Below are 115343 nucleotides of genomic sequence, written 5' to 3' on the forward strand. Positions count from 1 at the left end.
GCGAGAGCATGCGGGTGTCTGAAAATGAAACGGACGAACAGCTTAACGCATGTCCGTCCGTCGTGACAGAGCCGGGACAGGCTCCTGCTGGCTTACGACTTCTTGCAGCTCAGCTCCTTGGCATTGGCGCCCCACTTGATGGTGACCTTGCCCTGGTGTTCCTTGAATTCCTCGCTGCGGTTGCCGTAGGCGATGCCGCTGGCGGTCTTTTCGCCGCGCAGCAGCACGTGTTCCTTGTCGCGCACCGCGACCATCGAGGCCGGCGTGGTGTCGAGGAAGGTGGCGCTGATCTTGCTGCCGTCGCCGCAGGTGAAGGCGACCGGACCGGTGGTCTTGACCAGCTTGTAGGTCGATTGCAGCTGCAGCAGGCGGCTGCCGTAGGCGTTGTTGAGGCAGCCGTTCATGTCCTTGGACTCGGCGCACTGCTTCACGCCGTCCCACCACTTGGTGTGCTGTTCCTGTAGTTCCTTGCCGGCGCCGGCGTCGAGTTTTTCGAGCGCGGCGCGGTACAGGGCGTAGACCATGCCTTCGGATTCGGCCGAACCCGGAGCCTGGCAGATCTTGGCTTCGGCGGCGCCGATGCCGCGCGCGCAGAAGCCAGGCATCGATACGGCCTGGGCGCCCAGCGGCAGGGCCAGGACGGCGGCGGCGATGAGTAGTCGTTTCATGGTGTGTGCTCCTTGTTATGCGAGGGTGGGGCGGCGATGCGGCGTCATGCGCAAGCGCCGGTCAGGTAGTTCAGGTCTTTTTACTCCGCGATCTTCGCCAGATCGAGTTCGACCCAGGTCGGCGCGTGGTCGCTGGGTTTTTCGCGGCCGCGCACGAACTTGTCGACCCCGGCATCCTTCAGCGCCGGCTGCAGCCTGGGGCTGAGCAGCAGGTGATCGATGCGGATGCCGGCGTCGCGCCCGAAGGCGTTGCGGAAGTAATCCCAGAAGGTGTAGATCGTCTCGTCCGGGTGGACGGCGCGCAGCGAGTCGAGCCAGCCCTGGTCGATCAGGCGCTCGAAGGCGGCGCGGGTCTCGGGACGGAACAGGGCGTCGTCGACCCAGCGCTCGGGCTTGTAGACGTCGCGCTCGGTCGGGATGACGTTGAAGTCGCCGGCCAGCACCGCCGGTATGCCTTGCGCCAGCAGTTCGAGGCCGCGCAGGCGCAGGCGCTCCATCCAGGCCAGCTTGTAGTCGAACTTGGGTCCCGGCGCCGGGTTCCCGTTCGGCAGGTAGAGGCCGGCGATCAGGATGCCCTTGTAGACCGCCTCGATGTAGCGGCTTTGCTCGTCGGTTTCGTCGCCCGGCAGGCCGCGCTGCACCTCTTGCGCCGGCTCGCGCGTGAGGATCGCCACGCCGTTCCAGCTTTTCTGGCCGTGCCAGAGCGCGTGGTAGCCGGCGTCCTGGATCGCCTGCAGCGGGAATTTGTCTTGCGGCGCCTTGAGTTCCTGCAGGCAGACGACGTCGGGCTGGCGCTCGCCGAGGTACTGGACGAGGGCGTCCAGCCGGCTGTTGATGCTGTTGACATTGTAGGTTACGACGAGCATGGCTTCTCCGATCGGGTTGAGGTAATTATGACAACAATTTCTTGCGGTCGGCGCACGGCTAGCATCGCCGGCGCCGCTCTATATGAGTTTTTCGACATTTTCTTATGGCAAATTAGTCGTTTTTCGATATAAGCGTTTGTTCTATACTCGCAAGATCGACATCCTAGCCGGAGCATCAATGTTCACTCGCCGTCACCTTATCCTGAGCACCTTCGCCCTGGGCGTCTCGCTGTCTGCCGGCCTGGCGCACGCCGACCAGCTGGCCGACATCAAGAAGAAGGGGCAGATCGTGTTCGGCGTGCTCGGCACCGATGAACCGAACAGCTTCATCGACCCGACATCGCGCCAGCTGGTCGGCTACGAGATCGACATCGCGAATGCGGTGGCGAAGAAGCTGGGCGTGAAACCGGTGTTCAAGCAGATCTCGGTCGCCGCCCGCATTCCCGAGCTGCAGCAGGGCCACGTCGACATCCTGGCCGCTTCGCTCACCCACAACAAGGAGCGCGAATCGCAGGTCGATTTCGCGCTGACCCACTTCGTGACCGGTTCCAAGGTCATGGTGCGCGCGGCCAGCGGCATCACCGGCTTGCCGCAACTGGCCGGCAAGAAGGTGCTGACCGTGCGCGGCGGCACCCAGGAAACGAATATCCGCAAGGCGGTGCCGAACGTCGAGGTGGTGACGTTCGAGAACACCCAGCAAGCCTTCCAGGCGCTGCGCCAGGGGAAAGGCGTCGCCTACGTCAACGACGAATCCTCGCTGCTGTCCGACTACGGCAAGCTGGGCCCGGCCGCCAAGGGCTTCACGATCCTGGCGCCGTCGATCGGCAACGAGCCGCTCGCGCTCGGCCTGCGCAAGGGCGAGAAGGGCCTGAAGGCGGTGGTCGACCAGACCCTGCGCGAGCTGGAAAGCAGCGGCGCCGCCCAGCAGCTGTTCAATAAATGGTATGGCCCCGGCACCCGCACCAACCTCGCCAAGCGCAGCTTCAAGATCCACACCGACCAGATCTGAGCCTGGTGTTGTTCTTCGATCCGACCATCCTGCAGTCCGGCGAGTACCACGACTGGCTGGTGCAGGGCTTCATCCTGTCGATCCAGCTGACCGTCATCAGCTTCGCCTTCGCGCTGCCCTTCGGCGCGCTGGTGGCGCTGATGCGCACCTCGACCTTCGCGCCGCTGCGCGCGCTCGGCGCGACGCTGGTCGAGGCGATCCGCAACGTGCCGCTGCTGGCGCACCTGCTGTTCTGGTACTTCGCGTTTCCCGAACTGCTGCCGGAGTCCGCGCGCGAAGTCCTGTACGCGAACAACCCCGAAGTGGTCTGCGCCGTCATCGCATTGACGCTGTACGCCGGCGTGCACATGGCCGAGGACATCCGCAGCGGCATCCGCGCCGTGCCCGCGACCCAGCTCGAGGCCGCGCGTTCGCTGGGCCTGGGGCGGGTGGCCGCGGTGCGCCTGGTGCTGCTGCCGCAGGCGCTGCGCGCCTCGGTGCCGCCGCTGCTGTCGCAGACCGTCAACCTGTGGAAGGACACGAGCGTGGCCACCGTCATCGGCGCCGCGGAGTTGATGTACCAGGCCGCGCGCGTGGAAACGGCCAGTTTTCGCAGCCTGGAGGCGTTCACCTTCGCCACGCTGGCCTACCTGACGGTCTCGCTCGTGATCTCGCTGCTCGCTTACCTGTTCCAGCGCCGCTATCCGGTGAGGACGGCCTGAAAGACGACGGATGCTCGAACTGATCGATACCTACTGGCTGTACTTCCTGGTCGGCCAATATCCTGAAGGGCCGCTCGGCGGCCTGGTGCTGACCATCCTGCTGTCGGGCGCCGCGCTGGTGCTGGCGATGCCGCTCGGCCTGCTGCTCGGCATTGCCCGCGTCAGCCCGTATCGCGCGATCAGCCTGCCGGTGGCCGGCCTGGTGCAGGTGGTGCGCGCCGTGCCGCTGCTGCTGGTGCTGTTCTGGGTGTATTTCTTCCTGCCCGCCGTCACCGGCGTCAAGACCTCGCAGGCGACCACGATGCTGATGGTGCTGGTGGTGTTCGACAGCGTCTACCTGGCCGAGATCGTGGCCGCCGGCCTGCGCGCGCTGCCCAAGGGGCAGCTGGAAAGCGCGCGTTCGCTGGGCCTGGGCTATGGCGCCGCGCTGCGCCACGTGGTGCTGCCGCAGACCCTGCGCCATGGCCTGCCGTCGATCGTCAACCAGCTGGTCTCGACCATCAAGGCGACTTCGCTCGGCTACATCATCGGTCTGTCGGAAGTGTCGTTCATCGCCACCCAGATCAACACCCTGGTGTTCACCCAGGCGGTGGAGGTGTACCTGATCCTGGCGCTGACCTATTTCATCCTGTGTTTCGGCCTGTCCCGCCTGGCCTTCCTGCTCGAGCGGCGCCTGCAGCGCCGCAGTGCGCAAGCTTCATGAAAGTCCACCAACGATGATCGTCCTCGATAAAGTCAACAAATACTACGGCGACTACCACGCGCTGGTGGACATCACCGAGCACGTCGGGAACAACGAGGTGCTGGTGGTGTGCGGGCCGTCCGGCTCCGGCAAGTCGACCCTGATCCGCACCCTCAACCGGCTGGAAGAGATCGATTCCGGCCGCATCGAGATCGATGGCCGCGACATCCACGCCAGGGGCCTGGATGTCAACGCGCTGCGCGCCGGCATCGGTTTCGTGTTCCAGAGCTTCAATTTGTTCCCGCACCTGACGGCGCTCGAGAATTGCACGCTGGCGCCGGTCAGGTTGAAACGGGCGACCAAGGCCGAGGCGCGCGAACACGCCATGGGGCTGCTCGAGCGGGTCGGCCTGGCGCACAAGGCCGACGCCTATCCGAACGCGCTGTCGGGCGGCCAGCAGCAGCGGGTGGCGATCGCCCGCGCGCTGGCGATGCGTCCGCCGATCATGCTGTTCGACGAGCCGACCAGCGCGCTCGACCCCGAGATGGTGGGCGAGGTGCTGCAGGTGATGCGTTCCCTGGCGGGCGAGGGCATGACGATGGTGTGCGTGACCCACGAGATGGGCTTTGCGCGCGACGTGGCCGACCGGGTCTGGTTCATGGCCGAAGGGAAGATCCTGGAGAAGGCCACGCCGCAGGAATTCTTCGCCCATCCGCAACACCCGCGCGCACAGCAGTTCCTGGCCGACCGCCGCCGCGATTAGCCGAGATTCGCCGCTGGTATGATGGAGCCCCACGGCTTTCATCACAGGACAGCAGCATGGCGCACCAGGACATCCTCGAATTTTCGACCAGCGGGCGCGGCACCCGCGACATCACGCGCGACGTCGCCGCCGTGGTCGCGGCATCAAAACTGCAATGCGGCCTGGTCCACGTCTTCGTGCAGCACACCAGCTGCTCGCTGCTGCTTACCGAGAACGCCGACGGCGACGTGCGGCGCGACCTGGAAACCATCGTCGCGCGCCTGGCGCCGGACGGCGATCCGGCCTATCGCCACGACGCCGAAGGGCCGGACGATATGTCGGCCCACGGCCGCACCATGCTCACCGACACCGCGCTCACGGTTCCGGTCGGGGCAGGGCGCATGCTGCTCGGCACCTGGCAGGGCATCTACCTGTGGGAACACCGCACGGCCCCTCACCGGCGCCGGCTGGTCGTCACGGTGCTGGGCGATTGAAACATATGCATATTATGACGGCGGCATGGAATCCGCTCCCGGCGTGGATCGGGGCCGCGACTTCTGGTAGTGTGAAGCGCTCGAGCTCTTCCACGTCCAGGACCCCATGAACGCCGCCTCCGCGAGCCGTCGCCGCACCCTCCTGACTCTGCTGGCGCTGTGCGCCGAACTGGCCCTGCTCGCGCGCGAGCATCTGCATGGCGGCGTGCTGTCGCATCACCTGCTGGCCAATCCCGAGTTGCCCGCGGTGTCCAACTGGTGGGGCCTGTTGCTGGTGCCGCTGCTGACCTGGTGGACCGTCGGCAGGGTCGAGCGCCGCGCACGGCTTGCCGCCACTGGCGGGCTTTCGCTCAGGCCGGCTCCCCTCGTCGCCTTCCTGTGCGCGCTGGCCTACGGCGCCACGCTGGCGGCGCTGTTCGCGGCCGGCAGTCCCCTGGTCGACTACGTCTTCTTCGGCCTGCTGGCGCTGGCCCTCGTGGTGCGCCTGTGGCATGCCGAATACCTGCTGGGCTTCGTGCTGGCCATGAATTTCGTGGCTGGGCCGATCCTGCCGGCCATGTTCGGGGCCGTCATCGCGCTGTTTTCATGGCTGGTGCATGCGGCGGGGCGCGCGTTGTGGCGCCGGCTGCGTCCGGGCGTGGCCTGAGATAATCACTGGCTGCTACCATCTCGCACAAGACTGACCGCGTCGGCGTGATGGCCACGGCGCGGCGTTCGCGAGACGCGCGGCAAGCTTTCCAGGACGTTCCGTGTGGCCGCAAGCGCCGCTTTGTTCCTATAATTGGTGGCCAGCCGGCATGTTCTCGGCCCGTTTCCGCCACCTCCAACTATCCATGACGTCCAGCACCGCCACCCTCGACGAAGAAGCGCGCCTCGCCGTCCTCGATTCCTACGGCATCCTCGACACCCCGCCCGAGCGTTCGTTCGACGACGTCGTGCGCCTCGTCAGCCAGTTGCTGGCCGCGCCGATCGTGGCGGTCAACCTGATCGCGCGTGGCCGCCAGTGGTTCAAGTCCGAGATCGGCCTGGGCATGCGCGAGATGCCGCTGGACGATTCGATCTGCCGCTTCGCGCTGCTCGAGGAACAGCAGCTGATCGTGCCCGACACGCGCGAGGACCCGCGCTTCCGGTGCAATCCGCTGGTGACGAAGGACGCCGGGCTGCGCTTTTACGCCGGGGCCCTGCTCAAGACGCGCGACGGCGTCCCGCTCGGCACCTTGTGCGTGCTGGACGACAGGCCGCGGCCGCAGGGCTTGAGCGAGCAGGAGCAGTTCGTGCTGGCCACCCTGGCGCACCAGGTCATGAGCCAGATCGAGCTGCGCAAGGCGATGACCGAGCAGGAGGCCCTGATCGCGGCGCTGCGCCAGGCCGACCAGCGCAAGGACGAATTCCTCGCCATGCTGGCCCACGAGCTGCGCAATCCGCTGGCGCCGATCGTCTCGGCCGCCACCATGCTGTCCAATTTCAACCTCGACCCCGCCATGGTGCAGCGCGCCAGCGAGATCGTGGCGCGCCAGGCCGGCCACATGACGTCGCTGATCGACGACCTGCTGGACGTCTCGCGCGTCACCCGCGGCAAGGTGGAGCTCGAATTGCGCGAACTGGAATTCAAGGACGTCATCGCCGACGCCGTCGAACAGGTGCGCCCGCTGATCGAGAAGCACCGGCACCGCCTGACCGTCGACTTGCCGCCGGCGCGCGCGATCGTGGTCGGCGACCGCAAGCGCCTGGTGCAGGTCATGACCAACCTGCTCAGCAACGCCGCCAAGTACACGCTCGAAGGCGGTCATATCGAGGTGCGCCTGACGACGGACGGCGGCGCGCTCGCGGTCGACATCCGCGACGACGGCATCGGCATGTCGCCCGACCTGATCGCCAGCGCCTTCGACCTGTTCGCGCAAGGGGCGCGGGGCCTGGACCGCAGCCAGGGCGGCCTGGGCATCGGGCTGGCGCTGGTGCGCAGCCTGCTCAAGCTGCACGGCGGCGCGGTCAGCGCCAGCAGCGAAGGTCCTGGGCAGGGCAGCACCTTCCACGTCAGCCTGCCGCTGTCGACGCGCGCCCAGGTCGAGCGGCGCGCGCGCGACCGCAGCCCGCTGCGCGCCAGCGTGCCGGCGCTGCGCATCGGCGTGGTCGACGACAACGAGGACGCGGCGGTCACGCTGTCGCTGCTGCTCGAAACCCTGGGGCACACGGTGCTGGTCGCCCACTCCGCGCGCGAGGCCCTGGCCGCGCTGCCGGCCTTCGGGCCGGATGTGTGCCTGCTCGACATCGGCCTGCCCGAGATGAACGGCTACGAGCTGGCCGCCGCGCTGCGCAAGCAGCCAGGCGCGGCGCAGGCGATCCTGATCGCGGTGAGCGGCTATGCGCAACAGAAGGACCGGGCGCAGGCGCTGGCGGCGGGCTTCCACGACCTGTTCGCCAAGCCGGTCGACCTCGACGTCCTGGGCGCCGCCCTGATGCAGATCGAGAGCCGGCGCGCGGCGTGAAGGCGATGTTGCGCCGCAGCGCTGGCGTGCGCCGGCAAGGTCGCGCGACAGGCAGAATCTGTCCGATCAGTCGAGAAAGGACAGAACGATGACTCAGCGTTACCAACCCATCACGCGCCTGGGCCTGGGCGGCACCGGCCTGGGCGATATGTACCACAAGACCAGCGAAGAGGCTGCGCAAGCCACCGTCGACGCCGCCTGGGACGCCGGCATCCGCTATTTCGACACCGCGCCGCACTACGGCGCCGGCCTGTCCGAGCACCGTTTCGGCCAGGCGCTGCGGCGCCGTCCGCGCAACGAATACACGCTGTCGTCCAAGGTCGGCCGCATCCTGGTGCCGAGCGAGACGCCCGAGATCGCCGATCCCTTCGTGGGCGGCTTGCCGTTCCGGCGCGTCACCGATTACACGGCCGACGGCGCGCGCCGCTCGATCGAGGACAGCCTGCAGCGCATGGCGCTGTCGCACATCGACATCGTGTATGTGCACGACCTGTCGCCGGACCGCTTCAGCCAGGCCGAGTACGAGCACTACTATGCCATCGCGGCCGGCCGCGGCGGCGCCTTCGAAGGCCTGGTCAGGCTGCGCGAGGAGGGCGTGATCAAGGGCTGGGGCCTGGGCGTGAACACGGTCGACCCCTGCCTGCGCGCGCTGCGCGACTCCGATCCCGACATCTTCCTGCTGGCCGGCCGCTATACGCTGATGGAAACCACGCCATTGGAAGAACTGTTCCCGCTGTGCGAGGAACGCGGCGCGAAGGTGGTGCTGGGCGGACCGTTCAATTCCGGCTTCCTGGCCGGCGGCCCGAACTACGACTACGGCCCGGCGGACGAAGACAAGATCGCCCGCCGCGAACGGCTGCGCCAGGTGGCGGCGCGCCACGGCGTCGACCTGCCGGCGGCGGCGCTGCAGTTCGGGCTGGCGCATCCGGTGGCGGCGGCGACCATTCCCGGCGCCAGCAGCGTGGCGCACCTGCAGCGTAACGCGGCGCTGATGGACATCGTCATCCCGCCGGCGTTCTGGGAAGAATTGAAGGCCGAGGGTTTGCTGGCGGCAGAGGCGCCGCTACCGAACGGCAAGCCGGCGCTGCTAGGCGCGGCTTAAAACTGCTCGTCCGGGGCCAGGTAGCGCCACTGGCCTTCGGGCAGGTTGCCCAGCTTGACCTTGCCGATGCGCACGCGCTTGAGGCCCACCACCTTCAGCCCGACCATATCGCACATGCGCCGGATCTGGCGCTTCTTGCCTTCGCGCAGGGTAAAGCTCAGCTGGTCCTCGTTCTGCCAGCGCACCTTGGCCGGCAGCAGCGGCTTGCCGTCCATCCACAGGCCGTGATTGAGCTTTTTCAGGTCGCTGTCGGGCAGCTTGCCCGGCTTCGTGTACTGCACCCGCACCAGGTATTCCTTGTCGACGCTGGTGGTCTCGCCGATCAGGTGCTTGGCGATGCGGCCGTCCTGCGACAGCACGAGCAGACCCACCGAATCGATGTCCAGCCGGCCGCACGGCACCAGGCTGCGCAGCTGGGTCGGGTGGAACTGCTCCTTCGACGGGTCTTCCGCCCAGCGGTTCTCGGGCTTGATCAGGGCGACGGCCGGCGTGTAGCCATCCTCGGCCTGGCCGCTGACGTAGCCGACCGGCTTGTTGATCAGGATGGTGACGCGTTTCGATTGCTCGGCCGCGGCCTGGCGCTCGACCGTGATGCGCTGGGTCGGCAGCACCTTGCTGCCCAGTTCCGAGACGACCTTGCCGTCCACCCGCACCCAGCCGCGGGCGATCCATTCATCGGCTTCGCGGCGCGAGCACAGGCCGAGTTCGGACATACGTTTGGAGAGGCGGAGCGGTTCGGTCATCGAGAAAGCTTTACTGTAAAAAGGAGTGAATCAAATCTTGAGGGCGTCGAGAAGATCGGTCTCGAGCTGCACCTGGGTGCGTGGATTGTTCAGGGCCGGGCCGTCGATCAGGAACACGTCCTCGACGCGCTCGCCCAGGGTCATGATCTTGGCCGTGTGCAGGTTCAGCCGGTAGCGCGCCAGCACGCTGGCGATCGCGTACAGCAGGCCCATGCGGTCGTTGGCGGCGATCGACAGCACGTGGAACTGGCCGCGCTCGTCGGGCCGCAGCTCGACCGTCGGCGTGATCGGGAAGGTGCGCGCCACCCGCGACAGGCGTCCGCGCACCAGCGGCGGCAGCGCCTCCTGCGACAGCAGTTGGGAGCAGAGCTCGTGCTCGATCAGGCTGATGATGTCGCGGTAGCTGCCGGCGAAGTTCTCGTCCGCCACCAGGAAGCTGTCCAGCGCATAGCCGTGGCGCGTGGTGTGGATCTTGGCGTCCAGGATGCTGAAGTTCTTGCGGTCGAAGTAGCTGCAGATGCGCGCGAACAGGTCGGGCTGGTCCTTGACGTAGACCGCCACCTGCAGGCCTTCGCCGATCGGCGCCAGCCGCGCCTTGACAACCGGCTTGTCGCTGTCGACCTTGTCGACCAGCGCGCGCGTCTGCCAGGCGATGTCGGAGGCGTCGTGGCGCAGGAAGTAGGCCACGTCGAGCTGCTTCCACAGCGCTTCGTGGGCGTTGGCGTCCAGGCCGAACAGGCGCAGGGTGGCCAGCGCTTCCTTCTGGCGCGTGCGCAGCTCGCGGTCGGCCGAATGCGGCTCGCCGCCCAGCACGCGCAGCGTGACCTTGTACAGGTCTTCCAGCAGCTTGGCCTTCCAGGCGTTCCACACCTTGGGGCTGGTGCCGCGGATGTCGGCCACGGTCAGCAGGTACAGCGCGGTCAGATGGCGCTCGTCCCCGACCACGGCGGCGAAGGCCTGGATCACGTCGGGGTCGGACAGGTCCTGCTTCTGCGCCACCGTCGACATGGTCAGGTGCTGCTCGACCAGGAACACCACCAGCTCGGTATCTTCTTCATTGATGCCGTGGTCGCGGCAGAACGCGCGCGCGTCATCCATGCCGAGCTTGGAGTGGTCGCCGCCGCGGCCCTTGGCGATGTCGTGGAACAGGGCCGCCACGTACAGCAGCCAGCGGTCGTGGAAGTCGGCGATCAGCTGGCTGCAGAACGGATATTCGTGCGCGTGTTCCGGCATCGTGAAGCGGCGCAGGTTGCGGATCACCATCATGATGTGCTGGTCCACGGTGTACACGTGGAACAGGTCGTGCTGCATCTGGCCGACGATCTTGCGGAAGGCCGGCAGGTAGCGGCCCAGGATGCCGAATTCGTTCATGCGGCGCAGCGCGTGCACCAGGCCGCGCGGCGCCTGCAGCACACGCAGGAACAGCGCCTTGTTCGCCGGGTCGGCGCGGAATGCCTCGTCGATCAAGGTGCGCGCATGCCACAGGGCGCGCGTGGCGCGCGCGCTCAATCCCTTGAGTTCGCGGCGCTCGGTCATCGCCACGAACAGCTCGAGGATGGCGGACGGATGCTTTTCGAAGGTGTCGTCGGCCACCACGTCGATCAGGCTGCCCACCTGGGTGAAGTGGGCGCTGATCGGGAAGGCCACCGCCGGCTGCGGGAACAGCTGGGCTTCGATGTTCTGCAGCAAAATCGTATTCAACTGGGTCACGGTCTTGGCGGCCCAGTAGTAGCGCTGCATCAGGAATTCGCTGGCGCGGCGCGCGTCCGGCCCTTCGCCGCTGGCGGTGAGGCCCAGCGTGCCGGCGATCGCGGTCTGGACGTCGAACACCAGCCGGTCTTCGCGCCTTTTCGTATGCAGGTGCAGCCGGATGCGGATGTCCTTGAAGGCGCTTTCCTTTTCCAGCAGCTGGCGCGCCTCCATGCGCGTGATCAGGCCGCGCGTGGCGAGCTGGCCGAAGGTGTCGGCCAGGCCCGCGGCCTTGGCCACCCACAGGATCACCTGCAGGTCGCGCAGCGCGCCCGGGCTTTCCTTGACGTTCGGTTCGAGCGCGAAGGCGGTGTATTCGTACTTGGCGTGGCGCAGCCGCATCTCGGCGGTCTTGGCCTGGAAGAAGGCCTGCGGATCGAGGGCGTCGCGGTAGCGCCGCTGCAGTTCCTCGAACAGCGGCGCGCTGCCGGTGACCAGGCGCGCTTCCAGCAGGCTCGTTTGCACGGTGATGTCGGCGGCGGACTCGCTCAGGCACTCGTCCACGGTGCGGATGCTGTGGCCGATTTCCAGGCCCAGGTCCCACAGCAGCTGGACCAGGCCTTCCAGGCGCGCCTGGGTGATGGCGTCGGCCGGCTGTCCCAGCAGGATCAGGAGGTCGACGTCGGAATAGGGGAACAGTTCGCCGCGCCCGTAGCCGCCCACGCCCACCAGCGCGGTGTCGTCGGGCAGGCCGGCGGCCTGCCAGGCGTCGAGCAGGACGCCGTCGACCACCTGGCGCAGGCCGCGCAGGAGCTTCTCGGGCTTGCCGTCTTCCTGGAAGGCCTGGAACGCCAGCTGGCGTTCGGCCTTCAGGCGCTGGCGCAGGGTGGTGCGGGCGGTGTCGAGCAGGGCGGCCTGTCCCATGGGCGGCTCCTTCAGGCCGCGGCCAGGGTCGGGACCGCGCCCGGGTTCAGGAGCGGCAGCACGATGGCCGGCGGCGGCGGGCTGCCGGCCGACATGGTCAGCACCTCGACCCCGGTCTCGGTGACCAGCACCGTGTGTTCCCACTGGGCCGACAGGCTGCGATCCTTGGTCTTGATGGTCCAGCCGTCCGGCATTTCCTTGATGTCGCGGCGGCCGGCGTTGATCATCGGCTCGATGGTGAAGATCATGCCGGGTTTGAGCTCTTCCAGGGTGCCGGGACGGCCGTAGTGCAGCACCTGCGGCTCTTCGTGGAACACGCGGCCCACGCCATGGCCGCAGAACTCGCGCACCACGCTGTAGCCGGCCTTTTCGGCGTGCTGCTGGATCGCATGGCCGATGTCGCCCAGGCGCTTGCCCGGCTTGACCGCGGCGATGCCCAGCCACATGCATTCGAAGGTGATCTCGGACAGGCGGCGCGCCATGATCGACGGCTCGCCGACCAGGAACATGCGGCTGTTGTCGCCGTGGTAGCCGTCCTTGGTGATCGGCGTGATGTCGATGTTGAGCGCATCGCCCGATTTCAGCACGCGCTCGCCCGGGATGCCGTGGCAGATCACGTCGTTGAGCGAGGTGCAGATCGAGCCGGGGAAGGGCGGGTAGCCGGGCGGGGCGTAGTTCAGGGTCGCCGGGGTCGTGCCCTGGACGTTGACCATGTATTCATACGCCAGGCGGTCGAGTTCGCCGGTGGTGACGCCGGGCTTGACGAACGGGGTGATATAGTCGAGCACTTCCGAGCCGAGGCGGCAGGCGACGCGCATGCCTTCGATTTCTTCGGGAGTTTTGGGAGTGGATGCCATAGGGATTCTTATCCTGCAGTAGTCGATGCCATATGTCTGGGCAATAAGGGTTCATTATAGAGGAAACATTCCTTCCTCAGGGCGGCCCCCATCGCCACTCCTACGTCACGCTTGAACAAAACGGCAAATCCCGCTAGAATCTCGGGTTGCTCGGATTCGCATCGAGCAATGTTGTAAAAAGCATCTTTTATTTTATTGAAATCGCGAATGTGGCCCTAAAAGGGTGCCTGACTGGTGACTGGCCACATTCAAGACCCAACCCTGGAGAATTACATGTCCGTTACTATGCGTGAAATGCTGGAAGCCGGTATCCACTTCGGCCACCAGACCCGTTTCTGGAACCCAAAGATGGCGCCGTTCATCTTCGGTCATCGCAACAAGATCCACATCATCAACCTGGAAAAGACCATGGCGATGTACCAGGATGCGATGAAGACCATCAAGCAGATCTCGGCCAACCGCGGCACCATCCTGATGGTCGGCACCAAGCGCCAGGCGCGCGACATCATCGCCGCTGAAGCACAGCGCGCTGGCGTGCCTTACGTCGACCAGCGCTGGCTGGGCGGCATGCTGACCAACTTCAAGACCATCAAGACCTCGATCAAGCGCCTGAAAGACATGGAAGCGCAAGTCGAAGACGGTTCGGTCGAGAAGATGTCGAAGAAAGAAGCGCTGCTGTTCTCGCGCGAAATGGAAAAGCTGCAAAAGTCGATCGGCGGCATCAAGGACCTGGGCGGCGTGCCTGACGCGATCTTCGTCGTCGACGTCGGCTACCACAAGGGCACCATCACCGAAGCCGGCAAGCTGGGCATCCCGGTCATCGGCATCGTCGATACCAACCACTCGCCAGAAGGCGTGACCCACGTCATCCCAGGCAACGACGACTCGTCGAAAGCGATCACCCTGTACGCACGCGGCGTCGCCGATGCGATCCTGGAAGGCCGCGCCAACGCCACCAACGAAGTCGTTGAAATGGTCAAGGCTGGCGGCGACGACTTCGTCGAAGTTTCCGAGCAAGCATAAGTGACGGCGAGCTTCGCTCGCTGACGCATCGAAGGGGGCGCCGCACACACGAGCCCCCCTTTTTTTAAGCTGAATACCCGTGGGGCGTTGTCATAACGACCTGCAACCGGATAAAACATTTAGGAGAAATCAACATGGCAGCGATTACTGCAGCGATGGTAGGCGAACTGCGCGCGAAGACCGACGCGCCGATGATGGAATGCAAAAAAGCACTGACCGAAGCCGACGGCGACATGGGTCGTGCTGAAGAGATCCTGCGCGTCAAGCTGGGCGGCAAGGCATCGAAGGCATCGGCGCGCATCACCGCCGAAGGCGTCGTGGCAACCTACATCTCCGGCAACGTCGGCGCGATCGTCGAAGTCAACAGCGAAACCGACTTCGTCGCCAAGAACGAAGAATTCCTGGCCATGGTCAACCTGGCCGCCAAGCTGGTCGCCGAGAACAATCCGGCCGACGTCGCCGCCCTGGCAGCACTGCCGCACGACGGCAAGACCTTCGACGACGTGCGCACCGGCCTGATCGGCAAGATCGGCGAGAACATGACCGTGCGTCGCTTCCAGCGTTTCGAAACCACCGGCAAGCTGGCTTCGTACCTGCACGGCACCCGCATCGGCGTCATCGTCGACTTCGAAGGCGCGGACGAGCAAGTCGGCAAGGACCTGGCCATGCACATCGCCGCCATGAAGCCAGTCGCTCTGTCGTCGGAGCAAGTGCCAGCCGAAATGATCGAAAAAGAGCGCTCGGTCGCCGAGCTGAAGGCCAAGGAAGACGCTGAGAAAGCCGTCGCCGAAGGCAAGCAGCCACAATCGGACGAGATCGTCGCCAAGCGTATCGACGGTTCGGTGCAGAAGTACCTGAAAGAAGTGTCGCTGCTGAACCAGGCATTCGTGAAGAACGACAAGCAGTCGATCGAGCAATACCTGAAGGCATCGAACACCACCGTCAAGGCATTCACCATGTACGTGGTGGGCGAGGGCATCGAGAAGAAGGTCGACGACTTCGCAGCCGAAGTTGCAGCCCAGATGGCTGCAAACAAGCAGTAATCAAAAAGAACGGGCCGCAAGGTCCGTTTTTTTAAGGTGGGATCGTTTGTGTGCGGCGGCCATCGTGTATTTCCTGGTTGCACGACGAACTGGGGTGCCCGCCTGCGCGGGAACGACGTTCACGGGGTGCGGGCCGAAGAAGGCTCCGCAGTCCGCACCCTTCGCACGTCGTTCCCGCGCAGGCGGGAAGCCAAGTCCAGCGCACACCGTAGCGCCCCGCGCGCAGCGCCCGCCTTACAATGCCATCGCCTCCAAGGCAGATGAGATCGCACCCTAGGGGTGTCGATCGGACCCGAATTCGCAACATCGAAACATCACATTAGGAGCCGCTTCATCATGTCAAAACCAGCCTACCAACGAGTCCTCCTGAAACTGTCTGGCGAAGCGCTGATGGGCGACGACCCGTTCGGCATCAACCGCGCCACCATCGAGCGCATGGTGGCCGACGTGGCGGAAGTGGCGAAGCTGGGCGTGCAGGTGGCGGTAGTGATCGGCGGCGGCAACATCTTCCGCGGCGTCGCCCCGGGCGCCCAGGGCATGGATCGCGCCACCGCCGACTACATGGGCATGCTGGCCACCGTCATGAACGCGCTGGCCCTGGCCGACGCCATGCGCCACGTCGGCATCACCGCCCGCGTCATGTCGGCGATCGGCATCGAGCAGGTGGTCGAGCCTTATGTGCGCCCGAAAGCCCTGCAATACCTGGAAGAAGGCAAGGTCGTCGTGTTCGCCGCCGGCACCGGCAACCCGTTCTTCACCACCGACACCGCGGCCGCCCTGCGCGGCGCCGAGATCTCGGCCGAGATCGTCCTGAAGGCCACCAAGGTCGACGGCGTCTACAGCGCCGACCCCAAGAAGGACCCGCACGCGACCCGCTACGAGAACATCTCGTTCGACGAAGCCATCGCCAAGCACCTGCAGGTGATGGACGCCACCGCCTTCGCGCTGTGCCGCGACCAGAAACTGCCGATCAAGGTGTTCTCCATCGTCAAACCCGGCGCGCTCACCCGCGTGATCATGGGTGAAGACGAGGGTACACTGGTACACGTTTAAAATATTACTGAACAACAAGGAGAGCAGCATGTCCCTGGCTGACGTCAAAAAGAACGCGCAAGAGCGCATGGCCAAGTCCATCGAGACCCTGAAGGCCGACCTGGCGAAGGTCCGCACCGGCCGCGCCCACACCGGCATCCTCGACCACGTGATGGTCGAGTACTACGGCACCCCGACCGCGCTGCCGATGGTCGCCAACCTGACCCTGGTCGACGCCCGCACCATCGGCGTCCAGCCGTTCGAAAAGAAAATGGCCGCGACCATCGAAAAAGCCATCCGCGACGCCGACCTGGGCCTGAACCCGTCGGCCCAGGGCGACATGATCCGCGTGCCGACCCCGCCGCTGACCGAAGAGCGCCGCAAGGAAATGGTCAAGCTGACCAAGTCGGAAGGCGAAGACGCGAAAATTGCCGTGCGCAATATCCGTCGCGACGCTAACGAAGCGCTGAAGAAAATGGTCAAGGACAAGACCGCGTCGGAAGACGACGAGCGCCGCGCCTCGGACGAGATCCAGAAGCTGACCGACAAGGCCGTGGCCGACATCGACAAGCTGCTGGCCGAGAAAGAGAAGGAAATCCTGACGGTATAAGGTCCAGCTCAACGGCTTTCTTGCGGACCGGCCCCGGCAGCTTGCCGCGGCCGGTCCGCCTACCTTATGATTGTCCAATTCTAAATTGGCCATTTGCGCACCGCGGTGACACCCCGGGCGCAGCCCTGCTGGATACAAGATGTTCAAAAGTTCGACCACCGCCGTTCCCGACACGCTCGCCGTGCCGCGCCACATCGCCATCATCATGGATGGCAATGGCCGCTGGGCCACTAAACGCCTGCTGCCGCGCGTCGCCGGCCACGTCAAGGGCGTGGAAGCCGTGCGCGGCATCGTCGAAGCCTGCGTGCTGCGCGGGGTCGAGTACCTGACCCTGTTCGCCTTCTCGTCCGAGAACTGGCGCCGACCGGCCGACGAGGTCTCGCTGCTGATGCGCCTGTTCGTGACGGCGCTCGAGCGCGAAGTCTCGAAGATGCACGCCAATAATATTCGCCTGAAAGTCGTGGGCGATCTGAGCCGCTTCGATTCGAAGCTGCAAGAGATGATCGCCAATGCCGAGCGCCGCACCGCCGGCAATACCCGCCTCACCGTCACCGTGTGCGCCAACTATGGCGGCCGCTGGGATATCATGCAGGCAACGGGGAAGATGGTGCAGGCCAACCCCGGCGTGACCGATTTTACGGAGGAAATGCTGGCTCCCCACCTGGCGATGGCATATGCGCCCGAACCCGACCTGTTCATCCGGACCGGCGGCGAGGAACGCATCTCGAATTTCCTGCTGTGGCAGCTGGCGTATTCCGAACTGCATTTCACAAGCACCTTCTGGCCCGATTTCACGCCCGAGGCGCTGGATGAGGCGATCGCCTCGTTCCAGAAGCGCGAACGGCGCTTCGGTCAGACCAGCGCCCAAGTAGCGAAGAAGACCAACTGATGCTCAAGACCCGGATCATCACCGCGCTCGTCCTGCTGGCAGTCCTGCTGCCGGTTCTGTATTCCAACAACCCCACGGCGTTCGCGGTGGTCGCCTCGATCTTCTTCGGGGCGGCGATCTGGGAGTGTTTCCGCCTGTTCAATCCGGGCGCGAAGAGCGCCGTGGCGATCGCGGCGGCCTGGACCCTGGCCTTCGCGTATGCCTTCTTCATGCGCGAGCAGGGCGATCCGACCTTCTGGTTCGCCATCGGCGCGCTGCTGTGGGCACTGCGTTTCGCGCCCACGCTCAAGCTCGGCCTGCCGCCGCTGGCCAGCACGCCGAATACCCTGCTCAGCCTGCTGTATGCGATTTCTCTGGTGGCGTGCTTCGCCGCCATCGTCATGCTGTTCCAGTATTCGGCCCTGTTCCTGCTGTCGGTGCTGGTCATCGTCTGGTCGGCCGACATCTTCGCCTATGTGTGCGGCAAGACCTTCGGCAAGAACAAGCTCGCGCCGTCGATCTCGCCCGGCAAGTCGTGGGAAGGCGCCATCGGCGGCGGCGTCGTGACCCTGCTGCTGGCCTCGCTTACCGTCCTGTTCGGCGGCGAAGCGCTGTCCAACACCTTCGCGGTGCGCGTGCAGGCCAGCTTCGGCTGGGCCGGCATGCTGGCCGTCATCGCCCTCATCGTCGTCGCCAGCGTGGTCGGCGACCTGTTCGAATCCCAGCTCAAGCGCCGTGCCGGCATGAAGGACAGCAGCAATCTGCTGCCTGGCCACGGCGGCGTGCTGGACCGGATCGACGCACTCGTGCCGGTCCTGCCGCTGGCGGCCCTGATCGCCACCCGGCTCTAGAAGGAAGTTTCCATGCAAGGCATTACCATCCTGGGCGCCACCGGTTCGATCGGCGCCTCGACCCTCGACGTGGTGGCGCGCCATCCCGACCGCTACCGTGTCTACGCCCTCAGCGCGCATGCGCGCGTGGAAGAACTGGCCGCCGCCTGCCGCCAATTCCGCCCGCAGCGCGCCGTGGTCGGCAGTCCCGAGGCTGCCGCCAGCCTGGCGGCCCTGATCGCCGACCTGCCCACCAGCGTCGAATATGGAGAAGATGCGCTGTGCGACATCGCCTCCAGCGCGGACACCGATATCGTGATGGCCGCCATCGTCGGCGCCGCCGGCCTCGCGCCGACGCTCGCCGCGGCGCGCGCCGGCAAGAAGATCCTGCTGGCCAACAAGGAAGCGCTGGTGATGTCGGGCCAGCTGTTCATGGACGCCGTGCGCGAGCACAAGGCGACCCTGCTGCCGGTCGACAGCGAACACAATGCGATCTTCCAGGCGCTGCCTTCGTCGTACGCGCGCGTGCCCGGCGCCTGCGGGGTGGCCAAGATCCTCTTGACCGCGTCCGGTGGCCCGTTCCTGAACCGCGCCGTCGAGACCCTCGGCAGCGTGACGCCCGACGAAGCCTGCAAGCACCCGAACTGGGTCATGGGCCGCAAGATCTCGGTCGATTCCGCCACCATGATGAACAAGGGCCTCGAAGTGATCGAGGCCCACTGGCTGTTCGGCGCGCCGGCCGACCAGATCGAAGTCGTGATCCATCCGCAAAGCGTGATCCACTCGATGGTGTCCTACGTCGATGGCTCGGTGCTGGCCCAGTTGGGCAACCCCGACATGCGCACCCCGATCGCCAATGCGCTGGCCTATCCCGACCGGATCGATTCGGGCGTGGCCCAGCTCGACCTGACGCAAATGGCGGGGCTGCAGTTCTTCAAGCCCGACTTCGAGCGCTTCCCCTGCCTGGCACTGGCTTTTGACGCATTACGCGCGGGCGGCACCGCGCCGGCTCTGCTCAACGCGGCCAACGAGGTGGCGGTGCAGGCCTTCCTCGAGCGCCGCATCGGTTTCCGCGACATCGACCGCGTGATTCGCCACGCGCTCGACGTCGTGCCGCATGGCCCGGCCCCGTCGATCGAGGCGGTGCTGGACCAGGACGCGCGCGCGCGCGCGGCCGCCAACGACGCCGTATCGACCATCGCTTCAGGCTTGCAGCGCTGACCCCCTGGACCCCGCCATGACCATGCTTTACACCGTGCTGGCCTTCGTGCTGGCGCTCGGTCCCCTGATCGTGATCCACGAACTGGGCCACTACCTGGTCGCGCGCGCCTGCGGCGTCAAGGTGCTGCGCTTCTCGGTCGGGATGGGCCGCGTGGTCTGGTCGCGCCGCTTCGGCAAGGACCAGACCGAATGGGCGCTGTCGGCCCTGCCGCTGGGCGGCTACGTCAAGATGCTCGATGCGCGCGACCCCGAGACCGCGCCGACGGACGATGCTGACCTGGCGCGCGAGTTCACGCGCCAGAACGTCTGGAAGCGCATCGCGATCGTGGCCGCCGGCCCGCTGGCCAACTTCCTGCTGGCGATCGGCCTGATGGCCGCGCTGTACATGCATGGCGTGGACGAGCCGGCGGCGCGCCTGCGCGAGGCGCCGGCGGCGTCCGAGGCCGCCAGGGCCGGCGTGCGCGGCGGCGACACGGTGGTCGCGGTGAACGGCAATGCCGTGGCCTCCTGGGCCGAGCTGCGCTGGCAGATCGTGCATGCGGCGGTGGATAAATCGGATGCGCGCCTGGAACTGCGCGGCGTCCACGGCGGCACCTACGGCGCGACGCTGCCGGCGGCGGTGGTCGGCCGCCTCGACGTCGAAACCGACGTGATGGCCGAACTGGGCCTGGATTTGTGGCGCCCGCAACCGCGCATCGACAAGGTGCTGCCGGACGGGGCAGGGCAGCGCGCCGGCCTGCAGGCCGGCGACCTGGTGCTGCGCGTGGACGGCCGGAAGGTCGACGACGGCATCGCCTTCATCGAGGCGGTGCGGGCGTCTCCGGCTAAGCCGTTGGCGCTCGAGGTCGAACGCGGCGGCCGCCCGCTGGCCCTGTCGCTGGTGCCGGAGGCGGACCCGAACGGCCGCGGCGTGATCAAGGCCATGGTGGCCCAGGCGCCGGAAATGGTGACCGTCGCGTCCGGCCCGTTCGAGGCGATCGCGCGCGGGGCCGAGCGCACCTGGGAAACCAGCGTGATGACCCTCAAGATGATCTGGAAGATGATTACCGGGGAAGCGTCGTGGAAGAATGTGACCGGTCCCATTACCATCGCCGACTATGCCGGACAGACTGCAAGAATAGGTCTCGTAAGCTATTTACAGTTCATCGCCTTTATTAGTATCAGCTTAGGAGTAATGAATTTGTTACCAATTCCAGTTCTGGATGGTGGCCATTTACTGTATTATTCGCTGGAAGTTTTGACCGGGCGTCCCCTTCCTGCGCGCGTCGGCGAGTTCGCGCAGCGCGCCGGGGTCGGCCTGCTGTTCATGCTGATGGCGCTCGCCGTCTTCAATGACCTGGTGCGGCTGCTCTAGCAGCCCGCATCCGCTCCCGGAACCTGGCGCGGAAATGCCCGGCACAGAATAATATGCAATCGTTGTCCAAATGACTGACCCTTTGATCCAGCCAATGAAATCACAACCAGATCGTTTTGCCCTGCCGTTCATTCGTCGCAGCTTGATCGGCGCGGCCGTGCTGGCCATGTGCGCCGGACCTGCGCTGGCCGTCAACCCGTTCGTCGTCAAGGATATCCGGGTCGAAGGCATCCAGCGGACGGAAGCAGGCACCGTGTTCAGCTATCTGCCGGTGCGCGTGGGCGAGACCTTCGACGACGCCAAGGCCTCGAGCGCGATCAAGGCGCTATACGCCACCGGCTTCTTCAAGGACATCCGCCTCGAGGAAGAAAACGGCGTGCTGGTGGTGCTGGTCGAGGAACGCCCGGCGATTTCGTCGGTCGATTTCACCGGCACCAAGGAATTCGAAAAAGACATGCTGGTCAAGGCGCTGTCCGAGATCGGCGTGGCCCAGACCCGCATCTTCGACAAGGCCTCGGTCGACCGCGCGGAGCAGGAGCTCAAGCGTCAATATCTGTCGCACGGCCTGTACGGCGTGAAGATCACCACCACCGTGACGCCGATCGAACGCAACCGCGTGACGATCATGTTCAACGTCGACGAGGGCGAGGTCGCCAAGATCAAGGGCATCAACATCATCGGCAACAAGGCCTTCAGCGACAAACAGCTGCGCCAGCTGCTCGAACTGCGCCCTTCGGGCTGGTTCACCTGGTACTCGAAGGCCGACCAGTATTCCAAGCAAAAGCTGACCGGCGACCTGGAAACCATCAAGTCCTGGTACCTGAACCACGGCTACCTGGAAGCCAACGTCGAATCGACCCAGGTCTCGATCACCCCCGACAAGCGCGACATCTACCTGACCCTCAACATCACCGAGGGCGAGCAGTACACCGTCTCGAGCGTCAAGCTCGAGGGCGAGATGTTCGGTCGCGAAGAGGAGCTCAAGGAGCTGATCGTGCTCCAGCCGGGCAAGACCTATGTCGGCGACCTGCAGGAAGCGACCAACAAGCTGATCGCCGACCGCCTCGGCACCTTCGGCTACGCCTTCGCCAACGTGACGGCGAACCCGGAACTCGACCGCGAGAAGCGCGAAGTCGCGTTCACCTTCTTCGTCGATCCGGGCAAGCGCGCCTACGTGCGCCACATGAACATCTCGGGCAACACGGTCACCCGCGACGAAGTGATCCGCCGCGAATTCCGCCAGTTCGAAAGCTCGTGGTACGACGCCAATCGCGTGAAGCTGTCGCGCGACCGCGTCGACCGCCTCGGCTACTTCAAGGACGTGAAGGTCGAGACCCCTGAGTCGCCGGGCACCTCGGACCAGGTGGACGTGAACATCGCGGTCGAAGAAAAACCGACCGGTAACTTCATGATCGGCGGCGCGTTCTCGCAGTCCGAGAAGTTCACCTTCACCGCGTCGATCTCGCAGGCCAACTTCGCCGGCAGCGGCAACACGGTCGGCATCGAACTGAACACCAGCAAGTACAACCGCACGATCGCGTTCTCGCAGACCAATCCGTACTTCACGGACGACGGCATCTCGCGCGCGTTCTCGCTGTACCTGCGCACCTCGCGTCCGCCGGCGCTGAACATCGGTTCGTATACCGTGCGCCAGATGGGCGGCAACCTGACCTTCGGCGTGCCGTTCTCCGAATCCGACACCGTCTACTTCGGCGCCGGCCTGGAACGCACCGAGCTGGAAACCGACCTGACCTCGCCGACGATCTACCAGACCTTCGTGCGCCAGAACGGCGGCCCGGAGAGCGGCATCGGCAAGGCCACCACCAACGCGATCCCGCTGACCGCGGCCTGGGGCCGCGACACCCGCGACAGCGCGGTGACCCCGACCCGCGGCCGCTTCCAGCGCGCCAACTTCGAGATCGACGCCATCGGCGACGCCAAGTACTACCGGATGGTCTACGAGCACCAGTGGTGGAAGCCGCTGACCCGCTGGATGACGCTGGCCCTGCGCGGCGAGTTCGATTACGGCAAGGGCATCGGCGGCAGCGCCTACCCGGTGTTCAAGAACTTCTATGCGGGCGGCATCGGTTCGGTGCGCGGCTACGAGAGCTCGTCGCTGGGCGTGGTCGATCCGCGCTACTACGACGCGATCGGCGGCTCCAAGCGCATCATCGGCAACGCCGAGCTGCAGTTCCCGTTCCCGGGCAGCGGCACCGACCGCAGCCTGCGCTGGTTCACCTTCGTCGACGGCGGCCAGGTGTTCCAGGAAGACGCGAAGATCCGCTACGACGAGTTCCGCTACTCGGCCGGCATCGGCCTGTCCTGGATTTCGCCGGTCGGTCCGCTCAAGTTGAGTTATGCTAAGCCGCTGAATTCGCTGCCGGGCGACCGCCTGGAGCGCTTCCAGTTCCAGATGGGCACCGGCTTCTAAGCGGCCCACGGCGACCCGAAGAACGATTGCGAGAGACTTATGTTGAAAAATCTGATTGACTCGCTGCCTGGTGGACGCAGGTCCACGGTTCGACCCGCGCTTGGCGCCTCGCTGGTGCTGGCCGCGCTGTGCGCCGCGCCGCTGGCGCAGGCGCAGGCGAACAGCCGCATCGGCTTCGTCTACACCGAGCGCCTGATGACCGACTCCAAGATGGCCAAGGCGGCCGACGCCAAGCTGGCCGCCGAGTTCTCGAAGCGCCAGAAGGCGGTCGAGGAGATGGTCGGCAAGTACAAGCAGACGTCCGAGAAGTTCGACGCCGAAGCGGCGGGCCTGAATGAGCTGGACCGCACGCGCCGCGCGCGCGAGCTGTACAACATGCAGAAGGACGTCGAGCGCATGCAGCGCGAGTTCCAGGAAGACCTGCAACAACGCAAGAACGAAGAGCGCGCCGCGATCGCGCAAAAGGCCTACAAGCTGGTCGAGCAGGTCGCGGAACAGGAAAAGCTCGACGCCGTGCTGGTCGAGGCGGCGTGGGTCAGCCCGCGCGTGGACATCACCGACAAGATTCTCAAGCTGCTCGACAAGTAAAGCAGCAACGATTTTGACTCACACTGGAAAGACCGAGATGGGCATTCGACTGGGCGATTTGGTCGAGCGCTTCGGCGGACAGTTGGTGGGCGACGCGGACCTCGAGGTCCAGGCGATCGCCCCCCTGGACAGCGCCGGCGCTTCGCACATCAGCTTCCTCAGCAACAGCAAGCTGCGCGCGCTGGCCGCGCAAAGCCAGGCGGCGGCCTTGATCCTGTCGCCGCTGGACGATCCGACGGTGGCCGCGACCTATGAAGGCGCGCGCATCGTCACCACCAACCCTTACGCCTACTTCGCCCGCGCGGCGCAGTATTTCGTGTCGCTCACCGAGCAGGCGCCGGCGCCCGGCATCCATCCGAGCGCCGTGGTCGACCCCGGCGCCACCGTCGATCCGACCGCCCACGTCGGGCCGCACGTGACGATCGAGGCGGGCGCCATCATCGGCGCCCACGCCGTGATCGACGCCGGCTGCTTCATCGGGCGCGAGGCCACGATCGGCGAGCATACGCACCTGTTCGCCAACGTGACCTTCCATGCGCGCTGCCGCATCGGCAAGCGCGGCATCCTGCATTCGGGCGCGGTGATCGGCACCGACGGCTTCGGCTTCGCCGTCGAAGCCGGCGCCTACATCAAGATCCCGCAGACCGGCCGCGTGCTGATCGGCGACGACGTCGACATCGGCGCCAACACCACGATCGACCGCGGCGCGCTGGACGACACCGTGATCGAAGACGGCGTCAAGCTCGACAACCAGATCCAGATCGGCCACAACTGCCGCATCGGCGCGCACACCGCGATGGCCGGCTGCGTCGGCGTGGCCGGCAGCGCCAAGATCGGCAGCCGCTGCACCTTCGGCGGCGCCGCCATGGTGCTGGGCCACCTGGAAATCGCCGACAACGTCCATATTTCCTCGGGCAGCATGGTGTCGCGCTCGGTCCTCGAACCGGGCCAGTACACCGGCTTCTACCCCTTGGCCAAGAACGCCGAATGGGAACGCAGCGCGGCGATCGTGCGCAATCTCGATTCGATGCGGGCCAAGATCCGCACGCTCGAGAAAACCATCAGAAACCTGACAGAAGAAAAATGACCACTCCAGAACTCAAGACCCTCGACATCACCCAGATCAAGGAATACCTGCCGCACCGCTATCCGCTGCTGCTGGTCGACCGCGTGCTGGACGTCGAACTGGGCAAGCGCATCGTCGCGATCAAGAACGTCACCGTCAACGAAGAGTTCTTCAACGGCCACTTCCCGCACAAGCCGGTGATGCCGGGCGTCCTGATGATCGAAGCGATGGCGCAGACCGCGGCCATCCTGTCGTTCATGACCATGAACGTCAAGCCGGACGAAAACTCGGTGGTGTACTTCGTCGGCATCGACAACGCCCGCTTCAAGCGTCCGGTCGAGCCGGGCGACCAGCTGCGCATGGAAATCGAGATCCTGCGCGTCGCGCGCGGCATCTGGAAGTACAAGGCGGTGGCGACGGTCGACGGCAAGGTGGCGGTCGAGGGCGAGCTGATGTGCACCATCCGCGGCGCCGCCGAAGCCACCATGAAGGGCCCGGAAGGCGCGGCGCAGTAAAACAGGAGCACCAGATGAGCAAAATCCATTCGACCGCGATCGTCGATCCGAAGGCGGAGCTGGACAGCTCGGTCGAGGTCGGCCCGTATTCGATCATCGGGCCGAATGTGCGCATCGACGCCGGCACCGTGGTCGGCCCGCACGTGGTCATCGAGGGCCATACCACGATCGGCAAGGACAATAAGTTCTTCCAGTTCTGCTCGATCGGCGGCGCGCCGCAGGACAAGAAGTGGAACGGCGAGCCGACCCGCCTCGAAGTGGGCGACCGCAACACGGTGCGTGAATTCGTCACCTTCAACCTGGGCACGGTCCAGGACGAGGGCGTCACGCGCGTCGGCAGCGACAACTGGATCTCGGCCTACGTCCACGTGGCGCACGACTGCCAAGTGGGCAGCAACACGATCTTCTCGAACAATGCGCAGCTCGCGGGCCACGTGCAGGTGGGCGACTGGGCCATCCTGTCGGGCTACGCCGGCGTGCACCAGTTCTGCAAGATCGGCGCGCATGCCTTCATCGGCATGTATACGAGCCTGACCCAGGACGTGCCGCCCTACGTGCTCGTCTCCGGCAATCCGGCCGGCGCGCGCGGCGTGAACCTCGAGGGCCTGAAGCGCCGCGGGTTTACGCGCGAGCAGCTCGACGGCATCCGCAGCGCCTACAAGCTGCTGTACCGCTCGAACCTGACCCTGGAAGAGGCCAAAGCCGCGCTCCAGGCCGAGGAAGAGCGCCTGCCGGCGGCCGGCGCAGACATTCGTCTGCTGCGCGAATTCCTCGGCACCGCCACCCGTGGCATCGTCCGCTAAAAGCATGAAGAACGACGTTTCGCTGGCGTTGGTGGCCGGCGAGGCGTCCGGCGACATGCTCGCCGCGCGCCTGCTGGCCGGGCTGCGCCCGCTGTTGCCCGATGCGCGCTTCCACGGCATCGGCGGGCCACGCATGATCGAGCAGGGCTTCGTGAGCGACGTCCAGATGGACACGCTCACGGTGCGCGGCCTGTTCGAAGTCATTCCACGCTACCCCGAACTGAAACGCATCCAGAACGGCTTGCGCGACCGTCTCCTGCGTGAAAGACCGGCCGCCTTCATCGGCGCCGACTATCCCGGCTTTAACCTCGGACTCGAAGAGCAGCTGCGCGCGGCCGGCATCCCCACCGTCCACTTCATCGGGCCGCAGATCTGGGCCTGGCGCGGCGGGCGGATCAAGAAGATCCAGCGCGCGGTCTCGCACATGCTGGTGATCTTCCCGTTCGAGGAAGCGATCTACCGCGAGGCCGGCGTGCCGGTGACGTATATCGGGCATCCGCTGGCCGAGACCATCCCGCTCGTTCCCGACGTCGCCGCGGCGCGGCGCGCGCTCGGCCTGAATCCGGATGCGCGCGTGGTGACGGTGATGCCGGGCAGCCGCATGGGCGAGCTGAAATACCTGGCCGAACCCTTCATTCGCGCCGTCAAGCTCCTGGGCGCGCGCGACCCCGGCTTGACCTTCGTGGTGCCGATGGTCGGCGAACGCCAGCGCGCCTACTTCGACGAACTCGTGGTCAAGGCGGGCTTGCAGGACGTCGAGCTGCAGGTGACCGCCGCCGGCTCGCACACGGCGATCGCCGCGGCCGACGCGGTGCTGGTCGCTTCCGGCACCGCGACCCTGGAGGTGGCGCTGTTCAAGAAACCGATGGTGATCGCGTATAAAGTGATGGTGGCGTCGTACGCGATCATGCGCCACATGGGCTACCAGCCCTGGATCGGCCTGCCGAACATCCTGGCGCGCGAGTTCCTGGTGCCGGAACTGATCCAGCATGCGGCCACGCCCGAGGCGATGGCCGACGCCGTGTGGGCCCAGTTGCAGGATGCGGCCGGGCGCGAACGGCTGGCCGGCCGCTTCCTGGAGATGCATCACAGCCTGCTGCGCGACAGCGCGCGCGCGAGCGCCGAAGCGGTGCTCGGCGTCATTGGACGGGGCCACAAGGCCGCCTGAATCGAAATGAGAAAGAAGAAAGTCAACCTGTATCCCGGGCTGCCGCCCAGGCTCCGGCCGTTCACCGAGCTCGATATCGTGTGCGGCGTCGACGAGGCCGGGCGCGGTCCGCTGGCCGGGCCGGTGTTCGCCGCCGCCGTGATCCTTGATCCGCTGCGGCCGATCGAGGGCTTGCGCGATTCGAAAAAGCTGAGCGAGGCGCGGCGCGACGAGCTCGCGCCCCTGATCCGCGAGCATGCGCTGGCCTGGGCCATCGCCGAATGCTCGTGCGAAGAGATCGACAGCATCAACATCCTGCAGGCGACCATGCTGGCGATGCGGCGCGCGGTGGAAGCGCTGCAGACGGCGCCGACCCTGGCCCTGATCGACGGCAACCGCTGCCCGCAGATGGACGTGCGAGCGCATGCGATCGTGGAGGGCGACGACAAGGTCAACGCCATCTCGGCCGCCTCGATCCTGGCCAAGACGGCGCGCGACGCGGCGCTGGTGCGCCTGCACGACCTTTACCCGCAATACGGCTTCGACCAGCACAAGGGTTACGGCACGCCGCTGCACCTGGAGCGCCTGCGCCTGCACGGTCCGTCGCCGGCGCACCGCCGTTCGTTCGCGCCGGTGCGCAACCTGCTGCAGGTCGACCTGTTTGCTGACCTCAGTGGCCAGATGATTGAAACGGCATGAAGACCATCACCTCGCGCGACAACGCGTTCTACAAAGACCTGAAAAGCCTCGCCACCAGCTCGCAGGCGCGGCGCAAGGCCGGGCAAAGCCTGCTCGACGGCGTGCACCTGTGCCAGAGCTGGCTCGACCTGCGCGGCGCCCCGCGCCACTGCGTGGTGTCGGAGGGCGCGCTCGGCAACCACGAAGTGCAGGCCATCGTCGCGCGCTGCGAGGCGCTGCATGCGCCGGTGACGGCGCTGCCCGACGCGCTGTTCAACGCGGTCAGCCAGGTCGAACACGGCGTGTACCTGCTGTTCGTGATCGATTCGCCGCAGCCGTCCGCGGCGCCGGCCCTGGTGGGACCGAGCGTGCTGCTGGACGGCGTGCAGGATCCGGGCAACGTCGGCTCGATCCTGCGCAGCGCGGCGGCGGCCGGCATCAAGCAGGTCTACTGCAGTCCCGGCACCGCTTTCTGCTGGTCGCCGAAGGTGCTGCGCGCGGCGATGGGCGCGCACTTCGTGCTGGAGATTTTCGAACAGATCGAGTTGGCGCCGCTGGTGCAAGGCGCGAAGGTGCCGGTGCTGGCCACCAGCGGTTATGCGGCCGAGCGCCTGTACGCGATGGACCTGACCCAGCCGGTGGCCTGGGTGCTGGGTCACGAAGGGCAGGGCGTGTCGGACGAATTGCTGAAGCTCGCCACGCACCGGGTCGCGGTGCCGCATGCGGGCCAGGTCGAGTCGCTCAACGTCGCCGCCTGCGCCGCCGTGTGTTTCTTCGAAGGGCTGCGCCAGCAGCAGATGTAGGAGCCTGTTCCGGTAGGTGGGAGTCGCTCCTGACGCGCCTGGCGGGCGTGTGCCGCGTTGCTCGTCGCGCGGTGGCAAACCCGTGGCGCCGCCATGCGGCCTCCTCGCGCCTTGCCCACGCCAGCCATGCATCGCCTACGCGCATGTCGCCATGAGCTTCCCCCCACCTACCAGAATAGGCTCGAGGGTATGGACGGTTTCCCTCGCATCGCGTAGGCTGGCGGCTGGGAAACTGGAGCAACGATGGACATCGCGCATTTGCATTTTTTGGTGGCACAAGCCGACCCGGCCCAGCGCAGGGCGCTGGTGGACTTGCTGGGCCAGCTCGGCGCCAGCCGCGTCACCGACGTGCCGGACGGGCATCTCGCGCTGCAGACCCTGGAGGCCGGCCTGGCGCCGGCGGTGAACGTCGCCATCGTCGATCTCGCGCTGCCGGGCATGGATGGGCTGGAGCTGATCCGCAGGCTGGGCCAGGTCCAGGTCCCCGCGCGTCTGGTGGTGACGGGGGCGCAGCCCGCCGACCTGCTGTTCTCGGTCGAGACGCTGGCCGAGGCCTATGGCGTCGAGCTGCTGGGCGTGATCGCCAGGCCGGTCAGCGCCGCCAAACTCAAGCCGCTGCTCGACAACTACTCCCCGCTGGCGCGGCCACCGCGCAAGCCGGGCGGGCCGCGCTTCACGTTCCAGCAGATCGGCATCGGCCTGCAGAAGCGCCAGTTCGAGCCTTTCTTCCAGCCGAAGATCGAGCTCGCGACCGGCCAGGTGAAAGGGCTGGAAGCCTTCGCGCGCTGGCGCCATCCCGAGCATGGCGTGCTGGGGCCGGCATCGTTCATGGAAGCGCTGGAAGAGAGCGGCCGCATCGACTTCCTGGACTGGAGCATGATCGAGCTGTCGGTGGAGCGCTGCCGCTGGTTCCAGGAGCAGGGCATCCCGGTCCCGATCTCGCTGAACATCGCCCCCGAAACGCTGGCCCATCCGGCCTTCGTGCGCCAGATCGGCGCCGCGCTGGAGCGCCACAAGGTCCTGCCCGACTACATCACCTTCGAGCTGCCCGAATCGTCGGTATTGAACACGAACCCCGATTTCATCGAACGCCTGGTGCGCCTGCGCATGATGGGCTTCGGCCTCGCCATCGACGACTACGGCACGGGCCGCTCGAACCTGCAACTCCTGGCCCGCATCCCGTTCACCGAACTGAAAATCGACCGCAGCTTCGTCGACGGCGCCTCGAAACGCCGCCCGCTGGGCACGGTCCTGCGCAGTTGCCTGAACCTGGCCCACAGCCTGGATCGCATGTCGGTCGCGGTCGGTGTCGAAACCCGCCAAGACTGGGATTTCCTCCAAAGCCTCGGCTGCACCTACGCCCAGGGCTACCACATCGCCAACCCCATGGAAGCGACCGCCTTCCCCGCCTGGCTCGCCGACTGGCGCCAATTCTTCTAACCATCAATAGCCCAACAATCAGGGTCAGAGTAGAATTTTTGAGCAATTTCCCAAATTCGGTCGGCAAATAAATAGGGTCAGAGTCGAATTATTGGCCAATTACTCAGCGGATAATTAGGGTCGGAGTCGAATTAACGGCTCAGCCGTCAATGTTGTCAAACAATTCGACTCCGACCCTATTTATTATTGGATAGGTATAGCGCTAACATATAGGGCGATCATCCTTCGCGGCATCTTATTTCCTGAGTGCTCGACCGACGGCGCTCAAACCGCAAAAAATAATCAGGGTCAGAGTAGAATTGCCGAGCAATTCTTTAAAGTTGTCAAACAATTCGACTCTGACCCTGATTAATGTGCACGAGCTTTCAGGCAAGTCGCGGATGGCTTGTGCAGGATTAATGGGTGCTTAAAAATCTTTCCCGATAATTCGACTCTGACCCTCAATGGGTCAGTACTCGCGGCGGTCGGGTTTGATTTCCTGGAGGATGGTGGTCGCGATTTCTTCGATGGATTTCGTCGTCGACGAGAGCCAGCGGATGCCTTCGCGGCGCATCAGGTGTTCGGCTTCGTTGACTTCGTAGCGGCAGTTTTCCAGCGAGGCGTATTTGCTGCCGGCGCGGCGCTCGTTGCGGATTTGCGAGAGGCGCTCGGGGGTGATCGTCAGGCCGAACAGCTTTGCCTTGAATGGCGGCAGCGAACTCGGCAGCTTGCCGCGTTCGAAGTCGTCGGGAATCAGCGGATAGTTCGCGGCCTTCAGGCCGTATTGCATCGCCAGGTACAGGCTCGTCGGCGTTTTGCCGGAACGCGAGACGCCGACCAGGATCACGTCGGCCTCGGCCAGGTTCTTGTGCGATTGGCCGTCGTCATGCGCCAACGAGAAATTGATCGCTTCGATACGGTTCTTGTATTCCTCGGTGTCCACCGCATTGTGGATGCGCCCGATCGTGTGCGTGGACTTGACGTCCAGTTCCTGCTCGAGCGGCGCGACGAAGGTCTGGAACAAGTCCATGTGCATGCCGTTCGCCGAGCGGATCACGCTCGACAGGTCGTGCTTCACCAGGGTCGAGAACACGATCGGCCGCTGGCCGTGCAGCGCGAAGCTCTCGTTGATGCGGCGCGCGGCGTCGTGCGCCTTTTCGATCGAATCCACGAACGGCAGGCGGATCTGGCGGAAACGCAGGTCGAACTGGCTCAACACGGCGTGACCGAAGGTCTCCGCCGTGATGCCGGTGCCGTCGGAAACAAAGAAGACGGTGCGCGAGGCGGTGACTGGGGAAGGCAGGGAATCGTCGGTCATGATGGCTGGATCGGTATGCTTTGCTGACAAAGTAACATCAAAAGTGCGCTGCACTTCACCCTGTCGCGGGGTAAAATGCTCGGCAACGGGTTTTGCATTGTGCTGCACGCGGGCCAGAATAACAAGAATACGTCCAGACGCCCCCGCTTCCGGCACCAATGCGCCAACAGCTTTCCATCATCAAGTAAGGGTGTTTTATCATGACCAACCTAGCTACTCCTGCATTGAAGCCCGACGCAGTGAATCCCGACGATTCGAATCGCGTCTACGTGGCCTCGTTCGAGGACCTGCGCATGACCGACGTCGAGTCGGTCGGCGGCAAGAACGCTTCGCTCGGCGAGATGATCAGCCAGCTGGCCGGCGCCGGCGTGCGCGTGCCGACCGGCTTCGCCACCACCGCCGACGCCTTCCGCGACTTCCTCGACCACAGTGCCGACGGTGGCCCGTCGCTGGGCCAGCGCATCGCGACCCGCCTCGAGAACCTGGACGTCGACGACGTGCGCGCGCTGGCCGCCGCCGGCGCCGAGATCCGCGGCTGGATCGTCGAGACCCCGTTCCAGCCACGCCTGGAACAGGAAATCCGTTCGTTCTACGAACGCCTGGTGGCCGGCTCGGAAACCGAAGTCTCGTTCGCCGTGCGCTCCTCGGCCACCGCCGAAGACCTGCCGGACGCCTCGTTCGCCGGCCAGCAGGAATCGTTCCTGAACGTGGTCGGCATCGACAACGTGTTGGAGGCGATGAAGCACGTGTTCGCCTCGCTCTACAACGACCGCGCGATCTCGTACCGCGTGCACAAGGGCTTCACCCACGCCGAGGTCGCGCTGTCGGCCGGCGTGCAGCGCATGGTGCGTTCCGACACCGGCGCCTCGGGCGTGATGTTCACCATCGACACCGAATCGGGCTTCAAGGACGTGGTGTTCATCACCTCGAGCTACGGCCTGGGCGAGACCGTGGTGCAGGGCGCGGTCAATCCCGACGAGTTCTACGTCCACAAGCCGATGCTGGCCCAGGGCAAGTCGGCGGTCATCCGCCGCAATATCGGCTCCAAGCTGATCAAGATGGAGTTCACCAACGAAGCCAAGGCCGGCCGCTCGGTCAAGACCGTCGACGTGCCGATCGAGCTGCGCAACCGCTATTCGCTGGTCGAGGAAGAAGTCATCGAGCTGGCCAAGTACGCGATGATCATCGAGAACCACTACGGCCGTCCGATGGACATCGAGTGGGGCAAGGATGGCCGCGACGGCAAGCTGTACATCCTGCAGGCGCGTCCGGAAACCGTGAAGTCGCAGCAGAAGGCCACCGACGCCCAGCAGCGCTTCCAGCTCAAGGGCACCGGCACCGTGCTGACCCACGGCCGCGCGATCGGCCAGAAGATCGGCGCCGGCCCGGTGCGCGTCATCACCGATCCGTCGGAGATGGAACGCGTGCAGCCGGGCGACGTGCTGGTGGCCGACATGACCGACCCGAACTGGGAGCCGGTCATGAAGCGCGCCTCGGCGATCGTCACCAACCGCGGCGGGCGCACCTGCCACGCGGCGATCATCGCGCGTGAGCTGGGCGTGCCGGCGGTGGTCGGCTGCGGCGACGCGACCGACGTGCTCAAGGACGGCACCCTGGTCACCGTGTCCTGCGCCGAAGGCGACGAAGGCATGATCTACGACGGCTTGCTGGAAACCGAGGTCACCGAAGTCTCGCGCGGCGAACTGCCGCCGATCAAGACCAAGATCATGCTCAACGTCGGCAACCCGCAGCTGGCCTTCGACTTCCAGTCGGTGCCCAACAACGGCGTCGGCCTGGCCAGGCTCGAGTTCATCATCAACAACAATATCGGCGTGCACCCGAAGGCCATCCTCGAGTACCCGAACATCGACGCCGACCTGAAAAAGGCCGTGGAGTCGGTGGCCCGCGGCCACGCCTCGCCGCGCGCCTTCTACGTCGACAAGCTGGTCGAAGGCGTGGCCACCATCGCCGCCGCGTTCTGGCCGAAGCCGGTGATCGTGCGCCTGTCCGACTTCAAGTCGAACGAGTACAAGAAGCTGATCGGCGGTTCGCGCTACGAGCCGGACGAAGAGAACCCGATGCTGGGCTTCCGCGGCGCCGCGCGCTACCTGGCCGAGGACTTCGCCGAATCGTTCGCGATGGAATGCGCGGCCATGAAACGCGTGCGCAACGAGATGGGCCTGACCAACGTCGAGCTGATGGTGCCGTTCGTGCGCACCCTGGGCCAGGCCGAGAAGGTCGTCGAGCTGCTGGCCAAGAACGGTCTGAAGCGCGGTGAAAACGGCCTGCGCCTGATCATGATGTGCGAGGTGCCGTCCAACGCCATCCTGGCCGAGCAGTTCCTGCAGTACTTCGACGGCTTCTCGATCGGCTCCAACGACCTGACCCAGCTCACCCTGGGCCTGGACCGCGACTCCGGCATGGAGCTCTTGGCCAAGGACTTCGACGAGCGCGACCCGGCGGTCAAGGCGATGCTGTCGCTGGCGATCAAGGCCTGCCTCAAGCAGGGCAAGTACGTCGGCATCTGCGGCCAGGGTCCGTCGGACAACCCGGACTTCGCCGAATGGCTGGTGGGCGAGGGCATCGAGTCGATGTCGCTCAACCCGGACTCGGTGATCGAGACCTGGCAGAAGCTGGCCGGGGCCTGATCTCCGACATTCCCCGTCGAGGGCCGCCGGTGCTACACTGGCGGGAATGATCGCTTTCCAAGCCCTCACGACCAACCGCCGCAGCCCACCGCGCGGTCATGCGAACCCTCGCTACCCACTTCGGGTAGTGAGGGTTTTTTCATTCCATGACAAGAAGGAGACCCCGACATGTCCGACTGGACGTACTGGCTCATCGGCGCCGGCATCCTGATCGTCGCCGAGCTGTTCATCGGCACCTTCTACCTGTTGATGATCGCCGTCGGCCTCCTGTGCGGCGCCGGCGCCGCCTGGCTGGGCGCCAGCGGCCCGCAGCAGACGCTGGCGGCGGCCCTCGTCGGCATCGGCGCCACCATGATCCTGCGCCGCACCCGCTACGCGCGGCACGGACGCGGCCAGGCCGCGAACGACCCCAGCATCAACCTCGACATCGGCCAGCGCGTCACCGTGCCGCAGTGGCAGGAACGGCGCGCGCGCGTCATGTACCGCGGCGCGCTGTGGGACGTCGAGCTGCGCGCCGGCCTGGAGCCGGAGCCGGGCGACTTCGAGATCGTCGAGGTCCAGGGCAACCGCCTGATCGTCGCGCGCCGCCAGGCCTAGAACAATCACAACAGGAGGGATGCACATGGAACTGTCTTTCAGCGTGGTCGCGATCGTGATCTTCGCCATCGCCCTGGTCTTCGTGTTCAAGACCATCAACGTGGTGCCGCAACAGAACGCCTGGGTGGTCGAGCGGCTCGGCAAATACCACGCCACCCTGGCCCCCGGCCTGAACATCGTGGTGCCCTTCGTCGACCGCATCGCCTACAAGCACAGCCTGAAGGAGATTCCGCTCGACGTGCCGCCCCAGGTCTGCATCACGCGCGACAATACCCAGCTGCACGTGGACGGCATCCTGTACTTCCAGGTGACCGACGCCATGCGCGCCTCGTACGGCTCGTCGAACTACATCCAGGCCATCACGCAACTGGCCCAGACCACCCTGCGCTCGGTGATCGGCCGCATGGAGCTCGACAAGACCTTCGAGGAGCGCGACCTGATCAACACCCACATCGTGAACGCGATCGACGAGTCGGCCGCCAACTGGGGCGTCAAGGTGCTGCGCTACGAGATCAAGGACCTGACGCCGCCGGCCGAGATCCTGCTGGCGATGCAGGCCCAGATCACGGCCGAGCGCGAGAAACGCGCCCTGATCGCGGCCTCGGAAGGCCGGCGCCAGGAGCAGATCAACATCGCCAGCGGCGAGCGCGAGGCGGCCATCGCGCGCTCCGAGGGCGAGAAGCAGGCCGAGATCAACCGCGCCATGGGCGAGGCGGCCGCCATCGTGGCGCTGGCCGACGCCAGCGCATCGGCGCTGCGCCAGGTGGGCGAGGCGATCGCTTCGCCAGGCGGCATGGATGCGGTCAGCCTGCGCGTGGCCGAGCACTACGTGGACGCGTTCGCGAACCTGGCCAAGACCAACAACACCCTGATCGTGCCGGCCAACCTGGGCGATATGAGCACCGTGATCGCGAGCGCGCTGCAGATCGTGAAGGCGCAGAAATGAGCCGGGTCGTCGTCATCACCGGCGGCTCGGATGGCATCGGCGCCGAAATGGCGCGCCAGCTCGCGGCCCGCCACGGCGCCGGGGTCAGGCTCGTGCTGGCCGCGCGCAACCAGGGGCCGCTCGACCTGGTCGCCGGCCAGTGCCAGGCGCTCGGCGCCGACACGCTCACGGTGGCCTTCGACGCCGGCCGCCAGGACGATTGCCTGCGCCTGATCGCGCGGGCGCTCGAACGCTTCGGCCGCATCGACGTGCTGGTCAACAATGCCGGCCGTTCGGCGCACGCGCTGTTCGAAGAAGTCGAGAGCCTGGCCTGGTACGAAGAGCTGATGCGCGTGAACCTGTGGGGCAGCGTCTGGTGCACCCAGGCCGCGCTGCCGCACCTGAAGGCGAGCCGTGGCGCCATCGTGGCGGTGTCGTCGCTGGCCGGCCTGGTCGGGGTGCCGGGACGCACCGCGTATTGCGCCACCAAGTTCGCGATGAGCGGCTTCTTCGAAGCGCTGCGGGTCGAACTGAAGGAGGCGGGCGTCAGCGTGACCACCGCCTATCCGGGCGTGGTGGCCACGCGCATCCGCTACCGCGGTTTCAACGCCAGGGGAGAAGAGGCCGGCGCCAGCGCGCTCAGGGAAGAGAAGGCGATGCCGGTGGAGGAGTGCGCGCGCCTGATCGTCAGGGCGATGGAGGCGCGCCAGCGCGAGGTGGTGATGACGGCGCAGGGCAGGATCGGGCGCTGGCTCAAGCTGATCGCGCCCGGCCTGGTCGACAGGATGGCGCTGGCCGCCGTGAAGGACGACCTGCGCCTGCCATGAATCCGGTTCAGAACCCGACTGTCGCCGACACCACCACGCTGCGCGGCGCCGCCAGCACCAGGTAGCCCGCGCCCGGATAACCGCCGGCCGAGGCCCAGTAATTCTTGTCCGTGACGTTGTCCACGCGCGCACGCAGGGTCAGGTCGCGGTCCATGAAGCGGGTATTCCAGGTCGCGCCCAGGTCCAGGCGGGTCCACGACGGCAGCTTCTGCAGATTGGCGCCGTCGGCATACTGCTTCGAGGTGTACACGGTGCGCGCGTTCAGCGACAGGCCGTCCACGCCCGGCACCATCCAGTCGGCGCCGATGTTGAGCTGCGTTTCCGGCACGCCGATCGCGTCCTTGCCCTGGTTCACGCCGCCGGCCGTCACGCGCTGTTCGGCGTCGATCAGGGTCAGGCCGCCCAGCAGCTTCAGGCCGCGCACCGGATTGCCGAACACCGACAGCTCGAGGCCGCGATTGCGCTGCTCGCCGAACACGCCGAACACGCGGTTCTCGACGTAGGCGCTCGGCTGGCTGGTCGAGAACACGGCTGCGGTCAGGCCGTAGCGGCCGCTGTCGTACTTGACGCCCGCTTCACGCTGGCGCGCGACGTAGGGCGCGAAGATCTCGCCCTGGTTGACGATGTCGGTGCCCGAGGCGACCGGGCCGCGCTGCAGGCCTTCGCTGTAGTTGGCATACAGCGACAGGTCCTTGCGCGGCTTGTAGACGATGGCGGCGAACGGCGTGTTCTTGCTCGATTCGTAGCCCGAATTCTCCAGCCCGGTGTTGTAGTCGTAGCCGAAGTCCTTGATGCGCTGGTGGCGCAGGCCGACATTGACCAGCACCGTGTCGTCCATGAACGACATGGTGTCGGCGATCGCCAGGCCCGACAGAATGGTCTTGGAGGTCACCAGCGGATGGTTCATGTCGCCGCCGGTGAAGAAGGTCGACGACGGCGCCGCCACGTCGCGCGGACGGTACAGGTTCGACGCGAAGCCGGCGAAATCGGACATGCCATAGGCGTTGCGCGATCTCGAATGGAAGCCCGAGGCCGAAGCGCTCAGCACGTGCTTGACGAAGCCGGTGCGCAGAGCACCGCGCACGCCCACTTCGCCGGTGCGCACCTGGTCCTTGCGGATATTGTCGAAGCGGCTCATGGTCGCGTCGCCATCGACGGCGTTGACGTCGATGCCGGCCAGGATGTTGAATTCCTGGCCGTTGCGCAGGCCGGCGGCGGCCCAGGCCACCGCGTCGGCGCCCAGGTCGACCTCGGCGCGCACGGTGCCGAAGGTATGGCGTTCGTTCGAGACGGTCCACGGCTGGGCGAAGTTGTGGCTCGCATCAGGCGCCGCGATCATCGGCAGGCCGGCGGCCAGGTCGACGCTCGGACGGGCATTGGTCAGTTGGTGGTCCTGCGCGCCGACGTCGGCCGACAGGCGGTAGCCGCGGCCGCGGTAGTCGACGCCGATCGAGTACACGGAGAGCTCGCGTTCTTCGCGGTCGACCGCCGTGTCGCCGTTGCGGTGCGCCACGTTGACGCGCACGCCGGCGCGGCCTTCCTCGCCGAAGCGGCGGCCCAGGTCGATCGCGCCATAGCCCTGGCCGCCGGTCTCGACGCCCACGGTGACTTCGCTCAGTTCCTGGTTCGGGGCGCGCTTGGGCAGGATGTTGATCGAGCCGCCGATGCTGCCGCCGGCCGGCGCGGCGCCGTTGATGAAGCTGTGCGCGCCGCGCAGCACCTCCACGCGTTCCATCAGCTCGGTCGCCACGAACTGGCGCGGCAGCAGGCCGTACAGGCCGTTATACGCCGTGTCGTCCGAGCCGACCGCGAAGCCGCGGATCATGTACAGCTCCTGGTAATTGCCGAAGCCGCGCGCCACCCGCACCGACGGATCGTTCTGCACCACGTCGGCCACGCTGCGCGCCTGCTGGTCCTGGATCAGCGCATGGGTGTAGTTGGTGCTGTTGAACGGAGTGTCCATGATGTCGACGTTGCCGAGCAGGCCCAGGCGACCGCCGCGCGCCACCTGGCCGCCGGCATACGCGGCCGGCAGGCCCTGGGCCGAGGCGTCGGCCGATGCGGTCACGACCACGGTCGAGATCTTCTCGTCGGCTGGCGGTTCGGCCTGCTGGGCGAACGCGGTGCTGGAGACGAAGAGGGCGGCGGCCAGCGCGGCCGGGGTCATGCGCGGGGTGTTCATGTGTCTTGCTCTTCTTATGCGTTAAAAGTAACGCGCATTCTATGCCTGATGCTTGCATCTGTAAATGAGAACGATTATTATTCATGGTCTGTATCTCTAGCTATAATGCGTAGCCAATAACATGTCACCCGTTTCCCTGCGTCGCTGGGGCTGGATCCACAAGTGGTCCAGCCTGGTCTGCACCATCTTCATGCTGCTGCTGTGCCTGACCGGCCTGCCGCTGATCTACCACCATGAGATCGGCCACCTGCTGGGCAACGAGGTCGAGCCGCCGGTGCTTGCGCAACCGACGCCGATGGGCAACGTCGACGCCGTGATCGCCTCGGCCAAGGAGCTGTACCCGACCAAGAAGCCGATGTTCATCTCCCAGGAAGCCGACGTGCCCGAGATCTGGAACGTGACCCTGGCCGACCACATGCACGACCACGACTACAAGCCGATCGCCGTCGATGCGCGCACCACGGAGGTGATCGAAGAGCCGGCGTTCGAGGGCGGCGTGTTCATGTCGACCATGCTGGCGCTGCACGTCGACCTGTTCATGGGCCTGGCCGGCCAGCTGTTCCTGGGGTTGATGGCCCTGTTGCTTTTGGTGGCGATTATCAGCGGCGCGGTCCTGTACTCGCCGTTCATGCGCAAGCTCGACTTCGGCACCGTGCGCAAGGAGAGAAGCAGCCGCCTCAAATGGCTCGACATGCACAACCTGCTGGGCATCGTCACGCTCACCTGGCTGTTCGTGGTCGGCGGCACCGGCATGATCAATACCTGGGCCGACCTGATGCTCAAGTATTACCAGCACAATGAGCTGAGCGAGATCCTGGCCCAGTACAAGGACAAGGCGCCGCAGCCGCACACCGCCTCGGTGCACGACGCGATCGAAAAGGCCAAGGAGCGCCTGCCGGGCATGCGGGTCGCCTTCGTGGCCTTCCCGGGCACCGACTTCAGCAGCGCCCACCACTACGGCATCTTCATGAACGGCAACGAGCCGTTCAGCTCGCGCATGTACCAGCCGGTGCTGGTGGACGCCCATACCGGCGAACTCACCGACGCGCCCGAACTGCCGTGGTACCTGAAGGCGCTGCTGGTGTCGCAGCCGCTGCACTTCGGCGACTACGGCGGCCAGTGGATGAAGTTCCTGTGGGCGGTGCTCGACATCGCGACCATCGTGATCCTGGTGACGGGCCTGTACCTGTGGGTCAAGCGCGGCAAGACCGCCAATGCGTCGGCCAAGGCCGCGGCCCTCGATAAGCACGCGCCGGCCCGCGGCATCGATGCGCCGGCGCTGGCGCGCGAGGGGAGCGCATCGTGAGCCGCACTCCGATGCAAATCTGGGGCGCGCCGATCGTGCTGGCCATCCTCACCACCATCGGCCTGATCTCGGCCCTGCTGGGCGACGGCATCTGGGACGCCCTGTCCGCCGTTACGCTCGGCATTCCCTGCCTGGTCGGCGCCTGGCACTGCCTGCGCCGCCGTCCGGCCGTCCGCCAGCGCGGCTGAACGGCCGCATCGCACAACCCCCGGCGCACTTTTCGCGCGCCGGGGTTGGTGGCGACCCGCGCCACGCTGTATACTTGGCCCTGCCGATCCCGCGCAGCATGAGCTGGCCGCGGGATTCGTCCATTTTCGAAAGGGCCTCATGTTTGCAGCAGTCGACCTCGGGTCCAACAGCTTCCGCCTGCACATCGGCGAGCCGCTCGGCGCCCGCATGCACATCGTGCGCACCGCGCGCGATCCGATCCGCCTGGCGGCGGGACTCGACAGTCACGACATGCTCACCGAGGCCGCGATGCGCGCCGCCATCGCCTGCCTGCACGACTTCCGCAAGATCCTGGACGAATACCACCTCGACGCCGTGCGCGTGGTCGCCACCAACACCATGCGCGTGGCGAAGAACGCCGACCAGCTGCTGCCGCAGCTCGAGGCGGCGATCGGGTATCCGATCGAGATCATCTCGGGCGAGGAAGAGGGTCGCCTGATCTACATGGGCGTGACGCGCGCCATCGAGCGCCAGGACGAGCGGCGGCTGGTGATCGACATCGGCGGCGGCTCGACCGAGGTCATCGCCGGCACCGGCGCCGAGATCCACCTGGTCGAGTCGTTCGGCATCGGCACCCAGCCGCAGGTGCGCGCCTATTTCCCCGACGGCCGCATCAGCGCGCGCAATTTCGACGCCGCCGTCACCGCGGCGCGCGCCCGCTTCGAAGACGCCGCCTCGCTGTACCACGCCCAGGGCTGGGACGCCGCCTACGGCTCATCCGGCACCATGCGCGCCATTTCGGAAGTCATCGGCCGCAACGCGATCGGCGACGGCACGGTGTCGCAGGCCAGCCTGCATGCCTTGCGCGACATCCTGATCGAACTGGGCCACGTGGACGCCTTTCTGCTGGCGGGCGTCAAGCGCGACCGCGTGCCGGTGATGGTGGGCGGCCTGACGGTGCTCATCGGCGCGATGCAGGAGCTGAAGGTCGAGCGCCTGCAGGCGGTCAATGCCGGGCTGCGCCTGGGCGTGCTGTCCGACCTCGAGCTGCGCGCCAACCGGCGCGACCGGCGCGACGCCGCGATCCGCTCCTGCATGCAGCGCTTCCGGGTCGACACCCAGCGCGCGCTGCGCACCTGCGGCATCGCGACTTTGCTGTACGAACGCCTGCAGCCGCAGGCCGACAGCCAGCCGCACTACCTGGCCTGGAGCGCCATGCTGCACGAGATCGGCCTGGCCATTTCGATGAGCGGGGCCCACAAGCACGGCGCCTACATCGTCGAGCACGCCGACCTGGGCGGCTTCACCACGCGCGAGCAGCGCCTGCTGGCGACCCTGGTGCTGGGACAGAAGGGCAATCTGCGCAAGATCCGCGAGGCGCTGGTCGAGCCCGACCTGGCCAAGGCGGTGCTGGCGCTGCGCCTGGCGGTGGTGTTCATGCATGCGCGCGCCGACAACGACATCGGCGGCCTGCGCCTGCGCATGAAGGGCAAGATCGAGATCGAGCTGCCGCCGGAACTGCTGGCGCGGCATCCGACGCTGGCGCCGTGGTTCGAGAAGGAAGAGTGCAGCTGGAACGAAGTCGGCATCGGCTTCCAGGTGCGCTAGCGATTCTTCTAACGCAGCTTGCCGATCACGTCCGGCCCCGCCACCAGCCGGATATACGGCACGCCATCCGGCTCCTTGTGCTCGATCCAGAACACGCCCGCCTTGCGGATGCGCCAATCCTGCTTGTTCCCGCACAGCGCCATCGACGCCACCTGGCCCAGCAGCGGCTGGTGGCCGACGATCAGCGCCGGCTGGCGGTGCTCGGGCCAGCCGCAGGCGGCGATGATCGCTTCCGCGCTCGACGCGGTGTTCAGCGCCTCGACCACTTCGTAGCGCCGGCCCAGCGCTTCCACCGTCTGGATGCAGCGCGTGGCCGGGCTCACCAGGATGCGGCAGGCCGGGGGCAGCTTGCGGTCGAGCCAGGCGCCCATGCGCGCGGCGTGGCGTTGGCCCTTGGGCGTGAGCGCGCGTGCGGCGTCCGGCTCTCCCGGCTCGGCCTCAGCGTGGCGCCACAGGATCAGTTCCATTGTCGATCTCCTTGTCGTTGGTGTCGTTGGCGAGGCTGGCCGCGCCGAGCATGTCCATCAGCACCTGCTGCGCGCTGTACTGCCCCTGCTTGCCGCGCGCCTTGCGGCGGCGGTAGCGGCCATCGGGCGCCAGCTCCCAGGCGTTGACGTTGTCCTTCAGGTAGGGGTGCAGGCCCTCGCGCATCACGCGCCGCTTGAGCGCGGTCGAGCGGATCGGGAATGCCACTTCGACCCGGCGGAACAGGTTGCGGTTCATCCAGTCGGCGCTGCTGAGCACCACGTCGTGCTTCAGGTCGTTGCGGAAATAGAAGATGCGGGTGTGCTCCAGGAAGCGGCCGACGATCGAACGCACCTTGATGTTGTCCGACAGGCCGTCCACGCCCGGCCGCAGCGAACAGGCGCCGCGCACGATGAGGTCGATCCTGACGCCGGCCTGCGAGGCCTCGTACAGGGCCTTGATCACCGACTCGTCGGTGAGCGAATTCATCTTGGCGATGATGCGTCCCGGGCGGCCCTGGCGCGCGATCTCGGCTTCCTGGCGGATCGCGCGCACGATCTCCTTCTGCAGCGAGAACGGCGCCAGCCAGATGCTCGACAGCTGCTTGGGCCGGGTCAGGCTGGTGAGGTGGATGAAGACTTCGTTGACGTCGGCGGTGAGTTCCGGGTCGGCCGTCAGCAGCCCCATGTCGGTATAGAACCTGGCGGTGGTCGGGTTGTAGTTGCCGGTGCCGAGGTGGGCGTAGCGGCGCAGTCCATTCGGCTCGCGCCGCAGCACGAGGGCCATCTTGGCATGGGTCTTGAGGCCCACCACGCCGTACACCACCTGGGCCCCGGCCTGCTCGAGCTTCTCGGCCCAGTTGATGTTGGCTTCCTCGTCGAAGCGCGCCATCAGCTCGACGATGACGGTGACTTCCTTGCCGCTGCGCGCGGCCGCGATCAGGGCGTCGACCAGTTCCGAATTGCTGCCGGCGCGGTAGATGGTCTGCTTGATCGCCACCACGTTCGGATCGGCCGCCGCGCACTGGATGAAATTGATCACCGGCTGGAACGATTCGAATGGATGGTGCAGCAACGCGTCGTGCTTGCGCAGGGAGGCGAACAGGTCGGGTCCGGCAAGCTTGTTCGGGTAGCCCGCGACATAGGGCGCGAAGGTGAGGTCGGGCCGGTCGTTGCTGTTGACGATTTCCAGCAGGCGGCTCAGGTTGACCGGTCCATCGACCTTGAACAGGCGGCTGCGGTCGATCTGGAACTGGTTGAGCAGGAAGTCCGACAGGTGCTCGGGGCAGGAGCGGCCCACCTCGAGGCGCACCGCGAAGCCGTACTGGCGGCTGTGCAACTCGCTCTGCAGCGCCTGGCGCAGGTTCTTGACTTCTTCTTCGTCGACCCACAGGTCGCTGTTGCGGGTGACGCGGAACTGCGAGTACGAGACCACATCGCGGCCGGTGAACAGGTCGGCCATGTGGGCCTGGATCACCGACGACAGCATGCAGTAGGAGGCGCCTTTCTTGTCCGAGAGCTCGTCCGGCAGCCGGATCACGCGCGGCAGCACGCGCGGCGCCTTCATGATCGCGATGCCCGAGCCGCGCCCGAACGCGTCCTTGCCGGCGAGTTCCACGATGAAGTTCAGGCTCTTGTTGACGACGCGCGGGAAGGGGTGGGCAGGGTCGAGGCCGATCGGCGTGAGCAGCGGGCGCACTTCGCGGTCGAAATACTGCTTGACCCAGGCGCGCTGGGCGGCGTTGCGCTCGCTGCGGTGCAGCAGGTGGATGCCGTGCTCGGACAGCTGCGGCTGGATCTCGCTATTGAACAGGCTGTACTGGCGCGCGATCAGGTGGCGGCATTCGGCGCTCGCGCGTTCCAGGTTGGCGGCCAGGCCGTCGGGCAGGGCGCCGCTGGCGCGGTCGAGCTGGTGCTGGGCCAGCAGGCTGGCCACCCGCACTTCGAAGAACTCGTCCAGGTTGCTCGCCACGATGCACAGGAAGCGCAGGCGTTCGAGCAGCGGAATCGACGGGTCTTCGGCCTGGGCCAGCACGCGGCGGTTGAATTCGAGCAGCGACAGTTCGCGGTTCAGATAGGCGCCGCCGTCGGAAAATTGTTTGAGCTCAGCCTCGATGGCCTTTTTCTTCATGTCCATATTCTGCGGTCGTAGTCGTCCCGCAGGCAGTGTAGATGTCAAATATGACAGCCCGGTGACACTTGCGCCGCCGACGCCGCCATTTCCTTAATGAACTGCTAAGCCTTCATTCGGAGGCGGCGGCTATGCTTGGCGCTCCAGTCACCGAGGAGTCGTCCATGAAAAACTTCGTCCGCGCCAACAAGGGCTTCCTGATGTTCCTGCTGTTGTTCGGCGTGTTCCGCAGCGCGGTGGCCGACTGGAGCCCGATCCCGAGCGGTTCGATGCGGCCCAATCTGCTGGAGGGCGACGTGGTCCTGATCAACCGCCTGGCCTTCGACCTCAAGATACCATTGACCGAGGTGAGCGTGGCGCACCTGGGCGAGCCGGCGCGCGGCGACATGGTCGTGTTTTACTCGCCGCATGACGGCACGCGCCTGATCAAGCGCGTGCTGGCGCTGCCGGGCGACCTGGTCGAGATGCGGGGCGACCGGCTGTTCATCAACGGCGAAGGCGCCAGTTATGCGCTGCTGGGCGAGGCGCGCGAGCGCAGCCGCGGCCTCGAGGTCGGCGCCATCCGGCTGGAAGAGCAGGTGGCGGGCACGCGCCAGCGCATCCAGGTCTTGCCGGGCGTGCCGGCGCCGCGCAGCTTCGATCCGCTGCGGATCCCGCCCGGCCAGTACCTGATGTTGGGCGACAACCGCAACGACAGCGCCGATTCGCGCGTGATCGGCCTGGTGCCGCGCGAGAAGCTGGTCGGCCGCGCCGAGCGGATATTGGTGTCGGCCGCCTACCAGGAAAACTGGATGCCGCGCCTGGACCGCTTCGGCATGTCGCTGCGTGAGGATCGGTGAGGATCGGCGGGATCGAAATAGCGTACAATCGCGTCCCCCCGACGCCCGCATCGTGCGGTGTCGGCAACGATCCCGAAAGTGTAGTACATGCAAAAGCTCCTCACCGTCATCCTCGCCTGCCTCGGCATGATCGGCGCCCTGGCCATCGACACCTACCTGCCGTCGATGCCGGCGATCGGCGCCGAATTCGCGGTTGGCCCGGTGGCCGTGCAGCAGACCCTGAGCGTGTTCCTGTTCACGTTCGCCTTCATGATGCTGTTCTACGGGACCCTGTCGGACTCCTTCGGCCGCCGCCCCGTGATCCTGGCCGCGTTGGCGGTCTATACGCTGGCCTCGGTCGGCGCGGCCCTGGCGCCGAGCTTCGGCTGGCTGCTGGTGTTCCGCGCGCTGCAGGGCCTGTCGGCCGGCGCCGGCTCGGTGATCGGCCAGGCGATCGTGCAGGACCGTTTTTCGGGCCCGCAAGCCCAGCGCATGATGTCGCACATCATGATGGTGTTCGGCCTGGCGCCGGCCATCGCCCCGATCCTGGGCGGCTGGCTGCACGTGACCTTCGGCTGGCGCTCGTCCTTCGTGTTCCTTGCCGTGTTCGGGGCGGCGATGATCCTGCTGGTCATGAAGATGCTGCCGGAAAGCCTGCCGGCCGAGAAGCGCCAGGCCTTCCACCCGGGCACCATCGGCCGCAACTACCTGATGGTGCTGCGCAATCCGCAATTCGTGTTCCTGGCGCTGTCGGTGGGCCTGGCCTTCAGCGGCCTGTCGCTCTACATCGGATCGGCCTCGAACTTCGTGATGGAGATCCTCGGCCTGCCCGAGACCGCGTTCGCGTGGATGTTCATCCCGCTGGTGGGCGGCATGGTGGTGGGCTCGGCCTGGGGCGGCAAGCGCGCCCACAGCTCGACCCCGGGCCGCATGATGTGGACCGGCTACGCCGTGATGGCGCTGGGCGTGGCGCTCAACGTCGGTTATCACGGGCTGTTCCCGGCCAGCGTGCCATGGTCGGTGCTGCCGCTGTTCGTCTACACCTTCGGCCTGGCGGTGGCGATGCCGGCGGTGCAGCTGACCGCGATGGGCCTGTTCCCGCGCAACCGCGGCCTGGCCTCGTCGATGGTCGGCTTCATCCAGATGATGTCGTTCGCGCTGGTGTCGGGCCTGGTGGCGCCGCTGCTGTTCGACAGCGCGCTGAAACTGGGGCTGGGCGTGGCGGGCGGCCTGCTGCTGAGCTTTGGCGCCTGGCGCCTGTCGGTGCGCAGCGCAGTCGCGCCCGCCTTGCCGGGCGCTTGAACGGTGCTGGCGAGTTGGCGCCGCCGGCTGCTGCCGCAACCCTTTCTCGCCCTGTTCGCGCTGCGCCGGCGCTACCTGCGCCAGGAGTCTCAGGCACTCTATCAACGCTACGGCCACGCGCTGGGGATCTTCGGCGCCTTCTTTGCGCTGGTGCTGGTCGAACGGCCATCGCTGCTGGCCGCACCGATCCTGCAGTTCTGGCGCGACCCGCTGGCCTGGCGCGACAACCTGGTCTATCTGGTCGGCTGGCTGACGGTCGTGGGCCTGTGGGCGCGCGTGCACCGGAGCTTCGTGCGCGGCGCCGGGTTTGCCGTATTCGCCCGCAGCGCCAGCCATGGCCACTATCTGGCGCCACGACTGGACATGGCGCTGCTGCTGGTGGCCCTGCAGTGGTTCATCGTCCCGTTCGCGATCGCGGCGTGGGTGGTGCTGGCCGCCGGCGCCGGGACCGTCCTGTTCTGGGGCGCTTTCCTGGTGATCCTGCTCCTGACGATCGCCGCGGCGCGCGCCGTGGTATTCGGGGCAGGGCGCGCATCACGCCTGCGCCTCTCGGCCGTGCCGGCACTGTTGGCGGCGGCGCCGCTCGCCGATGGCTGGCCGCTCGTGGCCTGCCTGGCGCTGCTGGCGCGCGAGCTGGCGCGGCCGGCGCCGGCGCGCGCGTCGACGCGGCGCGACGCCGGCGCCAGCGGACGGCTGCGCGGCCCGGGCGTCTGGTTCCTGTTTCAGCTGCATGGCCGCGCCCTGTGGCGCTCCCACCTGCACGTGGCCCTGCCACGTATCGGCGCGGCGCTGTTCCTGCATGCGCTGTGCTGGGCAATGATCCACCTGTTCGGCAAGGAGCAGGATGCTGCGGGCTTCGTCACGCTGGCCTGTTGCGCCAGCGCCTATCTGCTGGCGGGGCTGTACTACGCCTTCTGGCAGGCGCGCCAGCCGCTGCAGCCCTTCCTGCGCAGCCTGCCATTCGGTACTGCCAAGACCATGGTCGCGGAACACCTGGTGGTGCTGGGCGCCGGCGCCGCCGTGTTCGGCCTGGCGTGGCTGGCCCATGCCCAGGTGGCGGACAGCCTCGACGTGGCGACCGTCCTGCTGCGCCGTGCCGGCTGGTCCTTGATGCTTCTCGCGCTGCTCGGCGCGCCGATCCTGCAACGCCACCAGTACGGTGTGGCGATGAAGGTGGCGCTGTGCGCCGCGTCGCTCATATTGATGTAAGGACGATCGATGACCATCCTGCTGGCCGCCGAGGGCCTCGGCATGCGCCATGGCGCACATATACTGTTTGCAAACCTGGAGCTGTCGTTCGGCCCGGGCGCGGTGGCGCTGCTCGGCCGCAACGGCGCCGGCAAGTCGACCTTGTTGACCCTGCTGGCGGGGATCGAGGCGCCGCAAGAGGGGAAGGTCAGGATCTGCGGCCACGACCTCGCCACCGATGGACAGGCGGGCCGCGCGTGCCTCGCCTATGTGCCCGACGAATCGGTGGCTTATGACTTCATGACCGGCGACGAATTCCTGCGCATGGTGCAGGCCCTGCGCGGCGGCCCCGGTCCCGGGACGGCGCTGCTGACCGGGTTCGGGATCGACATCTATCTCGGCCTGCCGTTCGGCGACATGTCGCTCGGCACGCGCAAGAAGTTCATGCTGGTCAGTGGCCTGATGGGCGAGGCCCCGGTGGTGCTGATGGACGAGCCGACGAACGGCATCGATGCCGATGCCAAGGCCTTTCTCGTGGAGCAGATCCGGGCGCAGAGTGGCAGGCGCCTGGTCCTGTTCTCGACCCACGACCAGGAATTGATCGCGGCCGCCGGTGCGCGCGTGCTGGAGCTGCCGGTCCGTGCCCCGCGCGATTGATCAGCGGCGGTTGGTCTTCATCGCCTGGTTGACTTCACGCTTGGCGTCGCGGTCCTTCTCGGTCGCGCGCTTGTCGTGCTGCTTCTTGCCCTTGGCCAGGCCGATCTCGCACTTCACGCGGCCTTTCTTCATGTGCAGGTTGAGCGGCACCAGCGTGAACCCGGCGCGCTCGACCTTGCCGATCAGCTTGTCGATTTCGGCCCGGTGCAGCAGCAGCTTGCGCGAGCGCAGCGCCTCCGGGTGGCTGAAGGTGGAAGTCGTCGTCAACGCACTGACGTGCGCGCCGAACAGGTATAGCTCGCCATTGCGGACGAGCACATAGGCTTCCTTGATCTGCACCCGCCCTTCGCGGATGGCTTTTACTTCCCAACCCTCCAGCACCAGACCCGCTTCGTAGCGGTCTTCGATGAAGTAGTCAAAAAATGCTTTTTTATTGTCAGCGATGCTCATGAAAAGGCGAAAATTCGCGTGTCGGTTAAACTACTGCCATTGCGCCAACAACTGGCGCATGCAAATGACCAACATCATAACAAACGGTTGACCAATGGCAGTAGTGCACAAATCAGTTTTCCTTGGCTATAGCGCAGAACAGATGTTCGACCTGGTCGCCAAGGTTGAGGATTATCCCAAGTTCCTGCCCTGGTGTGCAGGCGTCAAGGTGGTCGAGCGGACCGACGACAAGCTGGTCGCCAGCTTGCAGATCAATTTTCATGGCGTGAAGCAAAGCTTCACGACGTCGAACCACAACCAGCGTCCGACCCAGATGAAGATGCACCTGGTCGACGGTCCTTTCAAGATGCTGGAGGCGACGTGGAGTTTCAAGGCCCTGCGTGAAGACGCCTGCAAGATCGACTTCGACATGCAGTACGAGTTCTCGAGCGTCATCCTGGCCCAGATCGTGGGGCCGGTGTTCGGCATGATCGCCAACAGCATGGTCGACTCGTTCTGCAAGCGCGCCGAGGCGCTGTATGGCTGAAATGCTGGGCATTTCGGTGTGCTATGCCAGCGCCGAGGTCGAGTGGCTGCACCCCATGCGGGTCGAGGCGGGCACGACCATTGGCGAGGCGATCGAGCGCAGCGGCGTCCTGGAAGCCTTTCCGGACATCAACCTGACGACCCAGCCGGTCGGCATCTACGCCAAGAAGAAGACGCTCGACACCGTGCTGCGCGAGCGCGACCGCATCGAGATCTACCGGCCGCTGGTGGCCGATCCCAAGGAGTCGCGCCGCAAACGCGCGGCCAAGCGCGAGGGCGCGGCCAGCGCGAGCGACGGCGCCGCCTGAGCGTGGCGTCGGAGGCGCAGGCTGTTATTTCTTGCGCAACTGCAACAATTGGATAGATTTCCCGGAGTTTCTTGGTATCATGGCGCCTCCCATGATGCCGGGATGCGCTCGCCGTGACTGGCCGGTGCGCATCGTGTCCGGCATCGACGTGCCGCCACGCCGCCTGTGCGCCGCCGCATTTTTATGGCGGCGCTCCGCCTGTCGCACTTCCATTTGCCGTATTGCTGCTCCGATGTTGAATGCCCTGAGTTTGTTATTGGTGACCACCGGCCTGTCCGGGGTCATGTTGCTGGTCCTGTCGTCGCTCGCCAAGAGCGAGGTGGCAGGCATCCGCGAATGGCGCCAGGCGAACCTGCTGGCGGTGGTGGCCTTGCTGCTGTTCGCCGCGCGCGGCGTGGTTCCCGATGTCCTGAGCGTCGAACTGGCCAATGCGCTGTACCTCGGCACGATCACCCTGATCTTCGCCGGCTTCCGGCGTTTTCTCGGACTGTCGGTGCCATGGCGCCTGTTGGCGGCCGGCGCGCTGGCCGCGATCTCGGGCATCGTCTTCTTTCACCATGCGGTCGAATCGGCGGCGCTGCGCATCGTCTCGGTATCGCTCTACCACGGCGCCGTCTGCTTCGCGATCGGGATCACCCTGCGCGCGCCGGGCGAGCCGCGGCTGCGCTATTCGTTCACCTTCACCCGTTGCGCCGCCCTGGTGCTGGGCGTGGGCCATGCCTGGCGCGCGAGCTTCTATCTCATCGATTTCTACCAGCCTTATTCGCTGCTCGAAGGAAGCGCCTACAACCTGGCGTTCTTCGCGATCGGCACCCTGGCGCTGCCGGCATTGACGCTGGGCGCGGTGATGATGGCCAATGCGCGCCTGATCGCCGCCAGCATCCATGCCGCCGACCACGATCACCTGACCGGGGCCGCGTCGCGCCGCGCCTTCTTCGCCTTCGCCGAGCGCGAGCTGGCGCGCGCCGAGCGCCACGGTAGCGCTCTGGGCCTGCTGCTGGTGGACGCCGACCACTTCAAGCACATCAACGACACCCACGGCCACGGCGTGGGCGACCTGGTGCTGCGCGACCTCGTCGAGCGCACCCAGCAGACGATCCGGAAGATCGATTACTGCGCCCGCCTGGGTGGCGAAGAGTTCGCCGTGCTGTTGCCCGACGCCGACGGCCGCACGGTGCTCTCGGTGGCGCAGCGGCTGCGCGCCGCGCTCGAGCGCGCGCCGCAGGTGGGAGCGGGCGCGGCCGGCGTGTCGTATACGGTCAGCATCGGCGTGGCCATGCTGCGGCCGGGCGAAGGCATCACCAGCCTGATGGCGCGCGCCGATGCGGCCCTGTATGCGGCCAAGGCGGGCGGACGCAACCGCGTTGAGGTCGCGATCGAGCCGGTCAGCGGCACTCTTGCAGAGCCCGCTTGACATGTTCGCTGCGCGCAGCTTTCTCTTCGTCGCTCATATAGGTTTTCTCGCCATCGGGCCCGACCCGCGCGACGCGGATGCCCGAGGCAAGACTGGCCTGCGTCTCGCGCGCCGCGGCGCAATGCTCGGCCAGGCGCCGGCGGCGCTCGGCTTCTTCCCGCGTCTTCTGTTCCTGGTCCGCGCGCGCCTTGCTGCGTTCACGGAAGGCGGCTTCCTGCTCGGCCAGGCTCGGCGGCCTGGCGGCGTCCTTGGTCGCGGCCGGCGTCGCGGCGGTTGTTTCCGATGAGGTCGACGGTTCCAGCGGCGGGCGGCCGGGCGCCTTGATGATCTTGCTGGCCGGCGTGCCGGGTGGGGGCGGGCGGTCGGCATACTGGCGCGTGCCGTTGGGGCCGATCCAGACGTACTGGGCATGGGCGGCGCTCGCGGCGCACAAGAGCAGGGCGCCGAGGGCGTATCTGGAAAGGGCGTGGCAAGAAAGCGGCATGACATGGTTCCTGATTGAATCGCGTCGATTTCGCCATGTCCTGGCTCGGCTGTCAATTGGCGGGCGCACCGTGCGAAAGAAATTTTGGCCTGCCCGGCGACGGAAATGGAGAGTTTCTGTATAATTTGCTTTTGCGCCTATAGGAAATACTATGCGTCTCCTCCAAAAAGCACTCACCTTCGATGACGTGCTACTCGTCCCGGCCTACTCCAACGTCCTCCCGGCCCAAACCTCCCTGCGTACCAAGCTGACCCGGAACATCACGCTGAACATTCCGCTGCTGTCGGCGGCCATGGACACCGTCACCGAATCGCGCCTGGCGATCGCAATGGCGCAAGAGGGCGGCATCGGCATCATCCACAAGAACCTGCGCCCGGCCGACCAGGCGCGCGAAGTGGCGCGAGTCAAACGTTTCGAAGCCGGCGTGCTGCGCGACCCGATCACGATCCCGCCGACCATGAAGATCCGTGAAGTGCTGGCGCTCTCGCAGCAGCACGGCATCAGCGGCTTCCCGGTGGTCGAGGGCAGCCAGGTGGTGGGCATCATCACCAACCGCGACCTGCGTTTCGAGGAAGACCTGGAGGCCGAGGCGCGCGCCAAGATGACGCCGCGCGACAAGCTGGTGACCGTGAAGGAGGACGCGGACACGGCCGAGGCCAAGCGCCTGATGAACAAGCACCGCCTGGAGCGCGTGCTGGTGGTCAACGACGACTTCGAGCTGCGCGGCCTGATCACCGTGAAAGACATCCAGAAGTCGCACGAGCACCCGCTGGCCTCGAAGGATTCGCAGGGCAAGCTGCTGGTCGGCGCCGCCACCGGCGTGGGCCCGCGCGACGAGGAGCGCATCGAACTGCTGGTGGCCGCTGGCGTGGACGTGCTGGTGGTCGACACCGCCCACGGTCATTCGCAGGGCATCCTGGACCGCGTGAAATGGATCAAGGATCGCTTCCCGCACGTGGACGTCATCGGCGGCAACATCGCCACCGCCGCCGCCGCGCTGGCGCTGGTGGAAGCGGGCGCCGATGCGGTGAAGGTCGGCATCGGCCCCGGCTCGATCTGCACCACCCGTATCGTCGCCGGCGTCGGCGTGCCGCAAATCACCGCGATCTCGAATGTGGCTAAAGCACTGGAAGGCACCGGCGTGCCGTGCATCGCCGACGGCGGCATCCGCTTCTCGGGCGATATCTCGAAGGCGCTGGCGGCCGGCGCCCACACGGTCATGATGGGTTCGATGTTCGCCGGCACCGAAGAAGCGCCGGGCGAAGTGATCCTGTACCAGGGCCGCAGCTACAAATCCTACCGCGGCATGGGCAGCCTGGGCGCGATGGCCGACGGTTCGGCCGACCGCTACTTCCAGGAAGCCTCGAGCAAGGCCGACAAGTTCGTCCCGGAAGGCATCGAAGGCCGCGTTGCCTACAAGGGCAGCGTGCTGGCGATCATCTTCCAGCTGATCGGCGGCGTGCGCCAGTCGATGGGCTACTGCGGCTGCGCCACGATCGAAGAGCTGCGCGAGAAGGCGGAGTTCGTCGAGATTACCTCGGCCGGCATGCGCGAGTCGCATGTGCACGACGTGCAGATCACCAAGGAAGCGCCGAACTACCGTTCGGAATAAGCCATACCGCGCGGTCGCCTGGCGGCCGCTGTGGGGTGGACGGCGTTGCCGTCCACGCGTTCAACCATCGTTCGCGTTGCCTGGACGCGTGGAAGGCGAAGCCTTCCACCCCACCGAATTCCTCTCCACGAATTCCTCACCATAGACGCATCCCATGCATTCCAAAATCCTCATCCTCGATTTCGGTTCCCAGGTTACCCAGCTGATCGCGCGCCGTGTGCGCGACGCCGGCGTGTTCTCCGAAGTCTTCCCCTATGACGTCAGCGACGCGTTCGTCCGCGAATACGGCGCCTCGGGCATCATCCTCTCGGGCAGCCACAACTCGACGCTCGAAGGCGACTCGCCGCGCGCGCCGCAGGCGGTGTTCGAAGCCGGCGTCCCGGTGCTGGGCATCTGCTACGGCATGCAGACCATGGCGGCCCAGCTGGGCGGCAAGGTCGAGAACGGCCTGAAGCGCGAATTCGGCTACGCCGAAGTGCGCGCCCGCGGCCATACGGCGCTGCTGAACGGCATCAACGACTTCGTGACCGATGAAGGCCACGGCATGCTGAAGGTCTGGATGAGCCACGGCGACAAGGTGCTGGACATGCCGGAAGGCTTCAAGCTGATGGGTTCGACCGACAGCTGCCCGATCGCCGCGATGGCCGACGAAGAGCGCCGCTTCTACGCGCTGCAGTTCCACCCGGAAGTCACGCACACGACCCAGGGCGAAGCCATCATCGGCCGCTTCGTGCACGAGATCTGCGGTTGCAAGTCGGACTGGAACATGCCGGATTACATCGGCGAAGCCGTCGCCAAGATCCGCGAACAGGTGGGCACCGACGAGGTGATCCTGGGCCTGTCGGGCGGCGTCGACTCGAGCGTGGCTGCAGCGCTGATCCACCGCGCGATCGGCGACCAGCTGACCTGCGTGTTCGTCGACCACGGCCTGCTGCGCAAGGACGAAGGCAAGATGGTCATGGACATGTTCTCCAAGAACCTGGGCGTGAAAGTCGTGCGTATCGATGCCGAGGCGCAGTTCATGGGCCACCTGGCCGGCGTGACCGACCCCGAGCAGAAGCGCAAGATCATCGGCCGTGAGTTCGTCGAAGTGTTCCAGGTCGAAGCGGGCAAGCTGACCAATGCCAAGTGGCTGGCGCAGGGCACCATTTATCCGGACGTGATCGAGTCGGCCGGCAAGGGCAAGAAGGGCCAGACCATCAAGAGCCACCACAATGTGGGCGGGCTGCCTGAAACCCTGAACCTCAAATTGCTCGAGCCGCTGCGCGAGCTGTTCAAGGATGAGGTGCGCAAGCTGGGTGTCGCGCTGGGTCTGCCGCATGACATGGTCTATCGTCATCCGTTCCCAGGTCCTGGCCTGGGCGTGCGCATCCTGGGCGAGGTGAAGAAGGAGTATGCCGACCTGCTGCGCGAGGCGGATGCGATCTTCATCGAAGAGCTGCGCAATACCCCGTTCGAAGTGCCGCACGTGCCGGGCATCGATGCGGGCAAGGCGCCGGTGAACTGGTATGAAGCGACCAGCCAGGCGTTTGCGGTGTTCCTGCCGGTGAAGTCGGTCGGCGTGATGGGCGATGGCCGTACTTACGAGTATGTGGTGGCGCTGCGCGCGGTGCAGACGCTGGACTTCATGACGGCGCAGTGGGCGCATTTGCCGCATTCGTTGTTGGGCAAGGTGTCGAACCGCATCATTAATGAGGTGCGTGGGCTGAATCGTGTCGTGTATGACATTTCGGGCAAGCCGCCGGCGACGATCGAGTGGGAGTGAGTTTCTCGTTGGAAACTTCTTTTTCGCGGTTCAAGAGGCTCGCTTCGGCGAGCTTTTTACTTGCTTAAGCAATCAGTTGAGCTCACCTTGAACCTATTCAAGCGGTGTTCAGTTTTTCCGTGACCTGCTGGTCCCTACCAGGCGGCTCGCGGCGAGATGCGTCCGATCGAACCTGCTGCCGTCTGCGAGGCCGCCCAAGCTGGTCGCGCTGGTTGCGGGACAGGTCAACGCCACGGCAGCATCTCATACGGGCATGCGATCAAATATCAACTGGTAGGAAACGTCCCGATGCCGTGGCCGTGCTATCATCCGGCACCGTCACCTGACCGCATGAGAGTCGTCCTGACATCTCATATCCCCTGAGACATGCCGAACATTCACAATCGGGACCTGGCGATGCAAGTGCCGAAGTCAGGGCGCTCTACACTGACTTCCAGCGCCGTATGGGTTTCCCCGCCCCCCCAAACTTCATCAAGGTCCAGGGTCATTCGGTTGCGGCCGCAAGCGGAAGCTGGGGACTCGTCCAGAACACCCTGGTCGGAGGCGTCCTTCCTCGAACGCTGAAAGAGATGCTGTTCTCCGCAATCTCCGCTGACAGGAATTGCCAGTACTGCGAAGCTGCGCATCTTGCCTGCTGTCGCATGCTTGGTGTCAGCGAAGAAGATCTGGCACAGCTGTCCGAGAATATCGATTCGCTCGATCCGCCCAAGACACGCGCAATCATCCGGTTCGGGCTGAAATGCGCACGTGATCCGCAAAGCCTGACTTCCGAGGACTTCAGCACCCTGCGGGGGCTTGGCCTGACGGAGTCGGAAATCATGGAACTCATCTCCATGTCGGCATTGGCGGTCTACGCCAACATCGTTGCCGATGCCACCAAGGTGGAAAACGACGAGATATTCAGCCAGCTTTGACGCATGGAGAAGGGCCGTGACATTGCGCAGCTGAACCTGGTACTCGAGCTGGTATCCGAGTTTGCGTCGGTGACCACGCTGAAGGAGCTCGAGCGTACGATCGATTCGCGGCTACGCTGGATTCTCGATTTCGAGGAGTGCGAACTGCGGATGATGCGTGGTAGTGACGCGTCCGATGATTCGGATGTGGAATCCGCGCTGCCCGGTCCCTTGCCGGGCAGCGTCGCTATATCGAAAGAAGCGCTTGTACGACAGGCGCTGGCGACCGGCGTACCTGCCTCGGTCGGGATGCCCATCACCGCTATCGTCTACCCGCTCGGACTGAGCGACAAACCGCTCGGCGTTCTCTACCTGGCCGCCGAAACAGCGGGCTTTTCGTACCGGGACCTGCGTCTGCTTCACCATGTTTGTTCGAGTCTTGGCGCGGTGCTGGCGCGCATTCACCAAGCCTCGATCGAGTCGGAATTGCGCGCAAACGAAACGCGCCTGCAAAGCATGAACATGCGTCTCGAGCAGCGTGTCATGGAACGCACCAGCGAACGTGACGTTCTCATTGCAATGTTCCAGGCAACCGATATGTCCATTCAGGTACTGGATATGGATTGCCGGCTCCTGGCCATCAACGACGCGGGTATCGCCCAATACAAGCGCATGTACGGCGCGAACGCCATGATTGGCGACAGTCTGCCGGAAGTGTTGAAGGGCGCGCCAGCACAGATGGCAGCGATCGTCGGGCTGTGGCGCCGGCAGCTCGGCGGCGAGGCGTTCACGGTACAGCAGGAATTCGACGCAAGCGCGTCCCAGCCGTGTAGCTATGAAATGCGTTTCGAGGTCTTGCGTGGATCCGACGACATGCAGATCGGCGCGTTCATGACTGCGGTCGATACCACGGACTCCGTGAGACAGCAGCGCGCACTGGCCGATACGCAGGAGGCACTTCGACAGTCGCAAAAGTTGGAAGCGATCGGTCAGCTGACCGGGGGCGTGGCTCACGATTTCAACAATGTGCTTGCCGTGATCAAGGCAGGCACCGAGCTTTTACGCAAGACGAGCTTGAACGACGAGCGACGTCAGCGGTTTATCGAATCGATTGGAAACGCCGTCACACGAGGCCCGGCTAACCGGCCAACTACTCGCGTTCGCCCGCAGGCAGGCCCTGCAGCCTGAAGTGTTCGACGCCGGGGAGAATGCGCGCGCGGTTGCCGAGATGATCGGCAGCCTCACCGGCGCCGGGGTCGAGGTCAACATCCACGTTTCGGATCAGGAATGCCTGATCGACGCCGACCCAAGCCAGTTCGACACGGCCCTGGTGAACCTGGCGGTCAATGCGCGCGATGCCATGCGTGCGCGGGGAACCCTGACCGTGAGGGTTGAGGTCGTCGAAGCCATCCCGGCCACCAAAACGCGCGGCGCGGTGGATGGCGAATTTGTCGCCGTCTCGCTTGCCGATACCGGAACCGGCATCGCGCCGGAACACCTGGAAAAAATCTTCGAACCATTCTTCACAACGAAAGGCGTGGGGCATGGGACCGGGTTGGGATTGTCGCAGGTATTCGGTTTCGCCCATCAATCGGGAGGAGATGTCCGCGTACAGAGCGCACCGGGCGCTGGCAGTACGTTCACACTCTATTTGCCGCGCGCTCGCGCTGCAAGGGTGGCGCTGGCAGCCACGCGCAAGGCTGCCGATCTTCCCTCAGGGGATGGCGTCAATGTCCTGGCCGTGGAGGACAATCCTGAATTGGCTGCCGTGGTCGACACCATGCTGCAGGAACTCGGCTACGCCAGTGTCGTGGTGCCCAGCGCCGAACGTGCGTTGGAATTGCTGCGCGAGGAACCCGACCGCTTCGCTGCGGTGTTTTCGGATGTGATGTTGCCTGGAATGAATGGGATCGATCTGGCCAATGCCATCGCCGAGTCGGGAATCGGGGCGGCGGTCGTGCTCAGCAGCGGTTACAGCCAGGCGCTGGTCCAGAATCCCAACCACGGTTTCGTATTACTTGCCAAGCCTTATGCACTCGCGGATCTGGCGCGGGCGCTTCACGCTGCCGTGCACAGGCTCGATCCACCGGCAGGGCAGGAGCAGCCGGACATGGCGACCGTATACGACTGACGCCGGCTGGACGCCGAGGCGCGGGCCGAGCAGGCTCGGCTTGCCGAGCTGGCCGCGCTGCACATCATGGATAGCGAAGAAGACGAAGCCTACGATGAGCTCACGCGCATGGCAGCTTCCTTCTGCGAAGCGCCGATCGCGCTCATTTCGCTGGTCGACGAACAGCGACAATGGTTCAAGGGGCGCGTGGGTCTTCAGGCACGTGAGACACCGCGCGAGCATGCATTCTGTGCACACGCGATCAAGCAGCCTGAACAAATAATGCAAGTACCGGACGCGACGCTCGATGCGCGATTTGCCGTGAACCCTTTGGTAACTGGTGAGCCCGGCATTCGTTTCTATGCAGGTGCTCCACTGCGGAGCGCTTCGGGCCATGCGCTTGGCACCTTATGCGTGATCGACAGGAAGCCCCGGCACTTGACACAAGACCAGCTCGATGCGCTCAGGACGCTCGCGGCGAGCGTGGTGGAGCGCCTCGAAGCGCGCAGGCTGGAACTAGGCCTGGCTGTAGACCCGAGCGAGAACCCAGCCCGGTAAGCGAGAGTCGGGCCGGGCGCGCTTGGCAAGCGTGAGCTGCGTTGCTCGTCGTGCATGGCCGGCCATGCGGCCGCCTTGCGCCTTGCTCATGAAAGCCGTAATGACCCCGGCTAAGCACCCCGGCATCGGGACATCGCGCAGCGCAGGCCGGTCATCCGCGCCTGTCACTGCCGAGCATTGCCTGTATCTGCGCCGCATCGACCGGTTGGCTGAACAGGAAGCCCTGGCCTTCGTTGCATTTGTGATTCTTGAGAAAAGCAAGCTGCACCTCGTCCTCGACACCCTCGGCGATGACACGTTGGTGCAGGTTCCTGCCCATGTCGATGACCGCGCTGACGATTGCGCCGTTGCGTCCAGCCCCTTTTTCGGATTCGATCGCCTTGACGAAGGATTGGTCGATCTTGAGCACATCGATCGGGAATTCGTTCAGGTAACTAAGGCTGGAGTAGCCGGTGCCGAAGTCATCGACCGCGATCTGTACTCCCATCGCCTTGAACTTCGCCAGGAGCAGGGCGCTGGCGGCGACATCGTGCATCAGAACGCTTTCAGTCAGCTCAAGCTGAATACGTGCCCGGTCCACGCCGGTGGCGTCGAAGATCGCCAGCGCGTTAGCCAAGAAATCCCGGTGCCGGAACTCCAGGGTCGAAATGTTTACGGCAACCGACACTTCCAAAATGTCAATTTCGCTCCAGCGTACCAGTTGCGCGCACGCTTCGCTCAATACCCAGCGCCCGATCGGGATGATCAGGCCGCACTCTTCTGCGACCGATATGAACCGCTCCGGCATGACCACGCCCCACTCGGGATGCATCCAGCGCAGCAGCGCTTCGACACCGGTAATGCGATCGGTTTGCAGGTCGACCTTGGGCTGGTAATGCAGCGCGAATTCGCCGTGTTCCAGCGCCCGCCGCAGGTTGGTTTCGATTAGCTGCCGCTCGACAGCACGCGTGTTCATGTCCTGGCGGAAGAATTGGTAGTTATTGCGTCCGCGTTCCTTGGCGTGGTACATGGCGGTGTCGGCGTTCTTGATCAGGGTGGCGGCATCGATCCCGTCGAGGGGAAAGGCGCTGATGCCGATACTGGTCGACGTATGCAGTTCGTGCGTCCCGATGACGAATGGCTCCGACAGCGCCAGCAGAATCTTGTCGGCCGCCAATGCGGCATCCCGCGCACGACGTTCGTTTGCCAGCAGAATCACGAACTCGTCACCCCCGTGCCTGCTTACAGTATCGGAGGTGCGAACGCAGGCCAGCAGTCGTTGGGACACCGCTTGCAGCAGCCGGTCGCCGACCGCGTGGCCCAGGGAGTCGTTGATGTGCTTGAATTTGTCCAGGTCGAGGAATAGCAGCACCGGAGAGGTGTCGTTGCGCCTGGACATGGCAATTGCCTGGGTGACGCGATCGTTAAGAAAAGCGCGATTGGGCAGGTCGGTGAGAAAATCGTGTTGCGCCAGATGCCGCATCTTGGTGGTCAGCGCCACAGTGTCGGAAATATCCCGAAACACCATTACGGCGCCAACGAGCTGTCGGTCCCAATCGCGAATGGGCGCGGCGGAGTCTTCGATCGGGATGCGCTGGCCGTGACGTGAAACGAGGACTGCGTCCCCGCTCAGGCTCGAGGCCTGATCCGTATGCAGGATATCGTCCACAGGACTGGCGATGGTGCGGCCGCTGCGCTCGTCGACGAGTTCGATCACTTCGGCAATGGGCCGTCCGCGCGCCTCTTCCCGCGTCCAGCCGCAGGCCTGCTCAGCAGCGATATTCAGATAGTCCACGCGCCCGTTCATGTCGACGGAGACGACCGCATCGCCGATCGAGTTGAGCGTGATTTCCGCACGCGCCTGGGCAACGTATAATCCTCGCTCAACCTTCATGCGCTCGATGATGTTGCGCAGGGACTGCGGCACCAGATAATTATTGAAGAAGCCCTTCGTCAGCCAGCCCTGCGCACCTCGCTGGACCGCTTCGATGGCATCGGCTTCGTTGTCGAGCTGGGATAGGGTCAGGATCGGGATATGGCGTGCGGCTGCATGCACGCTATCGAAGCAATCCAGCCCTTGGCAATCGGGGAGCAGCAGATCCAGCAGGACCGCATCGATCGGTCCACTGTGGATTCGAAGTAGTCCGTCGGCCAAGCGAGCGACATCCTCCACATCGAACGGGCCATCGTGCGCGTTGCCGAGAGCCTCGTGCAGGATGCGGACATCATCCACGTCGGAAGAGAGGATAAGCACTCGGTGAGGCATGGCGTCTCCCGCTGGTGTTGCTGGTGGACTGGCGGGCATCGACCACGCCGCAACCGTTGACTGATGGAATAAACCCAGTATAACAACGCCTCATTAATTGTCAAATTAACAATAATCAAGTGACTGACGGTATGATGCTGGCTCCGTGCCGACCGTGACGCTCAATCGGGCGTTCAGAATCCGGTGGCTGTTGCCGCAGATCGAGCGCCTTCATTCTGCATGGTCGGATACGGATGTTCGCCTGGATACGAGTCTCAACCCGATCTATATCGTAGCGCAGCATATCGACCTTGGCGGCCTTGTGGCGCAGGCATATGGACAGGACTTGTGGCAACAACATGCGTACAGGTTCGGCATCCATTTGAGATCTTTGTCGAGAACGTATCCGGCGTGCCAAGGCACTCGCATTTTTGACTGCGCGCGCACGGAGAAATTGGGGATCTCGATGGAACCAGGTACATGGTCAAGTGAAGGCAACGCACCGCCCGCCACCAAATATTTAATCGGCGCCCGCACGGATTTCACATAAAAAACGCGTTATGCTCGTTCCTTGACCCAAAGGCCAATGTGAGTATTTCCATGAACGATAACGAACGTAAAGTGTTGGAATTCCCTCCACCTGATCGCGATTTCATTCCGAGCACGCTGGAGTTTCCCGTTGTCGGCATTGGCGCCTCCGCGGGGGGGATCGAGGCGCTGAGCCGCTTTCTTGAGGCAATGCCAGCCGAAAACGGCATGGCATTCGTCGTCGTCCTCCACCTTTCGCCAAAGCACGAAAGCAATCTCGACAAGATACTGCAAGCGAAAACCAGGATGCCGGTCACACAGGTCACGGAAGTCACGCCCATCGAGGCTGGCCATGTCTATCTCATCTCGCCGGCGCTGGATTTATTGATGAACGACGGCTCGCTGCAGGTCGTCTCGGCCGCGCGTCCTCGCGGCCGCCATGTTGCCATCGACATGTTCTTTCGCACGCTTGCCGAAGTACATCGGGAACGGGCAATCGGCGTCATTCTGTCGGGGGCAGGCTCCGATGGTGCAGTCGGCATTGCAAGAATCAAGGAAAAGGGGGGCATGACATTCGTCCAGTCACCCGACGATGCCGAATACGACAGCATGCCGCGCAGTGCGCTGGAAAGAGGGACGGTCGACGTGGTATTGCCGGCAAGCGAGATGCCGCAGAAGTTGCTCGAATTAGGCCGTAACGCACGCGTACTGCAGCTGCCTACGGCAGGACATCTGGAGCGGAGCGTTTACATCGATAGTGCCGAAGCACACGCACAGCAAGCAGAACTTGCACTGCGCGACATTCTGCAGCTGCTGCACCAGCGAACGGGCCACGATTTCAAACACTATAAACGTGCAACCGTCCTGCGCAGGATCGAAAGGCGGCTCCAGGTTCGCGGCCTGGCCGATGTCGTCGCCTACCGGCGTTACCTCGAAGAGCACAGCGAGGAAGCGGCAGCATTACTGCAAGACATGCTCATCAGCGTCACGAATTTCTTTCGCGACCGCATCGCTTTTGACGCGTTGGAGCGCGATGTCATTCCACATATTTTCCAGGAGGTGAAGGAGACGGAACAAGTCCGTGCCTGGTCGGTAGGATGCGCTACCGGCGAAGAGGCCTACTCGATCGCCATGCTTTTCGCCGACCAGAACAGCTTGTTGGCCAAACCCAGGCCAGTACAGGTATTTGCGTCCGACATCGACGAGCGCGCTATTGCCGCGGCACGCACCGGCAGGTATCCCGGATCGATCGTTACCGATGTCACCCCTTCCCGGCTGCGGCAATATTTCGACCGACAGGATGAGCATTTGTGCGTGAAACGGGAGATACGGGAAAAGGTGCTGTTTGCGATCCACAACATCTTGCGGGATCCCCCATTTTCGCAGTTGCACCTGATATCTTGTCGCAACCTGCTGATCTATCTCGATCGGGATATCCAGACCAAGGTGATGGAAATTCTGCATTACGCCTTGCGTCCGAACGGCTATCTGTTTCTGGGTACGGCCGAGTCGGCAGAGGCCGTCGCACGTTATTTCACTCCAGTCGACAAGAAAAACCGTATTTATCGGCCCATAAACGCTCGGCCGGAACGGGCGTTTCACGTGCCGCTCCTCGTCGGTAGACCCGAAGGCGTACCCGCCAAGGCGACGACAAACAGCACGGACCAGCAGCGCGTCTCTCCGCAAGATTTATACCGTAAGCTCGTGGAAATCTCTGGCCCTCCCGGCGTACTCCTCAACCGGAGCCACCAGATCATCTATGCCACGAAACAAGCCTGGAGATTCCTTCGCCATTCAGGCGGCGAGCCCTCGCACGACATCATGGCGACCCTGCATCCAGATCTGCAGCTGGAATTTCGCGCCGCCTTGTTCCAGGCGACACAGAATCACGTGGATGTGCAGACGCGCTTCATGTCGATACGTGATGGGAATGCTGAAATTTTCGTCCGCATCAACATCCATCCCGCTCGCGACCGCGATGCCGCTACAGGCGTCATGCTGCTGGTATTCGAGGAACGCGAGAGTTCGATCGACACCAGTCCATCCGGTCTACAGGATGGCGACAACGTCGTTGCATTGCACCTTGAACAGGAATTAAAGCAGACGAAGGAGCATTTGCATTCCGCGATCGAACAATATGAAACGACACTGGAGGATCTGAAAGGATCGAATGAGGAGTTGCAGGCGAGCAATGAGGAATTGCGTTCGACTGCTGAGGAACTCGAAACCAGCAAGGAAGAATTGCAGTCGATTAACGAGGAACTCATTACCGTCAACAGCGAATTGAAGATGAAGGTCGACGAGACAGCGAAATCCAACGACGACCTGCAGAACTTTCTTTCGGCAACCGAAATCGCGATCCTTTTTATCGGCCGCAACCTTAACATCAAGCGTTATTCGAAGCCCTGCACGCGACTGTTCAACCTGATCAGCGCCGATATCGAACGTTCTATCCTCGATATCAATTGTCGGCTGGATTATCCCTCAATGGAAAGCGACATAGAACAAGTGTTCTCCACGCTGCAGCCGGTCGAGCGTGAAGTGCGCGGCACGACCGATGGCACGTGGTACATCGCCCGCCTTTTGCCTTATCGCACGGCGGAAGACAGGATCGAGGGGCTGGTGTTGTCGTTCATCGATATTTCCCGTCGCAAGCTGGCCGAAGAAAGGCTGCTTGGCAGTGAGCGACAGATGCGCCTCATTGCAGCCAGCACCCGCGACTATGCGATCACCACGATGAACAACGATGGCATCATCACCAGCTGGAACGGTGGTGCCGAGCGGATGTTCGGCTATCCAGCATCCTATATCGTCGGCCATGGCGGCGATATCCTGTACACGCCCGAAGACCGCGATGCCGGCATATTCACTGAAGAACTGCACCGTGCAAGAATGGACGGCCGTTCCGAGGACGACCGCTGGCATGTGCGTCGCAATGGCACGCGCGTCTTTTGCAGTGGTATTACCTCGCCTTTGGTGGACGACGAAATCGGCGGTTTCGTCAAGATTGCCCGGGACATGACCGATTCCAAGTGGCGGCACGATCAGCAGGATGCCAGGCTGGAATCGGAAAAACAGGAAAGAATCCGGGCGGAGGAGGCTGCGCGAGTGCGTGATGAATTCTTTGCCGTGCTCTCCCACGAGCTTAAACAACCGCTGAATCTGATTCAGCTGACCGCGGAAATGCTGAGCCGTCTTCCCGAGGCCGCCACGCTTCCTGTGGTCGCGCGCGGGACTGACACGATCAAGCGCATGGTGAAGGGGCAAGCGCGGATCATCGATGACTTGATGGACCTGTCGCGCTTGCACACTGGCAAGCTGACCCTGACATATTCGCAGCTCGACCTTGCGGAAAGTGTAAGCCAGGTCGTCAAACTGATGGAAGACGAGGCGAGGCAAAAAAAACTGACGCTTCACACCGATGTCTGTACTGGCGAGCTGATCATCCAAGGCGACGTTGTCAGGATTGAGCAGATCGTGTGGAACTTGCTGAGCAATGCATTGAAATTCACCCCACAGGGTGGAACAGTGCGCGTGCAGGTTCGACGTGAATTCGATGATGTAGCATGCATCGAGGTCACGGACACCGGAAGCGGAATTGCCCCAGAACTCCTTCCCCATATATTTGACATGTTCCGTCAAGGGAACAACGGTACCGCCCGGCAGTACGGGGGCATGGGTATTGGCTTGGCGCTCGTCAAAGAGCTTATCGACAGTCACGGGGGCAGGGTAGAGGCCGAGTCCAAGGGAGTGGGGCTTGGCGCCACGTTCCGCATCTATTTTCCACTCACGAACCCGCAGTCATCGCTGCCGTCGACCGATACCTTGAAAACAGGAGGCCTGGTTGGCAAGCGTATCCTGCTCGTAGACGATGCCACCGAGACGGTCGAAGCGCTTGCGGCGCTGTTGGAAACCGAAGGGGCGCAAGTGACATCGGCACCTGGCCCTTCCCAGGCCTTGGAACTTGTGGATGGCGCCGCAGAAACCTTTGATTTGATTATTTCGGACATTGGCATGCCGGAGATGGATGGATACGCTTTACTGGCGGCGCTCCGTACATTGCAAGCGACTGCAAGCACCCCGGCGATCGCACTGAGCGGCTTCACCCGCCCTACCGATGTGAGCCATGCGCTCTCCGCAGGATTCGAGACGCATATTCGAAAACCGGTTGATTTTGATCAGTTCATTGCAACGGTAGCCAGGGTCAGCCGGTAGACGGCGACGCGCAGGTACCAGTGACTATTGTCAATGCTAGCTGGATTCCGCGTTAAGCCAGGATATTGAGACGTGTGAATCGTCATGACAATTGTAGACACTCTTGAACTGTGGAGGTCAAGTAATTTCAGACACGACGATATGTCCTTCCTCTGCCATTCCGCGTTCCTGGACGCCGGGCGGCGGATTGCCCGATACAGAATGCGAGCACTCGCGGTTGTAGAAGCCGGCAGTGTAATGGCAAACGTCCAACTTGGCTTCTGCATGGTTCGCATTCGCACGGCTTGACGCCCATTTCGTCCAGAATGCCAGCTGTTCGTCAAACGGGTCGATGACCAAGCAAGACTGGACAGCTGGCTTTGGCGCGCGAGCCTGAGGAATGCGGAGCTCGATATTATTTACCGAACAACGATTCTATCGGGCGAGGCCACTGGGCAAGCGCCGGCGGCGAACTGAGCGAATGATTCCAAGGCCGGCAATCAGCGTTGCCCAGGATGCGGGTTCTGGAACCTCTGCGGGAGAGAGGACGACATTATCAATCGCAAACTCCGGGAATTCTTGTCCGCCGGTGATCGTCAGTGACGAAATGTTGACAAAGTCTTTAAAGTTAAAATTTGAAAATGATTCAGCCAGATTCTCTTCCACGAAGATCGTGTTCGTTACGACGCCATTAAGCCCCATCGCAGTGAGCGTCAGGGTCAAGGGACGACCGTAGCCAAGAAAGGTCTGGGCGACATCCAATGATGTGAAGGAGAACAAGCCTTTGTTCTCGAGATTGAAGGTGATACTACTCCCATTAAAACCATAGAATGCAGTCGTTCCATTTGAAGCGCAGCCGGTGCCGCACATGCCTAAATGGTCAGCGGGGTTATCCATAAGATAAAATCCGAATGGATCGATCGCTGAATAACTAACTTTGAATCCATCTTCAAGAAAGCTGTAGTCGTAGTATCCGTAGCCACCATCCTGAGACTCAAAGTCGATTGTCGCAGCCATTGCGGAATTTGTTAACAGGGCGGCCGTGAAGGCCATTATTAATTTTCGGACCATGGTTGGTTTATTCCTAAGATAAAAAATGAATGAACGAATCTACAACTCTACAACGCATCGGCTAACCTACCGACGAGGACCATTTCAACAGCAATCTGGGCAGCGAATTATCACTGAGCAACAGAAGGGTATTGAAGGAAATCACGGCCACGAAAATTATGTCTGGTATCCGATCAAGAATTGTCAAATAAATCTTATACCGATACGTTGTTTAAAATTGTATTAATCTGTATGCATAAGAAATTTCAGGCGCCACACGCATACATTAATTTCAGAAAACATTTATACGCATAGGGAAAGATGAATCCGCAATCGAAACAGCCTTCATGATTGGCCAAGAACAGAATAAGTGGGTGACGTGTGGCCGCGCCTGTATTTGACTGGTTAAATCGCTGCTCGGATCGATAACGGACGCACAAGGACGTCTTTTAAGAAATATCGCGGCCCTCTTTCTGGACGGACCTGTACCGCGGCGCGAGCGCTTTTTTCCCGAGTACCTTTGTTTGCTTGTGGCAACGCATCTGTCGACCCGCCATAGATCGGTAAGAGGAGGGGGGCGCGTCTCGATGATCGCGCGACCCTGACAGGTATTTTTGCGTGTTTTGAAGATTGGGATACCGTGGGAATATTTGCCGCGCTGCCCAGGTTGCGGCAGTGGGCTGACGCGTCGGCCCCGGTCCCACGAATGCATGCAAGCTCAGTGTGACAGCGCGTCCAGGAGGCCGACCTGTGACGGCTGCGCGCGCGCCATCAGATCATCTGGGATCGCGCTTGCGTCGACGCTGCCAGCGTGCCCGTTTCCGCGCTGGCGAGCATAGGGGCGGAAATGCCAGCGATGGTGGCAAACTCGGCTACCGCATGCAATCGCTTCAGCGCTAAAGTTGTATCACTAGTCAAGCCCGTGAGCCTCGTAAATATCGGACAAGCTGTTGGCGACCCAGGAGTTACCGGGGCTATCTACTTTGCCTACCGCTGAGCATGGCTCTCGCCATGGCGCTTCTGTGCCCAGCAAGAGCCCGCGGGGTGGCAATCCTCGCGATGACGCAGTGATTAGAGCAGAAAATTGGGCTTTAGCTCGCCATCGAGCGCAACCGTTCCAATGGTTTCGTCCTTGAGCCCCACGCCGGTCAGCTCCCGCCGGCGCGCTTCGGACAGCAGGTAATGGAGCCGCGCCGCGGCCTCGTCATAGGGTTGCCCCGCCGGCCGTACGTTCGAGATGCAGTTGCGCCGTTCGTCAGTCAGGCCGACGGCCGGCGCCCACGTGATGTACAGGCCCATGCTGTCGGGCGAACTCAAGCCTGGACGCTCGCCGATCAGGACGACAACGATCTTGGCGCCGAGCAGTTCTCCCACCTCGTCACCGACCGCCACGCGGCCCTGTAGAACAACGGATGGCGGTGCGACTGCCCAGCGCTGTGCGAGCAGTCGCGTGCGCAGCAGCTGCAAGAATGGCGCGGCGTTCTGTGCGACTGCCAGCGCGGAAAGGCCGTCCGTGACGACGAACGCGACGTCGTAGGGACGCGCTTCGACAGAGGGAGCCCGCGAGGCCGCCAGCGCAGCGCACGCGTCCGGGGCCAGCCGCCGCCCGAGGTCGGGCCGTTGCAGGTACACGTTGCGGTTGGCAGCGGCGCTGTGCAGTACCTTGCACGGGCCCGCTTCCGGCCATGCGCTCTCGATCGCCTGACTCAGCGTATCGGTGTCGAGCGCCAGGTGCACGGCGTCGCGCGCGCGCGCGTGCGCCAGCTGGAAATCGAGCTGGGCGGACGTGGGTTGGCTGACGCCGGTGTGACCGAGCGCAATGCGCGCGGCCGTGAACTGGCGCAGTGCCTGCCAGGGGTTGGGGATGACGGTCTCCGACATCGTGTTCACCTCAGGTAATCCGCGACAGCGCGTGCTGGAACGGCGCCGGCAAGCCGCGCCCCAGCGCGACTTCGCCGTCGCCAGCAAAGATGCCCATGTCGCGCAGCCATGCGTGGAATTCCGGCGCCGGCGCAAGACCGAGCGCCCGCCGCGCGTACAACGCATCATGGAACGAGGTCGTCTGGTAGTTCAGCATGATGTCGTCCGAGCCGGGAATGCCCATCACGAACGTGCAGCCAGCCACACCGAGCATCGTCAGCAGCACGTCCATGTCGTCCTGGTCCGCCTCGGCATGGTTCGTGTAGCACACGTCGCAGCCCATGGGCAGGCCCAGCAGTTTGGCGCAGAAGTGGTCTTCCAGTCCTGCGCGGATGATCTGCTTGCCATCATAAAGGTATTCCGGTCCCATGAACCCGACCACGGTGTTCACCAGCAGCGGCTTGAACTTGCGCGCCACGGCATAGGCGCGCGCCTCGCAGGTCTGCTGGTCGAGGCCGTGGTTGGCGTTGGCCGACAGCGCGCTTCCCTGGCCGGTCTCGAAGTACATCACGTTGTCGCCGACCGTGCCCCGTCCCAGTGACAGGGCGGCCGCCTGCGCTTCGGCCAGCAGCTTGAGGTCGATGCCGAAACTGGCGTTCGCGGCCTGGGTGCCGGCGATCGACTGGAAGACCAGGTCTACCGGCGCGCCCCGTTCGATGGCCGCGATCGTGTTGGTCACGTGGGTCAGCACGCACGACTGTGTCGGAACCTGGTAACGGGCGATGATCTCATCGAGCATCTCGACGATGCGGATCACCTGCTGCACGTTGTCCGTGGCCGGGTTGATGCCGATGACGGCATCGCCATTGCCGTATAGCAGACCGTCGAGCAGGCTGGCTGCAATGCCGAACGCGTCATCGGTCGGATGGTTCGGCTGCAGGCGCGTCGACAGCGTTCCCGGCAGACCGATCGTGTTGCGAAACCGCGTGACCGACCGGCATTTGCGCGCGACCAGCACCAGGTCCTGGATCCGCATGATCTTCGACACGGCGGCCGCCATCTCCGGCGTGACTCCCGGGGCGATCTGGCCCAGGGTTGCCGTGTCGGCGTCATCGCCCAGCAGCCAGTTGCGAAAGTCGCCGACGGTCAGGTGGCGGATGCGCTGGAAAGCGCCGGCATCGTGCTCGTCGAGGATCAGGCGAGTCACTTCGTCCGTCTCGTAGGGCACGACGGCCTCGTTCAGGAAGGTCGTGAGGGGCAGCGAGGCCAGGGCCATCTGCGCGGCCACGCGTTCTTCGGCACTGCCGGCCGCGACGCCAGCCAGTTGGTCTCCCGAGCGTGCCGGACTTGCCCTGGCCAGGAGTTCGCGCAGGTCGGCAAAGGTATATGTCCGTTTGCCTACGGTATGAGTAATTTGACTCATGGCTGGTTCCGATCAGTTGCAGATGATGGACATGAGGGCTGTGTAACCTGGTCTATACCAATGACGATCCTGCCACATATTCATGATGAATGCGCGCATGATCAAGCAGCTTCGATGTAAATCGCCCCAAGTTTTGTGGAGGCTCCATTTTGAAAAAATGAAGCGATGAGGAGCGGCTGCACACCGGAGACATTTCGCCGCTGGGTATGCCAGCAAGAGCGTGATACCGACCAGCGCCCAGGTCCGACCAAGGTGTGGAGCGCGAGCTGGCCGATACGCGGCACCAGCTGGCAATTCAATGATGCCGATTCCCAGAAATCCAGCGCCAACTGCTAGAAATCAATTTGCATAGTCTAAGGACTAATAGACTTGCTGATACGTGTTTCGAAGGCGTGTGGATTCCGGAGGAGGCAGCATGGGCATCAACAGAGGCACGCCCTACATGCGACGCGCTAGTCCCGTGGCGTTCAGGCGTCCGGGCCGCGAGCATGGCGCGATAGGAATCATGGGCGTTGCAGCGATCATCATCATATGCGGGTTCTGCAGCCTGGCACTGGACCTTTCCCGCGTATACAACCGGAAGATGGAACTCCAGAGCGCCGCCGACGCCGCTGCGGTGAGCGCCGCGATCGAGCTGGACGGCACCAGGGCTGGCCTGACCAAGGCGGCACAGAAGGCAGCCGCGCTGTTTGCGATACCCGTCATGTACGGCGGCCCCAGTTATGGCTACCTGGCGGAAGCGATGGACTGGTCCGACGACGCCATCAGATTCGGCGCTTCACCTGATGGTCCATGGCTCACGAGTGGCGAGGCAGCGGCGAGAAGCGCACCCAACGGCCTTCTGTACGTCCGCATCGATACCGCGGGACTGGATCCGGATTACGGGCAAGTGGAGACCCTGTTTCTGCCAGTTGTCGCGTCCGGCGATACCGTGACCTCGACAAGTGCACATGCCGTGGCTGGCCCGACTGCGATTGGCGTCATGCCATTCGGGATATGTGCAATGCACGATGATGAGAAGCGTAACCGGAATGGCGAGCTGGAAGAATACGGTTTTCGGCGCGGTGTCGGCTATGACCTCATGCAACTGAACCCCGAATCGGCGGGTGCAGGGCAGACCTTCCTGATCCATCCGTTCGTCGGCCCCGGCGCCGCGTCGGCGGCGGCGGCCGACTTCAATACGGTCGCGCCGTCCGTCTGCACCGGGATGATGGGGATGGCGCGCATATCGGGAGGAAAGGTCTCGGTTCAGTCGCCATTCGCCCTCAGCGATTACTACCAACAATTCAATTCGCGCTTCGATGAATATACCGCGCCATGCACCCCCAGCACCGCGCCGCCCGACAGGAACATCAAACCTTACAAGTTCAATGATGGCAGCGTGCCGTGGATGACGACCACACCACAGGCCCAGGCGTCGGTACTGTATGAGGACCACGACAATCACAAGCGCTGGACCGTGGCGGGGCCCTATCCATCGCCGGCCGGGACGAGCGGCGCGCAGTATGGCCCGCTCTGGTCTTACGCCAGGGCAGTCCGGTTCGCCGATCCCATGCCGTCAGGAGGCTACGCCGCCTTCCCCACATCGAGCTGGAAAGACCTGTACACCCCGGGCGAGCCAACCGCCAAGTCCAGTTATCCGTCCTCGCCCCCTTATACGACCGGCGGCGCGACGTATGGTCTGGCTCCCGTCAACGCTGGCGTGCGCGACCGGCGGGTGCTGAATATTCCCTTGCTCTCGTGTCCCGTATCGGGGGGGCGTGCGACGGTGAAGGGAATCGGCAGATTCTTCATGACCGTGAAGGCCGACGATACCCATCTGTACGCCGAGTTCGCCGGCCTGGCGGATGAACAGACTTTACGTACGCGAGTGAGGCTTTATCCATGAAAGCACGATTCAACCGAGGCGCACGGCGTGCGCAGACCGGCAGCGTCGCTGTCGAGGCGGCGATCATCCTTCCAGTGTTGATCCTGTTCCTGGCGGTTCCCCTTTTTATGGCAAGAATATTCTGGTACTACAGTGTGGCGGAAAAGGCGGCCCACGACGGCGCACGATTCATGTCCCAGGCGACCCGCTTGGAAATTCAGGACTCCACAGGCGGCGCGGAACCCGCCGTTGCGGCGCTCGCGAAGGCGATTGTCAACGCCGAGCTCGACGAGATCAGGCCCGGCCTGGTCGGGGCGGCGCCGTCGGTCCTGTGCGACGGTCTGCTCTGCGATGGGTTGAGCGTTCCATCGACGGTACGCGTGGCAGTCCGGATACGTATTCATGACGAGATCTTTGGATTCGTCACCAACCCGCTCTTCGGCGAAGACGGGCTGCTCCTGGTCGCAGACGTCACGGTGCGCTATGCGGGCAATTGAGCAGCGCCGCACGGGGCCGACGCGCAGAAGGAAGCAGCAGGGTGTCGCTGCCGTCGAGTTCTCGGTCGTGGGCATCGTCTTCTTTCTGCTGTTCTTCGGCATGGTCGAAATGTCGCGCGCGATGTACGTCATCAATACACTGCAGGAGGTGACGCGTCGTGCGGCCGCGCTTGCGACGAATACCGACTTCAGCAATGCCGCAGCCATGCAAGCGGTACGTCAGCGCGCCATCTTCCGCGACTCGCCAGGATTCCTGCTGTTCGCACAGCCGGTCACCGACACGCACATCATCATCGACTACATGTGGATTCAGCGCAGCGGTGGGGTGATGACCATGGTGGCGATTCCATCCGGATCGTTGCCCGCAAGCCCGGCCGCCAATTTTGCGAACTGTCTCGGCGATCCTTACAGTGAAGGCTGCATACGGCTGGTGCGCGTGCGCGTATGCCAGACAGCCAGCGCGGATGACTGCGATCCGGTGAGCTATCGGAGCCTGGTGTCGATGGTGCCGTTCTCGTTCGGGCTGCCGGTATCGATGACGATCGCGACCGCCGAGACATTGGGCATGCCGGCAGGCGTTCCCTGCGCGTGCCCATGATGATCCGGTAGCGCGCCGGCGCCGCCAGTGCCGCGTCGATCGCGTTGCCACAGCGATATTCCGGGCTGCTTAAAACCCTTCCAGCGCCCCGGGTCTGACCAACATGGTTTGCATCAGGGAAATCCTTGCCGTCCTGCTTGCGTCAAGCTGGGCCGGGATGGCCATCCCTTCGGCCGGGCCCATCGCTGCCGGGACTACCATCTGACCACGGCGGGAACTGCGTCCCGCAAACGCCATGGCCTGGACAGTAGCTGCCTTGCGTAGCTTTATATACGGATAAATATCTATCATCGGAAAGACATCGCCAGTATCACTGACACCGATATGGAAGACCTGTAGCTTGGCGAGCGCGCCGGCGGGAATGATCAAGGTTGCGCCAAAGGGTAATGCGGCCACTGTGCGCACTGTCGGCAGGTAACGCACTACATGGCCTTCGGGATGGAAATACATGCTGGCGGCCGCGGTCGGAACATACCGCGTTCGCCCGGGCCATGCCAGCCTGCGCACGGCGATCATGAGCTCGAGCCCCTGGAATCCTTTTTCGACCGCGAGCGGCGTCTCCAGTTTCAGGTGGCCTTGGACGGTCGACATCCCTGCCACATCGGTGAAATAGATATCCGTCACTGTTGTAAACGGTAGTTTCACATCGGCCACGACTTCGGCAACGCCTCGGGATGTGCTTTCGACAGCGACGATACCGGAAGTGCGGGCCCGGTAGCATGCCGAGCGGGAACATAACAGGATATCGCCGATACGCACGTTCCGCTCGGGCTGCTGCGCGTCGCCTGCGATGGTAATGCGCATCCTGATGGTGTCCTTATCTGCCTTGTTGCCAGCTGCAAAATTGTCCAGGACGGTGGTGTACCGCGATTCGATGGCGCCCACGGCGCCCAGGCCGAACATCAACATGAATGCTGCCCCAGGAATAAGCTTCGGCATGGTTGCTCACCAGGATCCCAATGCGTTCGAACGGCCGACCGACTTGATAGTCGGAAGAGCATAGCCGGCTTTCGGATTCCCGGGTTGACGGCGCGCAGCTGCCGGGACCGCCAGCACCAGGGGACGCGGGTTCGAAAGACTGCCTACTCCCGGTCCACCGCCTGCCGATCCAGCCACACCCCCAGCTGCGCCAGCAACTGCCCGCTATCCACCCGCTTCGACGCATAATCCGACGCCCCCGCCGCCAGGCACTTGGCGCGATCCTCCAGCATCGCCTTGGCCGTGAGGGCAATGATGGGCAGGTGGGCGAAGCGGGGATCGGCGCGAATCGGGCGCGTGGTCTCGTAACCGTCCAGGTCCGGCATCATGATGTCCATGAGGACGATGTCGATGCCGGGATGGATGTCGAGCTGCCGGAGCGCCTCCTCGCCCGATTCGACCGCATTGACCATCATGCCGGCGTTCTCGAGCATCCCGGTCAGCGCGAACATGTTGCGCACGTCGTCGTCGACGATCAGCGCGCACTTGCCGTGCAGGATCTCGGCGGCCTCCGGGCGTGCGGCCGGGTCGGGTGCGGAAGCCTCGACGTCTTCCCTGATCCGTTCCAGGAAGGCGGATACCGCTGCCGTCTTCTCGGCCAGCGACTGTCCGTCATGGCCGAGCACCGCCGCATCCAGCTCGGCTACCTGCTCGAGCGTGGCGGGATCGAGCACGCGCTCGGCGTACAGCACGGCCGGGATGTGCGCCAGGACCGGATCGCCGCGCATCTTGCGCAGCAAATCCATGCCGTTCGCGGCAGCCAGGTCGACGTCGATCACGATGCCCTGATAGGCATGCCGCTCCAGCGCGGCCAGCGCCGCCGCGGCGTCGGCGACCAGGTCGAGCGCCCGTCCTGGCCCGGCCAGCACCTGGCTGATCGCCTCCCGGCGGGCGCGGTTGTCGGCGACCAGCAGCAGGACCCGGATCGGCGGCGCCAGCTGGGCGGTCAGGTCGGCGAACACCTGGGCCAGCGTCGCCAGGTCGGCCGGCTTGGTGGTGTAGCTGGCCACGCCGTGCCGTGCGCCGCGTCCGGGCCGGTCGCGCACCGAGATCACGTGCACCGGAATGGCGCGCGTCGCGTGGTCGGCCTTGAGGCGGTCGGCGACGTCCCAGCCGTCGGTGTCGGGCAGCTCGAGGTCGAGCGTGATCGCATCCGGCCGGTTGCGCTGGGCCAGCATGAAGCCGTCCTCGCCGTTGTCCGCGACCAGCGTGTCGAAGCCGCGCTCGCGCGCCATGTCCTGCAGCGTGCGCGCGAACACCGGGTCGTCCTCGATCACCAGCAGCAGCGGGGCGCTCTGAGGCGCCGGCGCATGCGGGAACGCTGCGGCGGAGGCGCCGCTGGCCTGGCCGGCGGGCGCGCTGTTGTTGCCGTTGCCGCCATTGCGCATGCGATGGTTCAGGCGTTGGCGGATGGCGTCGCCATCCGGCGCAGCGGTCCCCGGGGCCTGCTGCGGCAGGAAGAAGGTGAAGGTGCTGCCCACGCCTTCCTCGCTCTCCACGCTCAGTTCGCCGTCGAGCAGGCGCGCGATCTCGCGGCTGATCGCCAGGCCCAGGCCGGTGCCGCCGTAGCGCCGCGAGGTGCTGGCGTCGGCCTGCTGGAAGGCCTCGAAGATCATCTGGCGCTTGTCCAGCGGGATGCCGATGCCGGTGTCGGTGACGCTGAAGGCCACCACCCGCGGCGCATGTTCCAGCGCCGGCTGGTCGCGCGTCCAGCCGCTGCCGGCGATGCGCGCCGCCAGCGTCACGCCGCCCTTCGAGGTGAACTTCAGGGCGTTGGACAACAGGTTGGTCAGCAACTGCTTGACGCGCTGGCCGTCGGTGCGCAGCACCGGCGGCAGGTCGGGCGCGAAGTCGATCCGGAACGTCAGCCCCTTGGCCTCGAACTGGTAACGCATGCTTTTCTCGAGGTCGGCCGCCAGCGCGGCCGGCGCGACGTCGGCCAGGTCGAGCGAGACGCTGCCGGCCTCGATCTTCGACAGGTCGAGGATGTCGTTGATCACGTTCAGCAGGTCGCGTCCCGACGAATACATCACCTTCACCATCTCGATCTGCCTGTCGCTCAGGTTGCGCTCGCGGTTCAGGCGCAGCTGCTCGGCCAGCAGGAGCAGGCTGTTCAGGGGCGACCTGAGCTCGTGCGACATATTCGCCAGGAATTCGGACTTGTAGCGCGAGGTCAGCGACAGCTGCTCGGCCTTCTCTTGCAGGCTGCGGCGTGCTTCCTCGATCTGGCGGTTCTTGGCTTCGACCTCGGTATTCTGGTCGGCCAGCTGGTGCGCCTTGCGTTCCAGCTCGGCGTTGATGTCCTTGAGTTCGGTCTGCTGCGACTTGAATTCGTTTTCGAGCTTCTGCGCCTGCTGGCGCAGCAGCATCTCGGTGCCGGACGCCGTCTCGATCGAATTGAACACGATGCCCAGGCCGTCCGACAGCTGGTCCAGGAAGTTCAGGTGGATCGCCTGAAACGCCTCGAACGAGGCCAGCTCGATCACCGCCTTCACCTGGCCCTCGAACAGGATCCGCAGCAGCACGATATTGCGCGGGCTGGCCTGGCCCAGCCCGGACACGATCTGAATGTAGTCGTCCGGCAGGTTGGCCACCAGGACGCGCTGCTTCTCGAAGGCGGCCTGGCCCACCAGGCCTTCGCCGACGCGCCACTCGCGCGACAGGTTCTTGCGCTCCTGGTAGCCGTAGCTGGCCATCAGCGTGAGCATTGGGGGTGTTCCCGAGGCGCCCGGCGCAGCCTTGCCGTGGCGCGGCGCCTGCATCAGGTACAGCACCGCGTGCTGGGCCGCGACCAGCGGCGCGAGCTCCGACAGCAGCATGCGCGAGACGGTCATGATGTCGCGCTGGCCCTGCAGCATGCGGTTCAGGCGCGCCAGGTTGGTCTTGAGCCAGTCCTGCTCGGTGTTGCGCTCGGTGGTCTGCCTGAGGTTGCGGATCATCTGGTTGACGTTGTCCTTCAGGTCGGCCACTTCCCCGCGCGCCGCCACCGCGATCGAGCGCCCGAGGTCGCCCTTGGTGACGGCGGTCGCCACTTCGCCGATCGCGCGCACCTGGGTCGACAGGTTGGCGGCCAGCTCGTTGACGTTGTCGACCAGGTCGCGCCAGCTGCCGGCGGCGCCGGGCACGGTCGCCTGGCCGCCCAGGCGGCCCTCGACGCCCACCTCGCGCGCCACCCGCGTCACCTGGTCGCTGAAGGTGGCCAGCGTGTCGACCATGTCGTTGATGGTGTCGGCCAGCGCCGCCACCTCGCCCTTGGCCGGCACAACCATCTTCTGCTTCAGGTTGCCGACGGCGACCCCGGTCACCACCTTGGCCATGCCGCGCACCTGGTCGGTCAGGTTGGCGGCCATCAGGTTGACGCTGTCGGTCAGGTCCTTCCACACGCCCGACACGCCCTTGACCTGGGCCTGGCCGCCCAGCCGGCCCTCGGTGCCCACCTCGCGCGCGACGCGCGTGACTTCGGCGCAGAAGGCGTTGAGCTGGTCGACCATGATGTTGACGGTGTTTTTCAGCTCCAGGATCTCGCCCTGCACGTCCACCGTGATCTTGCGCGACAGGTCGCCATTGGCCACCGCCGTGGTGACGGTGGCGATATTGCGCACCTGGCCGGTCAGGTTGCTGGCCATCAGGTTCACGTTGTCGGTGAGGTCCTTCCACACGCCGGCCACCGCCGGCACGTAGGCCTCGCCGCCCAGGCGGCCCTCGGTGCCGACCTCGCGCGCCACCCGCGTGACTTCGCCGGCGAAGCCGCGCAACTGGTCGACCATGGTGTTGATGGTCTGCTTGAGCTGCAGCACCTCGCCATGGACATCGACAGTGATGGTCTTCGACAGGTCGCCGTTGGCCACCGCGGTGGTGACGGTGGCGATGTTGCGCACCTGGTCGGTGAGATTGCTGGCCATCAGGTTGACGCTGTCGGTCAGGTTCTTCCACACGCCCGACACGCCCTCGACCTCGGCCTGGCCGCCCAGGCGGCCCTCGGTGCCGACTTCGACCGCCACCCGCGTGACCTCGCCCGAAAAGCTCTTGAGCTGGTCGACCATCACGTTGATGACGTCCTTGATCTGCAGGATCTCGCCCTGGACCTCGACCGTGATCTTGCGTCCCAGGTCGCCGTTGGCGATCGCCGTGGCGACTTTCGACACGTCGCGCAGCTGCACCGTCAGGTTGCCGGCCATGGCGTTGACGCTGTCGGTCAGGTCCTTCCACACGCCCGACACGTCCTTCACCTCGGCCTGGCCGCCCAGCTTGCCTTCGGTGCCGACCTCGCGCGCCACCCGCGTCACCTCGCTGCAAAAGGCGTTGAGCTGGTCGACCATGATGTTGACCGTGTTCTTCAGCTCGAGCACCTCGCCGCGGGCGTCGGCCGTGATCTTGCGCGACAGGTCGCCGCGCGCCACGGCGGTGGTCACCTCGGCGATGTTGCGCACCTGGCCGGTGACGTTGCTGGCCATGGCGTTGACGCTGTCGGTCAGGTCCTTCCATACGCCGCCCACGTCCTTGACCTCGGCCTGGCCGCCCAGCTTGCCTTCAAGGCCGACCTCGCGCGCCACCCGCGTGACTTCGCCGGCGAAGCCGTTCAGCTGGTCCACCATCAGGTTGATGGTGTCCTTCAGGCGCAGGATCTCGCCGCTGACGTCGACCGTGATCTTGTGCGACAGGTCGCCCTCGGCCACGGCGGTGGTCACTTCGGCGATGTTGCGCACCTGGCCGGTGAGGTTGCTGGCCATGCGGTTGACGTTGTCGGTGAGGTCGCGCCACACGCCCGAGGCGCCCTCGACCTGGGCCTGGCCGCCCAGCTTGCCGTCGGTGCCGACTTCGCGCGCCACCCGCGACACCTCGCTCGAAAAATTGTTGAGCTGGTCGAGCATGGTGTTGATCGTATTGGCGTTCTTGAGGAATTCGCCGCGCAGCGGACGGCCTTCGATCTCGAGCAGCATGCTCTCGGTGAGCACGCCGCGCGCGACGGCGCCGATCACCCGGCCGACCTCGCGCACCGGCTGCACCAGGTTGTCGATCATCGAATTGATGGCGTCGACCTCGTCGCCCCAGGCGCCGTCGGTCTTGTCGAGCATCATGCGCTGGCCCAGGCGGCCCTCGATGCCGACCGCCACCGAGACCTGCTCGACCGCGCCGGCCAGCTTGCCGTGGGTGGCGACGATGTCGTTGACGGCGTCGGCGATCTTGCCGTCGATGCCGGTCCAGTCGTGCGGCAGGCGTACGCTGAAGTCGCCCGCGCGCAAGGCCATCAGCGCGTCCAGCAGCAGCGCCTGGGACGGCGCGCCGCCCGCGCCGTCGGGCGCGCCAATGCCGATGCCGGCCCCGGCGCGCCCGCCGCGGCGTTCGTGGGCGGCGGCGTCGAGCGCACGCCGGCCCGGCGTGCGACGCGCCTTGACGCGGCGCTCAGGCGCCGCCTGCTCGGTTGTCATGATGTTCCCTGGTGGCCTCGATGCGGAACGGTCCGCGCCTGAGCAGGCCGACCGCATCTTCGTTGGAAACCGCGGCGCTGAAGTAGTTCCCCTGCAATTCGTCGCAGCCGTGGGCGACCAGGAAGTCCACCTGTTCCCGGGTTTCGACCCCTTCGGCGATCACGGTCAGCTCGAGCACGTGGGCCAGGCCGATGATGGCCAGCACGATCGCGGCGTCGCTGGGGTCGGTGGCGATGTCGCGCACGAAGGAGGCGTCGATCTTGAGCTTGTCGATCGGGAAGCGCTTCAGGTAGGCGAGCGAAGAGTAGCCGGTGCCGAAGTCGTCGATCGCGATCGTCATGCCCAGCGCGTGGTTCTGGTGCAGGGTCTCGATCGCCTGGGCCGGGTTGCTCATCACGCCCGATTCGGTCAGCTCGACCTCGAGCAGGGCCGGCTGGATGCGCGCCGCGTCCACCGCGGCGCCGAGGCTGCGCGCGACGTCCTCGCGCCGGAACTGCAGCGCCGAGACGTTGACCGCGATCGGGACGTCGGCGAAGCCGAGCCCGGTCCAGCGCTGCAGCTCGGCCGCCACCTGGCGGATCGCCCAGGCGCCGATCGGGTCGATGCGCCCGGTTTCCTCGGCGATCGGGATGAACTGGCTGGGCGAGATCGTGGCGCCGTCGGCCTGCGGCCAGCGGATCAGGGCCTCGAAGCCGATGATGGCGCCGCTGGCGGCCCGCACCTTGGGCTGGTAGTGCATCACGAACTCGTCGTTGCGGATCGCGCGCTGCAGCGCGCTGCCGAGCGCCAGGCGGTGGCTGGCCACCTCCTGCATCTGCGCCGTGAAGAAGCAGTAGTGGGCGCCGCCGTCGCGCTTGGCGTGGTACATCGCGATGTTGGCGTTGCGCAGCAGCGTGTCGGGGTCGCCGCCGTCGCCGGGAAAGATGGCCATCCCGATGCTGGGCATGATGTGCAGCTCGCTGCCCTCGATCTGGCAGGCTTCCGAGACGGCGGAGATGATCTTCTCGGCCACCAGCGCGGCGTCGGCCAGCTGGTGCAGCTCGACCAGCATCACCACGAATTCGTCGCCGCCGACCCGCGCCACCGTATCGCCCTCGCGCACGCTGGCGGCCAGGCGCTCGGCCACCACCTGCAGCAGGCGGTCGCCGGCGGCGTGGCCGAGGGTGTCGTTGACTTCCTTGAAATGGTCGAGGTCGAGAAACAGCACCGCGACCTGGGCGCGCTGGCGTTCGCGCTGGGCCGTGGCCTGGCCCAGGCGGTCGAGCAGCAAGAGCCGGTTCGGCAGGCCGGTCAGGCTGTCGTGGAAGGACTGGTGCAGCACGTAGCTTCCATTTCCTTGCGCTCGGTGATGTCGCGCGAGATCAGCACCAGTTGCGAGACGGCGCCGTTCGGCGCCCGGATCAGGCTGGCGTCGGATTCGAAATACCGCTCGCTGCGGCCCAGCACGCGGTACTGCAGGCGCCAGTGGGATTCGCCGGCGGGCGGGTGCTCGACCAGGGCGCGCACCCGCTCGCGGTCGTCCACCTGCACGATCTCCAGGTAGCGCGCGCCGGGGCCGACGGCGGCGCCGAACTCGGCGCGGTAGCTGGGGCTGGTGTACAGCCAGGCCCCGGAAGGGTCGAGCAGCGCGACGTAGTCGCCCGCGTGCTCGAGGATCAGGCGTTCGATGCCGGCGTCCGGCGCCTCGCCGTGCGCCCCGGGCGCCAGGGCGCGCACGGGGCGCCGCTCGGGCGCGTCATCGAGGAAGGCCTGGACCTTGGCCTTGAGCACTTCGGGCGCCACCGGCATGAACATGTAGTCGCTCGCGCCCACCTCGAAGCCGCGGCTGCGATCGAGGTCGCTCGCGCGGTGCGAGGTCAGGAACACGATCGGCGTGGCGCGCGAGCGCGGCCGGGCGCGCACCAGGCGCGCGGTCTCGAAGCCGTCCAGGCCGGCCATCTTGACGTCCATGAGGATGACGCAGAAATCCTGCTTGAGCAGGCGCAGCAGGGCCTGTTCGCCGGAGCTGGCGGTGACGAGGTCGGCGTCGAGGTCGCCGAGCACGCTGCGCAGGGCGAACAGCGCGCCCGGGTCGTCATTGACCAGCAGGACCGCCGGCGCCTCCTGGTTCGCGGCGGGGGCGACGCGGGCTTGGGGGATGAGCATGGCAGGTACTCCGCGGTCCAGCGGGCGCAGGTGTGCACTTTCCGTGGACATCTGAATCAGGTACGAATGCCGGGTGATTCTATGTCACCTGGCCACAAATATCGACCGGGCGCACGATACGCGCCGTCCTTGCCTAGACCGTGGCCGGCAGGGCCGGGCGTGAGCGGCCATATCGTGGCGCTCTCGGCCAACCTTCGCGAAAAGGACTATCATGAACGCTTTACCAACCGGACCTTGATGCTCATGACGACCTCCAGCTATCCCGACATCCGCCTCCTGATCGCCAACGAATGGGTCGACGCCACCGGCGGCAAGACCATTCCCGTGGTCAACCCGGCCACCGGACAGCCGATCGGCAACGTGGCCCATGCCGCCATCGCCGACCTGGACCGCGCGCTGGCCGCCGCCCAGAAAGGTTTCGAGGCCTGGCGCTTCGTTCCCGCAGCCGAGCGCGCCGCCACCATGCGCCGCGCCGCCAACCTGCTGCGCGAGCGCGCCGGCGACATCGCGCGCCTCCTGACCCAGGAACAGGGCAAGCCGCTGGCCGAAGCGAAGATGGAAGCCATGGCCGGCGCCGAGATCATCGACTGGTTCGCCGCCGAAGGCATGCGCGTGTATGGCCGCATCGTCCCGTCGCGCAATCCGGCCGCCCAGCAGCTGGTGCTGAAGGAACCGGTCGGCCCGGTCGCCGCCTTCACGCCGTGGAACTTCCCGATCAACCAGGTCGTGCGCAAGCTGGCCGCGGCGCTGGCCACCGGCTGCTCCTTCCTGTGCAAGGCGCCGGAAGAAACCCCGGCGTCGCCGGCCGCGCTGTTCCAGTGCTTCGTCGACGCCGGCGTGCCGCCGGGCGTGGTCGGCCTGGTGTTCGGCGACCCGGCCGAAATCTCCGGCTACCTGATCCCGCACCCGGTCATCCGCAAGGTCACCTTCACCGGCTCGACCCCGGTCGGCAAGCAGCTGGCGGCCCTGGCGGGCGCCCACATGAAGCGCGTGACGATGGAATTGGGCGGCCATGCGCCGGTGATCGTCGCGGCCGACGCCGACGTCGCGCTGGCCGTCAAGGCCGCCGGCGGCGCCAAGTTCCGCAATGCGGGCCAGGTGTGCATCTCGCCGACCCGCTTCCTGGTGCACAACGCGGTCAAGGACGAGTTCACCCGCGCGCTGGTCAAGCATGCCGAAAGCCTCAAGCTCGGTGACGGTCTGCAGGAAGGCACCACGCTCGGGCCGCTGGCCAATCCACGCCGCCTGACCGCGATGTCGCAGCTGGTGGACGACGCGCGCGCCAAGGGCGCAGTGGTCGCCACCGGCGGCGCGCGTGTCGGCGACGCCGGCAACTTCTTCGCCCCGACCATCCTGGCCGACGTGCCCCTGGAGGCGAGCGTGTTCAACGACGAGCCGTTCGGCCCGGTGGCGGCGATCCGCGGCTTCGACAGCCTCGAGGATGCGATCCAGGAGGCCAACCGCCTGCCGTACGGCCTGGCCGGCTATGCCTTCACCAGCTCGATCAAGAACGCCCAGCTCCTGATGAACCGCGTCGAAGTGGGCATGCTGTGGATCAACCAGCCGGCCACGCCGAGCGCCGAACTGCCGTTCGGCGGCATCAAGGATTCGGGCTACGGCTCCGAAGGCGGTCCGGAGGCGCTGGAATCCTACCTCAACACCAAGGCCGTTTCGATGGTCGGAGTCTGATCTAGTTGCTGCAGCCCGGCGCCGGATTGGCCGCCGGGCCGGCGCGGGTCTGGGCGATGCGGGGTATCGCGCCGTCCTTCCCGTAGCTGAATTCCTCGACCGCTACCGAACGGCGGTAATCGGCGTTCGATACCATCTCGTTATGGTAGAACACATAGGATTTGCCGTTGAAGTCGGCGAAGGCCTGGTGGATCGTGTGCGTCACCTTGTTCTTGTCCATGATCACGCCGCGATAGGTCCAGGGGCCGGTCGGGCTCGGGCCCGTCGCATAGGCGATCACCTCGGGCAGGCCGCTCGCATAGCTCAGGTAGTACACCCCGTCGCGCTTGTGCAGCCAGGGCGCTTCTTCGAAATTGAACAGGCCCATGGTCCGGATCGGGCCATCGAGCTCGATCATGTTCGGCTTGAGCTTGGCGTATTTGAGCACCTTGTTTCCGAAGTACAGATAGGCCTGGCCGTCGTCGTCCACGAACACGGCCGGGTCGATGTCGTCCCAGCCGTTCGGCGTCTCGCGCGTCATGTCGTTGGTCACCAGGGCCGAGCCGCGCGCATCCCTGAACGGCCCGGTGGGCGTGTCCGACACGCCGACGCCGATGGCGAAACCGGGGATCGTGGCGTGCTTGACCGGCGCATACAGATAATATTTTCCCTTGTGCCTGACGACGTCGGCGGCAAACGCATCGGCCTTGGCCCAGGCAAAGGTCTTGACCGTGGCGGCGACGCCGTGATCGGTCCAGTTGCGCATATCGCAGGTCGAGAACACGCGCCACTCGTTCATCCTGTAGGTCGTCTCGCCCGGCCTGGCTTCGTCGCGGCCCGTGTACAGGTAGAGGCGCTTGCCGTCGACCACCACGGCCGGGTCGGCGGTGAAGATGTCGGTCACGATCGGGTTGGCGGCATGTGCGCCGGTGGCGATGCAGAAGAGGAGGGCGGGCGGCAGGTTGCGCATCATGGCGGGCTCGCTGTGCGTGGCGCGGCAGCAGGCCAGCGGGCCAGGAGCCGCCGGTATTCGTCGCTGCTGATATTCAGGATGGCGCCGTGGCGCTTCTTGCTGTGGCCATGGTCGATCCTGGCCGGGTCCGCGCGCCGCAAGCGCTCCGGCCGCGTCAGGTCGTCGCTGGTCAGCGCCAGGTAGCCGGCCTTGCGCGCGTACTGGTCGACCCACATGGCCCATTCGCCGGTCTGCGCGATCCTGAACAGGATCGGCCCTTCGACGTCCTTGCCGGTCAGGCCGAGCGGCCGCAGGTCGCCCAGGATGTCCCACTGGCCCAGGAGCTCGTTGGCGCCCTCCAGCGTCAGCTGGCCATCGCCGGAGGCGCGGACGTAGCGATACCGTGAGCGCGGATCGTCGATCTTGACGATCTGGGTGTCGATCAGGCCATGCGCGCCGGGACGGTCGATATACAGCGTGGCCGGCGTGAAGCGGACGAAGTCGCGCGTGCGTGAATAATAGATGCGCGGCTTGGTGACGCCGCCGGCCGGCGAAATCGTGGCCCAGTAGACGAGGTAGTCGCCGCTGCGCTCGTCGTAGATGGCTTCGGGCGCCCAGGCGCAGCCGGCGTCGGGAATGGCGCCGGCCACGTCCACCAGGCGCGGGGCCGACCAGTCGACCAGGTTGGTCGATTCCCAGATCATCAGTTTCGTGCTGCCCTCGTGCATGGCGGCTTGCCAGCCCTTGCCGTTGGCGATGCGCAGGTCGGTGGCGAGGATCCAGAACTTGTCGCCCCGTGGCGAGCGCACGATCGCCGGGTCGCGCACGCCCCGTTCGCCCATCGTGCTGCGCAGGATGGGCTTCGAGCCGTTCAGGTCGGACCAAAGATAGCCGTCCCGGCTGGTGGCAAAGTGGATCTGCTCGCCGTCGGCGGTCTCGCTGGTGAAGTGGACCAGCAGGTAGTTGGGTCGGTCGGCGGACACGTCGCCGTTCAAGCCCTTGCCGTCGACGATCGGCTCGCCGACGTCGCCAGGCTGGAAGGCCGGTTGCATCGGGTCCATCGGCAGGATGTTGCCGTCGGCGTCGAAGCTCATCTTCGCCAGCACGGTCTGGCGCTGGTAGCCGTTGCCGTCCGGGATGGCATGGCGGTGGTAGGCCACATACCAGCGGTCGGTGCCGGGCACCTGGACCACGCTGTGGTGGGCGGTGCCGACCGCCGCGCCGTTCTTTTGCAGGACGATGAAGTTCTTCGTCGCCGCTTTCACCGCTCCCAATGGCGAATCCGCCGTGCCCCAGCCGACCCGGTAATGTGGGCTGCGCGCGTCGTCGATCGACCACATGAAGTAATACTTGCCCTGGCGCTTGAACACCACCACGCCTTCGCGGAAATCCTTCATCGGGATGCGATGCACCTCGCCTTCGACGCTGACCATGTCCGGCTTGAGCTTGTAGGCGTTGGCCTCGATGCCGTTGCCCCAGTACAGATAGGCCTGGCCGTCGTCGTCGATGAAGGGGTAGGGATCGATCGTATTCGTCGTCATCGTGCTGCTGCGCACCAGCAGCGGCGCGCCGAGGGCGTCGACGAACGGTCCGCGCGGCGATTTGGCGGTGGCCACGCCGATCTTGTGGTCGGCGCTGAAGTAGAAATAATACGTGCCGTTGCGCTCGATGGCATCGGGCGCCCAGGCCTTGATATTCGCCCACTTCACATCGTTGGCGACGTCCAGCACCACCCGCTCCTTCTTCCACTTGACGAGGTCCTTCGAGGACCAGACCGAGAAGTCGGTGGTCATCCAGTTCGGCTTGTCGGACGTCGGGTAAAGATAATACGTGTCGCCGAACACCCTGATCGACGGGTCGGCGGTGAAACCCTCGAGCGCGGGCGCCGGCGCCACGTCCTGCGCCTGTACCGAGAACAGGGCGGTGGCCGCGAATGCGATGATCGATGAGACGAGACGATGCATGCCGGGTCGGGTTCCGTACAGGATGGACAGACTGTCATTATGGGCGATGTGTCCCAGGCCCGAACGGCAAGCGGAGGATTGCTCAGCATGTTGATCGGAGGATCGTCGCCGCAGGCGGCAGGTGACTCTTATACTGCCGGACGGAGCGGGAAGGCCCGCATGCCCGGCGCGTCGGGCGCCACACTGGAGAACCGATGATCGAGCATTTCCGCCGCAGCGGCTGGATCGCCTGCCTGGCCCTTGCTGGCGCGACGCACCAGGCAGTCGCCGCCGACACCACCATCCGCAATGGCGTCTTCTGGAAGGACAGCGCCGGCACGCCGATCTACTCGCAGGGCGGCGGCATGCTCAAGGTCGGCGCGAAGTACTACTGGTATGGCGTGAAGTATGCCGAGGCGGTGCGCTACGCCGACGCGCCGGGACAGGCGCTCGCTCAGCCGCACTTCAGCGCGGTCACCGCCTATTCGTCGACCGACCTGGTGAACTGGACCTTCGAAGGCGACGTTCTCACGCCGCAGGGCCTGGGCGCGCTGCACGATCCGAAGGCCTGGCTGGGACGCATGGGCGTGGTGTACCACAAGGCGACCGGCAAGTACGTGCTGCTCACCCAGTACAGCAGCAAGGGCACGGGCGGCGGCGTGCTGTTCGCCACCAGCGACAGTCCCAACGGCCCCTTCGTGTTCGCACGCCTGCAGGCGAGCATCGAGAACGTCGCCACTCCCACCTCGGGCGACCAGACCGTGTTCACCGACGACGACGGCCAGCCTTACCTGATCTTCAGCAGCAACGGCGACCGGCGCCAGTTGTACGTGGCGCCGCTGCGGCCGTCCGACTTCCTGCAGGTCGACGCGGCCACGAACATCCACAGCGCGCCGGCCGGCGGGCGCGAAGGCAATGCGATGTTCAAGCACGGGGGCCTGTACTATTTCTGCTCGTCCGACCTGCACGGCTGGAACGCCTCGCGCAGCTTCTACATGACGTCGCCGAACATCACCGGCCCCTACACGCCGGAGCGGATCATCGAGGGCACGGAGGCGGATTTTTCGCACGTGTCGCAGAACGGCTTCTTCATCCCGGTCCAGGGCAGCGCCGGCGCCACGGTCCTGTATGCGGGTGACCGCTGGAGCAATTTTGCCGGGAACGGGCTTGGCTACCATGTCTGGGCGCCGCTGTCGTTCGACGGCACGGCGCCGCGCTTCAACTCGCTCAGCGAATTCACGCTGGACGCCGCGCGCGGCGCCTGGGCTGTCGGCAACGGTAACAATTACCTGCTCAATCCCGGCTTCGAGGCCGACCGGGTGCGCCAGACGAGCGTCGCCGGATGGATCAGCAGCTGGACCAGCATCAAGGGCGATGCGCCGTTCATGAACGTGCCCGATGGTCGCACCGGACGCTGGGCCTTGAGCCTGCGCCATGCGGGACAGACGATGGGCAGCGCGATCCAGAACGTCACGCTGCCGAACGGCCGCTACACGCTCGGGGCCTGGGTGAAAAGCAGCGGCGGCCAGCGCGTGGCGCGCCTGTACGCATCCGGCCACGGCGACGCCGAGATCGCCCGCTCCCTGCCGGACAAGTTGGCGCAGTGGACCGAGGTGACGCTGTCCGGCATCCAGGTCACTAGCGGCAGCGTGCAGATCGGCGTCTACTCGGAAGGGAAGGACGGCGATTGGCTCGCCCTCGACGACTTCAGCCTGGTGCGCGAATGATGAACATTTCCATGATCCTGTTTGGCGCGGCTCGTGCGGCCCTGCTTGTGCTGACGATGACGCCCGTCGCGCCGGCACAGGCGGCGGAGCTGAACCTGAACGCATCCTGGCAGTTCTACCGCGACGAGGGCGGCCAGCTCGCCAGCGCGGACCAGGTGCCAAACGGCGCCTGGACCGAGGTGAACCTCCCGCACGCGGCGCGCATCGAGCCGCGCGTGCCCACGGCGCCGTGGCAGGGCACGGTGTTCTACAAGAAGCGCCTGGACGTCAGGCTGCGGACGGGCGAGCGCGCCATCCTGCGTTTCGAGGGCGTGATGAACGTGGCCGACGTCTGGCTGAACGGCCGCCACCTGGGACAGCACCTGGGCGGCTACCTGCCGTTCGCGTTCGACGTGACCGACGTTCTGCGTGATACGGGCGCGAACGAGCTCGTGGTGCGCGCCAATAACGAGGACAATCCGATCACCGGCCCCAAGCCGCTCAAGCAGCTCGACTACATCCAGCACGGCGGCATCTACCGCGACGTGCGGCTTCTGATCAAGCCGGCCGTGCACGTCACGGACGAGATGCTCTCGGCCACGCCGGGCGGCGGCGGGGTGTTCGTGACCTATCCGCGCGTCGCCAGGGACGAGGCGCGGGTAGAGGTCAAGGCCGAGGTCAGCAACACGTCGCAGAGCGCGCAGGCCGTCACCGTGCGCCACACGCTGGCATGGGACGGCCAGCCAGTGGCCGAGGCAGAGCAGCAGCTGCGCCTGGCGGCGGGCGAACGCCGCCACGTCACGCTGCCGCTCACACTGCGCGCGCCGAGACTGTGGTCGCCGCGCTCGCCCAACCTGTACCGGCTGGAGACGAGGGTCGTTGCCGCCGGCAGCGAAGACATGGTCGCGACCCGCATCGGCGTGCGCCGCCTGGCCTTCGAGGACGGGCGCCTGCTGCTCAACGGCGAGCCCGTGCGCCTGCGCGGCGTCAACCGCCACCAGGAATACCCTTATGTCGGCTACGCGCTGTCGGCGCAGGCCGACGCGCGCGATGCGCTCCTGATCAAGCGCTACGGCTTCGACTTCGTGCGCCTGTCGCATTATCCGCAGTCGCCTGCCTTCATGGCGGCGGCCGACGAACTGGGCTTGCTGGTCTTGCCGGCCATCCCCGGCTGGCAGTTCCATCATCCCGACCCGGCGTTCGCGCGCCAGGTGGTGCGCACCTGCGCCGACCTGATCCGGCGCGACCGCAACCATCCCAGCGTCGTGGCCTGGGAATGCTCGCTCAACGAGACCGGCATGCCGGACCCGCTGGTGCGGGCGCTGCACGCCACCGTGCACCAGGAGTATCCGGGCGACCAGGCCTGGTCCGCCGGCTGGGTGCCGCAGACCTATGACCTCTACCTGCAGGCGCGCCAGCACAGGATCGGCAGCAAGCACAAGGCGCCTGCCAAGCCGCTGATCGTGTCCGAGTATGGCGATTGGGAATACTATGCGATGAACGCGGGCCTGAACCAGGACGCCTGGGCCGACCTCAAGCCGGCCGACCGTTCGAGCCGCCAGGCGCTGGGCAGCGGCGAAACGCGCTTGCTGCAGCAGGCCCGCAACGTGGCCGAGGCCCACGACGACAATGCCGCCACGCCAGCCTTCGCCGACGGCTACTGGGTGATGTTCGATTATGCGCGCGGTTATGCGCCGGATCTCGAGGAATCGGGATTGCTCAGCATCGAGCGCCTGCCCAAGTTCGCGGCCGAGTTCTTCCGCTCCCAGCGTAGCGCTTCGGAGAGTTCGCCGCGCTGGGGCGGCGGCCCGATGGTCTTCATCGCCAGCTACTGGCAGCCGGGCTCGAATCCGCGCGTCCGTGTGTTCAGCAATGCCGAGGAAGTGGAGCTGCGCCTGAACGGCAAGCCGATCGGCCGCCAACGAAGCGCGCCCTCAACAGTCCATCCGCGCCTGGCGCATCCGCCGCTCGAATTCGACACCGGCGGCTACGCGCCCGGCGAACTCGTGGCGCTGGCCTATGCGGGCGGGCGGGTCGTGGCCGAGCACCGGGTGCGCACGCCCCGGAAGCCGACGACGCTGGCCTTGGAACTCGACGACCTCGGCGTGCCTGTGGCCGAGGGCGACCTGGTATTCCTGCGCGCGCGCCTGCGCGACGCCGATGGCAGCACGGTGCCTGCGAGCGGCACACAGGTCGCGTTCTCCGGCATCGAAGGCGCCGAGATCGTCGGCAGTCAGGTGGTCGCGACCGAGGCCGGGATCGCCAGCGTGCTGGTGCGCGTGAACGGACCGCGCGCCGGCGTCGCCGCCACGGCGCAGGCGGGCGCCCTGCGTGGCGCGCTTGCCGGTGCGCCGGCGTCGACGCGGTGAAGTGGCAGGCCGCTTGCACATGAATCGATCCATTGCTTGATTATTTCTGGTCAGGAAGCCGCAGGCGCTGCTCACGGCCGCATAATCCATCGCACTGAAATATCGGAGACGCCGCTTGCCACCATTCCTCCCTTCCCGCAGGCGTTTCGTGCAGATGGCGGCCGCGCTGGCCGCCGTGCCCGGCGCGCCAATCGCCTCCAACGCTGCCACCGCGAATGTCGGCGGCAAAGGCCAGCCGGTCGCCGGCACCGCGCTGCGCTGGCTCGATGGCCAGCCGCCAGCGCGCTTCGAAGGCGCGACCCTGGGCGTGCCCTGGCCGCGCGGCGCCCTGCGCCTGCCGGCCGACAAGACACTGCGCTTTACCCTGGGCAGCAACGGGCCGGCGCTGCAATCGTGGCCGCTGGCCTACTGGCCGGACGGCTCGCTCAAGTGGACGGCGCATGCGGTGGCCGGCGGCGCGGCCGCCGCCGGCTGGAACCTGGAGACGGGCACCGGCACCGTACAGGCGGGCGTATCGGTCAGGCGGTCCGCCGACGCGCTGACGGTGAGCGCCGGCGAACTGACGTGGACCGTGCCGACGAGCGGCGAATACCTGGTCGAACGCGCGACCCGCGCCGGCCGCGTGACGATGCAGCACCTGCGCCTGGTCGCGCTGCGCCAGGACGGCGCCGAGCCGGAAGGCGCGGGCAGCGTGCGCCGCGAACTCTTCACCAGCAAGGTCACGCGCGTCACGCTGGAGCAGGAGGGGCCGGTGCGGGCCGTCGTCAAGCTCGACGGCGTGCACGCGGCGCGCGCGGCGGCCGGGCGCGACTGGCTCCCGTTCTCGGTGCGCCTGTACTTCTATGCCGGTTCGGACAGCGTGCGCATCGTTCACTCCTTCATCTATGACGGCGATCCGGCCCGGGATTTCATCGCAGGACTCGGCGTGACGGCGAGGGTAGCCATGCTCGACGCGACCCACGACCGCCACATGCGCTTCGCCGGCGAAGGCGTCGGCGTGTGGGGCGAAGCGGTGCGGCCGGTGACCGGCCTGCGGCGCGACCCTGGACAGGCATACAAGGACGCGCAGGTCGCCGGCAGGGCGCTGCCGCCACTGTCCGGCATGGCCAAGCCGGTGCAGGACGGACTGCGCTGGATTCCCGAGTGGGGCGATTTTTCGCTCACCCAACCCACGCCGGACGGCTTCGTGCTGCGCAAGCGCACCCGCAGCGGGCATGCCTGGATCGACGCCAATGCCGGCGCACGGACGAAGGGGCTGGTGTATGCCGGCGGCGCGACGGGCGGCGTGGCGCTCGGCTTCAAGGACTTCTGGCAGCGCACGCCCAGCCAGCTGGACGTTCGTAACGCCGCGACCGCCATGGCCGACGTCACCGCCTGGCTCTGGTCACCGTCAAGCCCGGCGATGGACATGCGCTCCTACCGCTCGGCCGACGGCATGGACACCTTCGAAGAACAGATCGCGGGCCTGAACATCACCTATGAGGATTACGAGCCGGGCTGGGACGCCTCGCCCGGTGTGGCGCGCACCACCGAGCTGCAACTCTGGGTGCTGGGCGCCACGCCTTCGCACGAGGATTTTTCAGGCATGGCCGAGCAGGTGGCCAATCCGGCCCGGCTGGTGCTGGCGCCGGCCCGCATCCACGCCTGCGGCGTGTTCGGCGACTGGGACGTGGTCGACCGCAGCACGCCGGCGCGCAGGCTGATCGAGGATCATCTCGCATTCAGGCTGGACCAATACCTGCGCGAAGTCGAGCAGCACCGCTGGTATGGGTTCTGGTCGTACGGCGACGTGATGCACGCCTATGACAACGACCGCCACATGTGGCGCTACGATATCGGTGGCTACGCCTGGGACAATTCGGAGCTGTCGACCGACCTGTGGCTGTGGTACAGTTACCTGCGCACCGGCCGCGCCGACATCTTCAAGTTCGCCGAGGCGATGACGCGGCATACGGGCGAAGTGGACGTGTACCACGCCGGCCCGTTCAAGGGCTTCGGCACGCGCCATGGGGTGCAGCACTGGTCCGATTCGTCCAAGCAGCCGCGCGTGTCGAACGCCGCCTATCGGCGCATCCATTACTTCCTCACCGCCGACGAACGCACGGGCGACCTGATGCGCGAGCTGCTCGATTCCGACGCCGACCTGCACAAGGTCGATATCGGCCGCAAGCTGCGTCCCGGCGCCAAGCCAGGCGCGCTGCCGTCGGCCGGCAGGTCGGCCGACGCGCCGGCGCTGGTCGACGCCTCGTTCGGCACCGTCTGGGGTTCGCTGGTCGCGGCCTGGCTGGCCGAATGGGAGCGCACGGGCGACACCCGCTGGCGCGACAAGATCGTGAACGGCATGCGCACCATCGGCGCGCTCGAGCGGCGCTGGTTCGCGGCCGCGGCGCCCTACGATCCCAGGACGGGCAAGTTCAGCGGCCCGGGCGACCAGGCCCGCATCTCGCAACTGAACGGCGTGTTCGGCGTGGTCGAGATGAGTTCCGAACTCCTGACCCTGGTCGACGAGCCGGGCTACCGCAAGGCCTGGCTCGAGTACTGCCGCTACTACAACGCACCGAAGGAAGACTTGATCGCGCTGCTGGGCAGCGAGCCGCGCGGCCGGGCCCAGCCCGATTCCCACTCGCGCCTCTCCGCCTACGCCGCCCACCATGAGCGCGACCGGGCGCTGGCGCTGCGCGCCTGGCGCGAACTGTTCGCGTCCAACTTCATGAAGTCGCACGCGCAGGCTAGAAAGGTCGGGGGCGTCGCGGTCTTGCGCGAGCTCCACGAGCTGCCGAACATCGGCACCAACGGCTCGGCGCAATGGAGCCTGGCCGCGATCCAGAACATGGCGCTGGTCGGGGACGCGCTGGACGAGGCGGCGCGCGCCGCCGGCCTGGTGGGACCATGACACGCAAGGAGACAAGATCATGCCGCACACGCATTCCACTCGCCGGCGCCTGACGCTCTCGCTCATGGCTGCGCCATTCTGCGCCGGCGCCGCGCCGGCCCTGGCTGCGCTCGCCTGGCGGTCCGACATCACGGCCTACGGCGCCGTGGCCGACGACAAGACCGTCAACACCGCCGCCATCCAGCAGACGATCGATACGCTGGCCGCGCGCGGCGGCGGGACGGTGGTCGTGCCGCGCGGCGTCTTCGTCAGTGGGGCGTTGTTCTTCAAGCCCGGCGTCCACCTGCACCTGGCCAAGGGGGCGGTCCTCAAGTGCTCGACGGACCTGTCGCATTTTCCGGTCCGGCGCACCCGGATCGAGGGCCACTTCGCCGAGAACTTCAACCCGGCGCTGGTCAATGCCGACGGCTGCGACGGTTTCCATCTCAGCGGCGAGGGCACGCTCGACGGCGCCGGGCGCCCGATCTGGGACCGCTTCTGGACGCTGCGCAAGGCCTACAAGGATCCGGGCAACTTCCCGAACATCAGCGTCCCGCGCGCGCGCCTGGCCCTGATCGAGCGCTCGCGCGGCGTGACGGTCGAGGGCGTGACCTTCAAGGATTCGCAGTTCTGGAACCTGCACCTGTACCGCTGCCAGGACGTGACGGTGAAGCATGCGCGCTTTGTGGTGCCGGACGATTACGAGCAGGCGCCGAGCACCGACGGGATCGACCTCGACAGCTGTCAGCGGGTGACGATCGACGGTTGTTATTTTTCGGTGACCGACGACTGCATCGCCGCCAAGGGCTCCAAGGGGCCGTTCGCGCTGCAGGACAAGGACAGCCCGCCGGTGGTCGGCGTCCACGTGCGCCATTGCGAGTTCCGGCGCGGCCATAGCGTCATGACCCTGGGCAGCGAAGCGACCCTGGTGCGCGACATCCTGGTCGAGGATTGCCGGGTGACGGGCCACGTGCTCAATGTGGCGGTGCTCAAGCTGCGCCCGGATACGCCCCAGCACTACGAGAACGTCCACCTGCGCAAGCTGAGCCTGCAGTCGGAGCGCGGCGCCATCGTCTCGGTGAAGCCGTGGACGCAGTACGTGGACCTGAAGGGCGCGCCGCCGCCAAAGTCGATCGTGCGCAATATCAGGCTGGAGGACATCAAGGGCCGCTACGGCGGCTTCGGGCGCATCCGGCCAAATCCCGGCCAGACCGAGATCAGCGACATCGTGTTCAAGGACATCGCGCTCGCACTGCGCGACCCCAGGCCCGATATCGCCGGCGCCAGCGGCGTACGGCTGGACAATGTGATCGTCAACGGCCGGATGGTCTCGTTGTAGCGCCTACAGGCTGCCGGCGCCGGCCGCCGCGCGGCAGACGTGCACGGTGGCTTGCGCGCCGTTCGGCGCCCGGTAGTCGCGCGCCAGCGCCAGCCGCGCGACCTCCACCAATTCTGTCGGCACCAGCGCCACCACGCAACCGCCGAAGCCGCCGCCGGTCATGCGCACGCCGCCGGCTTCGCCGATCGCGTCCTTGACGATGTCGACCAGGCGGTCGATGGCGGGCACGGTGATCTCGAAATCGTCGCGCATCGACGCATGCGAGGCTGCCATCAGCTCGCCCATGCGCGGCAGGTTGCCGGCGCCCAGCGCCTCTGCCGCCGCGACGACGCGCGCATTCTCGCTGACGACGTGGCGCGCGCGGCGCAGCGCGACCGGATCGAGGCCGGCGCCTTTCGCCGCCAGCGTGGACAGGTCGACGTCGCGAAGAAACGGCACGCCGAAGTGGCGCGCCGCTTCCTCGCACTGCGCGCGGCGCGTGTTGTAGGCGCTGTCGACCAGGCCGCGCGTGATGTGCGATTCGACGATCATGATCGCCGCGCCGGCCGGGATCGGCACCGGGCTGACTTGCAGTGAACGGCAGTCGATCAGCAGCGCATGGTCCTGGACGCCGCAGGCGGAGCTGATCTGGTCCATATTGCCGCATTTGCAGCCGACGAAGTCGTTCTCGGCGCGCTGGGCCACCAGCGCCGCCTCGATCGGGCCCAGGCCCGGGTGGTCGGGCAGGGTGGAGAGCAGCGTGCACACCGCCACCGACAGCGAGGCCGAGGACGACAGGCCGGCGCCCTGCGGCACGTCGCCGGCGACGACCATGTCCATGCCGCGCAGGGATGGGCCACCAGGCTCGCGCTGCAGCAGCTCGTGCACCACGCCGCGCACGTAATTGGCCCACATCGGCGCGGCCAGGCGTTCGATCGGGGCGTCGAGCGAGTATTCGTCGATGGCGTCGTCGTAGTCGGCGGCCACCACCCGCATGCGGCGGTCGGCGCGCGGGCGCGCCACGATCACCGTGCGATAGCCGATGGCGCAGGGCAGCACCAGGCCGCCGTTGTAGTCGGTATGTTCGCCGATCAGGTTGACCCGGCCCGGGGCCTGGACCCGGATCGTGGCCGGCTGGCCGAAGGCGGCCAGGAAGACGTCGGCCGCTCTGGCCGTCAGAGAATCGCTCATCGTGCGCTCAAGGGTTGGAAGCGGGGGTATCGGGGGCGTCGAGGTAGTGCACCTCGTCGGAGACGGCGCGCAGCATGGCGGCCGCCTGTTCCGGCGTCAGGTCGCGCTGGGCTTCGGCCAGCATCTCGAAGCCGACCATGAACTTGCGCACCGAGGCCGAACGCAGCAGCGGCGGATGGAAGTGGGCATGCAGCTGCCAGGCCGGCCCGCCGTCGTCAGCGTCGTCTTGCCCGTACGGCGCGCCGTGCCAGCCCATCGAATACGGGAACGAGGTCTGGAACAGGTTGTCGTAGCGGGTGGTCAGGCGCTTGAGGGCGAGCGCCAGGTCGGTGCGCTGCGCCTCGTCCAGGTCTTCCAGGCGCGTCACCTTGAAGCGCGGCAGCAGCAGCGTCTCGAACGGCCAGGCCGCCCAGTACGGCACCACGGCCAGCCAGTGCGCGGTCTCGACCACCACCCGCTCCTGTGCCTGCGCCTCGCGCTCGGCGACGTCGAGCAGCAGCGGACGGCCATGCTCGGCGTGGTAGGCGCGCTGCTGGCGGTCTTCGCGCGCCGGCAGGTCGGGCAGGAAGCTGGTGGCCCAGACCTGGCCATGCGGGTGCGGATTGGAGCAGCCCATCGCCGCCCCCTTGTTCTCGAACACCTGGACCCAGCGGTAGCTGGCGCCCAGCTCGGCCGCTTGCTCGCACCATGTGTCGACCACTTCGCGCAGCGCCGGCAGGGGCAGCTGCGGCAGCGATTTGGCGTGGTCGGGCGAGAAGCAGATCACGCGGCTGGTGCCGCGCGCGCTCATGCTCTGGAACAGCGGGTCGGCGCCCGGTGGCGCCTCCGGGGTGTCGGGCATCAAGGCCGCGAAGTCGTTCGCGAACACATACGTGCCCTGGTAGTCGGGATTGCGCTCGCCATTGACGCGCACATTGCCGGCGCACAGGTAGCAGCCCGGGTCGTGCGCCGGCTTGGGGGCGCGGTCGGGGGCTTCCTGCTGCCCTTGCCAGGGGCGCTTGGCGCGGTGGGGAGACACAAGTACCCAGTCGCCGCCGAGCGGATCGTAACGGCGGTGCGGGTGGTCGGTAGGGTTGAACATCGCTTTCCTCGTCATGGTCGGTTGGCCTTGAGCTTACCACCCGATGCCATAGATGGCGACCAGCAGCACGCAGATCACGGCCGAGCCCAGCGCGAAGCCGCCATCGACGCGGAACAGCGAACGGTCGATGTGCATGCGCTTGAGCGCGCCGTCCTGCTCGGCCATCTTGCTCATCACGACCATGCCGATGACGACCATGATGAACACGATCAGCATGCGGTCGAGGAACGGGATCTCGTAGACACCGGCGCCGTTGTCGACCGCGAAGCCGATCGGCGCCAGGAACGACAGGTCCATCGCCAGCGGCAGGAACTTGAGGAACACCGAGAACACCAGGCCGCCGATGGTGGCGAACATCGCGGCCGCCGCCGTGGTCTTGCGCCAGTAGAAGCCGAGCAGGAACATCGCCAGGATGCCGGGCGAGACGAAGCCGGTGTATTCCTGGATGTACTGGAAGCCGCCTTTCTTGTCGATGCCCATCAGTGGCGCCAGCAGCACGGCAATGGCCATCGAGACTACCACCGACACGCGGCCGATCCACACCATCTTCTGTTCGCTGGCTTCGCGGTTGAAGTGCTTGTTGTAGATGTCGAGCGTGAAGATGGTGGCGATGCTGTTGGCCTTGCCGGCCAGCGAGGCCACCACGGCCGCCGTCAGCGCCGCGAAGGCCAGGCCCTTGATGCCGGCCGGGAGCAGGGCGAGCAGGGTCGGATAGGCGCGGTCCGGATTGAGCTCGCCGCCCGGGCGCATGGCGTCGCCCAGGGTGCCCGAGCGGTCGAGCGCATAGGCGGCGATGCCGGGCAAGACCACGATGATCGGCATCAGCAGTTTAAGGAAGGCGGCGAACAGCAGGCCCTTGCGCGCGGTGTGCAGGTCGGCGCCGAGCGCGCGCTGGATGATGTACTGGTTGCAGCCCCAGTAGTTGAGGTTCACGATCAGCATGCCGCCGATGATGGTCGACAGGCCCGGCAAGTCCATATAGCTCGGATTGTCGCGCGAGAGCACCATGTCGAAATGCTCGCCGGCGCGCACATACAGCTCGCTCATGCCGCGCAAGGCGCCCTGGCCGCCGGCCAGCGCCGCCACCAGGTCGAGCGCGATCCAGGTGGTGACCAGGCCGCCGATCACGAGGCACAGCACCTGCACCACGTCGGTGTAGCCGATCACCTTCATGCCGCCCAGCGTGATCACGGTGGCGAACAGCGCCAGGAACAGCATGCAGGCCATCACGTCCAGGCCCGCGATGCTGCTGATCGCCAGCGCGCCGAGGTAGAGGATGGCGGTGAGGTTCACCACCACGTAGAGGCCCAGCCAGAACACCGCCATGGTGGTGGCCACCGCCTTGCCGTAGCGCTGCTCGAGGAACTGCGGCATCGTGTAGATGCGGTTCTTGAGGTAGACCGGCATGAAGAACACGGCCACGATCACCAGCGTCACGGCCGCCATCAGTTCATAGACGGCGATCGCCATGCCGATGCGGTAGCCGGAGCCGCTCATGCCGATGAACTGCTCGGCCGAGATGTTCGAGGCGATCAGCGAGGCCCCGATCGCCCACCAGGTGAGGGACCCTTCCGCCAGGAAGAAATCGTGGGTGGCCTTGCCGCTGCTGCGCTTCTTGCGCCAGTAGATCCAGATGCCATAGGCCGAGATGGCCACGAAGTAAACCAGGAAGACGAAGGTGTCGAGCGTGGTGAATGGGGTCATGGGTCGATGTCTCTGTGCCGCCGGGGTCTGACGTCCCGGTCGTGGTTGTCCGTCGAGCGCGGCGTCATTCGCCGTGCCGTCACCGCCGGCTCCGTAAAGACGCCGGCTCAGCGATAGTACCGCACGGTCGGCCGCCGGTCTGTTCAATCTGGTGATTGATCAGCAGACGGGCGGTAGTTGAGCGGAAGCAAAACTCGCGGTTGCTCACTATACCGTAAAACCTTGTCATAGAACTAATACGATTTTTGCAAGGAGATTACGCTGGGAAGCAGGCCATTGCCGGAGACATGCCATGCGCGATGCAACCCGCATCCCCCAGCTTGCCAGCACGCTCAGCCAGCACAACCGCATCCTGCGGCTTTCCTTCCCGCATGGGGACGGCCCGGCCGCGCTGCTGCTGGTCGACACGCTCGAGGCGTCCGAGGGCCTGTCGCGTCCCTTCAGCTATACGCTCGAGCTGCTGTCCGACGACGCGCACATTGCGCTGAAAGACCTGCAGGGCAAGCTGGTGTGCGTGGAACTGGTGCGCCGCGACGGCACGCTGCGCCATTTCACGGGACGGGTATTCCGTTTCGCGCTGCTCAAGGTCGACGGTGGCTTCGCCTTCTACGAAGCACGGCTGGGACCATGGCTCGATTTTCTGGCGCTACGCAAGGACAACTACCTGTTCCACCACGCGAGCCTGTACGACCAGACGCGCAGCGTGTTCGCCGACTATGGCGTGCTGGCCGACTGGGACTGGCGCGTGAGGAGCGAAGAGCGCGTGATGACGCAGGCCTGCCAGTTCGACGAAAGCGACTTGAACTACCTGGCGCGGCGCTGGGCGGCGGCCGGGATCTACTACTGGTTCGAGCATGGCGCCGACGGCCACCGGCTGGTGCTGGCCGACGATTCGACGCGCGCCGCCGCCATCGACGGCGATCCGGCCGTCCCCTACCAGCGCCACGGCGGCGCGGTCGAGGAAGACGGCATCGGCGAGTGGTCGGCGGCGCGCCAACTGGTGCCTTCCAGCGTCGCCGTGAGCAGCTACGACTTCAGGAACGGCCGCGCGGCGCTGGCCTCGACCACGACCCTGAATCGCCAGGGCCAGGTGCCGGCGCTCGAATCCTACGACTATGCGGGAGCCTACGGCTTCGCCGGCCTGGCGGCGGGCGATGCGCTGGCGCGCCTGCGGATGGAGGAAGCCGAGGCGCGCGGCAAGCTGTTCGAGGGGGCGGGCAACAACCGCTGCCTGATGCCGGGCCGCTGGTTCCGCCTCGACGGCCACTTCGATACCGGCGGCGAGGGCGCCAGCGAGTTCCTCGTGCTCGACTGCCACCACCGCGCCACCAACAACTACCTGGCGCAGGACGAGGAACCGGCCTACGAGAACCGCGTCGCCTGCCAGCGCCGCGCGATCCCCTGGCGGCCGGGCCGCGGCTTTCATTGCGACGAGACCCGCATCTACGGCATCCAGAGCGCCACCGTGGTCGGCCCGCGCGGCGAAGAGATCCATACCGACGAATTCGGGCGGGTGCGCGTCCAGTTCCACTGGGACCGTGAAGGCCAACACGACGAGCGCAGCTCGGCCTGGATCCGCGTCGCCACCCCATGGGCCGGTTCCAACTTCGGCATGACCTCGATCCCGCGCATCGGCGCCGAGGTGATCGTGTCCTTCCTGGGCGGCGATCCGGACCGGCCGCTGATCACCGGCATGGTGCCGAACGCGCTGACGATGCCGCCGTGGGAACTCCCGGCCAACAAGACCCAGAGCGGCGTGCTGTCGCGCTCCTCGCCGGGCGGCGGCTACGACAACGCCAATGCGATCCGCTTCGAGGACAAGAAAGGCGGCGAGCAGCTGTGGGTCCAGGCCGAGCGCAACCTCGACACCGTGGTCAAGCACAGCGAAACCCGGACCGTCGGCGCCGACAGCAGCCTGCAGGTCGGCGGTACGCAAACGCAAGGCATCGGCGGGGACCGCACCCTCACGGTCGGCGGCGCGCAGACCCACACCATCCGGCGCGACCTGACGCTCAATGTGAGCGAAGGGCGCCACACCAGCACCGTCAAGGGCGACGTGAGCATCACCTCGCTCGACGGCGCGGTCACCGTCGTCTCGCCGCGCAGGATCACCTTCGCCGTCGGCGGCAGCATCATCACGTTGACGCCGGACGAGATCGTGATCAACGCGGGCAAGATTTTCCTCAATCCCTGAACCAGTCGAGCGAGGCATCCATGAGCGAGACGACAGTCCGAATCCACCTGCACGAGGGCAGCGTCGCGCTGCCGCCCGGCTTCGCGGACCGCAGCGCGAACCTGTTCGTGCCAGGCGACCCGCAGCGCCAGCCCAACCTGAGCATCGCGCGCGACTGGCTGGAGCGCGGGGAGACCCTGGGCGCCTACGTCGAGCGCCAGCTCGGCATGCTCAAGGCGCGGCTGCCGGGGCACAAGCTGCTGGCCCGGGACGAGGAGCGCCTCGGCCCGGGGCCACGAGCCCACGCCGGCATGCGCATCGACGCCCAATACCGCAGCGGCGCGCAACAGGTGCGCCAGCGCCAGGCCGCGTTCGACATCGGCGACGGCCGCGTGCTCGTGTTCAGCGCCGCGACGCCGGGCGCGTTCGACGACGCCTTCGAGGCGCTGTGGCGGGCCTGGCTGGATAGCTTCCAGCTCCAAGTGCGCTAGCGGCCGGCGCCATGTTCGAAGCCGCCCGCCTGACCGACCCGATCGCGCATACCTGCGCGCTCGAAGGCTTCCTGGTCGGGGCCGTGATCGGCATTGCGCTGATCGCCGCCGTGGCCTTCGCCACCTTCACCTGCGGCTTTGGGGTGGCGCTGCTGGCCGGCCTGGCCGCCGGGATCGGCGCGACCGCCATTCTCGGACTCGGGGAAGCGATCGGCCGGATGTTCTCGAATCCCTCCGGAACGCTCGGCAGCGCCTCGCCCGACGTCTTCGTTAACCGCCTCGGCGCGGCCTGCACCACGATGAGCCTGGCCATCTGCGACAAGCACAATCCGGCGCCACTGGTGGCGGAGGGTTCCGGCTCGGTATTCATCAACGGCTTGCCGGCGGCCCGCAAGGACGACGCCATCACCTGCGGCGCGAAGATCGACGACGGCTCGCACGACGTGTTCATCGGCGGCGGCCGGGTCGGCTACCTGCCGGTCGAGGACGAGGTGCCCGAGTGGCTGCGCACGACGGTCGGCTGGGCATTCGCCCTGGCCGGCCTGGTCGGCGGGCTGGCCGGACTGGTCAAGGCGGCCGGCGGCCTGTCGCGTGCGGTCGTGCCATGCGCGGCGAAGTTCATCGGCGGCTTCATGCTTGGCGAGGCGGTCGGCCATTATGTCGCCGAACCGGTGGTCAGACGCGTGATGGGAGGACTCTACGGCAGGCCGGTGGAGGTCGCGACCGGCCGCAAGGTGTTGCTGGCCCAGGATGAAGTCGATTTCGTGGTGCCGGGGCCGCTGCCGGTCGCGCTGGCGCGCTTCTATGCGAGCGACCTCGCCGTGGATGGCAGCCTGGGCGCCGGCTGGGTGCTGCCCTGGGAACTGCGCCTGCAGCGGCGCGGCGAGCGGCTCTGGCTGCGCGATGCGCAGGGGCGCGAGACGGGCTTTCCGCCCATGGCGCCCGGACAGGCGCTGTACAGCGCGGGCGAACAGCGCTACCTGGTCCGCGCGCGCGACGGCCGCTACCTCATGGTCGACCTGAACGAGCGCTACTACGACTTCGGCCAGCTCGACCCGGGCCCGGACGCGGTGGCATGGTTGCAGCGCATCGAAGACCGCTGCGGACAGTGGCAGGCATTCGCGCGCGACGACGCCGGGCGGGTGCGGGCGATCCGCGCCAGCGGTGGCCTGGACCTGCGCCTGGATTACTGCCCCGCGCACCCGGAGCGCCTGGCCGGCATCGTGCGCCTGGACGGCGACCCGCGCCAGCTGGTGCGCTACGACTACGATGCGCTCGGCCAGCTGGTCGCGGTGACCGATGCGAACGGGGCGGTCGTGCGCCGCTTCGGCTACCAGAACGGCGTGATGACGAGCCATACGGGCGCCCTGGGCCTGGTCTCGCATTACGCCTGGGCCGACATTGGCGGGCGGCCGCGCGTGGTCGCCTGCTGGTCCAGCGAAGGCGAGCGCGCCGAATTCACCTATGACCTCGAGGCGCGCCAGACCACGGTGCGCGATGAACTGGGCCGCGAGGCGTGCTGGCGTTACGACGAGCAGTTGCGGATCGTGGCCTGCACCGACCTCGATGGCGGCGCCTACCGGATACGCTACGACGACGCCGGCCAGCCCACCCACATCGCGCTGCCGGGCGAACGCAGCGTCGCTTTCGAGTATGACGCGGCGGGCCGGATCGTCCTGGAAACCGACCCGCTCGGACGGCGCACCGCGACCAGCTATGACGGCGACAGCCTGCGCGTCACGCAGACGATCCTGCCGGGCGGCGCGCGCTGGCGCGCCGGGTATGACCATCTCGGGCGCTTGCTGAACACGACCGATCCGCTGGGGCGCGTCGAGCGACATGAGTACGCGCCGGGTCTTGGTCCGTGGCCGGTGGCGCATGTCGACGCGCGCGGCGCGCGCCGGACGATGGCCTGGAATGCGCTGGGACAGCTGACCGCCTACACGGACTGCTCCGGCAAGACCACCCGCTACGCTTATGATGCCGCCGGCTACCTGGAGACCGTGACGGATGCGTTGGGACAGCAAACGCGCTTCGAGCGCCTGCCGACCGGCGAGCCGGCCAGGATCATCCTGCCGGACGGCAGCGTGCAAGAGTTTGCGTACGACGCGGCCGGCCTGCCCGTCGGGCAGCGCTACAGGGAGGTCTCGATGCGCTGGCGCCGCAATGCGCGCGGCCAGGTGGTCGAGGCGCTCGATCCGGCCGAGCGGCGGCTGAGCTACCGCTACGATCCGCGCGGCCGCTTGGTCGAGCTGGCGTCCGGCCCCGACACCCGGTACGACTTCGCTTACGACAGCGGCGATCGGCTGGTGCGCGAGATAAGGCCGGATGGCGTGGAGCGGCAGCTGGGCTATGACGCCGCGGGCGAGCTGGTCGAACTCGAGAAGCTGGGCGCATCGGCGGGCGATCCGCTCGCCCGCGCGCGCCGCACCATGCGCTTCGAGCGCGACGGGATGGGCAGGCTGCTGCGCCAGACGTGCGCGACCTCGGTGTCCACCTATGCCTGGAACGATGCCGACCGGCTCGTCGCGGCGACCCGGGCGCCGCTCGCCGCCGGCAGCGCGCTCGGGGTGACGACCAGCAGCGTCAGCTTCGACTACGACGTGGCCGGGCGTCTGCTGGCCGAGCATGGCGCCGAAGGCACGGTGCGTTATGAACTGGATGAACTCGATAACCTGGCGGCCGTCGACCTGCCGCATGGCCAGCGCATCGAACAACTTTGTTATGGCGCGGGCCACGTCCACCAGGTGCGGGTGGGCGCTCGCGTGGTCAGCGACATCGAGCGCGACGACCTGCACCGCGAAATCCAGCGCACGCAGGGACGCATCGTGCAGCGCACCGGTTACGACGTGCTCGGGCGGCGCAGCTGGCAGGCCGCGGGACTGGCCTCTCAGGCGCTTGGCCCCGGCGATGGGCAGCTATGGCGCCGCTACCGCTACGACCTGCAGGGAGAGTTGGGAGAAGTGCACGACAGCGTGCGTGGCCGCATCGACTATCGCTACGACCGCGCCGGCCACCTGCTGCGCCAGAGCCGCGCGGCCGACCTGGAAGACGAGCGGTTCGCGTGGGACGCGGCCGGCAACCTGCTCGACGGCTCAGGGAAGGCGGGCGTGGACGGGAGCCGGGGCCGGGTCGAAGGCACCCGGCTCAAGGTCTGGCGCGATATCCGTTACGAGTACGACCCTTGGGGCAACGTCAGCCACAAGCGCAAGGGCGCGCGCCAGGATCAGCGCTTCACCTTCGACGCCGAGGACCGCCTGACGGGCGTGTGGACCGAGGATGCGCAGGGAGTGGTCGAGACGCGCTTCGAGTACGACCCGCTCGGCCGGCGCATCGCCTGCAGCGAAACACGGCGCGACGCCTCGGGACTGGCGCGCAGCCAGCGCCGGCGCTTCGTCTGGCAAGGGCTGCGCATGGCGCAGGAGGTGCGCGAGGGGAGCGTCAGCAGCTACGTGTACAGCCCGGATGCGATGTACACGCCGCTGGCGCGGGTGGATGCGGTCGTCGCCGGCGCCATCGCAGGTGTGACGATCGACAAGGCGCGCTCGTCGTCGAGGGTGTATCACTTCCACACCGATCCGGTGGGGACGCCGCTGGAGCTGACCGACGAGGCGGGAGAGCTGGCGTGGGCCGGGAAATACGGCGCCTGGGGCCGGGTGGAGCGCGGGGAAGACGCCATGCTGCTGGAGCGCACCGAGCAGCCGCTGCGCTATCCTGGGCAGTATGCGGACAAGGGGACGGGGCTGCATTACAACACGTTCAGGTATTACGATCCGGATGTGGGGAGGTTTGTCAGTCAGGATCCGATTGGGTTGTCAGGCGGTCTGAACCTGTACGCTTATGCGTCGAATCCAACTGCGTGGATCGATCCGTGGGGTTGGATCTCCGAAAGTGCTCCAGGCTACGCGGTATATGGCCTGTATGCGCCGGGCAGCGACAAACCTTACTATGTTGGCGTTACGGATGATCTGCTTCGGAGAAGCCGCGAGCATCGCTTGAGTGGACGAATGCCTGAGGGCGCCAAAATGAGCCCAATCGCGAGAAATGTCACTTATGGCACAGCCCGAGGCATTGAGCAGGCGCACATCGAGTACTTGGGTACCAAGACAGGAACCGTCGGGTTTGATTTGCAACAAGCAGTGACTTATGAACAGCGCGGAAATAAAGTGGCTTCATTCGCGCACGACAATACGACACGGCCTCGCGGTCGACAGGCCTATTTCGAGTCGGCATATCGAGACGCCCGGTCGACACTTGCTGGTGGGTGTGGGTAGCAGAATGACCGACACGGCGTACCAATCACGGAGGGACTATGGGATGGTGGAGCGCACAAGGCAGTACGGATGTGTTGATTGGTGACGCAGTGCTGGATTCGGTACGCCACTTTCTGCATGACTTCAGTCAGGCGTATCAGAAAGATCTGTCGAGGCGGCCGTCGTTACAGGAACTGGAATACGCATTGGATCTTGCATTCAAGGCAAACCTGGATAACGATGTACTTGCTGGCTTTGACGAACTCGAGGTCAAACAAGTTTCGATCAAGACGGCCAAGCGAAGGAAGAGGCAGAGAGTAACGCCTGGAGATATTTTCGCTTATAGACTCGATGATGGCAGATTTGGATTCGGCAGGATCGTTGCCAATGTCTCGATCGGCGCGATTGCGGAGATCTTTGATTATTTCTCGCGCCAGCCCATTTTCGATCACAGTAAAGAGAAAACCTGGCTGGTGCCGCCGGTCCCGATCGAGAGCTATTCTTTGTTGGAGGTCGGTGACCTGGGAGACTGGCGGATCATAGAGCACCAGACTGATTTCGTGCCTGGGGACGAGTACGCCACATTGCGCTACGTGTATGGGACGCCGCCTTTCGCCCTGACCGTCACGGATATTTATGAGAACGAGAGGGACATCGATATCCGCGAGGCAGAGGGGTTACCGAAATACGCCGCGTATGACGACTTCAATTTCAAAAAAATGATAGTTGATCATCTGAAAAGGCCAGATGTTTGAACTCACCGTCGATGATGATTTAATCGAGTGCTTCTTGGAAATCAACGTCGGCGGTAATCTCGATGGCCGTCTTGTCAGGCGTGGGGCGTGCATGCTCAGGAGGAGTGCGGGATGCTGAAGACGACCGGTTGCAAAGAAAACGATGTCGTCGTTCTCGAGATCGGTAATGAAGCGTTCACGCTTGCGCAGATGCGCAAGAACGGCATCATGGAGTTCTTCGATATTGTCCAGCCCAGGAACGCATGGGATGGCGTCGATCTGAATGACGTCCCCTCACTATTTTTCATCTACGTCGCAGAGAAAAATCTGGATTCGCTGATCGTTGATAAGCTCGATCAGGCGGGAGTGATCCCGAGTTCCGCTCCGATTCCAATGGTGATGTTGAGCGCGGTGTTCAAGGGCGCCGGCACCTATGGCGCGGATCTGATCCAATTGACCGATCAGTTTTCGTCCTGTGGCGCCGCCATCATCAAGGCCGACCTCGATCCGAAAACGGATCTGGATGTGATTTATCGCCATGAGCTCAGCGGGGTGTATGGAGACGCCGGCAAGATCCGCAAGCGCCTGCGCAGATACTTCGCAACAGGGGTCAACTGGGATGATTCAAAGGAATTTCTGTTCAAGGGAATCGCGCTGCCCCCGCCGCACAATGGACAGTCGTCCGTGAGGCATACCGGTCAGTGATGCGGCATATGTCAGGATGCTCGGTGATGGCGAAGAAGCTGATGTTGAATGCCCCATGTGTCGACGTCGACTTGCCTCGCATCGGAGGAGAAGCGCTTATTGGAGGCGTCGTCGAATGGCCGGCCGCTCCAGACGGAAAGGCGCTGACACTATTGATTTCGGTTCCAACGACGTTCCTGAACGACAATGTAGGATTCAAGCTGCCTGTCGGAATGTTCGTTTCAGTATTCTCTTACTATGATGCGCAAGAATACTTCTTGGACTACGTCACCTACCATGGATCTTCACAAGAACTCGCATTGCTAAGGGAAGGATATACCAGAGTCATCCTGCATCAGTCCGGGTTCGAAGTCGCCGGCGTGCCGTCTGTTCCCGCAATGGCAATGCAGGCAGAGGGCGAGCTGGCCGACGATGAGCCTTACACTGGTTCTAAATTGGGTGGTAAAGCGGGTCTTCTTCAGGCCGAGCCCCTCGGCTTGAATGACGAGTGTTTCGCGTTACAAATCTATGGAGCCAGGTTTCCTCATCCATTCCGGAGAGCTCTTGGCCTATCCGACGCAGTCGGCTATCTGTTCATCCGCCCGAAAGCAAGCCCGGGCGATCTGGGCAAGGACGCTGGAACATTCTTCGTCCAGACTACCTAGCCTAGTTGCTAAGGCGAAGTCAATGTAGCCATATTCCAAAAAAAGGATGGAATCGGATGCAGAAGTTTGAACTGATCGTCGACTTCAACGGGATCGTGATATTCGATCCGAGTCTCCTGGCGGGGTATTTTTCCGAGATTAATCCTGGCGATAATCTCTACGCGCGCTTCGTCAGATCGGATGAAGGAGAACGAGTGGTCGAGCAAGGGATCGTCCTGCCTGTTCTCGGCTTGAATGATGGTATCTACTCGATCATCCTGCGGCCGATAAGGAACCTCGAGGGATTGATCCGAAAACCATTATTGTTTCTAACGCTACGGTTCCATTAAAAATCGTCACCAAAGCCGTGATATCGGATATGGCAACGCGTCGAGAATGGGCCCCCGGAGAGAACTGGCGCGAAGTCATGCTCAGTCCAGGGAACTACGCCATGACGGTCAATGGCTTCCGCGTGATCGCCCGACGCGAAATCATCGACTCTGGTTTCGAGCTCGTGTTTGAAGAGACAGAAGATTTGCCGACATTGAGCGGATCGCTCGAGAAGAACATGCAAGTGCTGGAGCTGCCCGGCTGAATCGATCGGTCCGACCTCGGCGGTCCGACACTGGCCGCCATGATGGCCGCAATTGGCCACACTGCGCCCTGCCACATCAGTCCATCGGCGGCATCCCATAGTACTCCGGCGCCCCATCCATCACCACGTCGACACGATCCAGCACCACACCCGGATCGAGCGCATAGATGCGCACGATGTGCACGCCTGGATCGAGCCGCGCCAGCGTGCTGCTGCGCACCGCCATATTGGCCAGCACATTGCGCTTCCATTCGTCGCTGCGGCCGACCGTCGTGTAGTCGAAGACCTCGAGCTGCCCATCGTCCAGCTGCACCGCGATGCGCAGGCGGTTCTCGGACGTCAGTGCATGCACGGGCACGGCGACCAGGCGCAGGGTGGCGCCGCCTTCGCTGCGGGTCTGGAAGCGGTACTCGAGCGGCGCCACGCCCGCGAGCGCGTCGACCCCGCGTGAAGGCAGTTCCAGGCGCGCGCGCATGGCCCTGCCGGACGTGCCGAGGCCGGGCAGGGCTTCCCAGTCGGATGACGCCGGCACTGAAGCGCTGGCCGCCGGCAGCACGACGATGCGTTCGCGCTCGCCCGGCAGGCCACCGTCAACGGCCTGCACCTGCAGGTTCACCTTCAGCATCTGCGCGCCGCAACGCAGGGTGAGCGCTGGGTTGGCGCTTCCATCGACATGCAGGACCAGGCGCTGCTCGTGTCCGTTGCCGGCGTCCAGCCGGCCGGCCGCGAGGCTAGGGCGCACCCCGTGCGCCTCGGGACCGACCGACCAGGCCACATCCTGGCCGCCATGGCTGACCACCGTGAGCGTGCGGCTGACCGCACGCCCGGCCGGCACCACCAGCTGGTTTGCCTCGACCGAATGCGGTGCAGGGTATACCAGCCCGCAGCCGCCCCGCGTGGACGTGTCGTAGGTCGGGTACACCGGTTCGGCGAACACCGGCAGCCGGCGCGGCGCGACGTCCATGAAATGGGCCCACTTGCCGTTCGCCAGCGCGTTGTACGCGGCGGCATCGGCCGCGATGGCGGCATGCGCCCGCCGCGCCTGGCGCACGTACAGATTCGACGAGGGACGCTGCTGGCGCGCGTACTCCGCGGCCAGATCGAGTTTCAGGATGCGCTCGTTCAGGCTGGCGCTGGAGCGCACCGGGTACAGCACCAGCTGGAAGTAGGCGTCGTGCAGCAGCGACGGCAGCCGGGCCTGGAGCGCCTCGGCGCGGCGCACCAGCGCGCGGTAGGCCGCCAGACGCCGCTCGGCTTCCTCGCCGCCGGTGCGGATGTAGTCGGTGGCGCGCACCGGGCGCGTGGGTTCGGTCTGGCTCCAGCCCATGAATTCCGGGCGCCGTTCCCAGGCCAGGCGATAGTATTCGAGCTTGATCGCCGCGATCTCTTTGCCGTGAAAGGCGCCGAATTGCCGACCGGCCCAGGCGGCCAGGTGGTGCGCCGGGTCCCGGCGCAGCACATCGGCGTCGAAGGCGGCGTCGAGGAAGTACTCGGCCAGGTACTCGTTGGGCTTGATGTCGCCCACGTTCAGCATCCACAGGCGCTGCGCGCCGGTGGTCCAGGCGCGCTGGAGCTGGTCGCGGATCAGCGCCGGGTGGGTGGTGCCGAGCCACAGATAGTCGTGCGGGCGGCCCCAGTACGACAGGTGGTAATAGATGCCGTTGCCGCCGCCGCGCGCGCGTTCGCGCGCCGTGCCGAGCTGGTTCAGGTAGCCGTAATTATCCTCTGGCCAGACCAGGGTGACGTCGTCCGGCACCCGCAAGCCGCGGTTGTAGTAGTCCAGCACCTCCTTGTACATCGTGAACGCTTGCGGGATGCGCTCGGCGCTCCGGCCCAGGGTGCGCGCCAGCATGGCGCGCTGCGATGCGATGACTTCTTCCACCGTGGCGCGGGCCTGGTCCGGCCCACTGGCGCCTTCCATGGCCGAGTCGTGCACGCCGCGCAGGCCGAGGGTGTAGACGTTCTCGAAGCCCTTCACCTCTTGCACGCGCTGCCGCCAGTAGCCCAGCAGCGCGTCGCGGTTGGTGAACCAGTTGAATTCCCCGAAGCCGGCTTGCCATTCGCCGACGTTATTGCGCGCCATCGGCTCGGCGTGCGAAGTGCCGACCACGATCGCATGGTCGTCGGCCGCCTGGGCGTTGCCGGGGATCGTATAGAAGGCCCTGGTGCTGTCATGCATGGCCGGCCACAGCAAATTGGCCTTCAGGCGCCACATCAGCTCGAACACGCGGGCATAGGTGCGCGGGCCGATGTCCTTCGCGGGGTCATGCGTCCTGGCGGCCCACGGCTGCAAGCCCCAGTCTTCGTCGTTGATGAAGATGCCGCGCCAGGCTACCGACGGCGCGGCGGACAGGCGCGGCGCGCCGTCGAGCGCGAGCCCGGTCTTGCGCGCCGGCCTGACGTCGGCCCACCATTCCCACGCCGAAATCCCCAGTTCGCGCGAGGCGTCGACCACGCCATACACGGCGCCGCGCCGGTCGGCGCCGGCGATCAGCAGCACGTCGCGTCCGTCGGCGCGGCCCATGGAGCGGATGTAGCGCTCTCGTTGCCCGGCCAGCGGCGCCAGGTCGGCGCCGATGGCGCCGGCCACCTCGCGCACCAGCGCGGTGTCGGCGCTTCCGACCACGATGCAGCGTTGCGGGCAGTCGCTCAACCCTTCCACGCGCCGGCCGGCGATGCCGGTCAGCGCGGCCAGGTCGCGGATCAGCAGATCGGCCGCCAGGCGGGAGGTAGCGCTGCCGTCGGTGACGAGCACGGGCAGGGCGCCATCGCGGTCCAGCGCGAATGGCCGGGCATGGACGGCGCCGCTCGCCACCAGTGCGCCAAGGGCGAGCAGGGCGAGTATCTTCATCGACGCCTTATTGCGGATATTTCGGGCCGGTGGTCACGAACGCGCCGCCCTGCAGGAAGGTGCTCAGGTCGTCCTCCGCCGGATAGGCGAACGGCTGGCCGCCATCCAGGGTGAATCGCGCCGAAGTGCAGCTCCGCGTCGACGCTGTCGCACATGCGCATCACCTGCGCGCGGTCGGCCAGGTCGCACTGCACCACTTCCTCGTTCGCCCCGGCGAGGCCGATGTCGGCCACGTCGGCCAGGCGCACGACGTCGGCGAAGTCGTGCAGGCGCTTGCGCAGACGGCGGTCCAGATTGCCGCCCGTGCCGGTGAAGAGGATGCGTTTGAAAGGTTTGCTCATGATCTCGGTGCCGGTAGATGAAAAAGCAGGTCGGTCGGAGCGCCATTACCGGATGATTCAGCGCGCCCGTCAATCCGGCCGGCGCGATCGGTCACGATGTTGAGTGATTCGCGCCCGGGCCGCACAGGCGGGGCCGGATGCTGAACAATACAGGCGCTGGCGTACGAAGACATCAGCTGGACCAGCATCGACGGATGGCGACACGCATGGATCGCACCGCATTGCCCATCCCGGGCGCCTTGGCCCTGGCGGCCCCGTCGATCGCGGCATCGGCATGCCTGCCTGGGCCGCCCGCACCCAGTACGATTTCCCCCCGGCTGGGAGCTGACGGTCGGCGACCCGCCGGCGCCTACCAGCCCGGTTTCCACGACGGCGCCAACCTGGCCCTGGTGCAGGCGGAGGCGGTCGATGCCGCCGGACGGCGCAATCCGGTTAGCGCTCGACAGCGTGCGGTTCGAACTGGCGGGGTCGGCCGAATGGCGCGGCGGCATCGCGCAGAGCGCCGGCAACCACGCGCTGCGGGCGCGCGCCGACGGCCTGGCGCCGGCCGGGCTCGCGCTGGCATCGACACCGGTCGCGGTGCCGGTGGCTGGCAGCACGGCGGCCAGCAACGGCGAGCGCGCCGCGCAGTCGGTGGACGATGACGAGACCACCAGCTGGGCCAACGCGCCCGGAGCGCCGGCCGAGATCACGTATCGCCTGGCGCGCCCGGCGTTGCTGCGCGAGCTGGTGCTGAAGCTGACCGGCTGGCGCGAGCGCAGCTATCCCTTGCGCGTGTTCGTCGATGGCGCCGAGGTGTACCGGGGCACGACGCCGAAGAACCTCGGTTACGTCACCTTGCCGCTGGCGCCGCGCCACGGCAGCGAGGTGAGGATCGCGCTCGACGGGCAGGCCGATGACGCGGGGGCGATCCGGATGCTCGAAGTGGCCAACCAGGCCAACGCCGACACCGGCGCGCAGCAGGTCGCGCGCTCGCAGTTGTCGATCATCGAGGCCGAATTCTACGAGCTGCCGTGATGCGGGCGGTGCGGCGCGTGCGCCACGCGAACCCAGGGAATCGCTCAAGCGCTTGAGCGATTCCAGGTCGAATGCGCCCCTTTCGATCAGGTGCATGATTCTTTCAATGCCATATGGAATCAGGCAACTGTACGCACATAGAATGTTTTCAAGGCCAAGCAGTACACCTATAACAGAGCCCTTGGAGACGACGACAGATGAACCAAGCAACGACACGCACGCACGTGCTTCACCCGACCCGCTGCGCGCGGGCGGTAGCCGCAGTGATCGCCCTCCTGGCCGCGCATGGCGCGCTGGCGCAGGAAGCGGCGCAGACGCCGGCGAATCCAGCCCCGGCTTCGACCGCGCCATCGGCCAGCACCCCGCCAGCCACCATCAGCGACGGCGAGACCGCGCCGGCCGTGGTCTACATCGCCGGCACGCGCCGCTCGGTGGCATCGGCCATCGATCGCAAGCTGCGCGCCAGCACCGTGTCCGATTCGATCGTGGCCGAAGACATCGGCCAGTTCCCCGACAAGAACGTGGGCGAAGCCTTGTCGCGCGTGACCGGCGTGCAGCTGTCGCGCGATTTCGGCGAAGGCTCGCAGATCTCGATCCGCGGCGTCGAGCCGGACCTGAACCGCATCGAGATCAACGGCATGTCGGTGCTGAACACGAGCGGCACCGCGGGCCGCGGCGCCGAGCTGCGCGAGCTGGCGTCGGAGCTGATCGGCTCGATCGACGTTTACAAGGGCATCACCGCGGACATGACCGAAGGCGGCGTCGGCGGCTCGGTGTCGATCAAGACGCGCAAGCCGCTCGACTTCAAGGAGCCGACCATCGGCACCAGCATCTCGGCCGAACACGCGACTTCGCGCGGCGGCGTCCAGCCGCGCGGCAACCTGTACATGGCCGACAAGTACCTGGGCGGCAAGCTGGGCCTGATGGCTAACTTCGTCTACGACGAGGTTCACACCCGCAATGACTACGCGCGCAACACCTCGTGGCGTTTCATCCAGGACTGGGACAAGTCGCCCGAGAAGACCGTGGTCAGCACCGATCCGCGCCTGGCCGCGATCGGCGATGCGGCCAGTTGCGCCACCTCGGGCTTGAGCTCCGCCCAGGCCGATGCCTGCCGGCGCCAGTGGTTCGACTACTCGCCGGGCATTGCGCGCTACGGCATCTGGACCCGCGACCACAAGCGTTCGTCGGGCGAGGTCACTGCGCAGTACGAGTTCAGCAAGAACTTCAACGCCTGGGTGAGCTACCAGGCCAATACCCAGCGTCAGCGCCTGAACGACCGCAACTTCGGCACCGACTTCCCGGATGCGAATCGCCTGGCGAACGCCGGCCAGGCGCCGGTCTACAACCCGGCCACCGGCGTGCCGACCACGGTCGGCACGTGCGTGCCGGCGGCCACGACGCCGGACGATATGGTGGTCACGAACCACCACGTCACCTCCTACACCGTCGGCAACTGCCTGTACGCGGCTGGCCGGGGCGGGCAGGGCGCCTTCGGCACCTCGGCGCGCGACTTCCAGCTCGACATCGATTCGCGCTATGCCACCTCGGGCTTCCTCTACAAGCGCGACCGCCTCGAGGTCGAGGGCCTGTTCGGCACCTCGCGCTCGCACTACGACAGCGACAGCAACAACATCGCGCTGACCCAGAACGCGCCGGGGCTGAAAGTGACCCTGGACGACCAGGGCCTGCCGCGCTTTACCTTCCCGTCCGGTTACAGCCCGGATGATCCGGCCTCCTACGTCCAGGCGCAGCTCCAGTACCGCCCGAGCGAGACCAAGAACCAGGAAGACCAGGCCAAGGTCGACCTGCGCTATCGATTGACGACGCCGTTCTTCACCAAGCTGTGGTTCGGCGCCCAGGCCCGCAAGGCCGAATCGACCCAGTACAACGGCGGCGGCTACCTCGCCAGCACTGGCGCCAACCCGGCGTCGACCGCCGACGACATCAATGTGCGCGGCGCCAACATCAACCAGACTGCGATCTACGATCCGTTCTATACCGGCGGCGCGCAGCGTCCGAACGACGCCCAGTCCTTCATCAATTCGGGCTATTCGACCCGTTACATCAACGCCGCGCAAATGGCGCAGCTGATCAGCGCCGTCAGCGGCCGTTCGCCCGGCACCTTCTTCGGCGGGCTGGGGGACGTCAAGGGCATGCCGTCCGGCTGGATGTCGCCGGTGTTCGCGAATGCCTTGCCGTTCTTCGACACGTCGGCCTTCAACCACGACTACCTGTATGACTCGCCTGGCAGCGACGGCAACGTCTATCCGCAGATCCCGGCGTTCGGCGTGGAAGAAAAGATTGCCGCCACCTATCTGCGCCTGGACTGGGCCACGCAGTTGTTCGGCTACGAGGTCGACGGCAATATCGGCATGCGTTACACCCGCACCGACAACAAGTCCTCGGGCCTGCAGCGCTATTCGGTGCGTACCGAAACCTCCCCCGGCTCCACGACCTACACCGACGTCGTCATGAGCAACGGGGGCGTCACGGTCGACAACACCTACCACGACTGGCTGCCGAGCTTCAATGGCGCCTTCTGGTTCATCGACAACAAGTTCCTTGCCCGTGTCGGCTGGGCCAAGGCGATGGCGCGCCCGCGCATGGACCTGCTGGCGCCGAACGCCACCTGCGTCCTGGGCAGCGGCAACCCACAGTTCGGCGGCGAAGGCGTCGACACCTGCACCGCCGGCAATCCGGACCTGAAGCCCTACCGCTCGACCAACACCGACTTCAGCCTCGAGTACTACCCGACGCCGGACAGCCAGCTGTCGCTGGCCGTGTTCGAGAAGGACATCTCGAGCTACGTGATCGAGCGCGTGCTCACCCGTGACGTCGACCTGTTCAAGAACGGCCAGCGCTTCAACGTCACCCAAGCCGTCAACGGCGAGGGCGCCACCACCAAGGGCATCGAGCTGGCCGGCCGCACCGCGCTGACCTTCCTGCCGGGCTGGCTGAGCGGCTTCGGCATCGACGCCAACTACACCCGCATGGATTACAAGTACGCGCCGGGCAAGGAGCGCCTGAACCTGCTCGACGACACCGTGCTGCCATATCCCGGCATGTCGAAGACCGCCTACAACCTCTCGCTGTGGTATGACCAGGGCCCGGTCAATGCGCGCCTGGCCTATACCTACCGCGACCGCTTCTTCACCGGCGCCAACGACGTCTCGGGCAACCCGGTATTCCAGGAAAAGACCGGCTTCCTGGACGCGAAGATCCAGTGGCGCTTCAATGACCGCGTGTCGATCGCGCTGGAGGGCAAGAACCTGACCGACGAAGTGCAGCGCAGCGATGCGGGCGACCCG

At 65.6% G+C, this 115343-nt stretch carries 92 protein-coding genes (2 of these 92 cut by a window edge); 64 read left to right on the top strand and 28 right to left on the bottom strand.

The window, feature by feature from the left end:
• The 3 genes from LO55_RS17675 to xth all read right to left on the bottom strand — a co-directional run.
• Positions 1 to 10 carry the 5' end (the start) of a LysE family translocator gene (locus LO55_RS17675; protein ID WP_071362467.1) on the bottom strand. It extends 617 nt beyond the left edge of the window, so 10 of the gene's 627 nt are visible here — the first part of the coding sequence; its start codon is at positions 8 to 10; its stop codon lies off the left edge, out of view.
• 82 nt (positions 11 to 92) lie between these two features.
• Positions 93 to 668, bottom strand: a complete 576-nt coding sequence (locus LO55_RS17680; RefSeq protein WP_005667492.1) for an MliC family protein — start codon at positions 666 to 668, stop codon at positions 93 to 95.
• 80 nt (positions 669 to 748) lie between these two features.
• Entirely contained in the window at positions 749 to 1534 is a 786-nt protein-coding gene (gene xth, locus LO55_RS17685) for an exodeoxyribonuclease III (protein WP_071362468.1), read from the bottom strand.
• A 178-nt stretch (positions 1535 to 1712) separates the two neighbouring features.
• On the opposite strand from xth, the gene LO55_RS17690 reads away from it, so the two are divergent.
• From LO55_RS17690 to LO55_RS17725, 8 genes are all read left to right on the top strand, one after another.
• Complete coding sequence (locus LO55_RS17690; protein ID WP_071362469.1) at positions 1713 to 2543, top strand: ABC transporter substrate-binding protein; 831 nt, start codon at positions 1713 to 1715, stop codon at positions 2541 to 2543.
• A gap of 5 nt (positions 2544 to 2548) precedes the next feature.
• Positions 2549 to 3244: an amino acid ABC transporter permease gene (locus tag LO55_RS17695; RefSeq protein ID WP_071362470.1), complete on the top strand. Its 696-nt coding sequence runs from the start codon at positions 2549 to 2551 to the stop codon at positions 3242 to 3244.
• 10 nt (positions 3245 to 3254) lie between these two features.
• Positions 3255 to 3947: an amino acid ABC transporter permease gene (locus tag LO55_RS17700; RefSeq protein WP_071362471.1), complete on the top strand. Its 693-nt coding sequence runs from the start codon at positions 3255 to 3257 to the stop codon at positions 3945 to 3947.
• A gap of 13 nt (positions 3948 to 3960) precedes the next feature.
• Complete coding sequence (locus LO55_RS17705) at positions 3961 to 4689, top strand: amino acid ABC transporter ATP-binding protein (RefSeq protein WP_071362472.1); 729 nt, start codon at positions 3961 to 3963, stop codon at positions 4687 to 4689.
• 56 nt (positions 4690 to 4745) lie between these two features.
• Positions 4746 to 5162, top strand: a complete 417-nt coding sequence (locus LO55_RS17710) for a secondary thiamine-phosphate synthase enzyme YjbQ (protein WP_071362473.1) — start codon at positions 4746 to 4748, stop codon at positions 5160 to 5162.
• 106 nt (positions 5163 to 5268) lie between these two features.
• On the top strand, positions 5269 to 5808 hold the full coding sequence (locus LO55_RS17715) for a hypothetical protein (protein ID WP_071362474.1): 540 nt from the start codon (positions 5269 to 5271) through the stop codon (positions 5806 to 5808).
• A 187-nt stretch (positions 5809 to 5995) separates the two neighbouring features.
• Positions 5996 to 7648, top strand: a complete 1653-nt coding sequence (locus LO55_RS17720; RefSeq protein WP_071362475.1) for a hybrid sensor histidine kinase/response regulator — start codon at positions 5996 to 5998, stop codon at positions 7646 to 7648.
• 88 nt (positions 7649 to 7736) lie between these two features.
• The gene (locus tag LO55_RS17725) at positions 7737 to 8750 is read left to right on the top strand and encodes an aldo/keto reductase (RefSeq protein ID WP_071362476.1); all 1014 of its coding nucleotides are present in this window, start codon (positions 7737 to 7739) and stop codon (positions 8748 to 8750) included.
• Here the strand turns inward: LO55_RS17725 and LO55_RS17730 are convergent.
• The 3 genes from LO55_RS17730 to map are packed head-to-tail and all read right to left on the bottom strand — an operon-like array spanning position 8747 to position 12963.
• Positions 8747 to 9493, bottom strand: a complete 747-nt coding sequence (locus LO55_RS17730; protein WP_071362477.1) for a pseudouridine synthase — start codon at positions 9491 to 9493, stop codon at positions 8747 to 8749. The two genes, LO55_RS17725 and LO55_RS17730, sit on opposite strands and share 4 nt — an antisense overlap.
• A gap of 30 nt (positions 9494 to 9523) precedes the next feature.
• A complete protein-coding gene (locus LO55_RS17735; protein ID WP_071362478.1) occupies positions 9524 to 12106 on the bottom strand; it encodes a [protein-PII] uridylyltransferase in 2583 nt (860 codons plus the stop codon).
• 11 nt (positions 12107 to 12117) lie between these two features.
• Positions 12118 to 12963: a type I methionyl aminopeptidase gene (map, locus tag LO55_RS17740; protein ID WP_071362479.1), complete on the bottom strand. Its 846-nt coding sequence runs from the start codon at positions 12961 to 12963 to the stop codon at positions 12118 to 12120.
• A 273-nt stretch (positions 12964 to 13236) separates the two neighbouring features.
• On the opposite strand from map, the gene rpsB reads away from it, so the two are divergent.
• The 17 genes from rpsB (at position 13237) to LO55_RS17825 (ending at position 30415) form a co-directional block, all read left to right on the top strand.
• On the top strand, positions 13237 to 13986 hold the full coding sequence (rpsB, locus tag LO55_RS17745; RefSeq protein WP_005667508.1) for a 30S ribosomal protein S2: 750 nt from the start codon (positions 13237 to 13239) through the stop codon (positions 13984 to 13986).
• Positions 13987 to 14120: 134 nt separating this feature from the next.
• Entirely contained in the window at positions 14121 to 15029 is a 909-nt protein-coding gene (tsf, locus tag LO55_RS17750; protein WP_071362480.1) for a translation elongation factor Ts, read from the top strand.
• A 336-nt stretch (positions 15030 to 15365) separates the two neighbouring features.
• Positions 15366 to 16082: a UMP kinase gene (gene pyrH, locus LO55_RS17755; protein WP_005667511.1), complete on the top strand. Its 717-nt coding sequence runs from the start codon at positions 15366 to 15368 to the stop codon at positions 16080 to 16082.
• Positions 16083 to 16110: 28 nt separating this feature from the next.
• The gene (frr, locus tag LO55_RS17760) at positions 16111 to 16671 is read left to right on the top strand and encodes a ribosome recycling factor (RefSeq protein ID WP_005667513.1); all 561 of its coding nucleotides are present in this window, start codon (positions 16111 to 16113) and stop codon (positions 16669 to 16671) included.
• Between the two features lie 139 nt (positions 16672 to 16810).
• The gene (uppS, locus tag LO55_RS17765; RefSeq protein ID WP_005667514.1) at positions 16811 to 17560 is read left to right on the top strand and encodes a polyprenyl diphosphate synthase; all 750 of its coding nucleotides are present in this window, start codon (positions 16811 to 16813) and stop codon (positions 17558 to 17560) included.
• Positions 17560 to 18390 (top strand): phosphatidate cytidylyltransferase, encoded by an 831-nt coding sequence (locus LO55_RS17770; RefSeq protein ID WP_005667517.1) that lies wholly within the window; start codon positions 17560 to 17562, stop codon positions 18388 to 18390. Before uppS ends, LO55_RS17770 begins: the two co-directional genes overlap by 1 nt.
• Positions 18391 to 18402: 12 nt before the next feature.
• A complete protein-coding gene (gene ispC / locus LO55_RS17775; protein ID WP_071362481.1) occupies positions 18403 to 19590 on the top strand; it encodes a 1-deoxy-D-xylulose-5-phosphate reductoisomerase in 1188 nt (395 codons plus the stop codon).
• A gap of 16 nt (positions 19591 to 19606) precedes the next feature.
• On the top strand, positions 19607 to 20944 hold the full coding sequence (gene rseP, locus LO55_RS17780) for an RIP metalloprotease RseP (protein ID WP_071362482.1): 1338 nt from the start codon (positions 19607 to 19609) through the stop codon (positions 20942 to 20944).
• 94 nt (positions 20945 to 21038) lie between these two features.
• Positions 21039 to 23375, top strand: coding sequence for an outer membrane protein assembly factor BamA (gene bamA, locus LO55_RS17785; RefSeq protein WP_071362483.1), 2337 nt, complete (start codon positions 21039 to 21041; stop codon positions 23373 to 23375).
• A 39-nt stretch (positions 23376 to 23414) separates the two neighbouring features.
• Positions 23415 to 23963 carry an OmpH/Skp family outer membrane protein gene (locus LO55_RS17790; RefSeq protein WP_005667522.1) on the top strand — a complete coding sequence of 183 codons (549 nt, stop codon included), beginning with the start codon at positions 23415 to 23417 and terminating at the stop codon, positions 23961 to 23963.
• Between the two features lie 37 nt (positions 23964 to 24000).
• The gene (gene lpxD, locus LO55_RS17795) at positions 24001 to 25050 is read left to right on the top strand and encodes a UDP-3-O-(3-hydroxymyristoyl)glucosamine N-acyltransferase (protein ID WP_071362484.1); all 1050 of its coding nucleotides are present in this window, start codon (positions 24001 to 24003) and stop codon (positions 25048 to 25050) included.
• Positions 25047 to 25544: a 3-hydroxyacyl-ACP dehydratase FabZ gene (fabZ, locus tag LO55_RS17800; protein WP_005667524.1), complete on the top strand. Its 498-nt coding sequence runs from the start codon at positions 25047 to 25049 to the stop codon at positions 25542 to 25544. The genes lpxD and fabZ overlap by 4 nt, the downstream gene beginning before the upstream one ends.
• A gap of 14 nt (positions 25545 to 25558) precedes the next feature.
• Positions 25559 to 26347, top strand: coding sequence for an acyl-ACP--UDP-N-acetylglucosamine O-acyltransferase (gene lpxA, locus LO55_RS17805; RefSeq protein WP_071362485.1), 789 nt, complete (start codon positions 25559 to 25561; stop codon positions 26345 to 26347).
• Between the two features lie 4 nt (positions 26348 to 26351).
• On the top strand, positions 26352 to 27515 hold the full coding sequence (lpxB, locus tag LO55_RS17810) for a lipid-A-disaccharide synthase (protein ID WP_071362486.1): 1164 nt from the start codon (positions 26352 to 26354) through the stop codon (positions 27513 to 27515).
• Between the two features lie 6 nt (positions 27516 to 27521).
• Positions 27522 to 28193, top strand: coding sequence for a ribonuclease HII (gene rnhB / locus LO55_RS17815; RefSeq protein WP_229410170.1), 672 nt, complete (start codon positions 27522 to 27524; stop codon positions 28191 to 28193).
• Complete coding sequence (locus LO55_RS17820; protein ID WP_071362487.1) at positions 28190 to 28975, top strand: TrmH family RNA methyltransferase; 786 nt, start codon at positions 28190 to 28192, stop codon at positions 28973 to 28975. Before rnhB ends, LO55_RS17820 begins: the two co-directional genes overlap by 4 nt.
• Before the next feature lie 243 nt (positions 28976 to 29218).
• A complete protein-coding gene (locus LO55_RS17825; RefSeq protein WP_071362488.1) occupies positions 29219 to 30415 on the top strand; it encodes an EAL domain-containing response regulator in 1197 nt (398 codons plus the stop codon).
• Between the two features lie 448 nt (positions 30416 to 30863).
• Here the strand turns inward: LO55_RS17825 and ppsR are convergent, their stop codons facing one another.
• On the bottom strand, positions 30864 to 31712 hold the full coding sequence (ppsR, locus tag LO55_RS17830; RefSeq protein WP_005667703.1) for a posphoenolpyruvate synthetase regulatory kinase/phosphorylase PpsR: 849 nt from the start codon (positions 31710 to 31712) through the stop codon (positions 30864 to 30866).
• Positions 31713 to 31912: 200 nt separating this feature from the next.
• Between ppsR and ppsA the strand changes: the two genes are divergently transcribed.
• The 4 genes from ppsA to LO55_RS17850 all read left to right on the top strand — a co-directional run bounded on the left by ppsA (position 31913) and on the right by LO55_RS17850 (position 36709).
• Positions 31913 to 34360: a phosphoenolpyruvate synthase gene (gene ppsA, locus LO55_RS17835; protein WP_071362489.1), complete on the top strand. Its 2448-nt coding sequence runs from the start codon at positions 31913 to 31915 to the stop codon at positions 34358 to 34360.
• A gap of 168 nt (positions 34361 to 34528) precedes the next feature.
• A complete protein-coding gene (locus tag LO55_RS17840) occupies positions 34529 to 34957 on the top strand; it encodes an NfeD family protein (protein ID WP_071362490.1) in 429 nt (142 codons plus the stop codon).
• 25 nt (positions 34958 to 34982) lie between these two features.
• Positions 34983 to 35903, top strand: coding sequence for an SPFH domain-containing protein (locus LO55_RS17845; RefSeq protein ID WP_071362491.1), 921 nt, complete (start codon positions 34983 to 34985; stop codon positions 35901 to 35903).
• The gene (locus tag LO55_RS17850; RefSeq protein ID WP_071362492.1) at positions 35900 to 36709 is read left to right on the top strand and encodes an SDR family oxidoreductase; all 810 of its coding nucleotides are present in this window, start codon (positions 35900 to 35902) and stop codon (positions 36707 to 36709) included. Before LO55_RS17845 ends, LO55_RS17850 begins: the two co-directional genes overlap by 4 nt.
• A 7-nt stretch (positions 36710 to 36716) precedes the next feature.
• Here the strand turns inward: LO55_RS17850 and LO55_RS17855 are convergent, their stop codons facing one another.
• On the bottom strand, positions 36717 to 38891 hold the full coding sequence (locus LO55_RS17855; protein WP_071362493.1) for a TonB-dependent receptor: 2175 nt from the start codon (positions 38889 to 38891) through the stop codon (positions 36717 to 36719).
• Positions 38892 to 39012: 121 nt separating this feature from the next.
• Between LO55_RS17855 and LO55_RS17860 the strand changes: the two genes are divergently transcribed.
• The 3 genes from LO55_RS17860 to LO55_RS17865 all read left to right on the top strand — a co-directional run bounded on the left by LO55_RS17860 (position 39013) and on the right by LO55_RS17865 (position 41973).
• Entirely contained in the window at positions 39013 to 40197 is a 1185-nt protein-coding gene (locus LO55_RS17860) for a PepSY-associated TM helix domain-containing protein (RefSeq protein WP_071362494.1), read from the top strand.
• Entirely contained in the window at positions 40194 to 40385 is a 192-nt protein-coding gene (locus LO55_RS26440) for a hypothetical protein (protein WP_051205098.1), read from the top strand. Before LO55_RS17860 ends, LO55_RS26440 begins: the two co-directional genes overlap by 4 nt.
• A 139-nt stretch (positions 40386 to 40524) precedes the next feature.
• Positions 40525 to 41973, top strand: a complete 1449-nt coding sequence (locus tag LO55_RS17865; RefSeq protein ID WP_071362495.1) for a Ppx/GppA phosphatase family protein — start codon at positions 40525 to 40527, stop codon at positions 41971 to 41973.
• An 8-nt stretch (positions 41974 to 41981) separates the two neighbouring features.
• On the opposite strand, the gene LO55_RS17870 is transcribed toward LO55_RS17865, so the two are convergent.
• Together LO55_RS17870 and ppk1 are read right to left on the bottom strand one after the other, a co-directional pair.
• A complete protein-coding gene (locus LO55_RS17870; RefSeq protein ID WP_071362496.1) occupies positions 41982 to 42440 on the bottom strand; it encodes a SixA phosphatase family protein in 459 nt (152 codons plus the stop codon).
• Entirely contained in the window at positions 42412 to 44574 is a 2163-nt protein-coding gene (gene ppk1, locus LO55_RS17875; RefSeq protein WP_005667686.1) for a polyphosphate kinase 1, read from the bottom strand. The genes LO55_RS17870 and ppk1 overlap by 29 nt, the downstream gene beginning before the upstream one ends.
• A 158-nt stretch (positions 44575 to 44732) precedes the next feature.
• Here ppk1 and lepB point away from each other — a divergent pair, with 158 nt between their 5' ends.
• The 4 genes from lepB (at position 44733) to LO55_RS17895 (ending at position 48533) form a co-directional block, all read left to right on the top strand.
• Positions 44733 to 45407 (top strand): signal peptidase I, encoded by a 675-nt coding sequence (lepB, locus tag LO55_RS17880; RefSeq protein WP_071362497.1) that lies wholly within the window; start codon positions 44733 to 44735, stop codon positions 45405 to 45407.
• An 87-nt stretch (positions 45408 to 45494) separates the two neighbouring features.
• Positions 45495 to 46688 carry a multidrug effflux MFS transporter gene (locus tag LO55_RS17885; RefSeq protein WP_071362498.1) on the top strand — a complete coding sequence of 398 codons (1194 nt, stop codon included), beginning with the start codon at positions 45495 to 45497 and terminating at the stop codon, positions 46686 to 46688.
• A gap of 3 nt (positions 46689 to 46691) precedes the next feature.
• On the top strand, positions 46692 to 47897 hold the full coding sequence (locus tag LO55_RS17890; RefSeq protein ID WP_071362499.1) for a hypothetical protein: 1206 nt from the start codon (positions 46692 to 46694) through the stop codon (positions 47895 to 47897).
• A 9-nt stretch (positions 47898 to 47906) separates the two neighbouring features.
• On the top strand, positions 47907 to 48533 hold the full coding sequence (locus LO55_RS17895; protein WP_083415406.1) for an ABC transporter ATP-binding protein: 627 nt from the start codon (positions 47907 to 47909) through the stop codon (positions 48531 to 48533).
• Here the strand turns inward: LO55_RS17895 and smpB are convergent, their stop codons facing one another.
• Positions 48534 to 48983 (bottom strand): SsrA-binding protein SmpB, encoded by a 450-nt coding sequence (gene smpB, locus LO55_RS17900; protein ID WP_005667675.1) that lies wholly within the window; start codon positions 48981 to 48983, stop codon positions 48534 to 48536.
• Positions 48984 to 49077: 94 nt separating this feature from the next.
• Between smpB and LO55_RS17905 the strand changes: the two genes are divergently transcribed.
• Together LO55_RS17905 and LO55_RS17910 are read left to right on the top strand one after the other, a co-directional pair.
• The gene (locus LO55_RS17905; RefSeq protein ID WP_005667673.1) at positions 49078 to 49509 is read left to right on the top strand and encodes a type II toxin-antitoxin system RatA family toxin; all 432 of its coding nucleotides are present in this window, start codon (positions 49078 to 49080) and stop codon (positions 49507 to 49509) included.
• Complete coding sequence (locus tag LO55_RS17910; protein WP_071362500.1) at positions 49502 to 49816, top strand: RnfH family protein; 315 nt, start codon at positions 49502 to 49504, stop codon at positions 49814 to 49816. The genes LO55_RS17905 and LO55_RS17910 overlap by 8 nt, the downstream gene beginning before the upstream one ends.
• Before the next feature lie 24 nt (positions 49817 to 49840).
• Here the strand turns inward: LO55_RS17910 and LO55_RS26730 are convergent, their stop codons facing one another.
• Positions 49841 to 50101 carry a hypothetical protein gene (locus LO55_RS26730; RefSeq protein WP_177185543.1) on the bottom strand — a complete coding sequence of 87 codons (261 nt, stop codon included), beginning with the start codon at positions 50099 to 50101 and terminating at the stop codon, positions 49841 to 49843.
• Between LO55_RS26730 and LO55_RS17915 the strand changes: the two genes are divergently transcribed.
• On the top strand, positions 50100 to 51230 hold the full coding sequence (locus LO55_RS17915; protein WP_177185544.1) for a GGDEF domain-containing protein: 1131 nt from the start codon (positions 50100 to 50102) through the stop codon (positions 51228 to 51230). The two genes, LO55_RS26730 and LO55_RS17915, sit on opposite strands and share 2 nt — an antisense overlap.
• Here the strand turns inward: LO55_RS17915 and LO55_RS17920 are convergent.
• Positions 51202 to 51714: a DUF4124 domain-containing protein gene (locus LO55_RS17920; RefSeq protein WP_071362502.1), complete on the bottom strand. Its 513-nt coding sequence runs from the start codon at positions 51712 to 51714 to the stop codon at positions 51202 to 51204. The two genes, LO55_RS17915 and LO55_RS17920, sit on opposite strands and share 29 nt — an antisense overlap.
• A 151-nt stretch (positions 51715 to 51865) precedes the next feature.
• On the opposite strand from LO55_RS17920, the gene guaB reads away from it, so the two are divergent.
• The 6 genes from guaB to LO55_RS17950 all read left to right on the top strand — a co-directional run bounded on the left by guaB (position 51866) and on the right by LO55_RS17950 (position 58652).
• Positions 51866 to 53326: an IMP dehydrogenase gene (gene guaB, locus LO55_RS17925; protein ID WP_071362503.1), complete on the top strand. Its 1461-nt coding sequence runs from the start codon at positions 51866 to 51868 to the stop codon at positions 53324 to 53326.
• Between the two features lie 154 nt (positions 53327 to 53480).
• Complete coding sequence (guaA, locus tag LO55_RS17930; RefSeq protein ID WP_071362504.1) at positions 53481 to 55091, top strand: glutamine-hydrolyzing GMP synthase; 1611 nt, start codon at positions 53481 to 53483, stop codon at positions 55089 to 55091.
• A gap of 443 nt (positions 55092 to 55534) precedes the next feature.
• Positions 55535 to 56005 carry a carboxymuconolactone decarboxylase family protein gene (locus LO55_RS17935; protein ID WP_071362505.1) on the top strand — a complete coding sequence of 157 codons (471 nt, stop codon included), beginning with the start codon at positions 55535 to 55537 and terminating at the stop codon, positions 56003 to 56005.
• A 3-nt stretch (positions 56006 to 56008) separates the two neighbouring features.
• Complete coding sequence (locus LO55_RS17940; protein WP_071362506.1) at positions 56009 to 57172, top strand: PAS domain-containing protein; 1164 nt, start codon at positions 56009 to 56011, stop codon at positions 57170 to 57172.
• 1 nt (position 57173) lies between these two features.
• The gene (locus tag LO55_RS17945) at positions 57174 to 58115 is read left to right on the top strand and encodes an ATP-binding protein (protein ID WP_071362507.1); all 942 of its coding nucleotides are present in this window, start codon (positions 57174 to 57176) and stop codon (positions 58113 to 58115) included.
• A 66-nt stretch (positions 58116 to 58181) separates the two neighbouring features.
• Positions 58182 to 58652 (top strand): GAF domain-containing protein, encoded by a 471-nt coding sequence (locus tag LO55_RS17950; RefSeq protein WP_071362508.1) that lies wholly within the window; start codon positions 58182 to 58184, stop codon positions 58650 to 58652.
• A gap of 151 nt (positions 58653 to 58803) precedes the next feature.
• Here LO55_RS17950 and LO55_RS17955 read toward each other — a convergent pair whose 3' ends face one another.
• The gene (locus LO55_RS17955; protein ID WP_071362509.1) at positions 58804 to 60897 is read right to left on the bottom strand and encodes a putative bifunctional diguanylate cyclase/phosphodiesterase; all 2094 of its coding nucleotides are present in this window, start codon (positions 60895 to 60897) and stop codon (positions 58804 to 58806) included.
• A gap of 579 nt (positions 60898 to 61476) precedes the next feature.
• Here LO55_RS17955 and LO55_RS17960 point away from each other — a divergent pair.
• The gene (locus LO55_RS17960) at positions 61477 to 65619 is read left to right on the top strand and encodes a chemotaxis protein CheB (protein WP_071362510.1); all 4143 of its coding nucleotides are present in this window, start codon (positions 61477 to 61479) and stop codon (positions 65617 to 65619) included.
• Positions 65620 to 66033: 414 nt separating this feature from the next.
• On the opposite strand, the gene LO55_RS17965 is transcribed toward LO55_RS17960, so the two are convergent.
• The 3 genes from LO55_RS17965 to LO55_RS17975 all read right to left on the bottom strand — a co-directional run bounded on the left by LO55_RS17965 (position 66034) and on the right by LO55_RS17975 (position 69931).
• A complete protein-coding gene (locus LO55_RS17965) occupies positions 66034 to 66651 on the bottom strand; it encodes an NF038120 family PEP-CTERM protein (protein ID WP_071362511.1) in 618 nt (205 codons plus the stop codon).
• 1068 nt (positions 66652 to 67719) lie between these two features.
• Positions 67720 to 68529, bottom strand: coding sequence for an ethanolamine ammonia-lyase subunit EutC (eutC, locus tag LO55_RS17970; protein WP_071362512.1), 810 nt, complete (start codon positions 68527 to 68529; stop codon positions 67720 to 67722).
• Between the two features lie 10 nt (positions 68530 to 68539).
• Positions 68540 to 69931 carry an ethanolamine ammonia-lyase subunit EutB gene (locus tag LO55_RS17975; protein WP_071362513.1) on the bottom strand — a complete coding sequence of 464 codons (1392 nt, stop codon included), beginning with the start codon at positions 69929 to 69931 and terminating at the stop codon, positions 68540 to 68542.
• Positions 69932 to 70346: 415 nt separating this feature from the next.
• Here LO55_RS17975 and LO55_RS17980 point away from each other — a divergent pair, with 415 nt between their 5' ends.
• The 3 genes from LO55_RS17980 to LO55_RS17990 are packed head-to-tail and all read left to right on the top strand — an operon-like array spanning position 70347 to position 72893.
• Positions 70347 to 71819 carry a pilus assembly protein TadG-related protein gene (locus tag LO55_RS17980; RefSeq protein ID WP_083415408.1) on the top strand — a complete coding sequence of 491 codons (1473 nt, stop codon included), beginning with the start codon at positions 70347 to 70349 and terminating at the stop codon, positions 71817 to 71819.
• Positions 71816 to 72295: a TadE family protein gene (locus LO55_RS17985; protein ID WP_071362514.1), complete on the top strand. Its 480-nt coding sequence runs from the start codon at positions 71816 to 71818 to the stop codon at positions 72293 to 72295. The genes LO55_RS17980 and LO55_RS17985 overlap by 4 nt, the downstream gene beginning before the upstream one ends.
• Entirely contained in the window at positions 72282 to 72893 is a 612-nt protein-coding gene (locus LO55_RS17990) for a TadE/TadG family type IV pilus assembly protein (protein ID WP_071362515.1), read from the top strand. Before LO55_RS17985 ends, LO55_RS17990 begins: the two co-directional genes overlap by 14 nt.
• A 69-nt stretch (positions 72894 to 72962) precedes the next feature.
• Here the strand turns inward: LO55_RS17990 and LO55_RS17995 are convergent, their stop codons facing one another.
• From LO55_RS17995 to LO55_RS27055, 4 genes are all read right to left on the bottom strand, one after another.
• Positions 72963 to 73832, bottom strand: coding sequence for a hypothetical protein (locus LO55_RS17995; protein ID WP_040776313.1), 870 nt, complete (start codon positions 73830 to 73832; stop codon positions 72963 to 72965).
• 143 nt (positions 73833 to 73975) lie between these two features.
• On the bottom strand, positions 73976 to 79300 hold the full coding sequence (locus tag LO55_RS18000) for a HAMP domain-containing protein (protein ID WP_071362516.1): 5325 nt from the start codon (positions 79298 to 79300) through the stop codon (positions 73976 to 73978).
• Positions 79275 to 80621, bottom strand: coding sequence for a putative bifunctional diguanylate cyclase/phosphodiesterase (locus LO55_RS27050; protein ID WP_229410171.1), 1347 nt, complete (start codon positions 80619 to 80621; stop codon positions 79275 to 79277). The genes LO55_RS18000 and LO55_RS27050 overlap by 26 nt, the downstream gene beginning before the upstream one ends.
• Positions 80591 to 81445 (bottom strand): response regulator, encoded by an 855-nt coding sequence (locus tag LO55_RS27055; RefSeq protein WP_229410172.1) that lies wholly within the window; start codon positions 81443 to 81445, stop codon positions 80591 to 80593. The genes LO55_RS27050 and LO55_RS27055 overlap by 31 nt, the downstream gene beginning before the upstream one ends.
• Before the next feature lie 243 nt (positions 81446 to 81688).
• On the opposite strand from LO55_RS27055, the gene LO55_RS18010 reads away from it, so the two are divergent.
• Complete coding sequence (locus LO55_RS18010) at positions 81689 to 83134, top strand: NAD-dependent succinate-semialdehyde dehydrogenase (protein ID WP_071363846.1); 1446 nt, start codon at positions 81689 to 81691, stop codon at positions 83132 to 83134.
• Position 83135: 1 nt separating this feature from the next.
• On the opposite strand, the gene LO55_RS18015 is transcribed toward LO55_RS18010, so the two are convergent.
• Positions 83136 to 84086 carry a glycoside hydrolase family 43 protein gene (locus LO55_RS18015; protein ID WP_071362517.1) on the bottom strand — a complete coding sequence of 317 codons (951 nt, stop codon included), beginning with the start codon at positions 84084 to 84086 and terminating at the stop codon, positions 83136 to 83138.
• On the bottom strand, positions 84083 to 86029 hold the full coding sequence (locus LO55_RS26875; protein WP_083415410.1) for a family 43 glycosylhydrolase: 1947 nt from the start codon (positions 86027 to 86029) through the stop codon (positions 84083 to 84085). The genes LO55_RS18015 and LO55_RS26875 overlap by 4 nt, the downstream gene beginning before the upstream one ends.
• A 194-nt stretch (positions 86030 to 86223) precedes the next feature.
• On the opposite strand from LO55_RS26875, the gene LO55_RS18025 reads away from it, so the two are divergent.
• From LO55_RS18025 to LO55_RS18040, 4 genes are all read left to right on the top strand, one after another.
• A complete protein-coding gene (locus tag LO55_RS18025; protein WP_071362518.1) occupies positions 86224 to 87735 on the top strand; it encodes a family 43 glycosylhydrolase in 1512 nt (503 codons plus the stop codon).
• Positions 87732 to 90083, top strand: a complete 2352-nt coding sequence (locus LO55_RS18030; RefSeq protein ID WP_071362519.1) for a glycoside hydrolase family 2 TIM barrel-domain containing protein — start codon at positions 87732 to 87734, stop codon at positions 90081 to 90083. The genes LO55_RS18025 and LO55_RS18030 overlap by 4 nt, the downstream gene beginning before the upstream one ends.
• A gap of 115 nt (positions 90084 to 90198) precedes the next feature.
• Complete coding sequence (locus tag LO55_RS18035; protein WP_229410173.1) at positions 90199 to 92976, top strand: exo-rhamnogalacturonan lyase family protein; 2778 nt, start codon at positions 90199 to 90201, stop codon at positions 92974 to 92976.
• A gap of 19 nt (positions 92977 to 92995) precedes the next feature.
• The gene (locus tag LO55_RS18040) at positions 92996 to 94294 is read left to right on the top strand and encodes a glycoside hydrolase family 28 protein (protein ID WP_071362521.1); all 1299 of its coding nucleotides are present in this window, start codon (positions 92996 to 92998) and stop codon (positions 94292 to 94294) included.
• A gap of 3 nt (positions 94295 to 94297) precedes the next feature.
• Here the strand turns inward: LO55_RS18040 and galK are convergent, their stop codons facing one another.
• From galK to LO55_RS18055, 3 genes are read right to left on the bottom strand one after another with little or no spacing between them, the layout of a single operon-like run.
• Complete coding sequence (gene galK / locus LO55_RS18045; protein WP_071362522.1) at positions 94298 to 95464, bottom strand: galactokinase; 1167 nt, start codon at positions 95462 to 95464, stop codon at positions 94298 to 94300.
• 7 nt (positions 95465 to 95471) lie between these two features.
• Positions 95472 to 96545: a UDP-glucose--hexose-1-phosphate uridylyltransferase gene (locus LO55_RS18050; RefSeq protein ID WP_083415411.1), complete on the bottom strand. Its 1074-nt coding sequence runs from the start codon at positions 96543 to 96545 to the stop codon at positions 95472 to 95474.
• 33 nt (positions 96546 to 96578) lie between these two features.
• On the bottom strand, positions 96579 to 98249 hold the full coding sequence (locus tag LO55_RS18055) for a sodium:solute symporter family transporter (protein ID WP_071362524.1): 1671 nt from the start codon (positions 98247 to 98249) through the stop codon (positions 96579 to 96581).
• Positions 98250 to 98541: 292 nt separating this feature from the next.
• Between LO55_RS18055 and LO55_RS18060 the strand changes: the two genes are divergently transcribed.
• The 8 genes from LO55_RS18060 (at position 98542) to LO55_RS26735 (ending at position 107823) form a co-directional block, all read left to right on the top strand.
• Positions 98542 to 100443: a type VI secretion system Vgr family protein gene (locus LO55_RS18060; protein WP_071362525.1), complete on the top strand. Its 1902-nt coding sequence runs from the start codon at positions 98542 to 98544 to the stop codon at positions 100441 to 100443.
• A 20-nt stretch (positions 100444 to 100463) separates the two neighbouring features.
• Positions 100464 to 100913, top strand: coding sequence for a DcrB-related protein (locus LO55_RS18065; protein WP_005667547.1), 450 nt, complete (start codon positions 100464 to 100466; stop codon positions 100911 to 100913).
• An 11-nt stretch (positions 100914 to 100924) separates the two neighbouring features.
• Complete coding sequence (locus LO55_RS18070) at positions 100925 to 105187, top strand: RHS repeat-associated core domain-containing protein (RefSeq protein ID WP_071362526.1); 4263 nt, start codon at positions 100925 to 100927, stop codon at positions 105185 to 105187.
• A gap of 38 nt (positions 105188 to 105225) precedes the next feature.
• A complete protein-coding gene (locus LO55_RS18075; RefSeq protein ID WP_083415412.1) occupies positions 105226 to 105921 on the top strand; it encodes an Imm26 family immunity protein in 696 nt (231 codons plus the stop codon).
• A gap of 111 nt (positions 105922 to 106032) precedes the next feature.
• A complete protein-coding gene (locus tag LO55_RS18080) occupies positions 106033 to 106605 on the top strand; it encodes a DUF8309 domain-containing protein (protein ID WP_071362528.1) in 573 nt (190 codons plus the stop codon).
• Between the two features lie 26 nt (positions 106606 to 106631).
• Positions 106632 to 107249, top strand: a complete 618-nt coding sequence (locus LO55_RS18085) for a hypothetical protein (protein WP_071362529.1) — start codon at positions 106632 to 106634, stop codon at positions 107247 to 107249.
• A 56-nt stretch (positions 107250 to 107305) separates the two neighbouring features.
• Positions 107306 to 107578, top strand: a complete 273-nt coding sequence (locus LO55_RS18090; protein WP_071362530.1) for a hypothetical protein — start codon at positions 107306 to 107308, stop codon at positions 107576 to 107578.
• 101 nt (positions 107579 to 107679) lie between these two features.
• Positions 107680 to 107823 carry a hypothetical protein gene (locus tag LO55_RS26735; RefSeq protein WP_177185545.1) on the top strand — a complete coding sequence of 48 codons (144 nt, stop codon included), beginning with the start codon at positions 107680 to 107682 and terminating at the stop codon, positions 107821 to 107823.
• A gap of 76 nt (positions 107824 to 107899) precedes the next feature.
• Here the strand turns inward: LO55_RS26735 and LO55_RS18095 are convergent, their stop codons facing one another.
• Together LO55_RS18095 and LO55_RS26450 are read right to left on the bottom strand one after the other, a co-directional pair.
• Entirely contained in the window at positions 107900 to 110674 is a 2775-nt protein-coding gene (locus LO55_RS18095) for a glycosyl hydrolase 115 family protein (protein WP_071362531.1), read from the bottom strand.
• Complete coding sequence (locus LO55_RS26450; protein WP_143054552.1) at positions 110671 to 111015, bottom strand: NAD-dependent epimerase/dehydratase family protein; 345 nt, start codon at positions 111013 to 111015, stop codon at positions 110671 to 110673. The genes LO55_RS18095 and LO55_RS26450 overlap by 4 nt, the downstream gene beginning before the upstream one ends.
• A 408-nt stretch (positions 111016 to 111423) precedes the next feature.
• Between LO55_RS26450 and LO55_RS18105 the strand changes: the two genes are divergently transcribed.
• Together LO55_RS18105 and LO55_RS18110 are read left to right on the top strand one after the other, a co-directional pair.
• The gene (locus tag LO55_RS18105; protein ID WP_071362533.1) at positions 111424 to 112032 is read left to right on the top strand and encodes a hypothetical protein; all 609 of its coding nucleotides are present in this window, start codon (positions 111424 to 111426) and stop codon (positions 112030 to 112032) included.
• A 197-nt stretch (positions 112033 to 112229) separates the two neighbouring features.
• Positions 112230 to 115343 carry the 5' portion of a TonB-dependent receptor gene (locus LO55_RS18110; protein ID WP_071362534.1) on the top strand. Its footprint extends 66 nt past the window's final position, so only the first 3114 of its 3180 coding nucleotides appear in the window; the start codon lies at positions 112230 to 112232; the stop codon falls past the right edge of the window.

Source organism: Massilia timonae, assembly GCF_001866515.1.
In the GTDB taxonomy this organism is placed as follows: Bacteria; Pseudomonadota; Gammaproteobacteria; order Burkholderiales; family Burkholderiaceae_D; genus Telluria; species Telluria timonae.

Bases quoted from the DNA above. Each gene is read 5' to 3' on its own strand.
- LO55_RS18105 (WP_071362533.1), top strand. From the start codon at position 111,424: ATGCCGCCGGACGGCGCAATCCGGTTAGCGCTCGACAGCGTGCGGTTC.
- LO55_RS18030 (WP_071362519.1), top strand. From the start codon at position 87,732: ATGATGAACATTTCCATGATCCTGTTTGGCGCGGCTCGTGCGGCCCTG.
- LO55_RS17680 (WP_005667492.1), bottom strand. From the start codon at position 668: ATGAAACGACTACTCATCGCCGCCGCCGTCCTGGCCCTGCCGCTGGGC.
- fabZ (WP_005667524.1), top strand. From the start codon at position 25,047: ATGACCACTCCAGAACTCAAGACCCTCGACATCACCCAGATCAAGGAA.
- LO55_RS17975 (WP_071362513.1), bottom strand. From the start codon at position 69,931: ATGAGTCAAATTACTCATACCGTAGGCAAACGGACATATACCTTTGCC.
- LO55_RS17895 (WP_083415406.1), top strand. From the start codon at position 47,907: ATGACCATCCTGCTGGCCGCCGAGGGCCTCGGCATGCGCCATGGCGCA.
- rpsB (WP_005667508.1), top strand. From the start codon at position 13,237: ATGTCCGTTACTATGCGTGAAATGCTGGAAGCCGGTATCCACTTCGGC.
- LO55_RS17705 (WP_071362472.1), top strand. From the start codon at position 3,961: ATGATCGTCCTCGATAAAGTCAACAAATACTACGGCGACTACCACGCG.
- LO55_RS17725 (WP_071362476.1), top strand. From the start codon at position 7,737: ATGACTCAGCGTTACCAACCCATCACGCGCCTGGGCCTGGGCGGCACC.
- LO55_RS17980 (WP_083415408.1), top strand. From the start codon at position 70,347: ATGGGCATCAACAGAGGCACGCCCTACATGCGACGCGCTAGTCCCGTG.
- LO55_RS17840 (WP_071362490.1), top strand. From the start codon at position 34,529: ATGTCCGACTGGACGTACTGGCTCATCGGCGCCGGCATCCTGATCGTC.
- LO55_RS18060 (WP_071362525.1), top strand. From the start codon at position 98,542: ATGCGCGATGCAACCCGCATCCCCCAGCTTGCCAGCACGCTCAGCCAG.
- smpB (WP_005667675.1), bottom strand. From the start codon at position 48,983: ATGAGCATCGCTGACAATAAAAAAGCATTTTTTGACTACTTCATCGAA.
- LO55_RS17935 (WP_071362505.1), top strand. From the start codon at position 55,535: ATGGGTTTCCCCGCCCCCCCAAACTTCATCAAGGTCCAGGGTCATTCG.
- LO55_RS26735 (WP_177185545.1), top strand. From the start codon at position 107,680: ATGACGGTCAATGGCTTCCGCGTGATCGCCCGACGCGAAATCATCGAC.
- LO55_RS17960 (WP_071362510.1), top strand. From the start codon at position 61,477: ATGAACGATAACGAACGTAAAGTGTTGGAATTCCCTCCACCTGATCGC.
- map (WP_071362479.1), bottom strand. From the start codon at position 12,963: ATGGCATCCACTCCCAAAACTCCCGAAGAAATCGAAGGCATGCGCGTC.
- LO55_RS26875 (WP_083415410.1), bottom strand. From the start codon at position 86,029: ATGCATCGTCTCGTCTCATCGATCATCGCATTCGCGGCCACCGCCCTG.
- LO55_RS18040 (WP_071362521.1), top strand. From the start codon at position 92,996: ATGCCGCACACGCATTCCACTCGCCGGCGCCTGACGCTCTCGCTCATG.
- guaA (WP_071362504.1), top strand. From the start codon at position 53,481: ATGCATTCCAAAATCCTCATCCTCGATTTCGGTTCCCAGGTTACCCAG.
- LO55_RS17715 (WP_071362474.1), top strand. From the start codon at position 5,269: ATGAACGCCGCCTCCGCGAGCCGTCGCCGCACCCTCCTGACTCTGCTG.
- LO55_RS18090 (WP_071362530.1), top strand. From the start codon at position 107,306: ATGCAGAAGTTTGAACTGATCGTCGACTTCAACGGGATCGTGATATTC.
- galK (WP_071362522.1), bottom strand. From the start codon at position 95,464: ATGAGCGATTCTCTGACGGCCAGAGCGGCCGACGTCTTCCTGGCCGCC.
- LO55_RS17955 (WP_071362509.1), bottom strand. From the start codon at position 60,897: ATGCCTCACCGAGTGCTTATCCTCTCTTCCGACGTGGATGATGTCCGC.
- LO55_RS17700 (WP_071362471.1), top strand. From the start codon at position 3,255: ATGCTCGAACTGATCGATACCTACTGGCTGTACTTCCTGGTCGGCCAA.
- tsf (WP_071362480.1), top strand. From the start codon at position 14,121: ATGGCAGCGATTACTGCAGCGATGGTAGGCGAACTGCGCGCGAAGACC.
- LO55_RS17990 (WP_071362515.1), top strand. From the start codon at position 72,282: ATGCGGGCAATTGAGCAGCGCCGCACGGGGCCGACGCGCAGAAGGAAG.
- LO55_RS26450 (WP_143054552.1), bottom strand. From the start codon at position 111,015: ATGAGCAAACCTTTCAAACGCATCCTCTTCACCGGCACGGGCGGCAAT.
- LO55_RS18070 (WP_071362526.1), top strand. From the start codon at position 100,925: ATGTTCGAAGCCGCCCGCCTGACCGACCCGATCGCGCATACCTGCGCG.
- eutC (WP_071362512.1), bottom strand. From the start codon at position 68,529: ATGTCGGAGACCGTCATCCCCAACCCCTGGCAGGCACTGCGCCAGTTC.
- LO55_RS17710 (WP_071362473.1), top strand. From the start codon at position 4,746: ATGGCGCACCAGGACATCCTCGAATTTTCGACCAGCGGGCGCGGCACC.
- LO55_RS17855 (WP_071362493.1), bottom strand. From the start codon at position 38,891: ATGAACACCCCGCGCATGACCCCGGCCGCGCTGGCCGCCGCCCTCTTC.
- lepB (WP_071362497.1), top strand. From the start codon at position 44,733: ATGAAAAACTTCGTCCGCGCCAACAAGGGCTTCCTGATGTTCCTGCTG.
- LO55_RS17865 (WP_071362495.1), top strand. From the start codon at position 40,525: ATGTTTGCAGCAGTCGACCTCGGGTCCAACAGCTTCCGCCTGCACATC.
- LO55_RS18055 (WP_071362524.1), bottom strand. From the start codon at position 98,249: ATGACCCCATTCACCACGCTCGACACCTTCGTCTTCCTGGTTTACTTC.
- ppk1 (WP_005667686.1), bottom strand. From the start codon at position 44,574: ATGGACATGAAGAAAAAGGCCATCGAGGCTGAGCTCAAACAATTTTCC.
- LO55_RS18075 (WP_083415412.1), top strand. From the start codon at position 105,226: ATGGGATGGTGGAGCGCACAAGGCAGTACGGATGTGTTGATTGGTGAC.
- LO55_RS17790 (WP_005667522.1), top strand. From the start codon at position 23,415: ATGTTGAAAAATCTGATTGACTCGCTGCCTGGTGGACGCAGGTCCACG.
- LO55_RS26730 (WP_177185543.1), bottom strand. From the start codon at position 50,101: ATGACCCCGGACAGGCCGGTGGTCACCAATAACAAACTCAGGGCATTC.
- LO55_RS17985 (WP_071362514.1), top strand. From the start codon at position 71,816: ATGAAAGCACGATTCAACCGAGGCGCACGGCGTGCGCAGACCGGCAGC.
- LO55_RS17910 (WP_071362500.1), top strand. From the start codon at position 49,502: ATGGCTGAAATGCTGGGCATTTCGGTGTGCTATGCCAGCGCCGAGGTC.
- LO55_RS18010 (WP_071363846.1), top strand. From the start codon at position 81,689: ATGACGACCTCCAGCTATCCCGACATCCGCCTCCTGATCGCCAACGAA.
- LO55_RS17940 (WP_071362506.1), top strand. From the start codon at position 56,009: ATGGAGAAGGGCCGTGACATTGCGCAGCTGAACCTGGTACTCGAGCTG.
- LO55_RS18000 (WP_071362516.1), bottom strand. From the start codon at position 79,300: ATGACAACCGAGCAGGCGGCGCCTGAGCGCCGCGTCAAGGCGCGTCGC.
- rseP (WP_071362482.1), top strand. From the start codon at position 19,607: ATGACCATGCTTTACACCGTGCTGGCCTTCGTGCTGGCGCTCGGTCCC.
- LO55_RS18065 (WP_005667547.1), top strand. From the start codon at position 100,464: ATGAGCGAGACGACAGTCCGAATCCACCTGCACGAGGGCAGCGTCGCG.
- ppsR (WP_005667703.1), bottom strand. From the start codon at position 31,712: ATGACCGACGATTCCCTGCCTTCCCCAGTCACCGCCTCGCGCACCGTC.
- LO55_RS17735 (WP_071362478.1), bottom strand. From the start codon at position 12,106: ATGGGACAGGCCGCCCTGCTCGACACCGCCCGCACCACCCTGCGCCAG.
- bamA (WP_071362483.1), top strand. From the start codon at position 21,039: ATGAAATCACAACCAGATCGTTTTGCCCTGCCGTTCATTCGTCGCAGC.
- xth (WP_071362468.1), bottom strand. From the start codon at position 1,534: ATGCTCGTCGTAACCTACAATGTCAACAGCATCAACAGCCGGCTGGAC.
- LO55_RS17850 (WP_071362492.1), top strand. From the start codon at position 35,900: ATGAGCCGGGTCGTCGTCATCACCGGCGGCTCGGATGGCATCGGCGCC.
- LO55_RS17965 (WP_071362511.1), bottom strand. From the start codon at position 66,651: ATGGCCTTCACGGCCGCCCTGTTAACAAATTCCGCAATGGCTGCGACA.
- LO55_RS27055 (WP_229410172.1), bottom strand. From the start codon at position 81,445: ATGCTCATCCCCCAAGCCCGCGTCGCCCCCGCCGCGAACCAGGAGGCG.
- LO55_RS18095 (WP_071362531.1), bottom strand. From the start codon at position 110,674: ATGAAGATACTCGCCCTGCTCGCCCTTGGCGCACTGGTGGCGAGCGGC.
- LO55_RS18025 (WP_071362518.1), top strand. From the start codon at position 86,224: ATGATCGAGCATTTCCGCCGCAGCGGCTGGATCGCCTGCCTGGCCCTT.
- LO55_RS17845 (WP_071362491.1), top strand. From the start codon at position 34,983: ATGGAACTGTCTTTCAGCGTGGTCGCGATCGTGATCTTCGCCATCGCC.
- LO55_RS17905 (WP_005667673.1), top strand. From the start codon at position 49,078: ATGGCAGTAGTGCACAAATCAGTTTTCCTTGGCTATAGCGCAGAACAG.
- lpxD (WP_071362484.1), top strand. From the start codon at position 24,001: ATGGGCATTCGACTGGGCGATTTGGTCGAGCGCTTCGGCGGACAGTTG.
- LO55_RS17770 (WP_005667517.1), top strand. From the start codon at position 17,560: ATGCTCAAGACCCGGATCATCACCGCGCTCGTCCTGCTGGCAGTCCTG.
- frr (WP_005667513.1), top strand. From the start codon at position 16,111: ATGTCCCTGGCTGACGTCAAAAAGAACGCGCAAGAGCGCATGGCCAAG.
- LO55_RS18085 (WP_071362529.1), top strand. From the start codon at position 106,632: ATGGCGAAGAAGCTGATGTTGAATGCCCCATGTGTCGACGTCGACTTG.
- LO55_RS18015 (WP_071362517.1), bottom strand. From the start codon at position 84,086: ATGATGCGCAACCTGCCGCCCGCCCTCCTCTTCTGCATCGCCACCGGC.
- LO55_RS17885 (WP_071362498.1), top strand. From the start codon at position 45,495: ATGCAAAAGCTCCTCACCGTCATCCTCGCCTGCCTCGGCATGATCGGC.
- LO55_RS17920 (WP_071362502.1), bottom strand. From the start codon at position 51,714: ATGCCGCTTTCTTGCCACGCCCTTTCCAGATACGCCCTCGGCGCCCTG.
- LO55_RS17950 (WP_071362508.1), top strand. From the start codon at position 58,182: ATGGATAGCGAAGAAGACGAAGCCTACGATGAGCTCACGCGCATGGCA.
- ppsA (WP_071362489.1), top strand. From the start codon at position 31,913: ATGACCAACCTAGCTACTCCTGCATTGAAGCCCGACGCAGTGAATCCC.
- pyrH (WP_005667511.1), top strand. From the start codon at position 15,366: ATGTCAAAACCAGCCTACCAACGAGTCCTCCTGAAACTGTCTGGCGAA.
- LO55_RS17820 (WP_071362487.1), top strand. From the start codon at position 28,190: ATGAAGACCATCACCTCGCGCGACAACGCGTTCTACAAAGACCTGAAA.
- LO55_RS17730 (WP_071362477.1), bottom strand. From the start codon at position 9,493: ATGACCGAACCGCTCCGCCTCTCCAAACGTATGTCCGAACTCGGCCTG.
- LO55_RS18050 (WP_083415411.1), bottom strand. From the start codon at position 96,545: ATGTTCAACCCTACCGACCACCCGCACCGCCGTTACGATCCGCTCGGC.
- uppS (WP_005667514.1), top strand. From the start codon at position 16,811: ATGTTCAAAAGTTCGACCACCGCCGTTCCCGACACGCTCGCCGTGCCG.
- LO55_RS17825 (WP_071362488.1), top strand. From the start codon at position 29,219: ATGGACATCGCGCATTTGCATTTTTTGGTGGCACAAGCCGACCCGGCC.
- guaB (WP_071362503.1), top strand. From the start codon at position 51,866: ATGCGTCTCCTCCAAAAAGCACTCACCTTCGATGACGTGCTACTCGTC.
- LO55_RS17690 (WP_071362469.1), top strand. From the start codon at position 1,713: ATGTTCACTCGCCGTCACCTTATCCTGAGCACCTTCGCCCTGGGCGTC.
- ispC (WP_071362481.1), top strand. From the start codon at position 18,403: ATGCAAGGCATTACCATCCTGGGCGCCACCGGTTCGATCGGCGCCTCG.
- LO55_RS17870 (WP_071362496.1), bottom strand. From the start codon at position 42,440: ATGGAACTGATCCTGTGGCGCCACGCTGAGGCCGAGCCGGGAGAGCCG.
- LO55_RS17915 (WP_177185544.1), top strand. From the start codon at position 50,100: ATGTTGCTGGTCCTGTCGTCGCTCGCCAAGAGCGAGGTGGCAGGCATC.
- lpxB (WP_071362486.1), top strand. From the start codon at position 26,352: ATGAAGAACGACGTTTCGCTGGCGTTGGTGGCCGGCGAGGCGTCCGGC.
- LO55_RS18080 (WP_071362528.1), top strand. From the start codon at position 106,033: ATGCTGAAGACGACCGGTTGCAAAGAAAACGATGTCGTCGTTCTCGAG.
- LO55_RS17860 (WP_071362494.1), top strand. From the start codon at position 39,013: ATGTCACCCGTTTCCCTGCGTCGCTGGGGCTGGATCCACAAGTGGTCC.
- lpxA (WP_071362485.1), top strand. From the start codon at position 25,559: ATGAGCAAAATCCATTCGACCGCGATCGTCGATCCGAAGGCGGAGCTG.
- rnhB (WP_229410170.1), top strand. From the start codon at position 27,522: ATGAGAAAGAAGAAAGTCAACCTGTATCCCGGGCTGCCGCCCAGGCTC.
- LO55_RS17995 (WP_040776313.1), bottom strand. From the start codon at position 73,832: ATGCCGAAGCTTATTCCTGGGGCAGCATTCATGTTGATGTTCGGCCTG.
- LO55_RS17720 (WP_071362475.1), top strand. From the start codon at position 5,996: ATGACGTCCAGCACCGCCACCCTCGACGAAGAAGCGCGCCTCGCCGTC.